A 115,025-nucleotide genomic window follows, 5' to 3' on the forward strand; every position below is an offset into this window, starting at 1 on the left:
TCGAGCGCAGGGACCTGCTGCGCGAGCAGGCCGATGGGCTGCGCAAGCAGCTGGAGGACATCGACGTCGAGCTCGACCAGCTCGCTGTGGCCGAGCAGGTGATCGCCAGACTGCTGGCCGACGACGAGCCCGGCAATGCAGAACCGGATGTGGATGCCGAGCCGGACCCGTTGAGCCTGCCGCCGGGGATGACGGTGCCGCACCGACGCCAGGCCCGGGGCGTGAGCGACCTGCCTGGGGAGTACCAGCGGTTCCTGGAGCTGATCGCCGCCTCACCGCGCCCGGCGGCCTTCCGGTACGTGCGCGAACAACTCGGGGTGCCGATCGCCGCGAAGAACATCGAGGGCATGCGCAGCAAACTCAAGCGGCTGGTGGAGCGGGGCTGGCTGATCGAGACGCAGCCGGGGAAGTTCACGGTCCGTCCCTGACCGGGGCCGGGGATGTGACACAGAAGGCTGACACGCCGTGTCGTGGCGGCCCCCGGTCGCGGTTGCTTCAGGTGTGAACAAGAACTCCCGCGCCGAGGGCGCCGGCTTCCCGGTGTACCAGTCCCGACTGCCCCTGAGCAACGCCACCGTCACGATGGTCGCCGACCTGCTCCGGGGCCGGATGAAAGCGATCGGCAGCCGCTGGCGCAAGCTCCCGGCGGGCCGGATCGCCGTGATCGTCCTGGCGGTGCTGCGTCATGACCAGCGTCTTTCCGACATGGCCGGCGGCTACGGAGTGTCGGCCTCGACCGTGCGCCGCTGGGTCCTGGAGGTGATCGGGCTGCTGGCGGCCCGTGCCCCGAGACTGGACCGTGCGCTTCACGCAATCACCCGATCCGGCGGCGAGGTGGTACTGATCGACGGCACCCTGGTGCGCACCAGACGCCGCACCGGTAGACAGAATCGGCGCAACTACTCCGGGAAGCACAAGGCCCACGGGCTGCTGTTCCTGGCCGTCACCGACGAGCGCGGGAACCTGCTGTGGATCTCGGCGGCCAAACCCGGCCGCGCCTTGGACCTGACCGCCGCGAGGCACAACAAGATCTGCGCGAAGCTGCGCGCCGCCGGCCTCGGCGCGATCGGGGACCTGGGCTTCACCGCGCTGGACGACGACCCCGACAACCCGGTGATCATCACCGGGAAGCGCGCCGCCCGCAGAAAGCCGCTCACCTCGGCCCAGAAGGAAGCCAACAAGCTCATCTCCCGCGAACGCGCCGCCAACGAGCACGGCTTCGCCGACCTCAAGAACTGGCGCATCCTCACCAAGGTCCGGATGAACGCCACCCACGCCACCACGCTGCTGCGCTCGCTCCTCGTGCTGACCCGCGCCGAGATCACCCGCTGACAGACGATCAAGCGCCGCGATCACGGCCCACGACCGGCGCGATCACACCCGACCGACCCCAGGCCACCCCATCCCACCTGCGAATTCAGGATGAAAAGTTCTCAATGGCCTGCGTATTGGTCTATCGATCGTCTGAGGACGGGGTGAAGGCGATCTCCAGGTTGGTCAGACCTCGGAAGTTGAGGCTGCGCTGCCAGCGCGGTGAGGTGCCGTCGAGCCTCCAGTCAGGCAGGCGTGTGAGCAGGGCCTCCAGAACGAGGGTGCCCTCCAGTCGAGCCAGCGCTGCGCCGAGGCAGAAGTGCGGCCCGTAGCCGAATGCGAGGTGGCGCCCACCAGGACGGTGGAAGTCCAGCCGGTCAGGGTCGGGGAAGGCCGCCGGATCCCGGTTGGCGGCACCGCACACCAGAAGCACCGGCTGTCCAGCGGTGATGGATCGACCTGCGAGGTCGAGGTCGTGCCGCGCGCGGCGGAGCATCAGCTGCACTGGGCTGTCGTACCGCAGGAGTTCCTCGACGGCGGCGGGGATCAGGTCCACCCGGCTGCGCAGTTGGTTGGCGGCCTGCGGGTGGCGCAGGAGGGCAAGGGCGGCGTTGCCGATGAAGTGGGTGGTGGTCTCATGACCGGCGATCAGGAGCAGGGCGCAGTTGGCGAGGAGTTCGTCGAAGTCCTGGTCGGCGTCATCGAGCCCGATGGCCAGCAGGGCGCGCAGGGTGTGGGGCGCGGGCGGAACGTCCTTCCGGGTGAGGAGTTCCCGGAGGTAGACAAGCATGTGTTGCATGCTCCGGGAGGCAGCCCGGCTGTCTTCGGCGTCCAGCCTGGAACTACCGATGGCTGCGGCTATCGGGTCGGACCAGGAGGACAGAGCGGGTCGGTCCTGCTCCGGCACCCCCAGGAGGTCGCAGATGACAGCCAGGGGCAGCGGGCGGGCCAGGTCAGCGACGATGTCCAACCGGCCGGTCATCGCTGCGGGAGTGATGATCTGGTCGACTGCGTCGGATATCCGGTCGCGTAGCATCGCTACGGCCCGGGGGGTGAAGGCTTTGCTGAGCAGGGAGCGCAGCCGGGCGTGGTCCGGGGCATCGTTGTAGAGCATCTGTCGACTCAGGACCTGGGCCAGTGGCCGTAGTTCCTCGGAGACCGCCTCGATGTCCGGATAGCGCACCGAGGAGAAGCGTGGATCACTTGCCGTGCTGCTGACCACTGCGTAACTGGTCGCGACCCAGGCGTCCAGGTGGCGATCCCAGTAGAGTTCGTCAGCCCTTCGAAGTTCCCGGTAGAAGTCGTACAGTCGGTCCTGGTTTTGAGGCCTCAGAGCGGAGAGTAACGACGCGGGTGTTGTGTGGTTTTGCACCGCCGCACGATAACAGCAAGGACCCAGCTTGTTCGACGCCATGACCACTGGGTGGAGACCATGGGACATCCGCGCAGTGTCAGGGCGGTTCATGGACGCAGGAGCAGGCGGATCGGGGCGCCCTGCTTCTTCTGCAGGCGCTCCACGGCTTCGGCCGCGCGTTCCAGCGGCAGCACGTCGCTGATCGAGCGGGAGAAGTCCAGGCGACCGCCACTTGCCAGGCCCAGCAGCTGCGGTACGGCAGTCTCGTCGGAGGCGTAGTGGCCCAGGATCTGTTGCTGGAGGAAGGTGAACCGGGTCCCGGCGATCACCGTGAGCGGCTGGTCGGTGAGGCCGACCAGGACCAGCCGTCCGCGCGGCGCAAGCACCTCCAGCGCCTGTTCCCGCACCGCTGGGACACCGGCGAAGTCGAAGGCCACCGCCAGGCCCGCCCGGCCGGTGAGGGCCGCGATCAGGGCCGGCAGCTCGGGGTCGGCCGGGTCCAGCGCCAGGTCCGCGCCGAATGCCAGGGCCCGCTCCCGGGCGGCCGGCACCGGGTCGACGGCCACGACGGGGTAGGCGCCGACGGCGCGCAGCAGTTGCACCGCGTGGGCACCCAGCCCGCCCACGCCCCAGACTCCGACCGCCTCGGCGGGCCGCACCCGGCCAGTGGTGGTTATCGCGCCCCACGGAGTGGAAACGGCGTCCGGGATGATCGCCGCCTGGTCGAGGGCGATCGACTCGGGCACCCGGCACAGCGCTTCAACCCGGGCCAGGGCGTACTCGGCCCAGCCGCCGTCGTAGTTGACGCCGCGGGTCCAGGTGGCGCCGTCGCGCTTCTCGACGGCCTGCAGCACCACCCGGTCCCCGGGCTGCCAGCCGCTGACCCCCGGGCCGAGCTCGGCGACGGTCCCGGAGACCTCGTGGCCCAGGATAACGGTGTCACTGGCCCGGTTCAGCGGGGTCAGCGTGCCATCGATCAGGTGCACGTCGGACAGGCAGACGCCAGCTGCGGCGACCCTGACCAGGACCTGGTCCCGGCCGGGCTCCGGCCGTGCCACCTCGTCGACGGTGAGTGTGTGGGTCGGGAAGTGCAGGCGCACCGCACGCATCACGGCCATGTCAAACTCCTACCGGCAGAGGTCAAGTTGCGTCGCGAGGTTACGGCACGTCAGGCAGCGCGCACAGGCCCAGGTGACCGTCGGGCCCTGGCCAGCCGCGTCGCCTTCACCCGAGGTCCCCAGGGATCAGGGCGCGGGCGGTGGTGCGGCCTGGCGTGCAGCCCTGGTATCGACGACGGTGACGGGTCGCCCCGACAAGGCGCGGCCGTCCGCAGCCGCGGAGCTGACCGCCCAGCGGGGACGTCAGAGCCCCGTGGTACCCGAGGCAACACCGGGTTCGTCCGGGGCCATGAGGGCTCCGCATAGACCGGAGCACGGTCCCGGCCCCCAGAGAGGTGGCGTGACCAGCAACGAAGCCTCTTGCTCAGCAGGCCGACGACAGTCGATCATTCGGTCATGAGACCTGAAGTGCGGGCGTTCGTCGCCGACGGCGCCCTTCCCCCCGACTCGGACGAGGACGAAGAGGAGCTCGACAGGCGAGTCCAGCAGCTCGAGGCGATCTCCAGGCCGGTCAACGCGGACGAGGCCCGGGCGTTGGCCGACTGCTTCGGCCCGGACGACTGCTACGGCGTCGCCTGGACGCTACTGCACCTCATCGAGACCGGTCCGAACCCGGTGCTGACCACCAAGCCCGATCCGGATTCCAACGAATGGCAACATCGACTCTGGCTGCGAGCCGTCAATGCGGGCCTCCTGCCCGCAGACTTGACCAGCTGACACCGTGAGGTATCTGACCCCGCTGTTCACCGACGAGCCGCCGCTGGCATCCCCGAGAGGATGCCGACAGCGGCCGCGTTGAGCCCGGCCGGACGCCCAGTGCCGACCGAACCAACGCCTACCCGGCCAGTCAACCGCGGCACTGCGCTACCGCGGCCTGAGACGAGTCGGATCGGCAGACACCATGTCCCTGTCGGGGATACGCAGCACCGGCCTGCGATGCCACCACGCTATCGCCGAGACCGCCCTGGCCCGGGCGATACGCGGACTCGCGGTGTGCGGGCTCGACGGCGGGGATTTCTTCACGTTCGACACCGTCGCCGACGGGCTGCACGCGGTGTATCTGGGGTACGACTGGGACGACGCACGGGGCGCCACCGTCTCCGCGGTCGCGCCGGTCGCGAGCGGCACCACCCCCGGAGGCGCGGGTGGGTGCGAGCTGGGAGGAGGCGTCGGACGACGTCAAACCGGACCGCCGGGTTCGCGCAGGCCGAGGGGCCCCGTGGGCCCATGCCGTGGCCGAGTTCGAAGGCACAGCAAGAGGCCAGCTCGCGGACCCCGGTGCTCGATGTTGACCGGCGAGCGGCGCGAACGCACCGGTGTTCCCCACCCGTGACTTCACGTCGAGCAGCATCCTGGTCAGCTGGGACGAGAGCGGTACTGGCGTCGGGGTCTTCTGGTCTCGAGGGTGATATTGCAGGCCACGTTCGGCCAGGTGCTCCAGCGTGGTCGCCACGACCGGCATCGCATCGTTGTACACCCGGCGGCAGTCCCGTTGTGTTCCTGTGCCCGATGGTCACCCAGGCCCTCGGGGCCTTCTCCCAGTTGAACTCGCGTCACACAAGGCGCCCTGCCGGATGAGGCTCGACGGCAAGGGCCACTTCTGCAGATTGCTCACAAACCGATGCGGACCCGGGCCGTTCAGTGCGAGGCCGGTGGTGTGCCCGCGATGCTTGCGTCGATGCCGGCGAGGGCAATGTCGAGGCCCTGGGAGAAGCGCCGGTCGCGCGTGGCGGCCGAGATGTTGCTCTCGGGGTCGAGGAGTTCGGCTTGCTCGACGAAGCGCGCGTCGGCCCGCTCCACGATGCCGTGGATGACGTCGTAGAACTCCTTCTCGCTGAGCCCTGAGGCGCGGACCCGGTTCAGCCACTGGACCTCGAGCACGGCGTAGCCGTAGGTGTACTCGAAGATGAGGCCGAGTGCGGCGCCGGCCTGCTCCGGGGGCAGAGCGCTGCGGGTGATCGCGCCGATCGCGCTGGTGGACAGGTGCAGCGCGTTGGGTCCGAGGGCGAGGAACTGACTGGCCAGCTGGGCGGCCCAGGGGTGCCGGTGAAAGCAGCGGCGGTACTCGTGGGCGAGGGCGTGCAGGTGGCCGCGCCAGTCGCCGTCGTCGAGGGGCGGGGTGCGGATCTCGCCGAGGACCTCGTCCAGGGCGAGTTCGAGGAGTTCGTCCTTGTTGTCGACGTACCAGTAGACGGACATCGGTGTGACGTCGAGTTCGGCGGCCAGTTTGCGCATGGAGAAGGCCTGGACGCCGTCGCGGTCGAGCAGTTCCGCGGTGGCGCGCACGATCCGGTCGCGGCTGAGCGGACTGGGGGCGGCGCTCCGCTTCCGGGCTTTGGTCGGCTTCACCCAGATGCTGGCGGCCGGATCGCGGAACTTCTCGGTCATGCGGTGGTCCTCGGTCGGTCGTGCCCGGGGTCCGGGCTGGTCGCAGCACGGTCTGCGGGAGGCGGGCCGTGCCGCGATCGTACGGGCCTCAGACTTCCGGTGCGGGCTGCGGCCGGGTGGCCGCCGGGCCGGGGTGGGGGGCGGTGGCCCGCTTCAGCAGCCAGGCTGCGAGCAGGCCGCCGAGCAGGACGGCAACGGCGCCGATGAGCTGGCTGCTGGTCAGGCTGTCGGCGAAGGCCGAGCGGACTTGCTGGGCGGCGGCCGGCCCCGCGGTGGCGAGCGCCTCGGGCAGTGAGCGGGCTGCCTCGTGCGGCACGGCGGCGGGCAGCGCGCCGGCGAAGCCGGCGGTGAGCACGGCGCCGAGGACGGCGACGCCGAGCGAGTTGCCGAGTTCGGCGAGCGTGCCCATGAGGCCGGAGCCGATGCCGGCCTTCTCGGGCGGGATGGAGCCCATCACCGAGGCGGCCATGGCGGGTTGGGCGAGTGCCACGCCGACGCCCATCAGGACCAGGCCGAGCAGCACGCCGGGGTACGAGCCGTGGTGCCCGAAGACGGCGATCGCGGCGAGGCCGGCGGCGAGCAGGGCCAGGCCTGCGGCGATGGCGGCGGGCGGCTTGAGGCCGAGCTTCGCGGTCAGCCTCACGCCCGTGCCGGTCAGGTTGAGCGCGACGATGGTCAGCGCCATCGGGGCGGTGCGCAGGCCGGCCGAGAGCGGCCCGTACCCGAGGACGAACTGCAGGTGCTGGGTGAGCAGGAACAGCGAGCCGCCCATGCCGAAGCTGACCAGCACGCCGCCGGCAACGGCGCCCCGGAACCGGGCGTCGTGGAAGAAGGCCAGGTCGAGCAGCGGGTGGGCGATCCGGCGCTCCCAGAGCGCGAAGAGCAGGAGGAAGAGGGCGCCGATGCCGATGGGCAGCAAGGTGCGCGAGGAGGTCCAGCCGTAGCCGGGCCCCTGGATCACGGCGTAGACCACGCCGACCATGCCGACCGTGGACAGCGCGGCGCCCAGCAGGTCGGGGCGGTCGCCCCGCGGGTCCTTGGACTCGGGGACAAGGCGGGCAACCGCGATCAGGCCGAGCGCGGCCACGGGGACGTTGACGAGGAAGCACGAGCCCCACCAGAAGGTGGTGAGCAGCAACCCTCCGATGACGGGGCCGAGTGCGACGCCGAGCGAGGCGACGGCGGTCCAGGCGGCGATGGCCTTGGGCTGCTCGTCGGCATCGAAGGTGCGCACGACGATGGCCAGGCTGGTGGCGAGCAGCAGGCTGCCGCCGACGCCCATGCCGGCCCGCGCGGCGATCAGTTCGCCCGGGTTGCCGGCCAGGGAGGCGCCCAGGGAGCCGATGCCGAAGAGGGCGAGGCCGATCAGTTGGACCTTCTTGCGGCCGTACCGGTCGGCCAGGCCGCCGGCGGCGATCAGCAGGCCGGCCTGGGCGAGGGAGTACGCGCCGATCACCCACTGGGTCTGGGCGGTGGTGGTGCCGAGCTCCTTGGTGAGAGAGGGGATGGCGACGTTGAGGATGGTGTTGTCGAGGATGACGACGAGCTGCGCGAGGCAGATCACCGCGAGGATCACCCACCGGTCGGGCCGGCGGCCGTTGTGGGGCATGGGCGAGGCACTCCAGGTTTCTTGTACGACGTATAGGTTCCTGTACACCGTAGAGTGGTTTCAGCGCCGACCGCCAATGGTTTCCGGAGGCTCAGGTGCTGCGCCGGGAGGCGCGACATCGACGGCCTTCCGGGGCACCCCCACAGCCTCGGCGGGGCCGCACCGGCCGCACGTCCCGGCCGCTGAACATGGGTTGACGTCCCTGGTGTCCTTGCCCTTGTACGCCGATGGCCGGGCCCCTCGCGATTCGAGCGTGAGGGGTCCGGCCATTTTCCGGGCGATGCCGTTACAGGTCAGGGGCCGGCGGTGATCCAGGTCACTGCGGCTGATCTGCCAGCCGGGGCCCGGGTGGGAGCCATACGATGTCTCCGCCTGGCTTGTGCCTCCAGTGCACGGAACGGCTGTCAGGAGTGAGGCGGGATCGGGGACTACGGGGGTGCTGGGTGGGGCGGGTTCTGGCGGGCCGCTACGAGTTGGACGCGCGGCTGGGTCGGGGTGGCATGGGTGAGGTGTGGTCCGCCCGTGACAAGGTGCTGCGCCGTGAGGTCGCGGTCAAGCTGCTGCACACCCACCTCGACAGCGACAGTGCCGCGCAGTTGTTCTTCCGCGAGGCCCGCACCGCGAGCGCGCTGAACCATCCCGGTGTCGTCACCGTGCACGACCTGGGGCATGACAGCGACGGGACGTTGTTCCTGGTCATGGAGCTGATCCGCGGCCGCAATCTGGGCCAGGTCCTGCGCGAGGACGGCGTCCCGCCCATCGGGCAAGCCGTGGAGTGGACCGCGCAGACCGCCGATGCCCTCGCGGCCGCGCACGGGGCCGGGATCGTGCACCGGGACTTGAAGCCGGCCAACATCATGCTCACTGATGCCGGGGCGGTGAAGGTGCTCGACTTCGGCATCGCCCGCCGCCTGGAGACCAGCGACCTGACCAGCACCCAGATCATGGGAACGCTCGCCTACATGCCGCCGGAGCGGTTCAACACCGGCCACCAGGACGCACGAGGCGACCTCTACTCTCTCGGTTGCGTCCTGCACGAACTCCTCACCGGCGAGACGCCCTTCGGTAACCTGCCCACCACCGCCCTGATGTTCGCCCACGTCCAGCGCATCCCCGATCCCCCCAGCGCCCACCGCCCCGACGTTCCCCAGCCCCTCGACGCGCTCGTCGCCGAACTCCTCGCCAAAGACCCTGACCAGCGTCCCACCGGTGCCAAGGAAGTTCACGACCGCCTCAAAGCCCTCGCCCCACCCGCAACAGCACCGACAACTCAGACGGCACCCACCGTCCCCACATGGCGGCAGCCGCAGCCCGCGTCACCCGCGTTGGCCCCAACACGGGCCGACCACGGCCCGGCGCAGGCAGCCGAGAGCCTACGGCCCCACCCGGCTCAGGCAACAGCCGCCGCTCCGGGACAAGCGGCAGCCCCGACCGGGCCGCGAACGCTGCCGCAGCACGCCCAGGAGCCCGTCGGCCCCGAGGGCGCCGGCCACTCCCCCGGCTCTCCGCACACAAGCGGCCACGGCAGCACCCAGCCTGGCGGCGACCGCGAAGACCCCCCAAGCACCACCCCGATCGGCGAACCCGTCGGGCCGGGCTCCGGCCAGCCAACCGAAGGGTCGATCGCGCCGCCCATCGCACCTGGCAGCACCACCGAGCTGCCGACTCCTGACATTCCCCCGACCGAAAACGCCGAAGCCGCAATGGCCCCCACCGCTCGCGCGCGCCCCGGAATCGGGCGACGCAGCGTCCTACTGAGTATTGCCACCCTCGCCGTCGGCGGCGCCGGCGCGACCGCGTGGATCCTGTCGTCGGGGAAGGCCACCAGCGGGCAGGTCATCGCGATGGCAGCCCGCGATGACGGATTGGTCTACGGCTATGACAGCGGTAGCGGACAGCGGCTCTGGACGACCCGCGTCACCAACGACTCCACCGTCACCGGCGACCCCTCGTCGACCTCGCCCCTGGTGCTGCTGCCCGCAGGAAATGAGCTGCTGTACGTCCTTGCACCTGACGGTGTAACCGGCCTCGGCCGGGACGGACGGATCGTGTGGCACGTGCCCGTCTCCTTTGGTTCCTACAACCCAGTGGTTGTCACCCCTTCAGGCGTCGTCCTGGGTTTCGGATCGGAACTGATGGCGGTCAGTTCGCAAGGCAAGCGACTCTGGACCGTCTCGACTTCAGATTTTGTGATGGACGCCAAGGCCTCGGCAACGGCAGGAGAGGACGCAGTCTTCGTCAACGTCCACCCATCAACCATCCAGCGGATCGACGCCGCCACCGGCAGCACTGCATGGACGCACACCCTGGACCCGGGGCACGGCGCGCTCGGGATGGACATTTCACCGGGCTACGTCGTGGTGACCGACTACGGCGCCAGCTCTGACTCGTCGTACAAGTGCCAAGCCATCAACACCAGCGACGGACAGACCCGATACAGCATTGCGCCGAATGCTGTTTCCGGCATGCCAATCTTCGCGGCGGACATCCCGGCGTTCATCATCCTTGAGCAGGCGCCCACGAGCTCCAGCACAGGCCCGGTCACCCTCCGCGCGCGCAGCGCGCAAGACGGCCGAATAATCTGGGCATCCCAGACTGCCTCGCAGTCCCAGTCCTCCTGGCAACCGTGCTACGCCAACGGCATCGTCTACGCCGTGCTGGACAACACCCTCCACGCCTTCAAGGGCACTGACGGCTCGCACGTGTGGTCCAGGCCCATCAAGGCGGGCGCGGGAGCGAAATTCACGATGAACCTGATCGGCGACGCGATCTATGTCACGACGTCGGTATCCAGCGGAGTCTCCCCGATCAGGATCCTCGGCTACCACGCCTCGGACGGCACCCCCGTCCTGGACTTCACCCCGGCTGACCGTGCCGCGTCATTCGTAGTCTCCGCGCTCTTTGCAGCCTGAGAGGTGAGACGTGACGGAAGATCGGGCCTGGCCAACGGCCACAGCCTTCCGCCCTGATTCCGTTGCTGCTTGGGAGGTACGGTCCGCCGTCCGCCGCCAGCTCCGGCGGAGGGTCCGCCCCAGCACCACCTTGGTCGTACGGCGAGATGTGGGCTGGCGGAGTTCGAAGTCGGCCACTCGGGTGGGTACCGGCTGCTTGACCTGACAGCCGTCACCGAGGCGATCGAGAACAACTACAGGGGCAGATCGTGGTGTCCCGCACGTGGGACACCACGATCTGCCCCTGTCGAGGTGTGCGGTGGTCGATCTCAAGGGTTACCCGTGAAGCCCAACGATCTGATCCCGGAGCGCCTCACCGATGCCCACCAGGAGTCAGGCGACGTTGCTCCGGTGACCGAGGCGGTCGGCGGGATCGTCGCCGCGGCGGTCGCCGAGGCCAGACCCGTCCCGACGGCCAGCCCGCCAGCGTCGCTGTCGCAGCTGCAGCCCGCAGGGAGGTCGCGGCATGCTTGGCATCCGTCGAAAAGTTCACACGACTCGAGTCGTCAGGAATCCCGGTGCGAAGGCGCAAGGGTCCAGTACGGTGGAGCGCCCGCATTACTTGCTGCTAGGGGATTCGGGCGTCCCCGTCAATGTGGTCCCAGCCGCCTGTCGGCGGCCGAGACCACATCCTGTTGGCCTGTCAGAGGGGGCAACCTCGATCAGGCCGGTGAACGGGATCACCTCGATCCGGGCCCGGCCGCTGGACTTCTAGCTGGCGGCCGGGCTCAGCGCATGAGCCAGTCCATCACCTGAGTGAGGGCCGCCGCCGCGCCGGCCGTGGCCGCCGCGGTCGGCGCCCACCGGCGTACGGCCTGGCCGATGCGGCGCATCCTTCGCCGCCACCTCTCATGACGCTCATTCGTACTGCGCTGCCGTTCCATGACGGCCCCTCCCGATGGGTTGGGACGGGGACGGCCTTGTGCCGTGCCCCCGGGGGGACGAGGCACGGAACCGCGACCCTCAGTCGCAGCAGCAGCACTCTAGGTCCTCTCCAGCCCCGGCCGCGCGCTCTCCGGGGCCTGTGGCCGCCTCAACGGACAGTTGAGGGAAAATATGGCCCGGCCGGTGAACCAAAACTGGTCCGCCACACTATTTCGCTATGGCCCGCGCCACCCCGATGATCGGCCTGGCTTTGACGAATGTGTACACATTCCAGGCGTTCCTTCGCCCCCGTTCGCGAGCATTCATAGACTCCGAGGAATGAGCGAGCATCACCTTTCCGTCCGGGAAGCACGCGCCCAGCTGGCGGACGCCATCAGCCGTGCCGGCGCCGGGCAGACGACCGTCATCACCCGCCACGCCCGACCGGCCGCCGCGCTGGTCCCCATCGCTCTGCTCGAGCACTACCAGCGCTTGCGCAGGGCAGAACTGGTGCGCCTGGTCGAGGCCCGGAATCTCGAGCCGGCCTGCACCCTCGCCGAGGTCCACGCCGCCCTCTGGCAGCGCCGCAACCGCGAGCTCGTCGCAGGCGTCGACCGCACCGTGCACTGGCGTCCCAGCATCGGTGGCGTCACGCGGACGCCGGGCCGTGAACGATCGGCGCTGTCGTGACCTACACGATCCGCGTGGCCGAATCGGCGTTCACGGAGTTCATGCGCCTGCCCGAGGACACCGTCCTGGCGATCCTGATGGACCTCGAGTCACTGCGGGACGCCCCGTACGACGAGAACTCCTTCGCCCTCCAGCCCGAGCCGACCTTCACCATCCTTCACCATCGACGATTGCCCACCAACGGCCACCAGGTTGTGTACACAGTCGACGATCACCATCGAACGGTCTTGGTCGCACACGTCACGGACCAATTCTAAAATCACCCGTGCCCATGTCATCGTCGACCACGGCACGCGGGCCAAGGACGGGGATCCGGCCCGAGCCGGAGGTGGGCGACGGCCCGGACGTGAGCGTCGACCGGGACCTGGCCGCCCACGGGCGCACAGCCCAGCACCGCATCGGTGTCCACGATGTCTCCGTGCGGTACCGGGGTCAGGGCGCCGGTGGTGGCGTGACCTGGCAGACGACGACGAGCTCCAGGCGCGGCACCACGTAGTAGGCGAGCAGGCCGCCGACCACGTCGAGGTAACGCATCGGCTCGCCACTGCCCTGGTACGAGGTGCCGTCCAGGAAGAGCACCTCCGCGGCGCGAACGAGTTCGGCGGCCCGCTGTTCGACGGCGGCAAGGAAGTCGGCCGGGGCGCCGGCGGTGACGTGCTGCTCGCTGGGGAGGTACTCCCAGCTCCAGGTCACGCGTTCACCGCCGCGTAGGCGGCACGGTAGAGCTCGGCGACAGTGGTGGCGTGCTCGCGGCACTCGGCAACGGTCGCAGCGTGGTTGGCGAGGTAGTTCGCCCGGTGGTAGGTCTGCGCAATGGCCGGGTGCCGCTCGATCTCCACGACGGCGGCCCAGTGCGCGACGAAGGCGCGGATCGGCTGGACGCTCCCGGCCTCGATGGCCTCGGCCATGGCCCTGGTCTGCCCGTCGATCATCTCCGGAAGGCGGTCCGCGGCGACCACGGCCAAGGCGGCCTTGAGCGCGGCCGGACTCTGGTCGGGCCGGGGGATCAGCTCGACTCCGTCGGGCACGGGCTGACTCATGGCGTCACTCCATCTCTCGTCTGCTGCGAGGCTACTCGCATCGGGAACGACGGGCTTCGAGCTCACGCGGCACTGCGGGCGGGTCCGGGCTCCGTCGTGCGGGCGGTGCGCAGGGGCACGGCACCGGCCCGTTCCGCTCGGGCGGCTGCGAGGGCGGCGTGGTGGCGTGCGAGCTGCTCACGGGCGTGGGCGCGGTCGGCGGCCTCCTGGCGCTGGTTGTCGTCGGCGGCGGTGGGCGGGGTCCGCCGTCATCGTCGGCCACCTCGACACCCGCCAAGGCACCGCCGTCTTCTACCGCCTCTCCACCCTCTCCCCCGGCCAGACCATCACCATCGAACGCACCGACGGCAGCACCGCGACCTTCCTCATCGACGACATCCAGAACTACCCCAAAACCGCGTTCCCCACCGACCACGTCTACCAGACCACCGGCCGCCCCGAGCTGCGCCTCATCACCTGCGCCTGGCCCTACGACCGCACACACGGCGGATACCAGGACAACACCGTCATCTACGCCCACCTCATCGAACAACGCCCCCAACCCGCAGGTCCAGCTGAACCCGAGGCCTCAACCGGCGGGCGCCGCAGATAGCCCAGGGCGAGGGCCGGTGGAAGCTGATCGTCACCTCCCCCGAGTTCGTGGCCGGCCTGGCGGCCGACGCCGAGGCCGCCGCCGTCATCAACCACGAGGGCCGTGTCCTGTTAACCCGGACGACTACATGGGCGGCCGCTGGGAGATCCCCTCCGGCATCGTCGAGGACGGCGAGAGCATCCTCGACGCCGTGTACCGCGAGACCGCCGAGGAGACCGGCCTCACCATCAACGAGACCACCGGCTACCTCGGGCACTTCGACTATCAGAACAGCCGCGGCACCACCACGCGCCAGTTCAACTTCTCCGCGACCGTGGAGAAGACCGAGCCCGTGATCCTCACCGAACACGACGCCTACCGGTGGGCGCCGGTCGACGCTATCCCCGAGGTAACCGAATCGGCAAGGGAATTGATCACGGCTTGATCGAATTCTCCAAGGATTTCCAATGGCGCGGTCTCCCTCTCGGCACACATGGAGGGAGGCCATGCCACAGAACCACCCCTAGGAACGTTCTCCGATCCTCGCCCAAATCAAACTAGACCCACTTTTGTCTCACCCGTCAGCCAAGCAGTGATCGAGGAAAATAGCGGATAACTCTTCAGCCCATCTCGATCAACAAGACCCATCAAGAGGATCTCCAGCACTGGCGCAGCCTGGAGCACTCGGCGGCCTTCCGCGTTGAAGACAGATCGACAGCGCAGCTTCACGTAATGAATAATTGCTACGCTAATATCATGGCCATTAATGAAGTGCCGAACATCTCCCTGCACCATTTCTTCGAGTCTGCAAAAATCGGCCAGGAGGGATTCCCTCGTGACTCCTTCGCGCCTTTGTCTCGGAACTCTGTCTAGCGCGAGTCGAAACACCTCCCCTGCGGCACCGTGAAGGTCGTTACACCCGTAGACTCCCTCTATCGCGTTGGGTGGCATTTTTGCCCCAATTCGAGACTCCCGCAAGCAGGCGCGGATAATAAATAGGGCGACAAGTGCAGGCTGGATCGACTCGATCAGGTCCTTGGCGGTCACATCGTCTGGTGCACCAAGCCCAACTCTCAGGAGCTTAAATATCGTCTTCTCATTGAAAGCGTAGAGTTCGACTGCAGAGAAGTCGGTATAGAGCAGGTATGGGTTTTCTGAGACTGGATCGAGGCCGATACTTCCGAGGTCCATGTCGATCACAAGCCTGACCGACGACGGGCTCACTTTCATGGTGGAGAGCAGGTTCGAGAGGCGCAGTACCCTATTCCTCTCTCCTGCGATCATGCCGTTTTCTATCAGTTCGGAATCGGGAAGATAAACTCGATCAGCAGCGGCATAAACTTTCACGAGGCCGTTCATCTGCCCCTCGGAGATGAACCACTCGTAGAAATTCTTGTCCCCCTTCCCCTCTACGATAATGTCTCGAACTTCCGGCTCCAACTCGTATAGCATCGCCAGCTCATCGGGCTTCCGAAGCTCTCCCAAATCCAGCTCCACTACTCCTCCCCGAGCGGAAGGGTGGCAGCTGAATTGCCAAGTGGAACCATCCTGGCGATTGACGATTTATGGCCAGTCAGAACTTCAATGGAGTGGGTGGCGACAATAAATTGAACCGCGCTCCCTTCCGTACACGCCAGGAGTGCGTCCATGAGCTGGCGCTGCCACTTCACGTTAAGGCTTAGCTCTGGCTCGTCGATCAAGAAGACGCGCGTGTTCTCACGCGCAAGGATTGTATTGAGGAGAAGGAGAAGAATCTGCCGCTCGCCGGACGACAGTTGCTCGGGGGCAAGAAGAGACCTGTCCAGATCGCCCCTGCGCCGCCCTAGAGGCTTCGGAGCAGATGGTACGGCGCCGGCCACCGTCGTGTGCACTTCGATTCCCTCTGCTCTTCCATAGGTGACCGCCTTGCCGCTGCTTTGGAAGAATCGATTCATTTCGCTTGTGAAGGTGCGAACCAGGTTCAGCGTATTGGCCAGAGCTTCCAATCGCGCCCGCTGAGCATCAATAAAAGGAGTGAGGACATCCTCGACGACTGTCACCTTTGTCGATGGGACGGCTTTGATCGCATCGACAAAGACATCTCGGTCAATTTCGGGGAGGAGTCCATACTTGCTGTACGCCAGGGTCTCATCGGCAAGATCCTCGATCCGGCGAATCAGCATATCCCGAGTTGTCTCGTCGGACTTTGAGAGGTCCGTCAGGGCGGCCCTTTTCAGGATTTCTACATATGCATTATTCGATCGGCTCGATCCTTGAAATCCGCCAGAAAGAGCCTGCTGTTGGATCATCTCATTGGCGCGCGAGATCGCCGTAGCAAGCTCCTCGGTAACTCCTCGGCTGGAGCCTGGGGCCTCATTCTCAATAACTCGGCCTGACTCAATCGCGATTCGGAAGTGCCGATCTTCGTCGCGCGATCGCGCAATCTTGTCGCCATAGATCTGCCGGTCATCAGCCAAAAGATAGGGAGCCGCATCGAGCGACTTAAGGTACGCCACAAAGGCGTCGTCTCCGGCGGAACGCCTGGCGTGCCGGCGAATCTCAAGATCGCGCATTGCTCGAATTTCCCACTCGGCCGCATCAGGACCAAGGTCGATCTTAAGCTGGTCCGCGCGGCGGGAAACTAGGCTGCGAGGAACGGCGATGACATTATCCCCGTCGGGATTCAAATAGTAGTATTGCTCGACCGTCTGCTTGCCGCCAGATCTGACCTTGGCTACAAAATTCCCATACAATCCATCAATCTTTGACAGTCGAATTTCGTCACCGGTTGTAAGGTGTACAGAGAATGACTTGAACGGCGTCTTTGCAATACTAGTCCGATGTCCGTTCGAATCCGATGGCGAGAGTGTGTGCCACAGGAGTCTGAGGACTGTCGTCTTCCCGCTTCCATTGCTTCCATAAATCAGAGTCAGCCTGCGTGCCCGAGACCCCGAAGATTCAGATGAGCCAAAGCTCATCTCATAGCTATATCGGCCGAACAGGTCTTCTACCTCGACCGCTGAAATCAAGGTGCTGAGGGGAGGCTTCATGTGTCTGTTCCGCAGCTTTCGTTGACGACTCTGGCCCGTCCGAAGCTACCCCAGTATCTGCCTTCAGGTAGGCAGATGCTCTGAATCGGTCGACAGAGCGGCAGGCTGGGGCCAAAGCCGCCACGGGATGTCCTTGGAGTCCTGGCGGGGTTGAGCAACCGGCTCAGCGGTTGAAGTCGACAGTGGCCTCTCCGGGCGGAGCCGTGAAGTACGGGACTGTCTCGATCTTCGAGCCGCACTCCTCGCAGACCCTGATCTCGATCGTCTCGTCTTCCTTCAACGTGCCAGGCGGAAGGTCGGTGTAGCCACAACGTGGACAGTCCGCGTACTCCCGGAACCTGATGTGTCTGCCGTATCGATCATCCGAGGCCGCTGCCATGGACATCAGCGTCTCGGTGTCTCGCACCGGCTACCGGCGCAGCGCCGCCGGGTCGAGGTTGAGGGGGAACGGGTCGGTGAGCTGGGTGGTCTCACCGGCCTGGACGAGGCGGTCGATGTAGGTGCCGCGTTCGAGGTGGCCGAGGTAGAGGCGAGGGGCGGGGTCGGGTTCGAGTCGCCAGTAGTGCTCGATGCCGGCTGCGGCGTACAGGAACGGCTTCATTTTCTTGTCGGTGACCCGGGTGGAGGGCGAGGCGATCTCGATGGCGACGACGATGGCGTCGGCGTTGAGGGTGGTGCCGGCCTCGGCGGTCGCGGCGGCGTCGGCGATCGCCAGGTCGGGGATCAGCAGGCCGTCGGGCACGATGACGTTGACGGCCTCCAGCACCTCCAGGGGCGCGCCAGCCGTGGCGACGGCGGCGTCCAGGAGCGCCCAGAGCCGGGAGCTGGCCCGCTGGAGCGGAACGCCGGGGTTCGGGCTCATCAGCAGGGCTCCCCCGACCAGCTCGATCCGGTTGCGGGGGTCTTCGGGCAGGGCCAGGACGTCAGCGATGGTCCAGGGCTCGCTGTGCTCGGTGACTGCAGTGCTCACGGTCTCCTTCACCTCCTCCAGTGCCTGTCCTCATTCTCCCCGGCGGGGACCTCGGCCGGTACCGGCTCAGGTATCCGTACGGCGGACCGGCCCGGCAGGCCGGTCACGGTCTACGGCGCCGGTACGAAGCGCCATGTCGTGGCGGGCGCCACTCCTGGTGATGGCCGCGGTGCGGGCGGCGGCCTCCTCCTGGTCGGCCTTCTCGGCGAGGCCTTGGCGAACTGGCCCGTGGATCAGCCGAGCGGCGCTGGCGAGGGTCGGCTGACCCCTGCTTGCGCGGGGAGGACGGATCGCAGCAGTCTGCCGTCCGGCCCCGCGACTCCCCATCGCGGCCGTGCGCAGCTGATCACGCTCTTCAGCAGTTGGCGGACCGTGTACAGGCTCACGGCGCGGTGACCAGGCGGAGCCGCATCTCGGTGTTGAGGCAGGTGAGCAGGGCGTCCCCGACCGGGAGCGGTGCCGTCCACTGGCCATCCCGCAGGAGGACCGCCTCGATCCCGGGCGCGGCCGCGTCCGACAGGGCCTCCTGCGTGGCCAGGTAGGCCGGCCCCCAGGCGCGGGGAATCGCCTTCCGCCGCAGCGCGGCCAGCGCGGTGGAAAAGTCGGATGGCGTGGTGACGGGCATGATGCCCTCGGTGATCTCAGCTGTCACCTGGGTCGTCATGACGGTCCTTTCCCCGGCGGCAGCCGGCGCAGATGCACGTCTCGCGCTCCACCCCGGGACCGTACGGCTCGGGCTTCCCGGGGGTGAGCGGGACGTCCTCGGCGCCGCATTCGCGGCATCGGTCGTCGGGCAGGTGGCAGTCGGTGAAGCGCTTCACCGACTGCACCGCATCTTTCATGGCGTCAGTATCCAGGCGAACGACCGATCTTCGTAGGGCCACCATGAGTACCCACCGTGGAAGCGCGTAGCTCGATACCCTCACGGGACCACCACCAGGGGGAGCGATGACGGAGCCACTTCCTGCTCGTGTACTCACCGACCCGCGGTTCACCGATGCATGCGCTCAGCGCCGGATCGGCCAGATTTTCAACCTGGCCCGGACGCTCGCTGGGGTGTACCCGGCCCGGATCGCCCAGTTGACCGGACTCAGCACCAGCCGGGTCACCGAGTACATGCAAGGGGGCCGCGAGGTCACCAGCATCACCGTTATCGAGCGCGTCGCCGACGGTCTGGGCATCCCGGGCCGGATGCTCGGCCTCGCCGACCGTGCGTGGGAGTCCAGTGCGCTGGCCGTGGCCCACCAGCCGCCGCAGGTCCCCGAGACATGGGAGATCCTCGACTTGCTCACCGGCTCGTCCGCCAGCGACGCCACGTTGACCCACCTTGAGGCCGCGGTCGCGGACACCGCCTACCGCTACCCGTCCGCGGGGCCGGCCGAGCTTCTTCCGACGATGCACCGGCAGCTCGCCGCCGTGCGCACCCTGATCGGCCGGCCGCAGCATCTCGACGCCCGCCGCCGATGCGTTCGGATACTGACCGTCCTGTCCGGCCTGCTCGGCCTCGCGGCCCACGACCTTGGGCACCGCACGCACTGCGAGGAGATGTTCCACCTGGGCAAGGTTGCCGCGCGCGAGGGCGAGGCCGACGAGCTGACGGCCTGGCTCCTCACCATGGAGTCGATCGTCGCCTATACCTCCGGCCGTTGGCAGGAGGCGGCGGCGCTTCTCGGCCGGGCCGACCGGCTCGCGCTCACCGCGTCGCCCCGCCGACAGGCGTGGATCCGGGCGAACTGCGGGCGCGCGCTCGCAGCCTGCGGCGACCAGCCCCGGGCCTTGGCCGCCCTGGACCAGGCGGCCGAGCTCCTCGAGCGGGCGGAGGAGCCAATCGGTGGCCTGGACTTCTTCACCACCCCCCGCCTGGACGGCCTCGGGGGCGAGTCGCAGGCCCTGCTCGGTCGGCACGATGCCGCCGCCGAACTCCTGGGTTCCGCACTGGCCCGACGTGACGCGGCGGACGTGAAGGGCCGGGCCGTCCTCACCTTCGACCTCGCCGAGTGCCGCCTCCAGCAGGGCGACATCGACGCCGCATGCGGCCTCGCCCAGACCGCGTTCGACATCGCGGAGGGCAGCGTGGTCCAGCCCCTGGTACTTCGCGCCCAGGCCTTCCAACGGTCCCTCGGCCCATGGCGAGAAGCGCGCTCCGTTCGGGCGCTCGCCGTGCGCGTGAGAGAGTCGGGGGCGCAGCTCGCCCGCATGTGAGGAGGTCCGGCCGATGGAGTGGCAGACGTACGGCCGACGCCAGGTCTACGGCAGCCCGTGGGTCGAGGTGTGGCTCGACGACGTCGACGTACCCGGGATCGGGCGCATCGACCACCACGTCATCCGGATGCCCCGCCCGTCGGTCACCTCAGTGGTCACCAACGACGTCGGCGAGTTCCTCCTCCTGTACCGGCACCGATTCATCACCAGCCGCTGGGGCTGGGAGGTGCCCGCGGGATGGGCCGACCCCGGCGAGGACCCGGCGGCCGCCATCGCCCGCGAGGTCGAGGAGGAGACCGGCTGGCGGCCGGGCCGGGTCGAGCCGCTCGTGGAGTACGACGCGCTCGCCGGCATCAGCACCATGCACTTCCAGTGCTTCCACGCCACCAGCTGCGAGCGGGTCGGCATGCCGACCGACCGCAGCGAGGCTGCCCGGGTCGAGTGGGTACCAGAGGCCGAGGTCGCCAAGCTCCTCGTCAGCGGGCAGGTCGCCGACGGCCCCTCGCTCGCCGCCCTGTCGTACTACCTCGGCCCGCACCGACTCGCCGGGGTCTAGGGTCCGTCTTCAAAGATGATCAAGCGATGAGAGATCATGTCGGGCGTGATACGTCGTCATGAGCTTTCTGATGCCGAGTGGGCCGTGCTCTCGCGGTTCCTGCCGAGTTCGGGGACCGCGGGCCGGCCGCGCAGTGACGATCGGGTGGTGCTGAACGGGATCGTGTGGAAGCTGCGGACCGGGTCGGCCTGGCGCGATGTGCCGGAGCGGTACGGGTCCTGGCAGACCCTGTACACGCGTTTCCGCAGGTGGGCGCTGGACGGCACGTTCTCGCGCATGCTGCGGCAGGTCCAGGCGGAGAAGGACGCGGCCGGGGACATCGACTGGCTGGTGTCGGTCGACTCCACGATCGTGCGGGCCCACCAGCACGCCGCGGGCGGCAAAAAGGGGCAGTCGACCGGGACGAAGCGGGTGATCACGCCCTCGGCCGATCCCGTGGCGGACTGAGCACCAAGGTCCACCTGGCCTGCGACGGACGCGGACGCCCGCTCGCTTTCGTCCTGACCGGCGGCAACCGCAACGACTGCACCCGCTTCGAGGCCGTGATGGCCGACATCCGCGTCCCCAGGGTTGGGCCGGGCCGGCCACGAACCCGACCCGACCACGTCATCGCCGACAAGGGCTACAGCTCCCGGAAGATCCGCGCCTACCTGCGCAGACGCGGCATCCGACACACCATCCCCGAACGCGCCGACCAGGTACTGAACCGTCTGAACCGGGGCTCTCGCGGCGGCCGGCCGACCGGCTTCGACCGGCAGGCCTACAAGCTCCGCAACGTCGTCGAGCGCTGCTTCAACCGGCTCAAGCAGTGGCGTGGCCTGGCCACCCGCTACGACAAGACCCGCGAGTCCTACCAGGCCACCGTCACCATCGCCTCGATCCTGCTCTGGATCTGATCTTTGAAGACGATCTCTAGCACGGTTTGCACACCTGAGCTCGTACGTTGCCCGCGTGGCGATCAAACTCCGCCGCGCCAGCATGGCCGGCCAGCAAGACGCTCTACTCCTTTATCGCCGAGGTGTCCGCCCGCCGCCGCCGAGCACCCGGACGACCTCGTCACCCGCCAGTCCTGGGCCGAGGAGGAGACCGCCGAGGCCCGCCCGCAGCCACCCCTACATCGCAGGCGCCCGCAGCCGCGGCGCACGGCGTGGCAGGCCCTGACAATCGGCGCCAGCGGCGCGGTGCCGGACTGCGCCGACCACACGGCCCACGTAGGTCGTCAGCGCCGAGCACCGGCTGACCCCCACTCGCGCGGGGAGCAGGTCGACCGGCTCGACGTCATTTTCACCCACGTGGGACCATCCCCGCGGGTCGGGGAGCAGCACGAGAGCGGCGGGCAGGCCCGCACGAAGTAGGGACCATCCCCGCGGGTGCGGGGAGCAGCTCTGGGCGATCGCAAGCACAGCCTTCAAGTCGGGACCATCCCCGCGGGTGCGGGGAGCAGGGCCAGGTCCTCTGCTACACCGACACCGGGGCGGGACCATCCCCGCGGGTGCGGGGAGCAGATCAGCTCGTGCATGCGGGCGACGCGGGCGTTGGGACCATCCCCGCGGGTGCGGGGAGCAGGCCGGTTCGTTCGACGCCATCATTCGTGTGTGGGGACCATCCCCGCGGGTGCGGGGAGCAGGAGCGGCTGGTCGAGGACCTGGCCCAGGAGACGGGACCATCCCCGCGGGTGCGGGGAGCAGCGCATCTGCCGGCGGAGCTGTTGGTAGACGGGGGGACCATCCCCGCGGGTGCGGGGAGCAGACTGCAAGGGGTGCCGGCGCCCGTTCGAGGACGGGACCATCCCCGCGGGTGCGGGGAGCAGGCTGCCGGCGAAGAACCAGAGGAAGGCCTGCTGGGACCATCCCCGCGGGTGCGGGGAGCAGGTCGTGCTGCTGTCCGCCCTGGCCCTCGCCGTGGGACCATCCCCGCGGGTGCGGGGAGCAGGAGGACCAGGACCCGCCGGCGGCGTTCCCGTGGGGACCATCCCCGCGGGTGCGGGGAGCAGTCGGGGGTGAGGCCGTCGGTCGGGTCGGGGGTGGGACCATCCCCGCGGGTGCGGGGAGCAGCCGGAGCCCGAGGTCGTCACCGAGACCGTGACGGGACCATCCCCGCGGGTGCGGGGAGCAGAACCGGCTGCGCGCCACCGGTCCGGGGACCTTGGGACCATCCCCGCGGGTGCGGGGAGCAGTCGACCGCGGCCCGGACGGTCGGCCGGTACTCGGGACCATCCCCGCGGGTGCGGGGAGCAGGAGCCGTCCGGGCGGGCCACCATGGTCAGGCGGGGACCATCCCCGCGGGTGCGGGGAGCAGGCCGATGCTGAGGGTGCCCCGCTCGGTGCCGAGGGACCATCCCCGCGGGTGCGGGGAGCAGGGAAATTCCGGGAAAATCGGACACCCTGTAGAGGGACCATCCCTGCGGGTGCGGAAAGCAGCCGAGGACGTCGGCGGACATGGTGCCGGGGCGGGGACCATCCCCGCGGGTGCGGGGAGCAGCACATCCCCTCGAGACAGACCAATTCGGCCTCGGGACCATCCCCGCGGGTGCGGGGAGCACAACGGCTCAGCGGCGAGCACCTTCACGGCGGCGGGACCATCCCCGCGCGTGCGGGGAGCAGATCGACACCAGCGCGTTGTAGAGCTGCTGCCCGGGACCATCCCCGCGGGTGCGGGGAGCAGCGCGGCACCGACGAGACCGCCGTCCGGGACGCGGGACCATCCCCGCGGGTGCGGGGAGCAGCGCGGCACCGACGAGACCGCCGTCCGGGACGCGGGACCATCCCCGCGGGTGCGGGGAGCAGAGAGCGTAGCGGGTCCGGGGGCTCGAGTACTAGGGACCATCCCCGCGGGTGCGGGGAGCAGGGCGAGAGCTGGGAGGCCGCGATGAGGCTCGCGGGACCATCCCCGCGGGTGCGGGGAGCAGGGCGAGAGCTGGGAGGCCGCGATGAGGCTCGCGGGACCATCCCCGCGGGTGCGGGGAGCAGAGCACCGCCCCAATGACCTTGCGCAGCATGGTGGGACCATCCCCGCGGGTGCGGGGAGCAGTCCAGCTCGAACCGGGCGGGGAGCAGCGTGATGGGACCATCCCCGCGGGTGCGGGGAGCAGCCAGGCCTCGCTGCCGTCCTCGGTGCCGTCCTGGGACCATCCCCGCGGGTGCGGGGAGCAGTCCATGCCCAACAGCACGCCGCCGGAGGTCACGGGACCATCCCCGCGGGTGCGGGGAGCAGGACCAGCTTCTCGAGGGTGCTGTTCATCGACGGGGACCATCCCCGCGGGTGCGGGGAGCAGGCAGACTCCCGCACCCTCGGGGGCCGGCTCCGGGGACCATCCCCGCGGGTGCGGGGAGCAGGACGTGAGCAACTGGGGCCCCGAGGGCGGCCAGGGACCATCCCCGCGGGTGCGGGGAGCAGGGTGATCTCCGCTGCCCGCTGTTCGGCCTGAAGGGACCATCCCCGCGGGTGCGGGGAGCAGCGAACGGCGCCCACATGACCGGCTATGTGTCGGGGACCATCCCCGCGGGTGCGGGGAGCAGCTGAGGTCGGGGGCGGCGGTGAGGCGAGCAACGGGACCATCCCCGCGGGTGCGGGGAGCAGCGGGCGACGTCGGACCAGGGGATGAACGTCTCGGGACCATCCCCGCGGGTGCGGGGAGCAGCGGGCGACGTCGGACCAGGGGATGAACGTCTCGGGACCATCCCCGCGGGTGCGGGGAGCAGTGCATGGCGGTGTCCTTGTCGCAGGACACGCCGGGACCATCCCCGCGGGTGCGGGGAGCAGCTCGCGCGCCTCGCGCAGCTGGGCGAGGACCTGGGACCATCCCCGCGGGTGCGGGGAGCAGGTCAGCCGAAGCAGTCGCCAGATCGCGGCCCTGGGACCATCCCCGCGGGTGCGGGGAGCAGCGCCGCGATCCTCCCCCTCCTCCTCGCCCGGAGGGACCATCCCCGCGGGTGCGGGGAGCAGTCCTGGTCCTGGAGGCCGGGGAGCGCGTGAACGGGACCATCCCCGCGGGTGCGGGGAGCAGTGAGCCGGTGCACCTTGCTCCATGAGAGTCCCGGGACCATCCCCGCGGGTGCGGGGAGCAGCGCATGACCCGCGCCGTCTATCTCGACACCGAGGGACCATCCCCGCGGGTGCGGGGAGCAGGCTCGTTGACCTGGGATGTTATCGGTGGGGGAGGCCGGTTCTCCTTACTTCTTCAGGTTCGGGCATTTCGGGCTCACCGCCTGGCAGCGCTCCTTCACCGGTTTCCCCAGCGGCGACGTTGGGCCGCCTTGCTCCAGCCCGATTTGACCTGTGGGGGCCGTGGCTCGCTGGGGCGTTGGATGAGGGTGAGGCCTTCGTGGTCGGTGGGGGCCCAAGAGTGGTCGTGGGTGTGGAAGGTGAAGCCCTGTTCGTTGTTAGAGGTGTGGATGAGAAGGGCGCGGCCTTGGCCCGAGTACTGCCGGACTTCGCTCCAGAGGAGGTCTCGGATGCGTGCCGACGGGTTGCCGATGAAGACGCCCGGCGAGATCTCGAGCAGCCATCGGGTGAGGAATCCTCGTAGGCCGATCGGGCAGTTCGTGAGGACGAGGACCGTCACCAGCTTGTCTCCTCACCGTAGTTGACGCCCGAGGCGACGTGCAGGCCGTGGTCGGACTGCAGTGTGACGGTGTCGGCGTCGCCAGGATCGCCGTGGTCCTCCCCGAGCAGCAGCCCGCGGATGTCGTCGACGATCCGCTCCTGGAGGCGCAGTCGGTGGATGCGGTCGCGGAGGGCGCGGCGGGTGCGCGCGCCGACGTCCTCGGTTCCGCCCTCGGCTGCCACCTCAAAGGCGACGGGGATGCCGACCTCGGTCTTGTAGAGGTCGGCAATGTCCAGGACGAACGAGAGTTCGTGGCCGGAGTGGACGAAGCCGAGTGCGGGTGAGCATCCGAGCGCGGAGACGACGGCGTGTGAGACGCCGTACATGGCCTGTGCGGCGGCAGTGATGCCCTGGTTGACGGCGTCCGCCGAGCCGAAGTCGCCCGGGGTGTACCTGCGGCCCCGCCAGGGGACGCCGGTTCGGGTGGCCTGGGTGCGGTAGCACTCCTTGAGTCTGCTGCCTTCGCGGCCGAGGAGTTCTTGGCGGGTGAGTCCGGACGGGTCCTCCTCGGGGAAGCGGAGCCGGTACATGGCTCTGGCGACTTCCAGGCGGGTGCGCCGGTTCGCCCAGCGGGTGGCCTGGGCCTCGGCGAGGACGGCCGAGCGGGACAGGGCACGTCCGGCGCGTAGTGACGTACGCCGTGCTCCCCGACCCAGACGACTGCGGCGCCGCTCTCGCCGAGGACGCTCATCGCCTGGTGGGTGATGCGGGTGCCGGGTCCGAGCAGGAGGGTGCCGATGGTGGCGGAGGGGATGTGGGTGGTGCCTTCGGCGTTCTCGATGGTGAGGGCGTTGGAGTCGCGGTGGATCGTACACCGTTCGAGGTAGAGGAAGGAGATCCGGTCGGCGACGCGGGTGAGTTCCCTGGGGCTTCCGGCAGGTCGGCGGCTGACGGTGCTCATCGGCTCATCCGAGCGGGGCGAGGGTCATCAACCCGCAGCCGTAGGCCTTGGCCTTGCCCAGCCCCGCGGTCAGTACTCCACGCAGGGCGTCCGGGTCGGTGACTTCCAGGCGGCCGTCGAAGGTGACCGTGGTGAGGGTGACGGTGCCGGGGGTGCCGCGCTTGGAGAAGGCAAGGCTGCGCTGGGCGTGGACGGCGAGGTGATGCTCGTCGCCGTGCTCGGTGTGTTGCCGCTCCCGGGGTTTCGCGGCGATGCGGAACCCACCAGTCTCCTGTCGTTGGAGCAGCCACTGCATCTGGTGCCGGGCGGTCAGGTGGGCGGTTCGTTTGGTGGGGGCGCCGTCCTTCACCCGCGCCTGGTGGACGGGATTGGCGGTCAGTCGGAAGTTCCAGACCGTTCCCTTGTCGAGGCGTTCCAGGAAGGGCGCGTAGCCGTAGGTCTGCCAGCCCGCCGTCCCGGCCGCGGCCGCGGCAGGCCAGCCGGCCTGTTCCACCAGGTGGGTGAGGTCGGGGCGGGAGGGGCTGACGACGTACAGCTGGACCTCCGCGGAGGCGTTGTGGTCGACCCGCCACAGGACACGGGGGCCGGGCGCCGTGGGGAGGAGATCGGGGAAGGAGGACATGACCGCTGCGTGCATGTTCTGGGGTGAGGACAACAGTCGTCGGGCGTCCGCCCGCCCGGTGTTGATACGGAAGCGGGTGAGGTACATCAGACGCCTTCCAGGTGTCCGGTCGGGTCGTGGGCGGGGACGGGCGCGGGCGACGGGGTGGTGTTGCGGCGTGCCTGCGGATTGGTCACGGTGACGGTGCCGCTGTGGACGGTGCGCAGGCCGTGGCGGCGGCGGCGCGGGTCGAAGCTCAGCGGCTGGTCCCGGAGGGTGTCGCCCCGCACCGGGGGTTCGTCAGGGTGGCCGGCTGCGGCTTCGATGAGGACGGTCAGGTCGACGGTGGGGTGGTGGCGGCGCCGCTGCTGGTGCCAGGTCGCGGCCTGCCACGGCAGTCGGCCCAGCACGGCGGCGAGGTCGCCGTCGTGGTCGACGTGGAATTCGACGGGGCGGGACGGCGGGCAGGAGCGTCGGCCCAGGTACGGCAGGTAGGCAGGGGTGCGGAGCGCGGCGTGCATCCGTTCGGCGAGCTGCGCCGGGCCTTCCACGGCGGCGACGAACACGGCGTCGGCGAGGTAGAAGCGCTCGGAGAGCGGCATCGACTCGCCGGTGTCGAAGTGCTGGGCGGTCTGGTAGTCGCGCAGGCGGGTGCCGGGCTGGTCGATGCGCACGCCGAAGCGCAGCATGGCGAGTTCGGCGAGGGCGTGGTCGTCGGTGCGGTCGATGCCGAGGGCGGCGGCAAGCAGTCCGATGACGCCGCTCTTGGTGGGGGCGTTCTCGGTGGTGCGTCTGGCGAAGCGCGAGGTGGCCCCCCATGACTGCAGGGGGCCGGCCAGCCGCAGTGCCAGCACGCTCATCCGCGGTGCTCCAGGCGTTGGGCAACGGCGGCGCCGACGGTGGTGACGAGTCGGGTGAGGCTGGGGATCTCGTCGCCGAGGGTGGAGAGTTTGGCGGTGGCGGGCCCGACGCGCAGGAGCCAGGTCTGGCTGGTGTCGCCTCCGTAGGCCCGTTCGATCTCGGGGGCGTAGTCGGCGAGGCGTTCGCAGGCGGGTTCGAGGTATCCGCCGTTGCAGTCCGGGGTGACGGGCTTCTCGAAGGCGGAGACGAAGCTGACCGGCCGGGTGGTGCGCAGGGTGATGATGACCGCGTCGGGCAGGGTGTGGTTGCCGAAGGTGTTGATCTTCCCTGTGGGCAGGGAGGAGACGAAGGCCTCCAGGAACGCCTCGACCGCCCGGCGTACCGGTGTGGCGGGTGCCTCGCCCTCGTCCAGACCCGCGCCGAGGTTGCGCTGCAGCAGGTCGACATCGACGGCGGCGTACCGGTACAGGGTGGCCGAGTTGAAGTCGACGGTGCCGATCATTCCGGCGCCCGGTTCGGCGTCGCCGCGGTCGTCGACGGCGGTGAAGTAGTCGGACTCGGTCTCGGCGCGGTGCACGCTGAGGGCGTGGGCGACCTGGGTGGCGGCGTCGACGTTGATGTCGATGGAGTCGGCGACCATACGGCCGAAGAGGGCGATGTCGACAGAGTGCCGGCTGTCGGCGATCTTCTTGGCGCGGGCCTTGGCGTCCTTGTCCTTCAGGAAGGCCTTGATGTCGTCGGCGCCTTCCAACGCGAGGGCCGCCAGGTTGTCGAGCTGGCGGGAGCTGAGGAACAGCAGGTACGACGACTCCGGCGCGGGATCGTCGGTGCCGTTCTTCTTCGCCGCGTCGACCTTGCGCTTGGGCGGCTCGATCTTGGATCCGGTCGCGGTCTGCAGCACCTCGGAGGCCAGCGCGAGCGCTGCGGCCCCGTTGATGGCCGGCGCCAGCGCGGTGATGCGTTCGGCGAGCAGCTCCGCGACGCGCTTGGTGCGCACCCCGAGCTCGCCCGGGTCGAGGATCGTCTCGAAGTACCGTCGGGTGGCCCGCTTCCAGGACTGGCTGGAGACCCGGGCGCGGGTGACGCCGCCGTACTGGGCGGTCTTGGGTGCGCCGGTGTCGTCGCGGTTCAGGTTGCTCGGCGGGACGTTCTGCAGGGCGTGCACGTCGAGGATGGTGCGGCTCGTCACTGGCGGCTGTCCTTCTGGTTCGTGGCGGGGTTCTCGTCGCCCGCCTGGTCCGGCGGGGTGGTGCGGTGTGCGTGGAAGGAGCGGCCCCAGGAGCTGCGGACGCCGTCCGGACCGCCGGGCCGCTGCCAGTCGTGGAGCTGGTCGGCGAGCAGCGCGTAGTCCAGGGCGTGGCCGCCGCGGCGCAGCAGCAGGGCGATCTCGCGCAGCCGGGTGGCGAGGACGGGGAGGGATCCCGCCGTTCCCGCGCGTACGAAGCGCTTGCGGATGGGCTCGTCGATGGCGGAGCCGGGCATCAGTTTGCGCACGGCGGCGCCGAGCTCGTCGCCTCCGGCCTGGTGCATCCGCGCGCCCAGGGACTGCTGGTGGAGGGACCACAGCGTCGCCGCGGTATACAGGGCGGTGTGTGCCTCGTCGGGGCGCAGTGCCGGGTCGGCGAAGAGGTCTTCGGTGTCCAGCAGTCCCCACAGGTCGGGGATGGCGGCCGGGTCCCTGCCCGCGCCGCGGCGCAGCCGGGCCAGCGCGGCGACGGCGTCCGACCGGTCGGCGAGGTAGCCGGTCTGCAGCCTGCTGATCTCGCGCCCGGCCAGGACGCCGACCGGGCCAAGGGCGGCGCGTCGTCGCGGGGCAGTGGGTGGTGCCGTGGTCATGCGGTGGCCCTCCGGGGGTCGGGGGTGGTCGGGTTGCCTGTTTCGACGGGGTCGGGCCCGGTCGGCTGGAGTGGGATCGCGGCTGGGGCGGTGTCCGTGCCGGCGGGTTCCGGCGTGCCGGCAGGCTTCTCGGGGGTGACAGGTCGCTCCGGGGTGGCGGGTTCCGCGGGCGTGGCGAGGGGCAGCGCGCGGCGCAGCCGGCCGCGGCACCACAGGTCGGCAGCGGAGGCGTTCAGCCAGGTCTCGCCCTTGCCGTTCGGCACGACCCGGCCCTGCCAGGCGGCTTCGCCCGCCTGTGCGATCAGGTCGTCGGCCAGGCGGCCGATCTCGGCTCGCACCCGACGCTGCCAGGCGGCGCGCAGGGCAGCCGGGTCATCGCCGTCGCGGATGGCGGCCAGCCAGAGCCGGTACGGGCCGTCGAGGGCACCGAAGCCTGCGTCCCGGGCGGTGAGCCGGGGGGTCTCCGACTCGCCGCCCGCAGCCCGTGTGAGGTCGGTGGCAAGGTCGCCCAGGGCCCGTACGGCGAGGTCCGCATCGCCGACCGCGTCCACCGCCGTCCGCCCCAGGCGCTGGTCCGTCTCGCCGAGCAGGACGACCGCGACGTCCACCGCGTCGGCGGTGATCTCGTCCACCACGGACTGCTGGGTGCCGTAGACCACGCCGAACGTCCGCAGCCGCAGCCTCCGGCCCGGCGGGAGGATCTGCTCCGCCTCCAGCCGCGCCAGCCAGTGCACCAGCCCGGGGCGCAGCTCCGGGGCCGGTTCCCCCGCCGGGGCGGAGGCCGGTGCAGCGGAGGCCGTCAGCGAGCCCAGGCCGCGCCATGCCGCCCGGGCCGGGTCGTGTTCCCTCGGCATGTACACCAGGGGCAGGCCCTGCTTCTTCTCCTGCGCTTGGCTGCGCCGCCAGCCGGTCATGGGCTCGATGGTGTGCATGTTCTGCGGTGCGAGCGGGTCGCCGTAGGTGAGGACGACACCGTGCACGCCCGCGGCGTCGGCGTGCAGCCGGATGCGGCGGGACTGCCAGGTGTAGAGGTCGCGCGGGCCCGCCGGACGCGATGCCAGGTTGCCCGCCGCCCCGGGGCCGTCGGGGTCGCGGCGCCATGCGGGGACGTCCCCGCGCGTGGAGCTCCAGTGGTCGCAGGCGAGGAGGTTCAGCAGGAGCGTCTCGCGCAGGTTCTCGCCCTCGGCGAGGACGCCGCCGAGGCAGCCGGCCCAAGCGGTGCCCTGGGGGTAGGCCTTGCCGGCCTTGGCCCGTGGGTCGCCGATCACGCCGGTCTTGATGCCCGAGGTGTCGTACGCCTGGGCGTGGACCACCCAGCGGGCCGCCTCCGCGAACGTGATCCGCCCGACGCCCGGGAAGCGGGCGGTGAAGAACGGGTTCCCGTTAGGCACGTCCGCGACGATCCGGTTCAGCGCGAAGACCTCGTCCTTGGCCGTCCGCAGGCCGGCGGTCTGGAAGAACGGTGCGACGGGGTGCAGCAGGTCGAACCGCGCGCGGTGCCGCTCCAGGTAGGGCAGGACCGGTGCGAACGGCGCCGGGTCCTCCCACAGTTCGGCCCAGTCGTCGTGGTCGCCCGGGCCGTCGAGCGCGTCGTGGACGACCGCCAGGAGCAGACGTGTCAGGGCGAACTCCTGGGTGGGGACGTCACCGGCCAGCCGCCTGATCCGGTCCGCCCGGGTGAACAGCTCGCGCAGTGACAGTTCACGCTCGGAGCCGTCGGCCAGCAGGACGGGGATCCACGGCTGCGCCGTCAGGTCGAACGTCGATTCCCCGGCCGGGTTCTGCGCCTGGTCATTCGGCACGTGATACCTCGAGTCCGTTCTCGCGGGTGTACGTGAGCTCGAACCCTGCCAGAGGGGTCGGACACCCGGGCCGGATCGGAAGGATCAACTGCCCTGCCAGCCAAGGATTTTCCTTGACCTGCCAATTTTCGAAACAGAACTGCTCAAGTTCGGCGATGACCCGATCGATGACGTACGGGCGGGCGAACCGCGCCGGCAGCCGCAGCCCGCAGGCCGCCGCGGCCTTCGACGCCCTCGGATCCGGCACCGAACCGGTCGGCAGCGGGAGGCCGCCCCGGCCCTCCCCCGCCCAGCCCACCGTCGCCAGCGAGCCGTCCGCCAGAACCTCCACCACGATCACCTCCACGCTCTCCGGACTGTCCCGCACCTGCGCCCGCCCCGCCCGGGTGTCGTCCGCGTCCCCCGCACCGCCCGCCACCCAGCCCATCAGGGACCGTCCGGCCCTACCCGCCTCCCGCAGCCGGAACACGTCCGCCGCCCGCGCCTTCTGCGCCTGGAGCCGGTCGTGCAGCAGCCGCGCCTCCGCCAGGTCCTGCGCCCAGGCGGGCGGCCCGACCGGCTCGTCCCCGTACGCGCGCTGCACCAGCGCACTGATATCCCCGGGCAGTTCCAGCAGCCGTTCCCCGTCCAGACAGGGCAGCAGGACCGCCAGCGACCTCAGCAGCGTGTGCCTCCCGTACACCGCCTCCGACCCCCGCGCCACCACCGGCACCGGGCCCGACCAGTCCACACCCGTCACCAGGCAGGTGGCCGCCCGCAACGACTCGGGTCGCCACGACCTCTCGTGGCGGTGCAGCCGGCCCACCCGCTGCAACAGCAGGTCAACCGGCGCGGCATCGGTCACCAGCAGGTCGAAGTCCACGTCCAGGGACTGCTCGGCCACCTGGCTGGCCACCACGATGTGCCGTCCGGGCCGCCGCGCCCCGTCCCGGCCGAACAGCTCCAGCAGCCGGCGGTCGTTCTCGGCCCTGTCCACGTCGATGAACCGCGCGTGCGCGACCGTCACCGCGTCGGACCCGAACCGCTCACGCAGCGCGGCGGCCGCCTCCAGGACCCGGTCCACCGTGTTCCGCACCACCAACGCGCAACCACCGCCGCCGAGGTCGGATTCCAGCCGCTTTCCCAGGGCGTCCAGGTCGTCGTCCAGCCGCTCCAGGCGGACCCACCCGCCGCGCCCGGACGCGCCAGGACGTCCCACCTGCGGCTCCTGCCCCCGGCCGACCGCCGTCACCAGCGGGTACGCGTCCGCGCCCGCCACCTCGGCGAACCTCCCGTCGCCGGGCTCCGCACCCGCGTACGCCTCCGCGAGCGCCCGGCGCCGAGCGGCCGGCAGCGTCGCGGACAGCACCACCACCGGCACCCCGTACGCCCCGAGCCACCCCAGCACCCGGTCCAGATAGGAGTTCATGTACGTGTCGAACGCGTGCGCCTCGTCAATCACGACGACCTTGCCCGCCATCGCCAGATGTCGCAGGACCAGATGCCGGCCCTTCAGGCCCGCGAACAGCAGCTGGTCGATCGTCCCCACCACGAACGACGACAGCATCCCCTTCTTCCGGCCCGCGAGCCACTGGTGCGCAACCAGCTCGGCGGGCAACGGGCTCTCCGCACCGGCCGCCGGCACGCGGTCGCTGACGTCCACATCCGGGTCCACCGCCGAGATCCGCTGCCACGACGCTGCCCGCAGAGCGGCGGCATCCCTGTTCAGCGCGGCCTTCGAGTGCGCCAGCAGCACCGAGAGCCGTTCCCCGTCACGGGCCGGAAGCCGCTCCAGCCAGTCCAGCACCCGCGCGAACATCGCATTGCTCGTCGCCATCGTCGGCAGCGCGAAGAACACCCCGCCCGCACCGACCCGCGCGGCCAGCACCTCGACAGCCGCGAGCGCCGCCTCGGTCTTGCCCTCCCCCATCGGCGCCTCGACGACCAGCAGCCCCGGCTCCGGCATCGCCCGGGCCGCCTCGAAGGCCTGCATCTGCACCGGCCGGACCACCGCCCCCGGCGGAAGCTCGAACCTCGCGGCGAACACGTCCGCGATCCCGCTCCCCGGCAACTCAGGCCTCCACGGCCCCGGCAAGCCGAGCCCCTTCCACGCCGCGGCCACCCGCCGGGCACCGCCCTGCCCGAGCTCCTGCGGGAAGTAGGGGAACAGATCCGGATTGCTGGCAATCCAGTCCGCCATGATCACCAACCCGGACAGGACCACCTGAACCGTCTGCGGCAACTTCACCGCCCCCCAGCCACCGAGCCGCCCCTCCACACCGAACTCGGCAGCACACGCGTCGAGGAACTCCTCCTGCACCCGCAGCCACAGCCCCTCGCTCCGGCCCGGCGTCCGCAGCAACTCCGGCCGCTCGACCAGATCGGCCACCGCCGGATGATCCGGCGGCACCCCGTGATGCCCACCAACCACCACCGCGAACTGCGCCGTCACCCGGCCCGGCCACCCACACCGCCGCTCCAGCCACTCCTGCAGCAGCAGCTGCCCCGCCAACCCGTGCGGCGCCATCCGGCGATCCGGCCCCAACTCCCGCCGGTACGGCATCTCCAGACCCACCGCACGCATCCCGTCCGCCAGCCCGTCGACCTGACACGCGAACGCAGGAGTCACCTTTCCCACGTCATGGACCGCCGCCAGCCACACCGCCAACCGCCGCCCGTCCGCCTGCCCACCCGGCAGGACCCCGCCCACCAGCCCCCGCACCCGAGCCGGCAGCCACTCGTCCCACAGCAGCCCCGCCACCGCCGCGCTGTCCGCCATGTGACACCACAACGGCAACCAGCCCTCGCCCACCACATCGTGCTTCGCCCACGCACTCCGCGCCTCCGCGGACAACCTCAACCGCAACCCGCCGCCATCGAAAGCCACCGCACCCACATCCCCCACCGCCCGCCCGTTAAACGATCCAACGGCCGAGCATACGAGCGGGCGACGGCCGGACCGGGCCCTTTCGGGAAGATCCGAAAGACTGGCCCGGGGCGGCACAAATGTCGCTATCCTGCTCGAATGTCTCATTCTCAGGAAGTGAGGGAAACCCACACCCGAGCCTCCTGAAAGCGCAGGTCAGCGAGCCTGCTCCCCGCACCCGCGGGGATGGTCCCGCCGCGCACTGGCTCCACGCGAACTCCCACATCTGCTCCCCGCACCCGCGGGGATGGTCCCCATCCGTCACTGCCGCGGCGAAGGGGCAGAGGCTGCTCCCCGCACCCGCGGGGATGGTCCCCCGAACTCCACGTTGGTCGTCATGCCGGGCAGCTGCTCCCCGCACCCGCGGGGATGGTCCCGAGGGCGCGGTCAGCGGTCATGCCGGCGACGCCTGCTCCCCGCACCCGCGGGGATGGTCCCGAACCCGAACGTGAACCCGTCGCGCCGGGGAACTGCTCCCCGCACCCGCGGGGATGGTCCCGATGCTCAAGTCCCTTGGCCTGCCGCCGAACTCTGCTCCCCGCACTCGCGGGGATGGTCCCCGCACCGGGCCGCGTAACGCAGCGAACGGACTCTGCTCCCCGCACCCGCGGGGATGGTCCCGACCAGCACCTCGTCCGTCACCAGCCGGACCGCTGCTCCCCGCACCCGCGGGGATGGTCCCGAGCCGCAGGCCGCCCGCGCGGCCTTCGAACACTGCTCCCCGCACCCGCGGGGATGGTCCCTTGCCGGTGCTGTCGTACGCGCTGAAGCCCAGCTGCTCCCCGCACCCGCGGGGATGGTCCCTTCGGCGCGGGGATGCGCCCGCCCCCGGCGGCCTGCTCCCCGCACCCGCGGGGATGGTCCCCAGGTGCTGTGGTCGTACAACGGGAGCGTCTACTGCTCCCCGCACCCGCGGGGATGGTCCCTTCGGCTGGACCGACCCCCAGGAGAAGCAGTGCTGCTCCCCGCACCCGCGGGGATGGTCCCGTCCACACCTTCCCCTCGCCGCGTGAGGCAGCCTGCTCCCCGCACCCGCGGGGATGGTCCCCAGAGGGTCGAGGACCGCCGCGAGGCCGAGAAGCTGCTCCCCGCACCCGCGGGGATGGTCCCCTGTCGGTCTAGACCCTAACTCTGATCAGGGGCTGCTCCCCGCACCCGCGGGGATGGTCCCGACGGATGGCTCGCCCACCGCCTGGTCCCGAACTGCTCCCCGCACCCGCGGGGATGGTCCCCCTCCTCGGGGAGGTCAGGACGATGGGCGGCGCTGCTCCCCGCACCCGCGGGGATGGTCCCTCGGTCAGCGCCTTGTCGAGCAACAGGCGCCCCTGCTCCCCGCACCCGCGGGGATGGTCCCGACGACGATGAGTGACGTGCTGCTGATGGACACTGCTCCCCGCACCCGCGGGGATGGTCCCCCATGGGTATACCCTCCCCCTAAGAGACAGCGACTGCTCCCCGCACCCGCGGGGATGGTCCCTGAAATACGTTGCTGCCCTGAAATGCCGATCCCTGCTCCCCGCACCCGCGGGGATGGTCCCAGTGCAGGCACCAGCGCCGAGGTTGGGCGCGTCTGCTCCCCGCACCCGCGGGGATGGTCCCTACGGCTTCGCGCAGTGGGTTTCGGAGAACAGCTGCTCCCCGCACCCGCGGGGATGGTCCCCCGGCCGCCTGGCAGCAGATCCCGATCGCCGACTGCTCCCCGCACCCGCGGGGATGGTCCCCCGTCCGCGCGCATGCTGATCTGCACCGTTCCCTGCTCCCCGCACCCGCGGGGATGGTCCCTTCACGCCGGGCGCGGCGCCGCCGGGGGCGGTCTGCTCCCCGCACCCGCGGGGATGGTCCCGTAAGGGTGGCGCGGGGAAGAGCACCTTGACGCTGCTCCCCGCACCCGCGGGGATGGTCCCGAACAGCCGGCGTTCGCGAACGCCTTGGAGAGCTGCTCCCCGCACCCGCGGGGATGGTCCCGATTTCCAGAGGCAACTTCAGGATGAACGTGACTGCTCCCCGCACCCGCGGGGATGGTCCCTGGCAGACGGCCCCGTCCGCCCCCGTGCTCATCTGCTCCCCGCACCCGCGGGGATGGTCCCGAGGCCGCCTGGGACGTCACCCGCAACGAGTGCTGCTCCCCGCACCCGCGGGGATGGTCCCTACGCACCGGGAGAAAGCTCGACCGGGCACGTCTGCTCCCCGCACCCGCGGGGATGGTCCCCAGGGCAGACGTGCATTTCGCGTCATTCCGGTCTGCTCCCCGCACCCGCGGGGATGGTCCCACCTCGGCCGGGTTCACCAGCGTCCAGTTCGCCTGCTCCCCGCACCCGCGGGGATGGTCCCGACGTGCCGGCTCGCTGGAGGGACCGGCCGATCTGCTCCCCGCACCCGCGGGGATGGTCCCTCGGGGGCGGCGCCGTCGGCGTGGACCGGGCTCTGCTCCCCGCACCCGCGGGGATGGTCCCATCGCCGCCGCACTGCGCATCATGGTCCGGTACTGCTCCCCGCACCCGCGGGGATGGTCCCTCAGGGACAACCTGGAATATCACTGGATCCCAACTGCTCCCCGCACCCGCGGGGATGGTCCCAGGTGGTCCTGGGCGTCGAGGGGCGGCCACTCCTGCTCCCCGCACCCGCGGGGATGGTCCCGGGCCGCGGTAGCCCCGGGGAACGGAAATCGCCTGCTCCCCGCACCCGCGGGGATGGTCCCTGGGCGTTGGTCTGCAAGCTGGCCCAGAAGATCTGCTCCCCGCACCCGCGGGGATGGTCCCCTCCGTGATATCGCGCTGGTCGTAGTCGGGCGCTGCTCCCCGCACCGCGGGGATGGTCCCCGTGTGCGAGTTCTTCAGGCGGCGTGACGCGCTGCTCCCCGCACCCGCGGGGATGGTCCCTGACCGCACTTCAGGCGAAGAACGCAACCACGCTGCTCCCCGCACCCGCGGGGATGGTCCCCAGACGGTGGAGCGCCTGAACGCCGAGGACCCGCTGCTCCCCGCACCCGCGGGGATGGTCCCGGCACCATCGATGCCGGCCCCGAGACCAACCTCTGCTCCCCGCACCCGCGGGGATGGTCCCGCACCGGCATGGACTTCAAGCTCGGGTTCATCCTGCTCCCCGCACCCGCGGGGATGGTCCCTACAAGCCGGCCATCCTGTCGCAGGACTACGGCTGCTCCCCGCACCCGCGGGGATGGTCCCTCTCGCTGCAACCCCAGCTCCGCCACCAGGCCCTGCTCCCCGCACCCGCGGGGATGGTCCCGTCCTAAACGTCCGTCAAACGCGGTAGGACGTCTGCTCCCCGCACCCGCGGGGATGGTCCCTTAGGCGCCTACACCATCACCAACGCCAAGTCCTGCTCCCCGCACCCGCGGGGATGGTCCCGACTCCCGGGGTCGGCTGCGCAGCCCGGACCGCTGCTCCCCGCACCCGCGGGGATGGTCCCGGGAGGAGGCCCGCCGCGACGCGGAGGCCGCCCTGCTCCCCGCACCCGCGGGGATGGTCCCCACGACCTGATCAAGTCCGAGGGAGACGACCCCTGCTCCCCGCACCCGCGGGGGTGGTCCCGCCTGGGTCGACAGCGTGGTCTCCGCCCGGCACTGCTCCCCGCACCCGCGGGGATGGTCCCAGCACATCGACGCGGTTGCCGGGGACCAGGCGCTGCTCCCCGCACCCGCGGGGATGGTCCCGGGTCCGTCGTGGCCGGTGCTGCGGTGGCGCTCTGCTCCCCGCACCCGCGGGGATGGTCCCGTGGGCCGGGCGCTGAGTTCCGCCCACGAGGGCTGCTCCCCGCACCCGCGGGGATGGTCCCAGATGGGTGTCGTTGCCAAGCGTCGCCGTGGTCTGCTCCCCGCACCCGCGGGGATGGTCCCACGACCGTGTCGCCGATGGTCACCCGGGTGGGCTGCTCCCCGCACCCGCGGGGATGGTCCTTGTTGGCGTTGTTGTTGTTGCTCTGACCTGCACTGCTCCCCGCACCCGCGGGGATGGTCCTCACGCTCCTGGTCCTCGGCGGCGGGGTGGCGACTGCTCCCCGCACCCGCGGGGATGGTCCCTCCATCGGCTGCGTCGGCCTCTGGCAGATCAACTGCTCCCCGCACCCGCGGGGATGGTCCCCAGACAAGCCTCGCCTCCGGTCCGTGCTCCGGCTGCTCCCCGCACCCGCGGGGATGGTCCCACGATCCGACTGCCGCGCATGGGTTCCCTGATCTGCTCCCCGCACCCGCGGGGATGGTCCCGATGGCCGGCAGTGCCGCCGAGTCGGCCGCGGCTGCTCCCCGCACCCGCGGGGATGGTCCCTACACCACCGGCGGGTTCTCGAACTGGAACATCTGCTCCCCGCACCCGCGGGGATGGTCCCGCCCCCACCACCACCGAACTCGGTGCCGTCGGCTGCTCCCCGCACCCGCGGGTACGGGGAGCAGGTCTCGGCGGAGGACCTGGCGATCGACCGGCTGGGACCATCCCCGTGGGTGCGGGGAGCAGATGCCGGTGGTGACGATCTTCGCTCGGAGCTTGGGACCATCCCTGACGAACCCCCGGTGCGGGGCGACACCCTCCGGGACCAGCCGCTGAGCTTCGACCCGCGCCGCCGCCACGGCCTGCACACCGTCCCCAGCGGCACCGTCACCGTGACCAATCCGCAGGCACGCCGCAACACCACCCCGCCGCCCGCGCCGATCTCCTCCCCACGGCACCCGGTCCCGTGTCCTGTGGCTCACGGATTCGTACGGCGGACCGGCCCGCCGGGCGGGCCACGATCAAGGTGTTACGCGGCACCGCTGAGGGTCATCGGCGGCCGGGTCGGGCGCAGCGGGACGGCGCCGGCACGGAGTGCCTTGTCGTGGCGGGCGCGGCGTTCGGCGAGGACCTGGCTGCTGCTGGCGGCCGCGGTACGGGCGGCGACCTCCTCCTGGTCGGCCTTCTCGGCGAGGCCTCGGGCGAACTGGTCCTCGGGTTCGCGTCGGCTGAGGATGGCCTGCTCCTGGCGAGCGATGGCAGCGACGATCGTCGGGTCGATGACGGGGGCGGTGCGGCGGATCTCGGCGAGCGCGCGGTGGTAGCCAGCGCTCGCGTCGTCGCGGGTGCGGACCGGGGCCTCGGGCTGCTCGACGGCCTTGTGGTGCTCGGTCCGCTGGTCGGGGCCGGTGGCGATGGCGCGGGGCGCCAGGACCCGCAAGTCCCGCACGACGGTCCGGCCCATCTTGCCGTTGATTCGGACGACGAGCTGGCGGCCGAGCAGGCGCAGTTGGGTGGCGTAGGCCGGGGAGGTGGGCTGGAGGTCGAGGCGTCCGGTGCGGGCATCGAAATGCACGGGCTGGACCTTGCCGACGAGCTCGGGGGCGATGGTGGCCCACTGGTCGAGGATGCCGCCGCCGGCGGTCGGGGTGTCCCAGGCCCGTTCGGCGACCAGGCTGGCCAGGGCGTCGCCGAGCCCGATCGGGTCGCGGCCGCCAGCGCGTGCCGTGGTCCGGGGCCGGGTGGGTCGGGTGGTGGAGTTGCGGCCGCCAGGGGCGTCGGCGTTGCGGGTGCGGGCTGCTTCGCGGGCGGCCTTGAGGGCGACGCGGGCTAGGTCGACGCCGGTGGACATCTCGGTCACGCGGACCTCCAGGTCTGGTGGATGACCATGCGGCCGGTGTGCCGTAGGCGCAGGACCTGGTCGACCTGGCCGTGTGTGTAGAGCTGGCGGGCGTAGGCCTCACCGCAGTCTCGGATCGCCATCAGGACCATCTCGGGGTCGCGCTGGCCGAGGGTGCGGAGCTCGATGACGTCCTCGCGGGTGAGCTGGTGCAGGTCGGTGAGGCCTTCCTGGTCCTGGGCGAAGAGCGCCAGCGCCTGGGCGCCTTGGCCGCCGGCTTGCCGCACCTGGGCGAAGACGTCGTCGACCATGCGGCCCACGGCGCGGGTGGCCGGGGCCTGCCAGTCGGTGAGGCGCCACTCGTCCGAGTGCCGGTTGTGGCGGGTCTGCTCGGCGGATCGGGACTCGCGCCAGTGCTCGACCTGGGCGGCGCGCTCCTTCGGGGTGCGCCAGCCGGGCATCTGGGTCATGCCGCGCAACCGGTGGGCGAGCAGGCCGGAGGGCCGGTAGCTGCCGCACTGCGGCTCCTCCAGGGTGGAGATCCATGCGATGACCTCCTCCGCCGTCCAGCCCGCGTCCGCGACCTCCTGCACGACCCAGGCGATCCGGGACACCAGGGCACGGCGCAGCCACGGCACCTGGCGGACCAGTTCGGCGGCCAGCTGGAACCGGCGTCCAACGGCGTTCAGCTTCTGGGTGCGCCGGCCCTTCGTGGACTTTTTCGCGGCAGTGGACTTCGGCTTCCCGCTTGCGACGTCTGTCTCAGAGGGATGGGGAGTAGAACCGTCAGCAGGAACAGTTGAGCAACCACCCCCCATTGGGGTGCAACGGTCGACTGCTGTTGAGGTGCCGTCAGCGGCCTGTGACACCTGGGGCTGGGTGGTGGTCGACGTGGCCTGAGCGGCCGTCACCGAGGCCTTCGCGGAAGCCTTCGACTTCGACCGGGCGGTCCGGACCTTGCGCGAGGCCCGCTTGCCCAGCAGCGCCATCACCGCCCGGCCAGCCTCCGCGATCCCGATCACCCGGCGGCCGGTGCCCTCGCCCGCAACGCGCACGCCCAGCGCGACATCGAACTCGGCCGGGATCACCCGGACGAACTCCGACGCCTTCGCCTTCTCGCCGCGGACCCGGGTGCCCTTCGCCACGTACGCGAGCAGGCCAGCCTCGCGCAGCATGTCCAGCTGGTACTGCGCGGTCCGCTCGGTCACGCCCAAGCGCCGGGCGAGGTAGTCCACGCCCGGACGGCACGGCGACAGCTCCATCAGCAGCTGCGCGGTGAGGATCGCGGTACGGCCCATCTCCCGCGGTCCGTGCGAGCGCGACGGCCGGTAGCAGCCCGACGCGACCACCCAGTGCACCGCCTGTATCCAGCTGTACGGATCCAGCGCGACCCGGCCGCGGGTCGTCGACACCCACTGCTCCGCAGCCGGCACGAGCAGCGCGGGCAGCACCGACACACACGGCACGAACCGCCGAGCCGCCTTCGACACCACCACGGCGGTCGCTAACGCGACGTCGACCGACTCCTGGCGCTGGCCGGGAACGCCCGGCCAGGCGGGAACTACACCCGACGGGCCGTTTGCGAGGCCCCCGACACGGTCATCCGGAAGAGTGATCTGCATCACATTGTCGACAGCGCTCGAGGCAAGCTCGACAACCGGTCCGTCAACCCGCCCCTGGGCGAATCCCATGGCAGGGCCGGGGATGAGCCCAAGATCCCGCCCTGCGGGAACTCGCGACATGTCCAGGACAGCAGCACCATGATCGACAACCACGGGGCCGTGAGACTGGAAAGGCCTTGTGACCTGCTGCAAAATGACAGTGCCTTTCTAGGAAGGTGGGCCGGCCCGCATCAGCGGGTCGGGCGGCGCGGCCCCCTTGGGGACCGCGAACACCGGCCCCTCACGGGACCGGCGGAATGCCCCCGCGAGGGGGCGAAAGCCGATCGGCGACCTCCAGGTCTGTTCTCTCTGGGTGTTGGCGGTGGGTGCAGCCGAGGCCCCGGCAAGGGCCCCGACTGCGGGTACTGCGACCGGCCTTGGATGGCCGGTGGTGGTTCAGGCAGAACCAGGTAGTGCGGCTGGTGGTCGGTTGGTAGCCGATCTCCAGCAACCCCGCTCAGGGTTGGTAGCCCGCGAGCGAGGTGGGAGCAGGAAGGCCGCTGGTCCGGGTGGTAAGTCCGGGTAACGGCCGGCGGAGCTAGACCCCTGTCAGGGTCGGGCTCCGCGGACGATGGCTAGGTCACGGAACACCCCCATTTCGGGGGCCGCCGTGGCCAGCCACATATGCAGAGACGGCACCCCGCCGGAGTGAGACCCGGGTCATCCCGGTCGACTCCACGGCGGGGTGCCGTGCGTTCAGGAGGGCCCGGTTACGGGTACCCTGCATCACGTCACCACCCCTCGCGTGGTTGACCGGGACGGGCCCCTGGCAGGGGGCGCCGATCCACCTCATCGCCGTCCGGACCTGAAGGTCCGGGCGGCGAAATCCATTCTGGATCACTGACGACGCCAGACTACCCCTGTGGATAACGCTGGGAGTAGCCGCGAGATCACCGTGTCGATCTGACGCGTCGATCGGCTGATAGGCAAACAATCCTGCTTCTCCAAGGACTCTTCGAGCGCAAATGGCTGGCTCTCGCGTCACATCGGAAGTGTGGCAATCGCAGAGGAACCGCCGCCTTCTTCTGCCCCGCGAAGAGCAGTCAGGACAGCTGATGCGGTCCAACGGCTCGTGGCGCCGGGGCGAGAGGATAGGTATTCGGCGGATTGTTCCAGGGACCAGCCATGAGCCTCGGCGAGGCCGCTAGCGAAGTTCCGCAGGTAGGCGGCCGACGGCGGATTCAGCTCCGCGTCGTCCAGGGCCCAGGGTGCCGTGAACGTGTACACGGGGATGCCGTCGATCGCGCCAGGACAGATCAGCGTCTCGTAGCGCCCAGGGCCGAGCTGGTCGCGACCAGACGTGAGGGCCCGGGTGAGGTCCAGGTTGGTGCCCGGGACTTGATGCATCTCTTGAGCAGCGATGTCGGAGAACTGCCCAGCGGTGATGAGGTAGGCACGGGCGGGCATCTCACCGGCATGAGACGGGTCATAGAATCCCATTCCGCCCGTCCAGACGAGCGACTCCAAGGCGAAGTACAGCTGCCCAGGCAGAAGCACCGGAATGGTCTTCTCGGGCAAGCGGCGGTCGCGACAGCCTGGGTAGGTTCGGGCCCCGCCCGGAGGCCTTCCACCTGCGATGTAGTGCGCCAGTCGGTCGGCGTGCATGTTCGACCCATATGCCGCATACCAGACGAGCCCTCCTGGGCCCAAGTTCCCGCTCAGGGCTTCCGCTCTACGGGCACGGGGAAACGGGTTCGCGGCGACCTGGGCGGCATCACCGCCGAGATCCTGTTGAGAGGTGTCGTTCATGGGAGACGACGGTAGCCGCCGGCAGAACTCTCCGTGACCGGCCATCACACCTCCTGCTCATACACGAGTAGGTTGCGGTCGCCCGGCGCAATGGTAATCATCACCCGCACGGGAAAGTCGGTTCCATGACCGACGCGGACATGCTGGATCACCGGGGTTCCCAAGGGAAGCTGGAGGAGCTCAGTCTCTTCAGGAGTGGGCATCCGGGTGCTGATCTCGTCCCGGATTCGGGTCTGCGGGTAGCCGATGTAGCGCAGCACGCCACCGGGGAACGACAGTTCGCGGCTCTCCTCGAGCACGGTCCCCTTTGCGATGGTGCCGGGAAAGCAGCTGGTGGAGAGCTGAAAGGGCTCGTCATCGACCCAGCGGACGCGGGCGCGCTTGACGACCTCGTCGCCTTCTGCGAGTCGCAGACATGCCGCTACCTGCGCGTCTGCCGATTCAAGCGTCGCAACGATCGACTCACCTGGCTCGCGGCCGGCTTCCTTGATCGCAGTGGCCCAGTCATCGAGAGCATGTGAATCCCGGCGGCTGCCGCGCTCGAACTCTGACAGGTTCCAGGTGATGCGGCGGACAGCCCGAACTCTCCGACGGCCACCCTGTTCGCCGATTACCAGGCCCTCTGCCTTGAGGATGTCCACTCCAGCCGCCGCGGTCTTGGCGGTGACCTGAAACCTCTCGGCAAGCTCGCGGCCAGTAGGTAGCGCTGCGCCGGGGCCCAGTTCGCCGGACCTGATCTGCTCGCGGAGAGCATCGGCGACGGACCGTGCGCTGCCCCGTCTCACCTGATCTGTCGGAGTCATAGGCGACAAGGTACCCGATGCTACGCAGCTTTAGTACCTAACTTGCCGAACTGTCGTACCGGCAGTGCCGGTCGGGCGGCCAGGGGGAGCCTCGACCGGCCCCTCCTTCACGCCCTCTCGGCTCGCCTTTGGTACGCAGTCAGAGAAGTTATGTACCGAAGTGCTTGACGGTCCGTCACTTGATGCGTACGGTCATGGATGTCGCCACAGACTTAGGTACCTAACTCTGGGTCTTTGGTGGTGTGCACGTGCCCGGGGTGGTAGCTCCACCAAACCGCCCCGGAGTGCCTGCCCATGCGCAGCGCTGATGCGTTGTCCGATCGCCAGGGCGCCGGGTCTCCCGGTTGGCCTGGAGGGCGGAGAGAGCACCGCGAAGCGACCCTCACCCCTCCGCCTCCCCGAGGAGCCCTTGATGACCACCTCGCCCGCGATCCCCACAGCCCAGCCCCGCAAGCCCCGGACCCGTACGAAGAATGTCTCCTGCTGGCCGGCCATCATCGCCTCGGCCCTGCCGTCCAACCTGATCGAGCTCACCCCCGGCCTGGAGCACCTGGCCTGCCCGGACTGCAACACGTGGTGCCCCATCACCACCGACAAGGGCAGCAAGCAGAGGAAGTTGGTCCCGCACCACACCCGCCCTGCTGGCACCCCCGGCGCTCACCGCTGCCGCAGCTCAAACCGCCTGGTCAACATCGACCTGTCGGTCGACGCATGGCAGCAGAAGCGGGCCGACGCCAACAAGGAAGCCGCCTCCCGTAGGCCGACCACCGTGCTGAAGAAGGTGAAGGCACCGGCCGCCCCGGCGATCACCCAGCTCGACCCGGCCCCGGCCACCGCCGACTCCGCCCGCAAGACCTACGAGACGCACCGCGCCCGCTGCGCGGCCTGCACCGGCAGGAAGCACTGCCAGGACGGCGAGCATCTGGCCGCCGACTACCTGCGTCTGCTGCGCCGCGAGCCCGAGCGCCGCCGCATCCGCGCACTGTACGAGGAGGTCCAGGCCGCTGGCGAGCGCGCCCGGGCTCGCCAGCTCCCGACCCGCCGGGCCAAGGAGTGGGCGAACGTTGAGAAGGCCGTCGCCAACGCCGACGCCGCCCGCAAGAAGGAGCTGATCGGCGCGCGGTCCCCGATCCTCGGTGCCGACGTCCCGACCGACCACGAGGACACCAAGGAGCAGGCCCGTGCGCTCGCCCAGGCCCGCACCGAGAAGGCGATCCGCGAGGCGAGCCCGATCAAGCGCAACGCGGCCTGACCAGCACCACCCCGGGCCCGGCCCGGCCCCAGAACTGAATCACCACCAGCCGCGGCGGCCCGGAATCTCCGGGTCGCCGCTTCGCATCCCAGGAGGCCATCGTGCGCTACGCCATCGTCCCCCGCGTGCTGCTCCACCTGCTCACCCAGCCCACCGCTCCGGCCGACCCCGTCCCGGCCAGCAATACCGACCTGCGGCAGACGCCGACGGAGAAACGGCTGATCGCCGCGGCCAGCCCGCTGCGGGGCGGCCCGCGCCACCGGTTCCGCCGGCCGATGCGCTACGCCACCGGCCTCCCGGCCCCCGTGCTCGCCGCCGCCTGACCCGCGTGTCTCTCCTGCGACGCTGCCCGTCGCCTCCGCCCCGGACCGGTGCGGAGACGGAGGGGGGACGGCAGGAGCCGCCCTGAAATGCCGAAGGCCCCGGGAGTGCGATCCCGGGGCCTTCGAGTCCGTCGCCTAATAGGAGGCAACGACCTTGCTGAACACCATGATGGCACGCCAGACGCTCACCGCCGTCGCGGGGGACAGCGACCCGGACATGGACGAGGCGCTGCGCCGGGTCCGCCAGGGCGGAGGCCGGTGATGACCACCACCGTCTTCGGCACCGGCACCGCGCCCGACCTCACCATCAGCGGCCCGGTGCTGCCCGCACCCCGCCCCGGTCTTTACCTCGTGCCCCGCCTGGGTGGGATCACTGCCCACCTGACGGCCGACCAGGGCACCGTGCAGACCGTGCGGGCCCTGGCCCTGACCGTCCTGGTCGCCCACGGCGTTGACCTGGAGACCGCCGAGTCCGCGCAGTTGGTCCTGTCCGAGCTGATCGGCAACGCCGTGCGGGCCTGCGGGGAGCACGGCCCGCTGGTCGTGGAGGTCTTCCGCGCCGAGCACGACGCGGTCGTCACCGTCCACGACCCGCTCGCCAGCGCCGGCCCGCGCCGCGCCGACACCGCCCCGGACAACGACGACGCGGAGTCCGGCCGCGGCCTGCTCATCGTCGACGTCCTCGCCCCCGGCTGGACCGTCCAGCCGTCCCCGATCGGCAAGCGCATCCGCTGCCGCATTCCTGCGGCCAGCTGACCGACCGCCCCTCCCCCTGCGCCCGCTGCGCCCCGGACCTCGGCCCGGGGCGCAGCGAGGCTCGCGAACTTCCCCGGCCCGGAGGCCAACCATGAAGCACCGCGCCCGCACTTCCTCCCCCGCCCGCCGCGCGTACTACGACGCCGCCAGCTACCGGCGGTGGGTCGCCCGCCAGATCGGCCCGCGCTGCGTCGGCGGCATCTACCGCAGCGGCTACTCCGACTCGGTCTACGAGGTCTTGGCGATCGACCCGGGCCCGCGTGAGGGCTGGCCGACCTGGCGGATCACCGTCCGCACGCTCGGCGAGGACATGACGCGCTGGCACTGCACCGCCTGGGACGCCGACCACGACCACGACCAGGTTGTCGCCGAGCCCGGCGTGCAGGCCCTGCGGGTCTGGGTCGAGCACACGCTCACCCGGCCGGCCAGCAGCGGCGCGCTCCTGGAGCAGCGCCACGTCCTGGACGAGGCCGCTCACCCCGGCACCGTCGGTGCGCTCTACGAACTCGCGCGCGCCGCCCGGATCCCCTCGAAGGCCTGAGCGCACCACCACCCAAGAAGACGAGGAGAGGCCGTCATGGACTGGCGCCACCGCGCGGTGTGCCGCGACGAGGACCCCGAGCTGTTCTTCCCGATCGGCAACACCGGCCCGGCCCTGCTGCAGATCGAGGAGGCCAAGGCCGTGTGCCGCCGCTGCCCGGTCATGGAGCAGTGCCTGACCTGGGCCCTGGAAACCGGCGAGAACGCCGGCGTGTGGGGCGGTTTGAGCGAGGAGGAGCGGCGGGCGATGAAGCGCCGTGCCGCCCGCAACCGAGCCCGCACCGCCTGACCGCCTCGGTTGCTGTCGTTCGCCGCCGCCCCTCCCTCGGTCAGCACCGGGCGCGGGGCGGCGGTGTTCGACGGTGCCCGACGCGCCGTCCATTCCGTCCAGCTCAGCAAGGAGCCCCCGGTGTCCCAGACCAACACCGCCGCCACTCAGTCCAGCCGCCGCGCCGCCGAGCAGGGCACGCACTTCTACGTCCTGACCCTGCAGAAGCCCACGCAGAACGGCATGGCCACCGGCACCACCTCCGGCACCCACACCCCGCCCGCCCACTGGACCGTCCAGGACTTCCTCGCCGCTGCCCGCGCCGACCTGGAGCACAGCCAGCCCGAGCTGCGCGGCGGCGTCGTCGTCCACTTCGACGTGCGCCCCAACCAGCTGTGACCTGCGATCAGCAGGGATCGAACAGCACCAGTCACGACCAGACAGAAGGAGCACGCACGTGATGACGCGCGAGGAGTACGACGCCTGGCAGGCCGAGCTGGCGGAGATGAACGCCGCGTACGAGGAGGCCGACCAGGCCGAGTACGAGGCCTTCATGGACGAGCTCGACGCCCGCGACCTGCGCGCCTGGGCGGACACCGTCCTGGGCCGCACGGCGGTCGGCGGTGCGGAGCTGGAGCAGCGGCACGTCCTGGACGAGGCCGCCCGCCCGGACCTGGTCGAGGCGTTCCGGCGCTTCGTTGCCGCAGTCTGACCGCGTCGGTTGGTTGTCGTTCGCCGCCGCTCCGCCCCGGACCACCGGGCGCGGGGCGGCGGTGTTCGACGGTGCCCGACGCACCCGCCCCCTCTCCCCTACATAGGAGGACCCCGTGAGCAAGCCGAACTGGATGGCCGCGCGCCTCGGCGTGAAGCGCACCCCCGAGCCGCTGGCGCAGCTGCTGGAGCTGGGCCGCTGGCTGGACGACCCGTCCCGCCGCTATGCCTGGCGCGCCGCCCGCAAGGAGCGGTCGGCGGCCGTCACCGACGCCGACCGCGCCTACCACGATGGCCGGCGCCCCAGCCTGCGGACCAAGGCCGCCCGGATCGCCGACCTGCACGAGCAGCTGGAGCTGGCCCAGGGCCGCGCCTGCCTGCTCCTCCTGGTCGAGGAGTTCGCCGAGCAGATGCGGCTGCGGATCACGGCAACCGTGCACCGCCCCGACCCGGTCCAGAACGACCCTCAGCACCTGGAATTGCTGGCCGCGCGCATCGACGCCAGCACCCGCGAGCTGCTTGCCGCCCTCGCGGCCGACTTCATCTACCCCGACGAGGCGCACCGCAGCGCCGAGGCCGCCCTCGGCGAACTGCTTAGCCCCCAGCAGGCCGTGGAGACCACCGGCGCCCCCGCCAGCCTGAGCCGCTGGGCCGACCAGATCGAGTTCGCACTGACCGTCGTCCAGACGGCCTCCACCCGCGCCTGACCCGATCAAAGGAGCCCCGCCGTGCTGACCATCACCACCACCGCCCGCCTCGACGCGCTGCGCCAGCGCGCGGACCAGGCCGAGACCGCTCGCGCCGACACCAACCGCCGACTGGAGGAACTCCTGGAGCAGCGGCACGTGACCGGCCAGGAACGGCTGGACACGCGCAACGAAGCGGCCGCCGTGCGGGACGAGCTGGAGGCCGCGAAGCAGCTCGCCCGCGAGGTGATGGCCAGCGAGACCCGGACCCGGAGCGTGTGCGACTTCATGATGAGGGACGCGAGCGCGGGGCTCGCCGCCCGCGACCGCACCATCGCCGAGCTGCGCGCCGAGCTGGATCGGGCCCTCGGCCAGCCGGCCGAGCCGGAACTGCCGGAGCACACGGTGCTGCAGTTCCGCACCATCGGCGGCGGCCTGGTCGCGCTGATCGCCGCGCCGGACGAGGACCGCTACGACCGCGATCCCGTCTACGGGTACCAGTGCCTGACGTGCGGCGGCGAAGTCAGTGGCGCCTTCCGGGTGGAAGACGGCCGCCGGTGGGCCAACGAGCATGCCGCCGTCTGCCGGGCGATCCCGCCCGCCGTCGCCGCCGAGAAGGTCGGCGTTCGCACCTGACCGAGCCCGGTTTCGGGACCGGTCGCCCTCACTTCGCCGACAACGGCGGCCGTTTCGGAAGCACCCGATCTCGTTTCGGGAGCAGCGGCCGCCGTTTCGGTATCACCGATTCGAGCCCTTTCGGAGGCCCCTGTGACGATCACCGACATGCCGCCGAGGGCGGCCCTGCCCGGCCCGCAGCGCCCCGCGCCAGGCCCCGTTTCGGCGCCGACCGCGCCCGTTTCGGAAGCAACCGAGAGCGTTTCGCCCGCGCCGTGGTCCGTTTCGCAGGCGCCCGCCGAGGAGGCGGCCAGCCGCAATCCGCTCATGATCCTCCTGTCCCTGGCGGCGGCCGTCGGCGGCATCCTCGTCGGCGTCATCGGCTTCGCCATGTCCTACGACACGCTCTCCCACGTCGCCCTCAATTCCTGGGGGTTCGGCGAGCGCCTCGCTCCGTGGTTCCCCGTCGGCGTGGACGCGAGCATCGTGGCGTTCCTGGCCCTGGACCTGTACCTGGTCCGCAAGGGCACCCCGTGGCCGGTGCTGCGCATGGCCGCGCACGCCATGACCGGCGCGACGATCTGGTTCAACGCCAGCTCACAGGGCTCTATCCGAGCCGATCCGGTGCGGGCGGGGGCGCACGGCGCGATGCCGTTCCTGTTCGTCATCGGGGTCGAGGCCGCCCGCCGCCTGATCATCCACAAGGCCAGGTTGGAGGCTGGCACCACCAGCGACAGGGTGCCGCTGCACCGCTGGCTGCTGGCCCCGGTGAAGACCCCGCGGTTCTACCGGACGATGCGGCTGACCGGCGTCACCTCCTACATGGAGATGATCCGCCGGGAGCAGGAGCTCATCGCCTACGAGCTGTGGCTCAAGCGCAAGTACGGCGGCGACCTGTCCCTGGCCAGCGAGGACGAGCTGCTGCCGATGACGATGGCCCGCTACGGCTACACCGTCGCCCAGGCCCTGGCCATGCCGGACGAGCAGGACCAGGCCGCCGAGGCCCGCGCCGAGGTGGCCGAGCGCCGGCGCCTGGCTGCCGAGACCCGCGCCCGGATCGCGCAGTCCGACGCCGTGGCCGAGCAGCTACGGGCCGACGGCCGGGTCGAGGCGGTCCGCGCGCAGGTGGAAGGCGAGACCGGCCAGGCCCGTGCCCACGCCAAGGCCCAGGTCACCGCCGCCGAGCGGGTCGCCCAGGCTGAGGAGGAGGCGCTGGAGACGGCGGTGATGGCCGAGGCCAAGGCCCGCACTGTCGCCGCCCAGCGCCAGGAGGCCGAGGAGCGCAAGGCGAAGGCCGAGATCGACCTCGAGGCGGCCGAGCTGGAGTGTCTCGCCGCCGAGGAGCGCCGGCAGGCGGCGGAGGCCGACCGGATCGCCGCCGCCGAGGCGGCGGCGGTCGAGACGCAGGCCATCGCCGAAGCGCGCCGCGCCACCCTCGAAGCGGAAGAGGCCACTGCCGAAACGAAGAAGGCCGTCGCCGAAGCGCGCCGCGTCACTGCCGAGGAGAACCGGATCGCGGACGAGGAGCGGGCCCGTCAGGAGGCAGCGATCGCGGCTGCCGAGCAGTCCAAGAAGGACGCTGCCGAAGCGCTCCGGGTCGCTGCCGAAACGCGGCGGGCCGCTGCCGAAATCGAGCTGGCCGCGGTCGAAGCGGAGGACACCGCCAAGCTCCGGCCGCGCGAGCGGGCGGTGCGCCGGGTCGCCCGGATGATCCTCACCGCCCATGCCACCAACCCCGACTCGGCCTCGGCCGAGCAGCTGGTGTCCCTCGCCGAGATCCAGGCCGCGCTGGACGTCTCCTCCTCCGCCACCGCCTCCGAGTACCGCCAGGAGGCCATCGAGCTGCTCGCCTCCGGCTACCGGCCCTGACCGGTGCCGGGGCGGCAGCGCGAGATTGCCGGCCTCTCCGGTGGCCACCAGGACGCTCACAACGTCCTGGTGACCGCCGAAGGTGCCGACGGCACCGAGCACCACCGTATCGAGCACAGCCCCAGCGAAGGAGCCCCTGATGAACACCCCGGAGTACGTGGTCGGTCTCGTGCTGATCGTCCTGGTCGTCATCTTGGCCGTGATCACCCCGCTGTTCCTGGTCCACGCCCGCGGGCGTGACCACGGCCCCGACTGCTGGTGGTGCCACCCGCGGCTGCGCCGCCGCTGAACGACCCTCCCACCCACCGAGATCCGGGCATCTCGGCTGGTCGCCGGGGCCCTCGACCAGGGCTTCCGGAGGCCGGCGAAGGCGCCCGGCCCGGCGCCGAGCACTACCGCAGCGACCCGGCCGACCGGCCGGAGCCCGGGTCGACGAAGAAACAACCAGGTCACGGCCGTGCCGAGACCGATCCGCGGAATCCCTTGGAGGAACCCATGACCACACCCGAGAGCCGCGAGTCCATGCGGGCCGTGGCAGCCAACCCGGAGGCCTTCGCCGGCTACCTCGCCGACATGCAGAGCCACCTGCTGGGGCTCCAGACCACCCTCGCGATACTGGCCCAGGAGACCCAGGTCAAGCTGCGCTCGACCTACGTCGAGGGCGACCGGAAGTACCACGCCCAAATGCGGTCCTGGCCGGTGGAACGTCAGCTGAATGCGCTCATCAGGGCGCTGGGGAACGCTGCCGCAGCCACCGAAAAGGCTGGATTCCAGCGCCGGAACCACGACAAGAAGGTGGCCGAGCTTCCGGCACTGCGGTCCGCAAAGGCGCTGGAAAAGGCGAACAAGCGGGCCCCGAAGACATTGCCGGTCAACAATTCCACGGCGGAGGTTCCGCCGCCCACGAAAACCCGCTACGCTGAGCCCGGGACGCTTTACGATCTGGGCGACAGGCGGTCGGCATGACGCGGCCGCAGACCAGTATCGAACGGCGCGAGGCGAACCGGCGGAATTTCTACGTCGATGGTGAAGCCCAGGCGATTGCGAAGCGCGGCGACGACAAAGGCGCCGCAGAGAACTGGCTCCGCATCACCCGCAAATGGCTGGTCCAGGAATCCAGGGCCGGGCGTGCGGACGTCTGGAGCGGCTGGGCGATGGTCTGCCGGCTGTTCCTGACCGCGATGCAGCGGCGGGCGGCCGGCGATCCCCGCGTCTGGGACGACCTGCAGACCTACGCGCACTCCGTCACCGCCCAGTTCCCCCCGAAGTGACCATGCGTCACCGCGAGAGCCCCGCCGACAGTCGGCGGGGCTCTCGCGCGCGTAATCGCGTGCACCCGTGCCCGCGTGCACGCGTGCACGAAGACCCCACTCTCTGTCAACCCCTCGAAGGGAGCGACCTGTGTCCGACGACCCCAACGGGCGGGTGATCACCTTCCCGGGCGGCGACCAGCCGTACGTCGCACCGCCGATTCCGCGCTACGCGGAAACCGCCCGCCAGTCCGAAGCCTCCGAGACCGAATCGGAAATCCCGGCAGTTCCCCGGCCCCCGCAGGCAAATTCATTCCTGCGGTCCGAGGGAATTCACGCCCAGGCGCCCGCAGCCGAATCCGAGCACGCCGAATCCGAAGAGGAAGGCGAATACGAGGGTTTCGGCGGATATTACGAGCGCCGTTCCATTGCGGAAGTCCTCGCGGACTGGCTGCAATTCCGGGTCGACCAGGCGCGTGCCGAAAGCGATGCGAACGCGCCTCTCCGGCAGGCCCAGGTCGCCGACGAGGTCGCGCGCCTCAGCGCGAAGACCGAACGCGACACGGCGTTGATGGCGCAGCAGAACGAATTGCAGAAGGCGCACGTCGATGCCCGCACCGCCAAGGTGGCGGCGCAGGGAAAGGGCGCGGCGATCGGCGGTGGCCCGGACGGGGGCAAGGGGCTCAACAAGGGCGCCCAGCGCGGTCCGGGAGGCGCGCCGATCAACCGCAGCCCCGACGGTCCCGGTGGCGGGGCGACCAACCGCGGTCCCGGTGGCCGTGACCCCGGCCGGCAGCCCGGCGGGCAACAGCGCACCGGGGACCGCGACCGGAACTCCGACGGCACCAGGAAGGGTCCTGGAGGCCCCTCTGGCGGGCCCAACAGCCCCGGCAGGTCTCCCAGTTCCTCCGGCGGCGCGAACGGCCGCCAGAGCGGGGCAGGCGGGGGTCGGGGCGGAAGTGGCGGAGCGTCAGGGGACCGGGGCTCCGGCTCGCCGTCCACCAGCGCCGCCGAGCGCTCCCGCGCCCGCGAGCAGCGGCGCTCCACACGCCAGGACGCCGACCTGGCCGACCGGACCGCCGACCGGGCACAAGCCCGCCAGAACCGGCAGACGGTCTGGGACGACAAGAACGAGCAGCGCAGGGCCCGGCGGGAGGAGAAGGCGGCCGAGCGCAGGGCCCGGCGGGAGCAGCGGCAGAACCGCGGACAGCCCGAAGGCGCCGACGGCGACGACAAGCCGACGGCGAAGCCGGACGACCCGGCGTCGAAGCCGGACGACCCGGCGGCGAAGGTCGATGACGCGGCGTCGAAGCCGGACGACCCGGCGGCGAAGGTCGACGGCTCGGCCCCGAAACAGGACGGCTCGGCCCCGAAACCGGACGACCCGGCCCCGAAACCGGACGACCCGGAGTCGAAGGTCGACCTGACCAAGGCGCCGAAGGACGAGGACGCTCCTGAAGGCGCCACGGCCACCGGCCCCGAGCCCGAGCCCCAGGACGAACCCGACCCGAAAGCGGAGGGTGCGGCCGGAACCGACGATGACACCGCACCCGGGAACGCCACGGGCAACGACTGGATCAGCTACCTCAAGGACGTGTTCGACAAGGCCAACCAGGCCCAGGCCGGCGGGGGAGACCCGGGCCCGGACCCCGAGCCCGAGACGGTCTTCGCCGGAGACCCGAACCAGGCTCCCGGTGGCACGGCCGCGGACGAGGACAACGACATCCCGGACGCGGAGATCGTCGAGGACGACGAACCGGCCGTGACACCGACAGTCGTCGGCCCCACGCCCGCGCCGGCCCCCGAGCCGTCCGGATCGGACGGTCCCGAGGCCCACACCCGGGACGCGGAGATCGTCGAGGACGAGGAGCCGGCCGTGTCCTCGGCAGCAGTCGGGTCCGTGGCCGAGCCGTCCGTCCCGGACGGTCCCGAGGCCGACATCCGGGACGCGGAGATCGTCGAGGACGACGAACCGGCCGTGTCCTCGGCAGCAGTCGGATCCGTGCCCGCGCCGGCCCCCGGGCCGTCCGTCCCGGACGGTCCCGAGGCGCACATCCCGGAGGCGCAGATCGTCGAAGGTGGGGAGCCGGCCATGTCGTCAGCTGTTGCCATGGCGGTCTCCGAGCCGGACCCCGAGCCGTCGGACCTGGGCCGTCCTGCGGCCCGCGCGAGGGCCCGGACGGTGGGACGCCAGCGGATGGCGCGTCAGCACCGCACCGACATCACCTTCGACCAGTACCTGGTCGCGATCGCCAACATCGCAACCAACTCCCAGGCCGACTACCAGATGGTCAAGGAGGCCGTGGAGAACCTGAGCGTCCTGGCCGTGGCCCTGCGGGAAATGAGCGCCGACCTCGGCGGCAACCACAACATCGACCGGCGGGTGACCCACCTGCTGGCGGACCTGGCCGACCTCTCCGCCACCACGGCGCGCGAGGCGGACCGCCTGGCGCAGTACTCCGAGAAGGCCGCGACGGTGGCCGCGGTCGCCGCCCAGTCGGTCGCGCAGGTCTACGGCGAGGACCTGGCCGCCATGGACGAGGGAGGCCTCGACCAGGCGTCCGCGGCCATCCACCACGACTAGGACACAGAAAGGAGGCACCCCGATGAGCGAACAGGCAAGCAGTCAGCCCACCGCCCCCGAACCCGGCAGCGCAACCAGCCCCGCCGGCAGCGGCGGGACGGCTGTGGCGGCACCGGTGGCGGGACCCGCGACGGCGGTCGTGCCCCGGCAGAGCTCCGGGCTCCGCCGCCGCGTCCGGCGCCGGGTCCCGGTCCTCGGCGACAGCGACCACAGGTTCGAGGCCGTCCAGGCGAAGCTGAAGGCGGTCACCGAGGCGATGGCCGCCGCCAACAAGCACCTGGAGGGCCTCGACCGGCGAGCACGCGCCACCGCCACCGAGGCATCCAACCTGGCGTCGGGCATCGCGGACGCCGAGCTCGACGCCGTGTTCGTGGCGATGACCGAGGACGTCGCCACGGCCCAGACCGAGGCCGCCCGGGCCGTCCGCAAGATGCTGCGCGCCGCCCAGCAGGCCGAGAAGGCCGCCATCGCGGTCCAACGGGCTCACGCCAGGCACTACAGCGCGCTCCAGCGCGTCCGCAAGGGCCGCAGATTCCGCACCCCCAAGCCGGGCTTTTTCCAGCGGTAGCAGCCCGAACACGTCACCCCGAGGGTGGGCACGCCGAACGCGGCGTGCCCACCCTCCGTCGCGCCGAAAGGAACCCCCGGTGGCTCTCGCCGTCAAACTGGAACGAATCCTCTACGTGGCCGCCGCCCCCTTCCTCGGCGCCGCCGCGAACCTCCCCGCCCACCACCCCGTCACCGACACCGTCAACCTCGCCGGCGGCATCGGCGTCGTCGCCACCGTCGCCGTCGTGTGCAAGGAAAAGGACAACGCGGGCCGCCGACTGGTCCAGTGGTCGCCCCTGACCCTGGCCGCCGCCGTCGAGTACGCCGCCCGCCACACCGCCGGCGCGCAGTGGGACTGGGTGATGGCCGGCGGGTGGGCGATGCTGTGCTGCGCCGTGGTGCCGATCTCGCGGAGCACCGGCCGCTACCGGCGCCGCCGCCGGGCCCTGGCCGCCGCACCGGCGGCGAAGGCGCTCGCTGCCGCTCCCGAGCCGGCCCCGCAGCCCGTCACCGACGACGGCGCGGACGCCTACACCCGCGGTGTGCGTCAGCTCTGGGAGCGGGCGGGCTCTCCGGCCCGCACCCACGTCGTGGTCGCCAAGCCGCACCCTCACCAGCCCCACGACCTCACCCTGCTGCTGCGGGCCAACGACCCCGGCCGCCCGATCAACGGCCTGCGCGAGGCCGACGTCGCCGCCGCGCTCGGTGTCCACAAGGACGACATCGTGTTCATCGAGACCACCCAGATGGCCGGCCGCCAGGCCGGGCCCGGCTGGCAGGAGGTCCAGGTGATCCCCGACGAGCGGCGCCGGCGCCGCACCAGCCCCACCGTCGCCGAGTGGTGGGCGGACGGGATCGGCGAGACCGCCATCCCCGGCTCCCGGTTCGTCGGCAAGAGCCGCACCGACGAGCGGGGCGTCACCTACTGGACGGCGCAGCTGGCGGACTCCATCGGTGAGCCCCGCATCGACCGCGCGGCGCTGGCCCGGGCGATGGGCACCACCTTCGACGAGGGCCGTGTCTTCGTCGACATCGACGGCCGCCAGGTGTTGGTGTCGGTGTGGGACGTCTCCCCGCTCGCCAAGGTGTACCCGGCCACCCGCGAGCTGCTGACCCCGGACAAGGACGGCTGGTACACGACTGCGTTCCTGGCGAACGGTCAGCCGGCCCGCGGCCGGGTGTACACCGACCGCGGCGCCGCGCACGGGCTGTTCGCTGCCCCGTCGGGTGGCGGCAAGACCCAGCTGATGGCGCTGGCTGTGGCGGCGAACGCCAACTGGGGTGCGGTCGTCTGGCTGGTCACCGAGGCGCCGGACGAGAAGACCGCCAAGCTCGGCGTTCACTGCAACCGGTACGGCGTCGGCGCCCTCTACATGGTCCGCGCGATGCGGGCCCTCGTGGCGCTGATGGAGATCCGCGGCGAGATGCTGTGGGCCGACGGCAAGCTCCACGACTGGGACGCGAAGACCCCCGGCTGCCCGTACAGGCCGATCGCCGCGTTCTGGGACGAATACCTCTCCGCGGCCGCCAACGGAGACTACGGCACGGAGATCGTGGACCTCGCCCAGTTCCTGTCGGTGAAGGGCCGCAAGTACGCAGTCGGCGAGCACGTGGCCAGCCAGAGCATCTACGTCCAGGACGGCTTCACCACGCTGCTGCTGGAGAACATCCGCGACAACGGGACCCCGATCGTGCTGAAGGTCGCCCCGAAGAAGATCTTGGACATGTTCAAGACCCTCGGGGTCGCGGCCGACGACATCCCCGAACCGCTTCCGCGGTCGTTCTCGAAGGAGAACGAGGGCCGCATCGAGCGCATCATGCAGGGCCAGGCGGAGCCTCCCGTCGAGTCCAACACCGGCGGCGTCGGCTGGATCGTCCCCGGCCGCAAGCCCGAGGTCATGCGCACCCTCTTCGTCGACTTCAAGAAGCCCATCGCGCCGCTGTTCCCGGCGGAGGTCCACGGCCTCACCGCGTACGAGATCGCCGCACTCGAAGAGCGCGGCCTGTGGTTCGACTGGAACGAACCGCCCAGGCCCGGCGAGTTCGGCGACGACCCCGACGAGGACGACTGGGACGACGAGCCGAAGCCCTCCCGCACGAGCAAAGGCAAGGGCCGCGGGCCGGCCGGTCGCAGCAGCATCGCCTCCCCCGAAGACGCCCTGGCCGCCATCAAGAGGCTCCGGGGCTGACCTGCGGCCCCAGACGGCGCCCGGCGCCAACATCGCGCGACCGCCCAGATCACCCGGGCCCGGAGCACCTGCTCCGGGCCCTCCCCATGCCGCCCTGGAGGCACCCAGTGACCGACCACACCCCACGCCGCACGCTCACCGAATCCGAGGCCGCCGTCGAGGCGGCGCGGATCATCGCCGCGGCCTACCGCCAGGAGCCTGCGGCCCTCCCGGCCGTCACCTCCTACCGTGATCACTCCCCGGTCCCGGCCGTCGGCGATGCCGCGCCCGCCGTCCTGCCCGACACCCGGGCCGTCCCGCAGTGGGCGACCGGCATCGCCGTCGCCGCCCTCGGCGTCGGCCTCGGCTCGACCGGCCTCGGAGCCGCCGCCTGGCTCGTCCTCGACGGCCTGTCCTCGGTGACCCTCCTCGGCGTCCTGGCCATCGCCGCCCCGTTCGCCGGCCTGGCCGTCGTCGTCCTCGCCGCCGGTGCCGCCTGGGCCAAGGCCCGTTCCGCCGGCGGCACGCCGACCACGCACATCTACGAGGGCACCGTGAACCGGCACACCGAGATCACCGCGCCCACCACCGTGCGCGGCATGTTCTCCCGCAACCGCACCGAGATCACTGACTGACCGGCCGACCGGCCGCCACCGCGAACCGCCCGGAGGACACCGTGACCATCTCCACGAACACCGTCGAGCACCGCCCGGTCGACCGCCACAGGCCCTGGCAGATCACCGGCACCGCCTACAGCGCCGCCCGCATCACCGTCGCCGACCTCGCCGACAAGCTCACCGACACCCCCGACCACCTCCCGGTCAGCCTCGGCGTCCCGGACTGGGACTGCCGCGACTTCGCCCCGCTGCGCTCCACCGTCTGGGACGGCGCGCTCGTCCTGAAAACCAGCCCGGCCGAGACCGATCCGAACACCCTCGATCTCGATCTGCCCGCCCCCGTCCCCACCGACGGCGGAAAGGCGCCGGCCGACGGGAGCGAGGAGCGCGGCGCACTGACCGTCGGCGACCTCGCCGCGATCCTGGCCGCCCTGCCCGACCACGCCCCCGTGATGGTCCTCGTGCCCGGCTGGAACGGGGACACCGAGCTGGTCCTGGACTACGTCGCGGAGCACAGCACCTGCCTGGTCCTGGACACCGACTACCCCGCCTGCGACCCCTACGCCGACCACGACTGACCCCGTCCGGTCCGCCGCCGTTCCAACCGATCCGACCATCCGGCCGGTCCGCCCGCTGCCCGGGCGGACCGGCCGCACCCCTTCCGCCGCCGTACCGACCGCAGAGGAGCACCGCACTATGAACGAGTCCCCCGACCAGCCCGCCCCCCTGTTCGCCCTGCCGGGCGGCAACCCCCGGTCCGGCGAGGACCCGAGGGAGTGGCCGGACCTGATCGAGCACGCCCGCGAGCGGCCCGGCCGGCTGCGCCGGGCACTGCCCGAGTGGGCCAGTCGGCTCAGCAACCTCGCGCTCACACTCGTCGGTATCGCTGCGCTCGTCACCGCAACGGCCCTGGCCACGGCCGTTGGCTCCGCCGTCGCCGCCGCGCTGCACTGGGCCACCGACCCCGCCCACCTCGCCGACCCGGCCGCCCAGCTCTGGCACACCGTCAACGACCCGCTCCGGCACAGCCTGGACAACCGCGCCCGGGACCTGCCCGCCCGGCCCGCCACCCTCCACCGCCTCTGGGCCGCCACCGGGCTGCTGATCCTTTGGCGGTCCCTGCGCACCGCCGGGTCCGTTGGAGCCCAGCTCGGCGCGATCGTGTTCGGCGCGCTGACCGCGGCCGCAGTCTGGGACGGCACCCCGACCCCCGGGAAGCCGGTCGCCGCGGGTGCCGCCCTCCTGCTCTGGGGGGCACTGGTGGCTCTCGCCCTGACCGGCTCCTGGATCACCACCCACACCACCGTCATCAACGAGATCACCGCCACCCCGGCCGCACCGGTGGCGCCGCCGGTGACGGTGCCGGTCACCGTCGATGTACCCGAGCCCCGGATCGAGGCCGTCATCGTCGACGTCCAGCAGCTCCGGGTCGACATCAACGGCCGCCGCCTCACCGGCAACGGCAACAACCCGCTCTGACCCACCACAGGGCCGCCCGCACACGGCAGGCGGCCTCACCCCGGCCCCGTACCCGTCCCGCTCGCCGTAGCGCACCGACCCCTCCGGGCGCTGACGCTGCGCACCGGCCGCCCCGCCGTCCCCCGCCGCCAGGCCGGGCTGCGGGGCGCTCCGGTGCGCAGCGCGGCCACCCGGCCGGACACCCCGACAGGAGGACTCCGTGACCACCGACACCACCCCGACCACCCCGGCCGCCCCCGTCCACGAGCCGTTCGCCCGACCCGGGCGCACCTTCCTCCAGGACAGCGTCCTGGAGGACGTCCTGGACAGCGCTGCCGACTGGGACCTGGCCTGCGTCGCGCTCGACCGGCGCAGCTTCGCCGTCTACCACGACGACCCGCACGCCGAGGAGGCCCGGCGGATCGGCGCTGAGTTCACCGCCGAGGAGGCCCGGCGGGTCGACGCCTTCCTTGCGGCGGGCGTGCAGGACGTCCACCGCCTGGACGCCATCGCGGCCGCCACGGACCTCACCGGCGACGACCGTACCTGGCTGCTCGACCAGCTGCGGCTCGCCTGGCAGCGCCTGGACCGCCTCCGGGACGTCATCGACAGCTCCGGCGCCGTCATGAACGCCAGGCACCCCGCGCGCGCCGTCGACTACGTCCGCTGGTCCCGGAAGCCGCAGGCGCTCTCGCCCCTGAACGGCGCGCGGCTCGGCCGCCCGACCACCGGCGGCTGACCGGACCACGACCCTTCGGCGTCCCGGGTCTGGCAGCGCGGGCAGGTGATCGTGTACTGCCGGGCGCGGGGGGCGTGGGCGCGGCATCCCCAACGCCGGCCCCGCTCGCCAGCGCACCCCCGACGGTTGGCACTCCACCCCGAAGTGCGGATGCCACGAGTCCGGGCACTGACCCTGCCCACCACCACGCCCCGTCCCCGGTGCCGTCCAGGCCAGGCGGGCGGGGCGCTGCCCTGGCCGTCGCTGCTCTGGTGCTCGGCACCACCACAGACAAATGCATACTCTGGAAATGCATAGTCTGAGTCTGCATAATTGGTTGGGCGGGAACCCATCCCGCCCAACCGGGAAGGACGACCATGGGCATCTACTGGGGCGAGAACACCGGACACCGCAGCTGCGTCATCACCCAGCGCCTCGCCCGTAGGCTGCGGTGGGCCCGCATCGGCGACAGCGCCACCATCCGTACGTTCCTCACCGCCCTGGACGGCGACCACCGCGGTGAACTCGTCTTCACCGCGGACCAGGCCCAGCAGATCACGTTCGCGCTGCGCTGGGCCGCGGCCCGGATGCGCTGGTTCGCCCTCCCCGGCTGGACCCGCCTGGCCCGGATCCTGGCCAACGACGCCGAGCGCGCCTGGCACAGCGGCGGCTGGACCATCGAGTGACCTCCGCGAGGCCCGCTCCGGCCGCACACAGGGCAGACTGCGAGTCTGCATTCTTCGTGCAGACCAGCAGCCGCCCGCACGCCAGGAGCCCGCCATGCCCCGCCCCGACCAGACCACCCGTACCGAAGGCCGCGCCCGCATCGCCGCGCTCAAGAAGACGCGCGACAAGATCCACTCCGATGCCGAGAAAGCCAAGACCGACGCGGACGCCGAGATGTGGTCCGCCATCGCGGAGCTGATCCGCACGGGCCAGGTCCTCCAGGCCGACGCCGCAGTCGAGACCGGCTTCACCCGCGACCACGTCCTCAAGCAGACCAAGCGCTACAGCTCCGGCGGCTGACCAGCCGCCAGCGCGTCCCGGCACCGGCCGGCGAGGGCTCACGACCCAGACGCGCACCACCCCCTTCACCACCGGCCGCACACCCGACGGCCGGTCACCCCGCCGCGCCCGAGCGCGGACCACCCCCGCAGCCCGTCCGTGGCACCCGCACGCCTGCCCAGACCGCAGGCGCCCAGCCCACACCACAACCACCCGGAGGAATCCGTGACCGCCACCGACCGCGCCGCCCGCTTCGCCACCTCCTACGCCCTCCTGCGGGCCGCCGCCGCGATCGGCGACATGTGGGTCCAGACGGACACCTGTGCCCGGATCAAGGGCGCCACCGACACCAACCCCGTCGTCGACCGCAACGAGGAGACCGGCGCCGAGACCGTGCACGGAACCCGCGAGGGCCAGCTCGCCTGCGCCCAGCACTGCGCGACCTACACCGCCACCCAGGCCGGTGCCCTCCTGATCGGCTCGCGCCTGATGGGCCTGCGCCTGAGGCCCGGCCGCGTCGCCGCCGCGCTGGCCCTGTCCTTCGCGACCCACTACATCGCGGACAGGCGCCAGCCCTTGGCCCGCCTGGCCAACGCCACCGGCAAGGGCGCCTTCTACGAGCGCCTGGCCCCGGTGTGCGGATCCTTCGAGCTCGACCAGGCCTGGCACCACGGCTGGGAAACCGCAGCCGCCCTGCTCCTGGCCCGCTGACCGCGCCGGGCGTTCACGCTGCCCACCACGACGCCCCGCCCCCGGCCACCCAGGCCGGGCGGTCGCAGCGCCGTGGTGCGCGGCGCGGCCGTCCGGCCGGACCCAACACCGAGAAGGGAACCGATCACCGTGTCGGTCTCGAACTGCGCCTTCTGCGCCATCGTCGGGGGAGAGGCGCCCGCCGACGTCGTCCGCGAGTGGAGCGACGCCATCGCGATCCGCCCGCGCAGCGGCGGTGTCGCCGACGGGCACCTGCTGGTGATCCCCCGCCGGCACGTGGCGGACGTCGGCACCGACCCGCTCGTCTCCGCGGCCACCATGGCGCGCGCCGCCGAGCTCGCCGCCGACCTGCCCGCCGCCAACGTCCTCACGAGCCGGGGCGCGGCGGCCACCCAGACGGTCTTCCACCTGCACCTGCACGTCGTCCCCCGCACCGACGGGGACGGCCTGCCACTGCCCTGGACCCCGCAGCACGCCGCCCGGAACGGAGCCACCGCGTGAACCTCCGCCTTGTTATGGCCCGTGAGCCCCTGCCCACCCACGGCCCGTCCGTGTTCCTCGCCGGCCCCACCCCCAGGCTCGGCGGCCCCGTCGACTCCTGGAGGCCGGCCGCCTACACGGAGCTGGGCGCCCAATGGACCGGCCCCGGCCCGCTGACCGTGCTCTCCCCCGAGTCCCGGGGCGGGCGCCGCGCCGCGCACTACGACGACCAGGTCGACTGGGAGACCGCCGCCCGGGCCACCGCCGACGCGATCCTCTTCTGGATCCCCCGCGACCTCGAGCACATGCCCGGCTTCACCACCAACGTCGAGTTCGGCCTCGACATCGGCACACGCCGCGTGGTCCTCGGCTGCCCGCCCGACTGCGCCGCCCCCGAGCGCAACCGCTACCTGATCTGGGTCGCACACCGCCACGGCGCCCCCGTGCGCGACACCCTCAGCGACACCGTCACCGCCGCACTCACCCTCGCCACCAGCCGCACCTCCGGCCAGGCCACCACCGGCCAGCCCGACCCCGCCGACACCCCGGTGCCCGACGACCCCACCGGCGCCTGGCTCTGACCACCCACCACACCACCCCGGAGGCCCCGCGATGACAACCACCACCCACTCCCGCGCCCTCGCCCCGATCCAGCCCGGCGACCTCGTCGTCATGATCGGCCCGGCGGGCAGCGGCAAGTCGACCCTGCTCTCCGCCGTCCCCGCGCACCGGATCGTCAGCCTCGACCACCTGCGCGCCGTTGTCTCCGAACCCGGCGACCAGAACGCCACCTCGGATGCCGTCAGGCTCCAGCACCAGATCGTCCTCGCCAGGCTGCTCCGCGGGGCAACCACCTACGTCGACAACACCTCCGTCGAGGCACCGCACCGGACGGAGCTGGTGGGGATGGCGGACCTGTACGGCCGTCGGGCCGTTGCCGTCCTTGTGGACGCCCCGCTGCAGACCTGCCTCGACCGGAACGCGCGGCGGCCCGCCGAACGGCGCGTACCGGAGGACGTCCTGCGCTGGCAGCACGACCTCGCCCGGGCCGCCCGCGAGCTCCTGCCCCACGAGGGGTTCGCCGAGATCCGCCACCTGCGCACCGCCTGACCGGACCCCCACGCTGCCCACCACCGCGCCCCGCCCCGAGCCTGCCAGGCCCCGGCGGCGGGGCGCCGTGGTGAGCGGCGCGGCCGCCCGGCCGGACACCACCCCAGGAGGCACCCCGTGAACGACACCCTGCGCACCCGACTGGCCCGCACCGCCCTCGACACCGCCGACGGCGTCGCCACCGTCACCGCCGCGGCCGCCGTCGGCCTCACCACCTACCGCACCCTCACCCAGCGCCCGACCGAAACCCGCATCACCCTCGCCCTTGCCACCGCCGCCCTCGCCGCCCTCATCACCGATCAGACCGCCTACCACGCCCTCGCCCCGCTGCGCCGGCGCCGCGGCACCGAGGGCGTCGCCGGCAAGACCATGGCCGCCGCGACGCCCGAGCAGCTGGCCGCCGACCTGATCGCCGACGCCGCTCTGCGCGCCGCCTCCGGAGCAGCCCGCCTCGACTACGGCCAGGGCTCGCTCACCCGGCCCGAGAACTGGACCGGCGCGCCGGATGGCACCGCGACCTGCACGATCACCCCCGCCGCCCACCTGCAGGCCGTGCCCCACCCGGCCGGCCGCGGCGGCTTCAGCAGCCGGACCTACCTGCTCGCCCAGCAGGGCCAGAAGCCGGTGGAGATCGACAGCCTCGGCGACCTGGTCGCCCTCCTGGACACCCCCACCGCCACAACGGCGCAGCCCACTGACAGTGCCGGCGTGGACGGCGACCCGTGGACCGCCCTCGGCCGGGACCTCGCCATCGCGGAACTCCACCCCACCCCGGCCGACTACAGCGAGGACCGCGACGACCAGGACGACAACCCCCGTCTCGAGACGCAGACCGGTCCGACCGCCGACCACGCCTGACCACCCGCCAGCCCACGGGCCCGTCCCGCACTCCCGGGCGGGCCGGGCCGAACCTCGAAGGAGCCGCCATGACGACCACCCCCGCCCTCGCCCCGGCCGGCCGCCGCGGCCTCTACACCGCCGACCCCGCCGAACGGCTGCGCCCCGGCACTCCGGACCGGCCCTGGGAGCTGTGGCTCACCGGCCCCGACACCTTGCTGGAGATGCCCGACCTCGCCACCGCGCTGATGTCCGCCGCCGAGCACAACGCCGCGGCCGCCGACCTCGACGACGGGTCCCCGCTCCAGCCCGTCAGCCACGCTCTGGTCCTTCACCACGGCTACGCCTGGCGCCGTACGGGCGCGGCCCGCGCGGGCGCCGGTATCGCCGTCCCGTCGCTGTGCTGGACTGCGACGTGCTCGGTGTGCGGCGACCTGGTCGAGGACGAGTTCATCCCCCACCACGACACCCCCGAGGCCGCCGCCGACGACGCCGTCGGCAGCCGCGAATGGGACGAGCTCCCCGGCGGCCGACTGGTCTGCGACCGCACCGACGACGCCCACCACGACGCCCGCACCCAGGCCCGTACCGAGGACACCCCCGAGCAGCCGGACGAGACCCAGCTCCCGCTCCTGTAGCCCAACCCGACATCCAGCCCGGTCGGGTCGCCCGGCGCCCTGATCGCGATGGCCGTCGAAGCCATCGATCCCACCCCGGACGTCCCCGCCGCCTGACCAAGCCCCGGCCGGGCCAACACGCGGCCCGGCCGGGCCCGAAGCCCCACCCCCCGCCACTACCTCCAGGGAGTCAGCATGACCACCGCCATCCTTCCCACCGACGCCAGCGAACTGGCCGCCCTGCTGCGCCGGATCCCGGCCGGTGAATGGCCCGACGTCGATGACCTGGCCGCACGGTTGGGCGACAGCGACCGCGCGTTCAAGATCTTCAGCGAGGCCGAGAGCGAGGTCCAGCGCGGCAACGAGATCGACGCCCTGCGTGCCACCCTCAACACCGCCCTCACCGATGCCCAGGCCAACCTCCGTGCGGCCGAGCACACGATCGGACGGCTGGCGAGCAACGGCGTCTACGACATCGAGTACGCCGAGAGCACCACCAACGCAGACCTGCAGCACCTGCTGTCCGACGCGTCCCGGGCCGTCCGGATCGCCCTGGTGTTGAAGCAGCGAATCGACAACTGACCCGGCCGGTCCGGCGCCGTCGATCCGTCCGGCGCCGGACCGGCCCCGGTCCCACCCCACCGCCCGCACCCGTCACAGGCCCCAGCAGGGCCGAGAAGAGGCCACCATGACCCAGCCCGGCATCGACCAGACACCGCGCGCCGAGCTGTACCGCGCACTCGTCACCGGCGAGACCCTCGTCCGCCAGCCCAGCCAGGACCACCGTGAAGTCGCGAGCGTCCTGCTCGACGCCTACCGCGACCAGGTCCGCGCCGAGGCCGCTGACGTCACCGAGGCCCTGCGCATCCGCCTCTGGCTGATCGAGCAGGCCCTCCAGCCGATCGACGTTCAGAACGACCCGGCCGGGATCGTCGGCATCGTCGGCCCGTACCTCAACGGCCCCATCCACCCGACCTTCATCGCCGCGTACCGCGCCGCCCGCGGCGCGCACGAGCAGGAGAGCAGCCAGTGAGCGAGCCCACCGAGCAGCCCAGCCTCCACGACCGGATTGCCGACGCCCTGCGCGCTGCCGCCCGCGATTGCACCAACGGTGGAAACTGCAGCCTCTCCGACCGTGAGCGCCTCGCCCACCACCCCGTCCAGATCGACGCCTGGTACGACGCCGGCACGCCGATCGATGCCGTCTCCGGCAACGTGGGGTGCCGGTAAGAACTCTGTCACCAGCCGCAAACGGCCTGGTGGTCACTCAAGGAGGGCGCTGACGCGGTTCTCGTACTCTCGGCGGGCCTTGCGCTGTGAAGGGACTACCGAGGTGCCCGGAGTACCGTCGAGCGGCTGGCAGCGGGCAAGAAGTTGGCGGTGGACCGCTGGCACGACCGTGACCCGAAGGGTGTAGCCCTGGCCGCGTCGTACGGTCACGCCCTGGTCGAGCGCGTCCTGCTCGGCGGGCTCTAGTTCGGCCGCGCGCAGGAAGTCGGCGACCTTGCCCGGCATGTCCAGGGTGACCGCGGTCTTCTTTGCCGGGGTGTCCTGGTGGTCGTCGGTGTGTTCGGGCATGAGGTCGGCGACGGCGGTGCCGATGGCGCCGCGGCTGACGTGGTGGCCGCGGGCCAGGCCGGGGATGGACCGGCCGCCCAGGTACCCGGCACGCACGGCGGCGGCCGTCGCGGCCGTGACGGCCGGGCGGCGCCCGCCCTTGTTGCCCTTGGCCTCGGCGGCCCGCAGCCCGTCGTACGTCAGTTCCCGTTGGAGGTCGCGCTGGAGTTCGCCGGCGGCTGCAAGGGTCTGCACCATGAACTTCACGGTAGACAGCAGTTCCCCGGTGCGCGGGTGCGGGCGGTGAGGTCCATCGCGGAGAACGCGCCGTCGTGGATACACAGGGCGAGGCGGTCGGCGTGCAGGACGTCGAGCACGTCGAGGACGTGCTGGGTGCCGCGCACGAGGCGGAACATCTCGGAGATGTGCACGGTGTCGCCCGGCCGCGCGTACGTGAGCAGTTCGCTGAACTTCGGGCGCTGGAGCGGATGGAGGCGGCTGGATGTGCCCGGGTCCTCCTCGAAGACGACCGGGTCCTCGATCCCGGCCTCGGCGAGGACGAGGTTCTGGCGGTCGGTCGACTGCTGGTCGGTCGACACCCGCTTGTAGACGAGATTGGCCACGCTGTTCTTCGCTCCTGTCGGCGCATCGGACCTCGGGTGTCATCTAACCCTGCCGCCAACCGTCATCGGATCTCATTGGATCGGAGCCCTCGTCAGACCCCGGAACTACTGGGCTCATTGGACGCGCGCCGCGCCTGTCGTCATTCGTTCCTTTGCAGACACCGTTGGCGAACGGCGGAGGCCCGTTCGAGCCGAACCGCAGTGAGATCGGTTGCCGGGCTCCGCGGGCGGGATCACTCGGCGGTGGGCATCGCGCGACCGGAGCGCTCGGCCTTCGCGTACTGCTCCAGCAGCTTGTTGTACGTGGTGGACGGGAGTGCCGAGCCACTTTGGCGCAGGGCATCCCGGAAGGCCCGGGTGGCCTCGGTGACGTGGTGGGCGGAGCCCAGGACGCGCAGGCAGTCGTCGAAGAGCGTAGTGAAGGCGACGAGGCCATCGGCCGGGGCGTGGTCGCGCCGGACCCGCACCTCGGCCAGGCAGCCGCGGATCATCAGGGATAGGAGGTGGTCGGGGCCTCCGATCCGCAGGGCCGCCAACAGCAGGTCCTCGTACGCGCTGGCCGACCCGGCGAAGTCTTCGCTGTCCGCGAGCAGCTTGGCGTAGGTGCGGACGGGAAGGGCCAGGACATGGTCGGGCGGCATGAGCCGCTGGTAGTCGCGGAGCAGCTCGCGGCACTCCTCGGCCGCCCCTGCCGGGTCGCCTGCCTCCGCCCGGCAGTCGAGCAGGCTACGGCGCATGTCGAGCGTATTCGGATGATCAGGGCCCAGGGCGCGCGTATAGTCCGCGATCAGCTCCTGGTAGACCGGGATCATCGTGTCCGCCTCCGCGTCGTAGGAGCGGCAGTCGGCGAGGGCGCTGCGCAGCCGGAGGGTGTCCGGGTGGTCCGGGCCCAGCACCCGGCGGTGTACGGCGATCAGGTCCTCATACGCCTCAAGGGCCGCCGCCGTGTCGCCCGCCGCGTGCAGCTTCTCGGCAAGCAGCTTGCGGGCGCGCAGAGTCTCCGGATGGCTCGGGCCCAGCACCCGGGCCATGTCCCCCAGCAGGTCGCGAAGGTCAGCGACCGCGCTGGAGTAGTCGCCCGCCTCGCCGCGCCAGTCGGCCAGCGCCGCGCGGGTCTCCAATGTGAGGGGGTGCTCGGGGCCCAGGACCCGTCGGCAGTCGGCGAGCAGCGCGGCGAACTCCTCGGCTGTCTGGCCCGGGCCGCCGCTCACGCCCTCGATACCGAGGAGAACGCTGCGGTGGAATAGCACCTGGGGGTGGTCGGAACCCCAGACTGCGCGCAGGGCCGCGATCATCTCCTTCAGGGCCTCGGCGGCGGCGACCGGATCGCTCTCCGCCATGGCGTGCTGCCACATCCGGAGGAGGCCACGGTGGCCGATGACAAGATCGTGGTCAGGTCCGAATGTCTGCTCCAGTAAGCGGGCCGACTCGTCTATGCCGGACGGTGCCGCAGTGGTGTCTCCCGCCTTGTCGCGCAGCAGTCCCAGGGTGTAGCGCGCATGGGAGACGTCGATGTGGTGGGCGCCCAGGACGCGCACGGCGTCGTCGATCATGTCCGCCAGCTCGGCGGCGGCTCCGGCTGGGTCTCCGGCGCGGGCCCGCCAGTCGGCAAGCTTGTGCCGTACTACCAGGGTGCGGTGGTCTTCGCGGCCGAACGCTGCCAGGTGCTCGTCCAGAAGCTCCCCGAGCCGATCGCGGGCCCCGGCCGGATCACCCGCCTCACCATGCAGGTGCGCGAGCTGTATGCGTACGTCCAGGGTCATGTCATCGAGGGGCCCAAGGTACGTCCGACAGGCGCCGAGCAGCGCCTCGTACAGGGCGGCGGCGCGCGGCGCGTCTCCCCTTTCGTCGTGTAGGGAGGCAATCTTGGAGCGGACCGAGAGAGTGCTGGGGTGGTGCGGGCCCAGGGCGCGCCGGTGGTCGAGGAGCAGTTCCTCGTAGTCGGCCAGCGCACCGGCCAGGTCGCCCCCGGTGGCCCGGGCGCCGGCAAGATCGCCGCGGGCGCGGAAGGTTAAGAAGTCGTCCGGCCCGACCAGGCGGGCGAAGTCCGCGGCCAGCTCCGTGTACGCCGCCACGGCCTCTGCGGGGTGCGCGGTGACCTTCAGGAAACTGAGGGAGTTGGTGCGACAGGCGAGGGTACGGCGGTAGCCGGCGCCGTACTTTTGCGCGGAGGTGGCCGCGAGCTGCCGGTAGTGGTCCATCGACGCCTGGTAGAACCCCGCACGGCCGAGGCTCTGGCCGAGCCGGAGCAGGACCTCGTGCACATCGTGGTCCGACCACAGCAGGTGCTCGTCATGGGACCGCAGCGTCTCGGTGTTGGCGCGGAACCGCTGGCCGGTGGCGAAGTCACGTTCCGTCTGTGGCCACGCCTGGAGCAGGGCGTCGGCCGCCGCCCGGACGGTCCGGGCCAGCAGCTCCGGCGGCATCTGCTCGCGCACACTACGCTGCACCAGCCCGTGGACCTGAACAGGCTGGCCTGGCGCGTAGGTGACCAGGCTGAGCCGGTGCAGGGCGTGAAGCGCGCTTGCAGCGTCCTCGGTTGTCGCGGGGATTGGTTGCTGGGTGTCGGGGGTGCGGTGGCGGGTGAGGTGGGTGAGGGCGGGCCGGCTGGTCAGGACATCGGTGGGGATGCCGTTGGGGTCAAGCATCGCGGCGAGTTGGAGCATGGGGCGGGCCAGGCCGGCGGGGCGGAGCCGGTCGGCGTGTTCGACGGAGAGGGACCAGGTGGCCGCCACCGTGACGGCTTGGTCGTCGGGCAGGGCGCTGGGTTCGGGGAGCAGGTCGGCCAGTTTCCTGAGCCGGTCGGCCAGCAGACGGCGGTAGCGGGCGCAGGTGACGTTGGTGTCGATGATGTAGGCGGCGGCCTGGGCCAAGGCGAGGGGCAGGTGTCCCAGGTCGGCAGCGAGGCTGTTGATCTGGTCGGTGGGCTCGTGGCGGTTCAGCTTGGGCAGTTGGTCGTTCAGCAGCGTCAGTTCGGTGGTCATCTGCTTGCGTAACTCGTCGACAAAAAACGGCAGCATCCAGCGGTTTGCGCAGCTCGCGGTAGTTCTCCTCGCGCCGCTCGGCGAAGTCCTGGGGCAGGTCCTCGTCCGGGTCGCGCCACTTGTCGGCTCCGACGACCCAGATCTCCTTGCACTTGAGCTGGTCGCGCAGGGCCTGGAAGGCTACGACCTCGTAGACCATGCGCACCACCCGGCGCCGGCCCCGCTTGTCGGTGCGGTGGACGACCTCTGCCCAGTCCCCGCCCATCGCTTTATGCACCGGCACGGTCTCACCCAGCGGGTAGTACGTGGTGTTGCCCGCTGCCGCGTACCGAGCCACCAACGCCAGAGCCTCGATCACCGGCCGGTGCGTGTGGTTGCTGGAGCGGAACTCCAACACGTCCAGCAGCTTGATCAGCCCGCGCCGGTAGTGGTTGGTATACGACGCCTTCAGCGTCGTCTGCACCGTGCGCCGGTAGACCGGACCGCGGGTCTTGAACTCGTGCACCAGCTCCCGCAGCGTCTGCTCACCGCCGGACACCGCCGGGTAGACGACCTCACGGACCGTGCCCTCCGGCTCGCCGATCGACGCCTCGGCGAGCTTGAAGAGGATTTTCTCCTTGCCCGACACCTTCTTGAACGCGTTGACCAGCTGCTCGGTGACCTTCTTCTCAGCCCGCGCCCCGATCCGGTGAACCGTGGAGATCAGCAGCTCCACCAGCGTGTCCGTGATCTCCCGCTCACGCTCGTGCAGCAGCGCGGCCAGCAGCGTCACCCGCAACGGCAGCGGGTGCGTGCGCAGATGGGAAGGGGACTCCACTGCGGCTCGTGCCCGCCATCCGGCCACCACCTTCGGCGCGACGTCCGCGAACAGGTCCGAAGGCAGCCCGATCGCGCGAACCGCAAGCAGCTTGTCGATCTCCGTGAGCATCGTCTCCAGGCTCAAATTGCCCGGAGCCTCCTTGATCTTCCCCAGGACCGGCGGCCCGTCCTCGCCCTCACCAGCACCGGCATCACCGGGCACCGTGTCGTCCTCCCGATCAGCGCCGACGACCAGGGCCACGATCCGCTCGATGCTCTCCACCGTGATCCGTGCCGAGATCCGCGCCGTCAGCGTCTCCTCGGCAGCCCGCAGCGCTGCGGCCACGATCCGGTCGCACCGCCCAGGGGTGGGCGGCTCGATGCACTCCGTTCGGCAGCGGGCCAGCAGTTCCACCCGCACCTGCTCCGGCCGCCGCTCCTTGCACGCGACGTGGTCGACGAGCCAGGCCGTCAGCTTGTCCGCATCCGCGACACTGCACTCACGAAAGCCCAGGTGCCTGCGGATCTGCGCACGGTGGTACTCAACCGTCCGACCGCTCCACTCATACGCGTCCAGCTCGGACGCAGGTACCTGTACCTGCCGAGCGACGAACTCCACCGCCTCGCCCGGCAGCTCGACCGGCCCCGGGGAAACCGGCCGTACTGCGTGTAGAACTTCAGCAACACGGCGAAGCCCAGTCGCGTCGCACCGCGCTTGCCTGACACGAGCCCCTGCTCGTCCCTCAACAGCGTCCAGTGCTCGACCAGGTCGTCCAGGTCCAAAGGGGTACGTGCCACAGCCATCGATCGTCCTCTCGGGGCTGCACCCCGCGTACCTGTACGACCCTGGACTCACCCACACGGGTGACACCCGCGCAAGATCACCGCCATTTGCGGCTGGTGACAGAGTTCTTACCGGCGCCCCCAATACCACGAGCGCAGACAGATGACCGGGGCCGCTACGCGGTGCGAAGAACAGGGTCGATCTCGGCCAGGATCTCTTGGAGCTGACGGGCCCCCAGGACAACGCGGTCATCAGAGTCCTGCAGCATCTCCTCGCACAACTGCAACGCGCTGTCCCGGTCTTCGGAGAAGACGCCGAACACATCGAGGACCGCGGTGTGGATCCAGTCGCTGTGATTCGAATCGGTGACTGCCAGCGCGATTGCGACGATCGTCAGCCCGAACCTATCCCTACGCCGAAGCACGGCTTCTGCGGTCACCCGGGTCACAAAAGTGTCGTCCGGATCGAGCACGAGCTCCAACAGCAGCCCGCAGGCCTCCTGCATCTCCGCGAAGCCCGCCAGGCCGTGACCGGCATCCGCCCGGTCACGGTAGTCGTGGCTTCGCCCGAGCTCGCCGAGCGCAAAGACCACTGCGTGCCGTCGGTCACTGTCCACTCGCCTACCACTACCTCCCACGATTGCCGGTCAACGTACCACCCGGGCATCTCCAGATGATCACCGTGAACCGTGAGACGGGCGGCTGATCGACAGGAATACCGCAGCTCAGAAACAAGTGCTCTGCGCCAGTACCGCTGAAGTTGATCGGTTCTTGCCTGCCGTGCAGCGAACTGTCCGACGACGAGCGCGAGCAGCTCGCCGCACTCACCAGCGCCTGACCGCCCGGGCCGTGACGCTGCCCACCACCGCGCCCCGCCCGGTGGCCCACCAGGCCGGAGCGGCGGGTCGCCGGGCATCGCCGAACCCGATCCCCATGGCCGTGACCCGTACCATCACCGCTGCCGCCACCGGCGCGATCACCGCCGGCCTGACCCTGCTGGGCTTCCACGGCCAGGTCGGCCGCTACCCCCGCCGCCCCTGGCCGGAGGACCCGACCACGGCCGAGCCCACCCGGCGCACCAACGCCTGCAGGTAGGGCCCGTCCTCGACGAACCGCGGCACCGCCGCCGGGGGGGTCAGCCCCCGCCCGAGAAGCCGCCGGAGTTGGCGGAGGCCGAGCCGCCGCCGGTCCAGCCGGGCCCGCGCCGCGGGCGGGCCCGGACGGTGCGTTCGGTGACCAGCTCGACCCGCACCCCGGCGGGGCCGAGCAGCGCGGTGAGGGCCTCGTACAGCCGCTGCGGCGAGGTGAGGGCTGGCGGGGTCCACTTCAGTTCGTCGCCGGCGAGGTCGAACCGGACGGTGAGCTGTTCGGTCGCCGGCTGCTGGTCCCCCGGGTAGGGCTCGGTGACTCGGTGCTCCAGCCGGATTCCGCACAGCTGGGTGATCGGCTGCCAGCGGCCGGGGCGGGCGGCGCGGACCGTCCGGAATCGGGTGGGGGCCTGGGCCGGGGCGAATCGCAGCCGGCGGACCGTGGCGAGTTCCATCCAAACGATCAGCGGTGCTGCCAGCGCGGCCTCGACGGCGGCGATCCCGAGGACGACCTGTCCGACGGTCGCGGCGTCGGTGCCAGTCACCAGCGCGACGACGGCGACTGCCCCGGTGATGGCGCCGAGCGCCACTGGCACCAGCAGCGACTTCGCGGCCCCGGTCAGGACGATCGGCACCACCCGCGCGCGGGAGCCGCCGCCCTCGTGGAGGACGAGGTCGGTGGTGGAGTCTGGTCCGGGGCGAAGCGGCGCACGATCAGCCATACCGCCACGGTAGAGCCGGACGCGACAGGCCGGAAGGTGGCGGGCGGGCGGTAATTCCGGCTGCCCGCCACCTACGTGACGACAAGTCAGTGCCCGGCGGCCTCCCAGTTGGCGCCGATGCCGACGGAGACGTCCAGCGGAGCGCGCAGCGGGTAGGCGCCGACCCGACCCTGCCGGTCGAGGAGTACCCGCAGCTGCCCGGCGTGCCGGACACCGTGCTCACCGTTTAGGCCGCCGCGCTCGCCGACGCCGTCGCCCAGGTCGCCGTCGCCGCGAGCACCGAGGAGAGCCTGCCGGTGCTGACCGCCGTGCAACTGCTCCTCGAGGACGATCGGATCACCCTGGCTGCGACCGACCGCTACCGCTTCGCCGTACGCGAGCTGACTGTCCAGCCCACCGGCACCCTCCCGGCGATGACGCCCAAGACCGGCAAAAAGAAGGACAAGCCGGCCGACGGCGCCGTCCTGATCCCGGCGAAGTTCCTCGCCGAGGCCACCCGTGCGATGACCGGCGAGCACCCGGTTGCGATCGGCTGGTCGGACGGCCAGCTCACCCTCACCACCGCTGGCTCCTCCATCGGCACCCGGCTCCTCGACGGCAACTTCCCGCGCCACCGCGGCGTGTTCCCCACCCCGGCCGACGCCGAGCTGACCGTCACCGTCCCCACCAACGAGGCCCTGGCAGCACTCACGCGCGTCGCCCTGGTCGCCTCCGACAAGACCCCGGTCCGTCTGACCGTCACCGACGACGGCGGGCAGCTGCTCCTGGAGGCCGGGCACGGCGACGACGCCCACGCCGTCGACCGCATCCCCTGCAACACCATCGGCCACCTCGACGGCGGAACCATCGCGTTCAACCCCGGCTACCTCGCCGACGCCCTCAAAGCGGTCGCCGCCCCCGAGGCCCGCTTGCACGCCACCTCGGCCACCAAGCCCGCCCTGCTCACCGGGCACTCCGGCGACCTCGCCGACACCGACTACCAGCACCTGCTGATGCCGATCCGCCTCAACGGCTGACACCGTAACACCCCCGCCCACAGCACACCGACCCGAACAGGAGCAGCACCCCGTGAACCAACACACCGAGCCCACCGCCCCGCAGGAGCAGCCGAGCGTCAGCGTCCGCGAGTCGGCCCGGCGCCGGGCCCGCGCTGTGACCGCCCCCGACGGCTTGCTCGACCGGCGCCGCCGCGAGCTGGCGGTTGGCCTGGACGACTTCGCCGGGGCCGAGCCGTGGGTGCGCGGCCTGGCCTACCTGACCGCGATCGCCTTCGCCGTCCTGGTGCTCGGCACCGTCGGCGGCATCCTGCTCGACGCGGCCGGCGCGGTGATCGGCGCCGTGCACCTGCCGCAGGACCTGCCCGCCGGAAGTGACGGCCTGCGCGCCGCGATCACCGGCCCCATCCACGCCTACCTCATCGCCCACCAGGCCTACCCGCTCACCGCGGCCACCGCGTACGGCGCGTGGAAGACGGTCGGCCTGCTGGCCGCGCTGCTCGCCTTCCTCACCCAGGGCGCCGTCGCCCGTGCAGGCTGGACGGCCTGGTCGTGCGCCACGCTCGCCATGGTCTGGCAGGCAGCCCCGGGGGCCGGGCGCCCGGTCGCCGTCGGCTTGACCGCCACGGCCATCGCTCTGGTGTCGCTGTTCGCGCTGCGCGGCCTGTCCTTCAGCCTGCGCTCGATGGTGATCAACCGCACCGAGGTCCAGCCGCAGATCACCATCCAGACCCCCGAGCCCAAGACGGCCCGGCCCCGCCCGGCCGTCCCGGCTCCGGGCTCGCGCTTCGACCAGCGCTGACCAACCCGGGCGGGCCGGTGCACCGAGCACCGGTCCGCCCTCCTCTGCCCGCCCCGTTCCGCACCTCATCGGGCTGACCGTGATCCTGCTGCTCATGGAGCGCCTTGCACTGACGCCCGGGCGCTGACGCTGCACACCGGCCCCACGCCCCGCCCCTGGCACCCAGCCGGGAGGCGGGGCACTCCGGTGCGCGGCGCGGCCACCCGGCCGGACACCCCACCGACCGTCACGAGGACCCAATGACCACCGACACCACCCCGCACGCCCAGGCCGCCCCCGTCCACGCGCCGTTCGCCCGACCCGGGCGCGCCTTCCTCCAGGACAGCGCTTGGGACACCAACATCACCGACTGGGAGCTGGCCCGCATCGCGCTCGACCGGCGCGCCTCCGCCGTCTACCACGACGACCCGCACGCCGAGGAGGCCCGGCGGATCGGCGCAGAGTTCACCGCAGAGGAGGCCCGGCGGGTCGACCGCTTCCTCGCGGCGGGCGTGCAGGACGTCCACCGCCTGGACGCCATCGCCGCCGCCCCGGACCTCACCGGCGACGACCGCACCTGGCTGCTCGACCAGCTGCGGCTCGCCTGGCAGCGCCTGGACCGGTCAGGTCCAGGACGGCGTCGCCGGTCAGGACGGCGGGGACGGGCTCGGGCGGCGCGGGGCGGGCACCGGTGTGGTGGCGGATCGCGAGTTCCGTTTCCAGGCCGTGCTCCCACCACCCGCACCAGGTGGCGAGGCTCTGCCACGCACTGGCCTCCTGCTCCAAGCGGTGCAGACGGTCGGGGACGGCCAGCAGGTCGTCGGCGACCGCGTTCTCGAGCAGGCGCGGCAGTTCCTCGGCAAGGAGTCCCAGGTCGCCTTCCGGGTCCGGCGACCACGGGGCTCGGGCGCGGGCCCTCGCCCGATGGCCGGCCGCCCGCTGCCAGCCCTGTTCCATCCGCGCCGCCGCGGCGTCGGCCTCGCGCTCGGCCAGGGCGTGCTGCCGGGCCTCCTGCACGTCCGCGGCCGCGCAGGCCATCAACACCGCGGCCTCGGCGAGCAGCCGGGTCCGCCGCCGCAGGCCGGTCGCGGCCGGGCCCCGGGCACAGGCCGCTTCCCGCACCAGCGCGTCCCCGTCCAGGTGGTCCACGCTCACCTGCAGCGCGGTCGCGCGGGTGACGGCCCGTCTGGCGGCGCGCAGCTGCTCGTGCAGTTCGGCGTCGCTCCGGTTGGCGTGCGGCCTGTAGCCGCGCCAGTCGAGGGCGGCGCACCGGGGCGTGCAGGTGTGCTCCACCGTGTCCTGTCCGGCGGGCTCCTTTCGCGGTGGCGGGTCCCACCACTGTTCGAGGAGGTCCCGCTCGCGGTCGTGGCTGGCAGCCGGGCGGCCCGCTGCGGGTCGCAGTCGGGCAGCGAGGCCGCCGAAATCCACCTCGGCGGCCCACCGGCACAGCAGGTCGAGCCGCTCGGCGGCCGACTCCCGCTCGTAGGGGGCCAGGCGCACCGCGTCGGGCGCGTGGCCGTCCACCAGGCGCTCGGCCTCGGTGGGGGTGAGGATGCCGCCGGCCCGGGCGAAGTCCACGAAGGCAAGACCGTCCTCGTAGCGGACGCGTTCGATTGCGTCGAGTTCCCGCAGCGCCGGGCGCAGGGCGAGGTCGAAGGCCGCCAGGTTCTCCCAGGCGAGCTGGGCCAGCGGCTCGCGCGGGGCCTCGTCGCAGGTGAGCATCCGCCAGACGGCGTGGACCTGGTCGGTGGGCAGGAACGCGGCGAGGACGTCGACGTGCCCGGAGGAGCGGATGGCGAGGAGGTGGGAGAACTCGCCGCAGTGGACGTGGGTGTAGAGGGTGTCGGCGCACTGCCACGACGTCTCGACGCTGCTCCACTCGCGCTCGGCGTCCTGCAGGTGCCCGTCGAGGAGGTCGCAGCCGAGCTGCCGCTCCACCTCGGGCAGGTCCAGCCACGACGGCCTGAGGGGCGGCGCGGTGGGAAGCGGGTGGCTCCCCCCGTCGCCGTCCGCCGCCGCCTGGTCCCCGTGCTCGGCCATCAGCTCCCGTCCCCTGCGGGGCGGACGGCCGCGCGCACGGCGTCGTCGTCGGTGGCGTCAGCCTGCGGCGGGCAGGTCCAGGCGCAGTCCACCCAGGCTGGCACGGCTGTGCGGGTCAACGCCGGTCCTCGAGGTGGCCGCGGCCCCTGTCGTCGAGGCCGAAGATGTCCGCCAGGGTGCGGTCGAGTGCCTCGTGCCACTCCTCGTCGCTGACGTCGTCCAAGTCCACCGCCGCTGCCCTTCCATCGGATCGTGTTGGGGCCGGGACGGCGAGCATGGGGGAAGCTCGCCGCCCCGGCGGGGCCGGTCCGGGTGGGCCGGGTCGCCGCCCACGATGCATCGCCGCCGACCGCGCGCGGCAGCGGCGAGCGGCCCGCGTCCCGTCCGGCGGGATACGGGCCCCGCAGCTTTCCGGCCCACGGGATCACGGCACCCGCGCCCGCCCCGACCGGCCCGCGGCGCGCCTTTGATGGGAGCAGCGGGCGCTGTCCTCGTGCGCGCGTCCGTGGCACCGCCGCCGCACCGCCCCGACCGCGGGGACCGGGCGGTGCGGCGGCCGAATTCGGGGAGGGGAATGAGCATGGCGTTGACGGAAGGTCAGCTGACGTCGCTGGCGGGCTTCGCCGAGGCCCGCGCCGACCGGCTTCGGTCCCAGCCGGTGGGCCTGGGGGACATGCGCCGGCACCTCGGCAGTGGCGAGGCGGTCCTGCTGGGTGACTTCCCTGGCGCCCCGGTCCGCTTCCTCGACAGGTGGTGGCGGGCCGCCGACGGCTGCTGGGAGCCGCTGTCCGAGGAGACGAGGGCGGTCCTGAACGACGACGCCACGCGGTGGGCCCTGTCCGTGCAGGCCGTGCAGGCCGTGGAGAGCGCGGTGCGCCCGTGAGCACGCCGGCCGCCGCCTACGCGGAGTCGGCGCTGCTCGGGGCCCTCCTGCAGGACCCGCGCCGCGCCGTCGAGGTACGCGACTGGGTACGGGCCGAGGACTTCGCCGACCCGTGGAACCGGGAGATCTACCGGGCGCTGATCGACCACGGCCTCTACAGCCACCCGGAAGTCCTCGCCCAACCGGCCCAGCTGCGGCCCTGGCAGCTGGGCTGGCTGGTGATCCAGCAGCTGCACCACGCGGCCCTGGCACAGGGGTGGCAGGTGCGGCCCGAGGACTGGATGCAGGTCGCCGGCCACCTCACGAACCTGCCCCAGCAGGTGCCGAACGCCGCGCATGCCGCCGACTACGGCCGGGCCGTCGCCCAGGCCAGCATGGAGCGCACCGTCGGGGCGTTCGGCGAGTTCGCCGAACAGGCGGTCCTCGCCGCGGTCCTCGCCCGCCCCGAGGAGGCCGAGCGGCTGCGGGGCTGGCTGCACGCGGAGGACTTCACCGACCCGTGGATGGGCCAGATGTACCGGATCCTGGTGGAGGACGGCCTCGCCACGCACCCGGCGGTGACGGTCCACCACTCCTCCCCCGACCAGCAGCGGGTCCTGGCCGAGATGCTCTACCAGGAGCTCCAACGCAAGGCCGTATGGCAGGGCTGGGGGATCTCCCAGGCCGCGTGGCCGCAGGTCGCCGCCCAGGTCCGCGACCTCATCGGCGTCCACCGGCCCGCCCACCCCGAACTCGCAGCCCAGATCGGGCAGCGAGTGCTGCGCTCCAGCATCCAGCGGCAGGTCGCCGAGGCCGGGGCCAGGATCGAACGCACCCTCGCCTGGCCCGGCGCGCCGTCCGCGGCCATGGAGATCGGCGAGACGCTCACCCTGCTGCGCGAACTTGAGGACCACTGGGAGCGGGCGGTCGGCCGCTTCGAGGGCGTCGGCGGCAGCATCGCACCCGACCGCGCCGCGCAGCGCCCGGAGATGGCCTTCACCGAGGACGCCGTCCTCGGATCGCTCATGCGCGACCCGGGCCAGCTCGCGCACGTACGCCACTGGCTGCGGCCCGAGGACTTCACCCACCCCGGCCGGGCCGAGGTGTACACGGCGATGGTCGAGGCCGTCGACGCCGGCGGCACGATCGACCCGGTGCTGCTCGTCTGGGACGCCCACCGGCGCGGGCCCCACACGGCGCAGAAGCTCAGCTCCGACGCCGTGTGGGCCATCTACCAGGCCGGCCGCCCGGGGGTGGTCCAGGGCGGTGCCAGGGCGCTGGTGGAGGCCAGCATCGTCCACCACGTGCGCTCGGCCACGTCCGCGATCGCCCGGGCCGCCGGTGATCCCACCGCCGCCCCGGGGCACGTCATCGCCACCGCCCGCGGCCACCTGCAGCAGGCCTCCGCCCAGGCCACCCGGCTCTCCCAGGCCCGCAGGCCCGCACCCGCCCCGTCATGGGCAGGATGAGCACAAGGGCCGTGACCGGGCGGCCCACCGGCCCCGAGCGGGGCGGTGGGCCGCCCGCCTGTGCGGTGCCCGCCCACCTGCAGCCACGCTGGCGCCACCTGCCGCTCCTGGCCGCCGTCCTGGCCCAGGCCTTCGGCCCGCCCGGCGCGCGAGGACGCCGGCTGGGTTACGCGTTCGTGCCGTTCTGGCTGGCACAGGTCGCACTCAGCCACGGCCGCGGCCAGGTCCTCGCCATCGGACCGGCGACCGTGACCGTCATCCAGCCCGCCCCGCCCGGCCGCCGCCTGGCCGGGTCCTGCGCCGCACTCCCCGCCGCCGTGCTCGCGCTGTGCGCGGCGATGCTGCCCGTCGCGGCGGCCGGGGCCCTGGTGGCCGACCTTGCGGCCGGGCCGAAGTGGTGCGCGGCGGGCGCCGACGCGGGCCTTGCGGTGTGCGCCGGCCTTCTCGTGTGGCAGCTGGCCGCACTGGCGCGCGCGGCCCGCAGGGCCACGCAGCTGCACCGCGTCCTTCGTCCGCTGCAACACCGGGGCGGCCGGTGGGCGGAAGTGGGATCCCTCGCGGGCGGCCGCGACGCACACACCACCCGCACCCTGGCACGCGAACTGCTGGCCTGGGCCGACGAACACCGCATCGGACTGGCTGCGGTCGCCGCCACCGACCGGCTCGCCCGCCTCTACGCCCGCGCCGGCTTCCGGCCCGCCCACCTGGGCTCGGCCGTGCTCCTGCGCGAGCCCCACACGCTCCCGCTGGTCGACTCGGCGCAGCGTCCGGGCCCGCAGAAGTAGCGAAGGTCCGGGACGCGCACATCCCCGCACGCCGGCGATCTCGACGGAGTCCTCCGGGATCGTCACCGACCAGGACGAAGCCGGCTCCCTGATCCGATGCCCTTCGTCCCACCGAACCGGCGGGCCGAGCAGCGGGACGAGGTCACCGATGCGCTTCACCTGACGGCGGGAAGCCCCGCAACATGTGGCGCCCGCTGGGGCTGACGCCGACCGACGAGAGACTCGCCCGGGGCGCAGACAACGGGTCCGGGCGCAACGGCGGGCGGCCGGGGGCGGATGGGGGTTCGCGCGGCGGGTGGCCAGGTAGCCGGTGGGAGGGCTCCGGGCGCATCGGGGGTGTCGGACGGCGTGGCTACGATCCCGGTCCATGGGCTACACCACGACATTCACTGGCCGGATCGCCGTCGAGCCGCCGCTGGGCGCGCAGGAGATCGCCTACCTGCGGAAGTTCGCGGGCACCCGGCGCATGGACCGCGACAACGGCCCGTACTACGTCGACGGCACCGGCTACGCCGGGCAGGGCCGCGATGCGGACATCCGCGAGTACAGCAAGCCCCCGGCGGGCCAACCCGGTCTGTCGTGCCGGTGGGAGCCCACGGACGACGGCACCGCCATCGAATGGAACGGGTGGGAGAAGTTCTACAACGCCACCGAGTGGATGGCCTACCTGGTCGACCACTTCCTGAAGCCTGGCGCCCATGCCCAGGGCATGCCCGGGTTCGAGGACTTCACCTTCGACCACGTACTGAACGGCGTGATCGACGCTCAGGGCGAGGAGGACTGGGACACCTGGCAGCTGACGGTGTCCGACAACACGGTGTCCGCCACCGGGCCCGTCGAGCCCGAGACCGTGTGGCTGTGCGGGGCCTGCCTGACGCAGGTCGCCGACGAAGACACCCCCTGCTGCCCAGGTGCGGAGCCGACGTCGGCAATCGTCGTACCCGAGTAGGCCACTTTGCGCCCACTGCAACGTACATGGCTAGGCTCCTCGGGCGATCCGCCTGACGGCCGGGTCACCGCAGTGCCGAGCACGAGTTACCCGGGTTGAGGATCAGACGGTGAACGAGGACTTGATCGAGTCGCATCTTGTGTCCCTGTGGGGCGTCCCGGCACGAAGTGCACACTTCTCGGGTCCCGGCCACGACGTCGCCCTGGCCAAGTGGGAGGCCGGCCAGACCGACGAGGGCGTCACTCTGTACGTGACGAACGGCGCCAGCATGCGCGTCTGCGACGCCGCCACGGGCCGGAGGGTCGAGTTCGTGCTGGGTCTCCTGCCGGAACACGACGCCGTCGCCAAGTCCCTCGCGATGCTGGCGGGAGCGGTGTGCTCCGGCATCGACGTCGGCCGAGGCGACACCGTGACGCTCACCACCCCTCTGTGGCCGGGCGCGCCCTTCCGGACATACCTGGCGCTCCCCCCAATGGAAGAGATCGTCCCGCCGCTCCCGCTCGCCGACGGAACCCATGTCGACTTCCTCCCGGTCATGCCGCTCTACGACACGGAGCTGCGCCTGAAGAAGGAGCGGTCCGCAGAATGGATCACCGGAGAGATCATCGACCAGGGCATACCCTGGACGAGCCCTACCCGCCCGAGCCTGCACGGGTAGGGACCGACCGGCCCGCCGATCCAGGCCCGCTGCTGCCGGCCGCCGGGACCGCTCGGCGCTCACCAGGCCGCAACCTCCGACCCGACCGTGGGCAGCGCCCACGGCTCCACAGCGCCGGCGACCAGGTCGGCCAGGAACTGGACCGCCCCGCCGGTGTAGTGCCACCACGCGGAGCTCCGCGACGCCACGGTGACCGTCCACTCCCCTGGCCCGCCCGGGCCGGTGGACCACAGGAAGAAGTCCCCACAGTTCGAACCGGCCCAGGGAAGCAGACCGCCCGGAGCGGGATAGGCGTGGAGCGGGACTTCCAGGTCGGCTTCCCCGCACCACTCCGCGATGGTCTCCAACGTTCCGCGTATCCCCCGCACCCACGCGCACTCGGCGCCGGGATCCGGCCCGCCCACCCCGAGGAAGTCACCGAGTTCGAAGGGCGGGTAGAGCTCGCACAGGAGCTTGAAGTCGCCCGGCAGGCTCACGCCCAACTCGGCCTCCACCACGTCCCATCCGATGTCGGCAGGCTCCGGCAGGCGCACCGCGGCCAGGGCCGGCACCACCCGTTCCAACTCCCGGATCGCCTCGGCAGGGTCGGTGATACGCCGATGCGGCGCCTGGGTACCAGCGAAGTCGTCCATCCGGCCAGCCTGCCAGAAGCGCCACCCGCCCCATCCCGGGGATCCGCTGCCGGGAGCGGCCACTGATGGGCCATGAAGCAGCCCGCCGGCGACGTTCACTGAGCAGATCCGCTGGATGCCACCTATCTTGAGGACGAAATAGGACAAATCACCCTCAATGTCGTGGAGTCGTCGTGAACAAGGGACAGCTCGTCGAGCAGGTCGCCGGGCAGCTCGGCAGCCGCACTGCGGCCGAGGACGCCGTCGACGCGGTCCTCGATGCCATGGTCCGCGCCGTGGTGGCCGGGGAACGGGTTCAGGTCACGGGCTTCGGCACGCTGGAGAAGGTCGAGCGCGCCGGCCGCTACGCCCGCAACCCGCAGACCGGCGAGCGCGTGCGGGTCAAGAAGACCAGCCTGCCGCGCTTCCGCCCTGGCCAGGGCTTCAAGGACCTGGTCTCCGGCGCGAAGAAGCTGCCCAAGACCGGACCCGCCACCGCGAAGGCCCCCAAGGGCTCACTCACCGCCGGGAAAACCGCCGCCTCCGCGCCCGCCCGCAAGCGGGCCGCCACCAAGCGCACCACCGCGGCCGCCACTGCTCCGACCGCCACGAAGAAGACAACCACGGCCAATAAGACCGCACCCGGCGCCGCGGCCAAGAAGACCACCACGGCGGCGAAGAAGAGCACGGCGCCCGCGAAGAAGGCCACCACCGCGGTCAAGAAGACCCCGCCCGGTGCCGCCAAGAAGACCGCGCCCGGTGCCGCCAAGAAGACCACGCCCGCCAAGCGGGCCACCCGCCGCACCACCGCCTGAGTCGAACCGCGATGCGCCGGACGCCCCACACTCCCGACGCATCGGCTTTTGTTCACGTTGGACAGCAGATTCCGACCATGTTGGAAGGCACCAGCGTTCGGCGCCGTTCGACTGCCAGACGGCTAGAAAAGGCCGGCCGAGGTGCCCTGCGCGAGGCTCCCGTGGATCGTGCGCAGCCACGGGCTGCGCACGGCCGGTAGCCGGGCCAAGGTGTGCTGGAGCGTTTCCCGGTCGACCCGGAACAGGTAGTTGGGGAGCAGTGGGAGTGGGTCGTCGCGGAGTACGTCTCGGGGTATGCGGCCTGACGCGGGAACCGGCAGGTACGGCTGGGGCGAGACGAGCCACAGCCACACCCCTAGTGGAAGGGGCACCGGGTATGCCGACGTGGTCGGGCCGGCGGGGGTCCAGGTCCGGCCTGTCTGGGGATGGATCGGTACGAGGAGGATGCCGGCGTCCCCGTCCGGGGAGGGCTGTCCCGGTCCGGCCAGGACGGCGCGCCGCTTCTCAGGGCCTGCCGGGAGAAGGGCGTCGAGCGTGCGTTGGAACACGTCCGTGGTCAGACCGCCCGGGACCTTCACCGGCTGCCCCTGGGAGGCCACCAGCAGGTGGGCGAGCGCGTGGCCGGCTGCCGCCTCCCACTGCGGGCTCCACGACCAGTAGTGGTTCGATCCCAGCCGCCCTCCCCATGTGGCGATCGGCTCGAACGGGGGCGTTTTCTCCGCCTTCTGTGCCAGCTCCGCCCAGGAGAGGGGCGCAGCGTGGATACCCTCGACGGGGATGCGGTGCGCGGTGTCCGAGCCGAGCCGCACTGCCTGCCAGAGCGAGCAGTCGTCGACCCGGGTCGCCACGGGGAGGTCGCATGCCTGGCAGGCCATGTTGGGCCCGTCGGCTCCGTCGAGGCCGCAGCAGGCACCGCCGCGCTTCTCGGGAATCAGCCGGGTTCCACGGATATCGCCGGGCGCGATGACACTCGCCCCGGGCGTGCTGTCGGACAGAGCGTAAACCGGTGCGTAGATGCCGCGCGCCTCCGCCTCGCCCGGATCAATCTCGTCCCACCTTCGCCACGGCCCTCCCCAGGGGTCCGGGTCCACGGCAAACGTCCCGGACTCCATGAGCACCGGAAGCTGGGCCCCGTTCCCGTACGTCTGACGGGCGTGGACCGGCAGTGCGACCTGGGACAGCGGGGTGGTCAACTCGGCGCCGCATCCCGCACACACGAATACGAACACATGCCCTCCACCTGGGAAACAGACGCATCGTCGCAGCCCGCCGACAGCCGGCCAACACGATTTCCCATCCATCGCGGAAACGGCCCCTGCCATCGCCTCCGCGGGTGCACAGGACTGCCCCGGTGAGGACGGGCACCCCGCGACTGACCCCACCCCCGGAACGGGAACCGGGAAGGCCGCCCGACAACGGCCCCCGATCCGGCACCCGCCCCGGCACGGCCCCGACCACGGTGCGGGTGCCGCAGGTACTCGACCGGCGCCTGGGCTCAGGGCCTGTCCGGGAGCCCTCCGCATCCTGGCACCCGTCAGCACACCCCGGCGCGGGATACCTCAGGGCACCGCCCGCGACGCCCAGCCGCGCGCAACGCCCAGGCACGGGTGCGGGCCGCATCACCAGGGCGTACCCCCTCGGCGACGGGGGTCGTGCCCACCAGGCGCAGCCGTAGGCGGTGGATGCGCACGTCGAGGGCGACCGTGATCCGGCGGCGGGATCTGTCGCGGACGGCGGCGACGGTGGCGGCGCTCGTGTCCAGGCGCGCGGCGAGGTACGTCGCGGGCCAGCCCTGCAGCGCCAGCTCCGTCAGGGCCACGGCCGCAGGTTCGGCACTGGTCAGGCCCCGTCCGCGGGCCGGGGTCCGGCCGGGGCCGGGCAGCGGGACGCCGAGGACGGCCTCGGCCGTGCTGCGGGCGATCCGGGCCGGACGAGCCTCGGGCGTGCGCAGCAGGCGGCGGACAAGGGTGACGGAGATGCCCGTGGTGTCGGCGATGTCCTGAGCTGACATGCCGCGCCGGACCAGGACCGCGGCCAGCAGGGCGGCGGGGCCTGCATCGACGCGCGCGGCCAGGCCCTGGGCCCGGTCGCTGTCACGGCGCCGCCGGGCTCGCAGCGCCGCCTCCCGGCAGCCGGCACGGGCGCAGCCGTAGTCCGCGCAGGAGGCCTGCCCGTGGCGGACCCGGCTGCGGACCGGCCGGCGGGGCGGCTGCCCGCCCGCGGCATGGTCCTGACCGGCCGTCACCAGCACATCTCCTCCCCGGGTGGTCACACGGGCAGTATGCCGGGCACCGGAAACGGCAGGAGAGGCCGCCCGGCACCAGCCGTCAACTGCACAACTGCCCCGAGGCCCGGACACCCGACCGGTAGCCCGACAGACAGGCGCAGGTGCGCCACCGGGCGCACGGACGGATCGGCAGGTACGCGCCGTGGTTCGGCCCAGCAGCGTCGCCTCCACCCCGAAGGGCGCCCACGCCGACCGGTCCGCGGTCCGGGGCGGGCGCGCAAGGGCGGTCCGGCTCTGGGAACACCACGCTGCGCGGCTGGACATGACCTGCTGAATTCAGTAGGTGAGAGGTGGCTAAGGGGCGACTAACTGAATTCAGTTGGTCGAGTTGTCCGGTGGCCGGGAGATCCCGGCGCCAGCCACTGACCACGGCGAGGCCCCGGGGCGCGGCGGCGGCCGGCCTCCGAGGCCTCCACTGGCAGCGGGCGCCGGCCTGGGAGCGCGGTCCCCGTGGGGGTCGGCGCTGCCGAGGGGCGGCAGAACATCACTGCCGATCAATTCAAGTTCGGGGTGGTCACACCGAGGTATATCGGCGCGCCACACCGAGTGCGACCTGCGCCAACAGGCCTCACCCATCTCCAGGAGACGCCCCATCCGAGCAAGAACGAAGTCGCATCCACGGAGCGCCCTCGCATGAGGGCACACAGGCCTCTAAACCACGGAAGGCAGAAGGGGCCTGGATGGACAGTCTGCGGATGCGGTTTCGATATGGCAAGTCAAACCTTGCGACGACTATCCGTCAGACGGAGCCGCCACCCTCCTGACCTGGCACTTTCCCGCCTTGCCAGGGCAAGGATTTATGAGCCATTGGCGCCTGTGCGCTGGACATCCCAGGCCCACGCGACTTAAATGCCGACTACGTGGGGAGCCATCCGGTCAACGAAGCCGCGTTACATACCTGAATAAACGCCTCCGGAGCACTCCCCCGCCACTCGAGCCGATCGCCCGGAACAGATCTGAAAAACATCTGACGGTTTTTCAAAAGTGTTTCGCTAAAAGGTCCACGGGCTTGACTCCTCTCCTTTTCGCCGACGAAGATTCCGGGAGCGTGCATCCTCGTTCTCCCCGCCGCGCCAACGGCAGGGAGCGCGCGCACGCGACAGCACCACTTCCCAGCCCCATCCGAGCACTGAACGAACGGAGCTCCACCCACCCGTGAACAACGACTTCACCAACCCCTTCACCGACCCCGCCGCCGTGCCGGTCTCCGGCGTGCCCGCGGGCAGCACGTTCTCGGCTGCGGAGGCCGAGGTCGCCTCCGGCCCCCGGTTCAGCGGTCTCGTGGTGCCCGTGGAGACCCTGCTGGCCTCCCCGATGGCGACTCAGCTGCCCGGCGGTCCGGTCCTGGGCGGGAGGCGCACGTCGCTCTCGCCCGCCCTGGTGATCGTGCTCTTCGGCATCGTCACCACCACCGTGGTCGCGCTGATCCTGCTGGGCTGGCAGGTCGCGACCGCGTTCGCGGTCGTCGCCGGCTGCGGCCTGGTCACCGCCGAGCTGAAGAAGCGCCTCTTCTCCTGACCCGCCCGGAAGGGAGGGGGTGCCCGCCGGGTCGGCGGGCACCCCCTTCCTTCCCCGGGCCTGGAAAGGGGAGCGATCATGGCCCGCACCACACACACGCTGCCCAGGCGCAGCAAGGACCCGTACGTCGTCATCGCCCGGAAGATGCGCGCCGCCCGGCGCCGGGCCGGCGACCCGTCGCTGGCCGTCATGGCCCAGAAGGCCGGTGTCTCGATCGGTCTGCTCTCGCAGGCGCAGAACGGCGACCCACGCATGACCTGGCGCACCGTCCGGGCGTGGGCCGCAGCCCTGGACGAGCCGATCGCCCTGTGGGAGCAGATCTGGCACGAGCTGGAGTGCGCGCGCCGCTCGGCGGGCGACGGGCCGTCTTCCTCCGGCACAAGCCCGGCCGTGAAGCGCGCCCGCGAGCTGTGGATCAGGGAGCAGCACCTGCGGGTGGTTCCCGGCATCCGCAGCGTTCGCGAGCTGGTCGACGTCCTGAACGAGCTGCGCCGCCACCGGGGCCTGAGCCTGCGGCAGGTGGCGGATGCCGCGGGCGGCTGCTCGCACACCACCGTCCGCGAGGTGCTCCGGGGCGGCCGCCGGTGCACCCCCCGGCACCTGGCCCAGGTGCTGACCGGCTGTGGGGTCTCGGACGGCGACCGGGTCGGGTGGATGGAGTTGCTGGTCCGGCTCACCGAGTCCGACGCCAGTGTCCTGGCCCGGGCCGCCGCGAAGCGGGTCCTGCCCGTCCAGCGGTTCACGCGGCGGCGCGGTCGGCCGGAGGCCCGGCTGCACGACGCCCTCTGGCTCAGCGAGCAGCCCGACAGCGGCAGCTGGACCCTGTACACATCGCTGCTGCAGGAGGCCGTCGACTCCGCGACCGGCGGCGACATGAAGGAACTCGCCGGGATCTGGAGGATGCACATCGAGGACGCCCGGGCGGTCTACGCCGGGATGGCCATCCCCCAGAGCAGCGTGTTCGTCCGGCTCGTCGAAGCCCTCTGCCTCAGGGCTGTCCCGTTTAAGCAGGTGAGGCGGCGCTGGCGGTCGCGGTACGGTCCCTTGGTGGAGATCTTGGCCCCAGCCTGCCCGCTGGACGGACCCGGCATCGACCCCTTGTCCTTGGTCGGCGGTCGGCTCGTCGAGGTGCTGGCATCGTGGCACGTATACGGGGGACACCCCGGCGACGGCCCGGCCGAGGTGTGGCTGATCGACGATCAAGGCAGGTCCACCAACATCGCCAGCGGCACCGACTGGTGTCTCATGGTCGAGTCCTCCCGGCCCGATGACGGCGTCGACATGGGCGACTGGGGTCGGATCGATGTTCTGCCCGTACGTGACGAGACACCCCTCGCGGCCCACCTCGGGGAGCTCATGATCGGAGTCCGGCAGGAGTGGGAGCCGAGAACCGGGCGCATGGCACTTGAGCTGGACTTCCCATCGGGCAGTGTCCGCTTCGAGAGCTGGAGCGGTGACCTCCGTGTCCTGGCCATGGACAGAACCGAGGGTCCGACCACGCCAATGCCATGATCTTGGAGTGGCTGGTGTGATCACGGCGTCGGAGCCGTCCTGGATAGGCCCGTTCGCCGGGCTCGGCCCGCGCGACTTTCAGAAGCTGGTCACGATGCTCCGCCGCGAGGGGGCCGACGTGGTGCGCTGGGGCCGCCCGTGGGGCCTGCCGTTGGAGGACCGGGTTCTGCTGGTCGCTGCCTACTGGCGAACGAACCTGACGCTGCGGCAGCTCGCGCCGCTGTTCGGGGTGTCCAAGTCTGCGGCCAGCCGGATCATCGGCCACGTCGGGCCCCTGCTCGCGCTCAAGCCCCGGCGCCGGTTTCGCAGGGACACCGTGCTGATCGTGGACGGCACCCTGGTTCCCACCCGCGACCACACGATCGCCGAGCAGTCGAAGAACTACCGATACTCCACCAACCACCAGGTCGTCATCGATGCCCATACTCGGCTGGTCGTCGCTGTCGGCAAGCCCCTGCCGGGCAACCGGAACGACTGCAAGGCCTGGGAGGAGTCCGGCGCCAAGGCCGCCGTCGGCCGGACGACGACCATCGCCGACGGAGGCTATCCGGGTACCGGCCTGGTCATCCCGCACCGCCGGCCGCGCGGCGGCGAGCTCACCGAGTGGCAAGCCGAGCACAACCGCGAACACAAGCAGGTCCGTGCCCGCGTCGAGCACGTCTTCGCCCGGATGAAGACCTGGAAGATCCTCCGCGACTGCCGCCTCAAGGGCGACGGCGTCCACCACGCCATGCTCGGCATCGCCCGCCTGCACAACCTCCTCCAGGCCGCGTAGGCGAAGCCCAGCCAGCGGCGGATCACCCCGCCCCGAGCCGCCGGAGATCAATTACGGGACGGCCCTTCGGCAAGGGCGACACCGCCGTTCTGGTCAAGCGCCGCGACTTCGCCGCCTACTACCTCCACCACCCTGGAGCATGGACGGGCTGAGCACACACCCGGCCCGGCCGTTGGCCCGGGGTGCGGCGGCCGGAGCGGCCGCCGCACCCGGTCGGTCATGCGCAGGTGGGCTTGTGGGCGGGGTCGGTCCAGGTCGCCAGCAGGGCGCCGAAGGTGACGCCGGGTCCGAGGCCGAAGATCAGGCCTTGGTCCCCGTGGGCGGGCGGGGCGCCGTGGGTGCGGTCGAGCACGGAAAAGATCGTCGGGCCGCCGAGGTTGCCTTCCTCGGCCAGGACGTCGCGTGAGTGCGCCAGGAACGTCTCGTCGACGCCGAGGGCCTGGCCGAGCCGGGTGAGGATCGCCGGTCCCCCGGGGTGGAGGATGCCGAAGTCGAGGGGGCGGTTGGTGTTCCTGTCCAGCCAGTCCAGCAGGACGGGGGCGAGGTCGGACACTGACTTCAGCGAGTCGCGGGTGGAGGCGAAGTGGTCGCCGCGCTCGTCCGTCTCCTTGCGGTAGCGGTGGAGGGTGCCGGGGATCGTGTACTCGAGCGTGTGGTCGATGCGCAGCGCCGGTGCGGTGCCGAGCGGCCGGGCGGAGACGATTGCGGCGGCGGTCAGGTCGCCCCACAGGGCCTTGTAGATCTGGTCCTCCAGTGAGGTCCGGGTGTCCTGGTAGAGGGAGGAGAGGAACTCCCCCGCCACAACCAGGACGGTGTCCTGGGGGTATCGGGCCAGGTGCCCCTCGGCCATGATCAGGACGTGGGCGCCGCCGGCGCAGGCGAGCTGGGTCATCGGGCGGCGCCGGACGTCGGGGCGCAGCGGGAGTTGCTGCTGCAGGTGGACGTCGAGGCCGGGCATCATGTCGCCGGTCGCGCTGGCGACGATGACGCAGTCGATGTCCGCCGGGGTCAGGCCGGCCTCCGCGATGGCTTGGCGGGCGGCTTTCTCGGCGGCGGGCAGGAGGGTGGCGAGGACGTCGGTCTTGCGTTGGGCGGCGGGCCGGTCCGGGGCGGTGACCATCTCGTACGGGGCGGCGTAGCGGCGTGTTCCGGGTAGGTTCGCCAGGGCCTTGCCGATGGCGGCGCGCCGGGGGTGGTCGGCGTTGCGGTCGAGGATGTCCTCGCGGATCCGGGCGGTGTCGATGACGTGCTCGCCGCGGGCGAGGGCGGGGCGGCCGAGGTAGGCGGTGGTGGCGTTCATGTGGTGGCGTCCTTCGGTGCGGGCCGGCGGTGACGGCGTCGTCGGTGCTCCGGGCGAGCGGGAGTGGGCGGCCGGGGCGCGGTTGAGCCAGGCTGCCGCCGTCGTCGCTTCCTGGGGCGGGGCGGCGGCCGTGTCGTCCGGCTCGGTCGTCCGGCCGTGGACGGCCGGGTAGTGGCGGGCCAGGTAGGCGCGGAGCAGGTCGAGCCAGGGCAGGCCCAGGAGGGTGCCCCGCACCGCGGCGGAGACCAGCGGGGAGAAGATGTCGGCGAGCTGCTGGCACTGGCTGGTCCTGGAGCCGGTCACGGGGTGATCGGCGGGCAGGCCGACCAGGGCGCACACCTCGGGGATGGTGAAGCGGCGGCCGGTGGCCTGGTCGTACCAGCCTCTGATCCTGGAGGTGGGGCAGGGGATGGTGCGGTTCATGGAGAAGGCGTTGCCGCCGGGGGTGGTGCGGTTGCCGCGGGTGTTGATCCGGGCGTCCAGCGGCCACAGGAGCACCTCGGCGGCGTTGGTGTGGATGTGCGGGACGTCGATGCCGCCCGGGTGCCGGTACCAGCTTCCCCGCAGCACCGCGCGACGGCGGTGGCTGGGTGAGCCGAAGTCGGCGGCGTCGAGTTCCTCCCATGCGGCGAACTCGCATCCGGCCGTCCACAGTTCGGTCTGGATGTAGTCCTTCACGTCGTCCGGCAGGGCGGAGGACTGCTCGATGACGATGGAGTCGATGGGCGCGCCGATCGAGCGCAGGCCGAGCACCCACAGGACGGGTGCGAGCATGAGTCCGGCCGTCGGTGCGGTCATGTCGTCGACGAGGGACCACAGGTACTCCAGCGGTTCACCGGACGGTTCGATCATGTGGTCGTAGCAGTTGTCGTCGCAGTCGTCCGGGTCGTCGTGGGTGCAGACCTCGGAGCCCTCGACCCACACGTTGCCCATGTGGGCGGCGACCTGGTCGATCGCGTCGAGGAGGATTTCCAGGTTCTTCGGGTCGTGGCCGGCCCGCTTTCCGACCGGGGTCCAGTCGCGGCACGGCATGGTGAAGCTGGTCCGGCGGGTCCAGCGCAGGACCGGGTGGCGGGGGTCGAGCTTCTTGACGTCTTCCTGGATCACGGTGCAGCCGGCCGCGGTCGAGGTGGCGGCGGCGTCCTTGTTCCACTCGATGCACACCATGTCGACCTCGACGCCGAGGACCAGGCGCAGCCCGGCGCAGCCGCCGCCACAGCCCGCGCACAGATTGATCCCGCGGGGGGCGTCGCCGCCGCGGGGCGGGTAGAGCCAGCGGATGGGCCACGGCCCGGCGAGTTGTGCGCGCTGTGCCTGGGTGAGGGAGTCGAGCAGGGTGGTCAGGTCATCGCCGTCCAGGGCGAACAGGTCGTCAAAGGTCGGCAACGGCACAGCGGCGACAGGGGCGGCGTCGCGCGGCGGGGTCGTGGCGGTAGAGGTGTCGGCGGAGGCGAACAGGGGCTGCTGGAGTGCGGGCATGACGGGGCTCCCGAGGGCTCGGTGACGGGCAGGGAGACCAGGACCGGCGAGGCCCGGCGTGCGGCCACACGGACGGCGAGGCACGGCGTGCGGCCAGACGGACGGCGAGGCACGGCGGGGCCCGGGCGTGCGGCACGGGCACGGGCCCCAGGTGGTCGGCGCGGGACGCCCGACGCGGGGCCGGGACGCTCAATCCGGGCCGGGACACTCGGCGTGGGACGCCCGATGCGGGGCCGGTGCGGTCTCTGTGAGAGGGAAAGTAACCACCCGACCGGGCAGGTCAACGACCTGAACAGGGCCTTCGGCTGGGCGGTCGGCCGGGGACGGGCAGGACGCGGCTCGCAGCCGTGTCCCGTCCCAGTCGCCGGAGCAGGAACGGCAGGACACGGTCGCAGGCGTCCGGTCACGCCGGAGGCGGCACGGCTGGGTGCTGTGTGCACGCCGGGCACGGCACGGGGCCCGGCGGACGGGGCGGGCCGGCCAACGCTGCGGTGCACGGGGAGTGATGGCGGCGGGCAGGGTATGCCGGGCCGACCGACGCGGCACGGCAGGCGGTCGGGCACGGCCCCGCCGCCACCTGGCCGGTTGTCCACCGCGCTGCCGCTGCGCCCCGCCGCATCCCGGCGGGGCGCAGCGGCGGCCCCTGCATGGCGGCGTCGCGGGGGGTCCTATCCGGCGGGCCGGGCGGCGGCGCTCAGCCGAGGTGGATGTCCCGCCGCGTGCGGATGATCTTGTCGATCAGGCGGCGGGCTTCGTCGCCGGGTCGGTCGATGTCAGCGTGGCCGTGGTCGGCGGCCTCGGCGCCTGAGGAGAACAGCGGGACCGGGGACACGTAGGTCGTCACCGCTTCGAGGGTCGGGCCGTCCATGTCACCGGTCAGCAGGGCGATCCGCGGCGCCAGGAGGGCATCGCCGTGGCATCCCGCCCAGCCCGCGCACACGCGGCTTGCCTGGCTGTCGGCGTCGTTCTGGTGGCAGCGGAAGACACCGGTTGGCTGCTCTCCCGTGGGGGCGTCGTACGCGCGGAGCTTCTCGTACTCTTCCGCGGCCCAGATCCCTGAGGGGACGTCACGCCGGTAGGGGCAGCTGTCGCAGGGACGTGGCGCCGGAGGGCGGATGGCGGAAGTCACGCGTCGAGTATCCGGGGTGTGGGGCATAGCGGTCCTTTCAGGGTGGGCGGGTGACGGCGGGCGGGAACGTGGCTGCGCCCGGTCACCGGCGGAGACCGTGGCCGGGCGCAGCGGCGGGTGCCGTGGGGCGCAGGCACGGCAGCGGGGCCGGCCGGGGGTGGCGCAACAGTGCGCACCGTGGCCGCCCGACGTGGCACCGCAAAGGGGGCTGGGCGGCCGCACAGCGGGTGACGGGGCGTGATCGGCCGCGGGCGCGCGGGACCGGGTCGACCGCACGGGTCCGCGAGCGCGGGCTGGTGACCTGGCGACCCCAGGCCGGGGCCGCCAGGGCCGACCGAGCCCAGGGGCGGACCCCGAGGGCGGGGCTCCGGCCAGGAGATGCCACACCCCGCACACGCCCGGCAGCGGCGGGACCGGGGCCGGGGGCGGGCGGGGCGGTGAATCGCTAGTTGGTGGCGGGCACAAGGACACGCTTGCGGCGGCGGGGCCGCGTGGCGAGGTAGTGCGCGGCCAGGCAGAGAGCGCCGGGTGCGCAGCAGACAACAGTGCCGACGACGGTGGCGGTCGGGCCGTGCCCGACCGCGTCCGTGAGCATCGTGTTGTGCCCCGCCTGCAGGACCGCGGCGATCACGAACGGGCTGATCACCGCGAATGCCAGGTCGAGACTGACGGCGAGGTTCGCCCAGCGGGAACGAACGTCACCCGGCTCGACCGTCCTGTCGTCGTCCGCAGCGCTGTCGGCGAGGGTACGGCGGGTGACGAGGGCAACGATGGAGCGCACGAGGACGGAGAGCGCCAGCAGATAGGCCAGGTAGCCCAGTTGGTGGAGGGAGAGCGCCACGACGAGGACGGCGCCTTCTGCGGTGAGGACACGGTGGAGGGGACGGCACCAGCGGTGCGGGCAGCCCTTGGTCAGGACGGGAGGCTTACGCATCAGACTCCTTCGGGAGGCACGGGGCCGGATGGCCCGCGGGACCGCCCTACACAGCCGGTGAGTGGTCACGGCTGCTCTCGGGCGGGACGAGACGGAACCTACGGGCGGCCGCTGGCCAATCAACCCCTGGCTGCCGACAGATAGAAGGAGCAACACCGGCGCCCGGGTGCGGGAGCGGCCCCGGGCGTCTCCGGCTGCCACCCGGGGGTGCGGGGGCGGGGTGTGCAGGCGCCGCTGGGTGCCCCGCCCGCAGGCGGCGGCCCGGGGGTGGGGCGTAGTACGGCGGGTGCAGGGCCCTTGTGGTGCGGGGCTGTGGCGGGCTACGAGGCGTGGCGGTCCGGCGTGCCCGCTCCGGTGACGCACAGCGGTGCGGGGCTCCGCGGGCACCCGTGTGGGGTGCCCGCGGGCCCGGATGCGCGACCGCCGGACACGGCCGTGGTGTGGCCGCGGGCCGTGTCCAGGCGGTGTCGCCGGTCAGGGGGTCAGATTGGCAAGGAGGACGGTGGCGTTGTCCGCGTGGGGGCGGGACGGGTCGAAGCTGGTCGAGGCCTTGACGGACGTCTCGACGGCAAGGTCGACGAACGCGCGGGCGGTGGCGGTCAGCGGCTCGTCGTCGAGTTCGGTGAAGAGGTCGTGCCCGGCGTCCAGGTGCGGCTCGTAGGCACCGTCGGAGGCGAGGAGGAGGCGGGCCGGGCCGGTGAGGGGGACGGTCGTCGTCTCGATCGCGGGGTGCCCGTAGTGACTGCGGGTCTCCTCGTCGGTGTAGGTGCTGCCGAGGCAGGAGGTGATGATGTTGCGGTTCCCGCCGTAGGGGTTGGTGGCGGTCGGGGGGAAGACGTTCTCGGGCCAGACGCTCACCAGGCAGGCGCAGCCGGGCACCGTGTGCTCCCAGCCGGCCAGGTATCCGCCGTCCTCCCAGAGGACGGGCATGAACTCCCCGAACGCGTGTGGGGCGAGGCCGGCTGCCCCATTCGCGAGCCATCGGCGTTGTGGCGTGGCGGCCCGCCACAGCCGCTCCGGGATGGGCACTGGGCGCCCGGGGTGGCGGAAGCGGCGACCACGCGGGACAGACGCGCCCAGCAAGCCCAGCGGCGCGCCACGGACGGCCCTTGGAGGCCGTGACGGCGCGCCACGGCGGCCGGCCGGCCCCTGGCCGGGCGCAGCGCACTGGTGGGGGTGTGATGTCAGAGGTGGCGGTGCCCGCTGGTGGTTCCAGGGCCCCGTTGGCGCCCGTCTGCAGGAGGCCGGTCCGCGCTGGTGGCGGTGGCAGAGGCGCCAGTCGATGGTGATCTGTCGCGTCTCCCAGGCGGCGTGGAGGTCGGCGGTGGGGAACTCGCAGCCCTCGCACCAGGTGACGGTGCAGCGCTCGGGATCGGCAGTGCCTGCGTGAGCGGCGTAGTGGGGTGGGCCTCCAGCGAGTTGTACGGGAAGCCGATGTCGACCGCGCGGCCTTCCCGGATCTTCTCGTACGCCTCGCGGTGGCGTGCCGTCGATCGTCTCGTACATCCTGTCGCGGTCCGCATTGGGGACCTTGACCTCGCGCACCACGCCCTTGGTCACGGGCTGGACGACGACGCCCTTGCGCTCGCGGGGGCGAGCGAGGTCGGCCTCACGGTTGGGCCGGGGCCAGGCACAGTGCTCATCTCCGCGATGGTTACAGGCTGCTGATGTGATGTAACCTCGGGTCAGCTAGGGGCCCGCGGCGATCTGTAGTGCGACCGCCCCCGGGTCCTAGATGGAATGTCTGTAACAAGCGATGCCGCTGGAGACGCAGGCGGCTAGCGTTTCCTGTCATTGTTCTGGTTCACGGAGGATGCTGAAAACCGCTATGCGCCCTTGGCGTTCGAGTACCTGCTCGCGTCGGCAGTCACTCAGTCATGACCACGATTCGATGGTCGAACTGAGACTGCCACCCGCCGCCTATCCGGGCGGCCCTGTACCAGTTCGACTGTCAAGCGCCCGAAAGGCACCTGTCGGTGGACTGGAACTACCTCACTCTGGCTCTGCTTGCGTTCTTCGGCCTGCTCGGCCTGGCCGTCACACTGGTCATCACGTTCCTTAAGCAGCTTCCCGAGCTTGCGGACGCCCTGCGCAAGGCGATCGACGCCTTCAGGGGATCGGGCGGGCCGACTGCCTAGTGAAGCCATGGCCGAGACCTGAGCGCGCGGCTCGGGTCTCGGTCAGAACATGCCGCCGGTCAGGAAGTGCACCGACAGCCAGGCCAGGAACGCAAGCAGCGTGAAGCGCGCCGGCGGAGCCAGCCGTTGGGCAGGCGGCCCTGGGGCCGGCCCGCGCGGGCGGCGCCGTGGGGCGCGCTGCTCCGCCCATCTCGCCGGAAGGGGAGTTGCGGGACGGGAACGCGCCTGGGGAAGCCCGCACAGCCGGTCTAGGTCACGGCGATACGGGCGGGACGAGACGGAATGTACGGGCCCGACACAGCCGATCAACCTCCGTGTAGGCCGGCGACCGGCGGGCCGGCGCCCGGCCGCTGGCCCGCCGAACGGGGACGCAGCAAGTCAGGTAGGCCGGCCACCGCCCGGGGCTTCGTCCGGGCCGCTCCACTCCCCCGGTCGTCAGTCTCGGCCCGTGACATGGTGCGCGTGGACGAAAACACTGCTCCCGCCCGGAGTGCGGCGCAGCACCGCGTTGACGCCGCCGTAGCGCGACCACTCGTCCAAGAACCGCTGGCGGGTGCGCCGATCGAGGTCAAGCCCCGCGCCCGCGAGAGCCATAGCGAACTCGGGGTCGGTCAGGCCGGTGGGGCCGGCCGCGAACAGCACCGCAAGGGCCTGGTCCTCGATCTCCTCCTCGGCCTTCCGCACGGTCTCGCGTTCCATCTTCTCGGCGTCGAGACGTTCCTGGTGGGCAGTGGAAGCCTTGGTGCCCTCGACCGCTTCGGCCTCCAGGAGGTCGGCGAGGCGGGTCACCCCTGCGGCAATCTGGTCCGCTCCGGCGAGTCCGGACTCCGCGCGGGCGGCGGCGGCCAGAGCCTCGGCGGCGGCGGAGAACGCCTGAGCGTCGGCGTGCAATTCGGCCTTCGCCGCCGGGTGGGCGTTGCGGGCAGCGAGAAGGGCTGCGGTGTACGCCTGCCGGGCGGCCATCCCGGCGAGGGTGGCGGTGCCGTATTGCTGGAGCTCGGCGAGAGTTGCCGGGCCGGCGTGGACGTGGGTGAAGGCATCGGTCAGCGAGGGGTCGGTCATGGTTCGGTTGTCCTTATCGGAATGAAGCGGGCGGTTGTGACGCGAGGACAGGCGCCCCGGGACGGCACAGGGCGCCCCAACGGTGGAGGGGGAAGCGCCCGGAGCGCCCCGCACAGCCGGTACGTGCCTAGCCACATGGGCGGGACAGGACGGAAACGTACGGGCCTGATGCGGCCGATCAACCCCGGAGGGACAACCCCGGACGGAGCTCGACACCTCGCGGCGCTGGCACAACCGTTCACGACCCTGCTGCGGCCTGGCGGCGCGAGGCGGTGGGCCATGAACGGGTTCCCGGCCACCGGGCCCGGCCGCCACGCGACGGCCCAGGAAGAAGGCGGGGTGCTGTGTGGCGGCCACACGCCGGCGCGGGCGGTTCCACGTGCGGCGGGCGGCCGCAGGCAGTGCCGGGCGGCGGGAGGTGCCGGGTGGCAGCACACCCCGAGGCAAGGCCGCGGCCCAACGGTCACAACAGCGGCAGGCGTATGGGCAGCGGGCAGCGGGAGGTACACCCCACCCGAGCCGGGAAGGGAGGCACGGGGGAACTGCTCCGCGCATGGCAGCCTGCGGTCCTGACGGAGATCTTCCGCGAAGCCCGTACCCGGGTGGGTGCGCTCCTCTATCGTCGGACGGCATGGGGACGGTGGGGGCTGACGGGTGGGCGCACAGGGCGGCATTCGCGGGGATGCCGCCGGTGTTCGACGATCGGACCCGGGACGCGTGTGTGGTGGTGCCGGGCATCATGGGCAGTGTCCTTGAGGACACCGCGACGGGCCGCCCGCTGTGGGGCGTCGATCTCGCGACGCTCACCGGCGCGCTGAGCGGCGATGCCCTGTTCACGGCCCTGCGGGCGGATGCCCAGGAGCAGGCAGCCGATGCCAACGCTGCCCGGCAGGCTCCGCTGACTCGCATCCGCGCCACCGGACTGCTAGCGAAGCCGTGGTGGCTGCCCGTCTTCCAGGGCCTCGACCCCTACAGCGAGGCGATCAGGTCTCTCCAAGGGGTTGTGCTGGCACAGGAGGCGGTGGAGCCATTCCCCTACGACTGGCGTCTGGCGGTCTCCTACAACGGCGCACTGCTGGCCCGTAGGGCCCGCGCGCACCTCGAGTTGTGGCGGGAGCGGGTGGCGGCGGTGCCCGGGTGGCGGGTGGGAGGCGAGGCGCGGCCGAGGCTGGTGTTCGTGGCGCACTCGATGGGCGGGCTCGTGGTGCGAGCCGCATTGGAGCAGGACCCGGAGCTCGCCGCCGACACCCGGGCAGTGGTCACCGTCGGCACGCCGTTCCTGGGCTCAGTGAAGTCCGTCCTGGCGCTGAATCTCCTGCACGCCCAGGCGAAGCCGGTGCGGCTGGTGCGGAGGGTGCAGGCGATGGCGGCGACTCTGCCCGGTGTCCACGACCTGCTGCCCGGCTACCGCTGCCTGGACCGCGGCCTCGACGTGGAGCGGCTCACCGCCGGTGATGTCGCCCGGTTCGGCGGCGACCGGGACCTGGCCGCCCGCTCCCTGACTGAGCACGCACGCCACCGCACGAACGGGTACCTGCTGCCGGGGCACCGGGCGGTTGTTGGCGAGGCCCAGCCGACCGTGCAGACTCTGGAAGAACAGCGAGCCGACCTCTCGGTGGTCGCGGGTCGCAGACACGCCTTCGACGTCGGCGCCGACGGTGAACTCGTATGCAACCCGGCCACCGGCATCCCGGCGCGCCGCGACGCCTCCGGCGACGGCACCGTCCACATGCCCTCCGCCCGCTCCGGCACCGAAGCTGTGCACTACGTCTTCGGCCAGCATGGCACGCTGATGTGCCACGACGAGGTCCTGCGGCAGATCCGCCGCATCGCACTGGAACGCCCGCAGCGGCCCGACCTCGGCGAGGGCACCGGCAACGGGCCCGGTCTAGAGACCCCCCAACTCGGCGGGACGCTCGGACAGCCGCTCACTCTCACCGTCACCGGCCTGGAGTCTCCGGCCGGGTTGAGCCTGAGCGTGCGCTCGGCGACCACCGGCCGCCCCGGCCACCCCCTGTCCCTGCGCCGCGACCCGGACCGCACGGATGGGGCCGTGTCGGCCCGGTTCACCGCGGACGCGCCTGACCTCTACCGCGTCACCTTGAACACCGGCCGGCACCAGCCCATCACCCAATTCGTCCTCGTCACGCAACCCGACGCCTGAACTTGGTAGGCCACCATGACCAGACTTACCGAACCAGGTCACACGCCGCCCGCGGGCCCAGGCAGCGACTTGGTTGTCACGTCCTCCAGAGGTAGTGGCATCGAGCTGTTCCCGATCAACTTCACTGCGTACCGGCACCACGACGACTTGGACACCGAGCAGCACGTGCGGGCGATCGCCGACCTGCTCGCTCCCTACGGTGTGCGCACCACCGAGTGGCTCGTGTCGGCCGAGGAGCGGAACCGGCAGCGGGTCGAGGAGCGGTTGGCCAGTTGGGCGGGAGGGTCGGTCTCACCAGCTGACGGTACCGTTCTTTACTGGGTCGGCCATGGCACCGCTCGCCACCTCGCCCACCATCAGACCCCGGCACCGATCACCCACGGCGTCACGCCGTACGACATCGCTCAGGCCGTCGGCGACCGCCAGGGGCACCCCGGCAACGAGGACAGCTGGGCGATCGTCATCCTCGATGCCTGCTTCTCCAAGAGCTTCGCCCGAGAGGTCCACAAGGAGCTCTTCACCCATTACGGCGCCGCCGCCCGGTACCTGCTGCTGTCCACCGCAGCGGAGGGGTTCACCGAACTCGGTGCCTTCACCGAGGCTCTACACCGGGCCCTGCACGCCACGTTTCCCACCCAGCGGTTCATCGGCCTGTCCACCCTCGGACGCGCACTCGCCAGCCGCCTCCGCGGATTCGTCGACGACCTCACCATCGACGACGACCGCGACCAGTTAGTCCGTCTCACCCCCGCCGCGGCGACAGCCGTCTCCGCCCCGCTGGACCAGATCGCCGAGATTCAGGCCGTCATCGACCAGTTGCCCGCCGACGAGATCCAGGCCGTCATCGACCAGTTGCCCGCCGACGAGCAGCGGCACTTCGTCCCGAAGGCATCCGGTGCCGAACTCGGCGAACTCGCCTGGTACTTCCACGGCCGCACCATCCAACGTGACGAGATCCTCCACTGGCTCAACACCGCCACCAGCGGCGTCCTGGTGGTTACCGGCCCCGCTGGCGCCGGCAAGTCGGCCCTCCTCGGCCACGTCCTCCTGCACACCAACACCCGCCTGCGCGACGTCCTGATCCGGCACGGGCACTTCACCGCGCTTCCTCCCGGCATCCCCTGCCCCGAGGACCCGTTCGACCTCACTGTCCACCTCGCCGGCCTCAGCCTCGCTCGCGTCCTGTACCTCGTCGCCGATGCCGCCGGTCTCACCGGCCTCGCCCAGGCGGCCACTCGCGGACAGCACTTCGCCGACGTCATCGCCCAGCTTCTCGCCGCGTTGCGCGACCGGCAGGAGCCGCTGACTCTGCTCTTCGACGCCCTCGATGAAGCCGAACAACCCCTGCTCGTCGCCGACCAGCTCTTGCGCCCCCTCGCTGCGCTGTCGGGCGTCCGCCTGATCGTCGGCACCCGCCGCTCCACCCGCGAAGGCCCCGACCAGCCGACTTCCGCTGACAGCGACCTTCTCGACGCCCTGCGCCCTAGCCTCAGCACCTTGCACGGGCCGGCCACCGGCCGACTGCCGGACGTCGAGGTGACCCGGGATCCGGAAGCCATCGCCTCATACCTGCGTGCCAAGCTCGACGCCGCCAAGGAGCGAGGCGCCCTCGTCGCCGACGACACCCTGATCGCTGAGGCAGTCCGCCGTCTCGTCACCGACCAACGGCAGAACGGCGCCGAACCGCAGCAGTTCCTCTACGCCCGCCTCGCCGCCCACGAGCTCCTCAACGACCCTGCGCTCCTGGCGGACCCCACCCTGTTGGTCGGCCGCACCCACCGCGAACTCTTCACCCGTGCCCTCGAACGCCTACACCGCACCAACCCCCACTACACTCCGCTGCTCCGGGCCCTCGGCCTTGCCCAGGGCCGTGGTCTGCCCGACCAGGACGACATCTGGGCCACTGCCGCCGACGCCCTCGCACCCGACTCCGCCCCGACTAGGGACAGCATCCCCGGCCTACTCCGTGACGCCGCCCCCTACCTCGCCCTCGATCACGAGTCCGGCCAGAGTGTCTACCGCCTCGCCCACCGGACCTTCACCGAACACTTCACCACCGCCCCCGACACGGACCAGGCCCACGCGGCCATCACCACCGCCTTGGCCCGCCACACTCGCCACACCCTCCGGCGCCAGAGCGAACGCGATGCCGCGTCGGAGCCACCGGACGTCAGCCCTTACACCTGCCATCACCTCGCTGCCCACGCCCGTCTCGGACACACCGCCGGAGGCATGACAGCCCTCGCTAACCACCTGGACGTCCTCGACACCCTCGACCTCACCAGCATCACCACCAACGTCCTGCACCACGGCCTCAACCCCAACGTGCTGCCACCGGCCATCGCCGGCACCGTCCTCTTCCAGCACCACGCCCGCGAAACCGCCCCCGGCCAGGAGCGCTACGCCGCCACCACATGGCGCCGCTGGTGGAGACGCCTGGGCACCACCTACATCCAGAGCACCCCGCCCCCTACCGAACCTCACGCCCACTACAGCGGACAGTGGATTCCCACCCTCGTCTCCGGTGCCCTCGGACGCCGCCAGCTCCACCTCCAACTCACCGGCCACAGCGGCTCGGTGAACGCGGTGGCGGTGTTCACCGCACCCGACGGCACCCCCCGCCTCGCTTCGGCCGGCAATGACGGGACGGTACGGATCTGGGATCCGGCCACCGGCGCCCAAGTCGGCGAGCCCCTCACCGGCCACGACGACTGGGTGAACGCGGTGGCGGTGTTCACCGCACCCGACGGCACCCCCCACCTGGCCACCGGCGGCGACGACGGGACGGTACGGATCTGGGATCCGGCCACCGGCGCCCAAGTCGGCGAGCCCCTCACCGGCCACGACGGCCGGGTGAACGCGGTGGCGGTGTTCACCGCACCCGACGGCACCCCCCACCTGGCCACCGGCGGCGACGACGGGACGGTACGGATCTGGAACCCGGCCACCGGCGCCCAAGTCGGCGAGCCCCTCACCAGCCTCAACGTCCAGGTGGAGGTGGTGGCCGTGTTCACCGCACCCGACGGCACCCCCCACCTGGCCACCGGCGGCGACGACGGGACGGTACGGATCTGGAACCCGGCCACCGGCGCCCAAGTCGGCGAGCCCCTCACCAGCCTCAACGTCCAGGTGGAGGTGGTGGCCGTGTTCACCGCACCCGACGGCACCCCCCGCCTCGCCACCGCCAGCCTTGACAAGACGGTACGGATCTGGAACCCGACCACCGGCAACCAAGTCGGCGAGCCCCTCACCGTCCGCCGCGGCTGGGTGCAGGCAGTGGTGGTGTTCACCGCACCCGACGGCACCCCCCGCCTCGCTTCAGCCGGCAATGACGACACAGTGCGGATCTGGGACCCGGCCACCGGCACCCAAGTCGGCGAGCCCCTCACCGACCCCACTGGCGCGGCGGGGGCGGCAGCGGTGTTCACCGCACTCGACGGCACCCCCCGCCTCGCCACCGGCAGCCACGACGGGACGGTACGGATCTGGAACCCGGCCACCGGCAACCAAGTCGGCGAGCTCACCGGCCACGACGGCCCGACGGGGGCGGTGACGGCGTTCACCGCACTCGACGGCACCCCTCGGCTCGCCACCGGCGGCGACGACGGGACGGTGCGGATCTGGAACCCGGCCACCGGCGCTCAGAGAGGCGGATCCCTCGCCAGCTACGACAGATGGGTGAACGCGGTGGCGGTGTTCTCCGCATCTGACGGCACGCCCCGCATTGCTTCGGCCAGAAATGACGGGACGGTGCGGATCTGGAACCCCGCCACCGGCGCCCAAGTGGGCGCGCCCCTCACCGGCCACAGCGGCCCGCTGCGGGCGATGGCGGTGTTCACCGCACCCGACGGCACCCCCCGGCTGGCCACCGGCGGCGACGACGGGACGGTGCGGATCTGGGATCCGGCCACCGGCGCTCAGAGAAGCAGGCCCCTCGCCCGCCACGGCTTCCCGCTACGGGCGATGGCGGTGTTCACCGCACCCGACGGCACCCCCCGCCTCGCCATCGCCGGCAGCGATGCGGCGGTGCGGATATGGAACCCCGCCACCGGCACTCAGGACCGCGAGCCCCTCGCTGGCAACGCCGGTGCGATGGTCGTGTTGACCACGCCCGAAGGCATCCCCCGACTGGCCACCGGCAGTGACGATGGGACGGTGCGGATCTGGGATCCAGCCACTGGCACGCAAGTAGGCAAGCCCCTCGCCGGCCACCGCACCTGGGTGGAAGCGGTGACGGCGTTCTCCGCATCTGACGGCACGCCCCGCATTGCTTCGGCAAGCAACGACGGGACGGTGCGAATCTGGAACCCCGCCACCGGCACCCAAGTGGGCGAGCCCCTCACCGGCCACCGTCGCTGGGTTCGGGCAGTAGCCGCGTTCGCAGCGCCCGACGGGACCCCCCGTCTCGCCACCGGCGGCGACGACGGGACGGTGCGGATCTGGAACCCGCGCACCCGAACTGAACACGTACTTCCTTTGGAGGACGTAGTCCTGACACTGACAGCGGGCCGCGGCCTGCTCATAGCAGGCACCGCATCCGGCCATCTCGTAATCGATGTGTCATCCGTACCCACCAACATCACATGATCGCCATGGGGCTCCGTCAGGCACGGTGCTCCGCGGTGGCACGCAGCTCTCGTGTGCGCTCCGCAAGTTGGTCAAGGGTCAGCTTGGCGGTGACATCGGTGAGGGCGCCGGAGGTGCTACCGTCCGCCCAGGCGCAGGCCGCCAGGGGGCGATCGCCGTCGTGCAGGAGCGCACAGGCGATGGCTCCGCCGAGGGGGCCCGGGTCGAAGGTCTGCAGGTCGGTGACGGGGGTGCCGTCGCTGAGCGCGCCCGGGCCGCTGGGAGAGTAGCCGCCGAGCATCAGGGTGGTGGCCCGGGCGGCGTCGCCGATCGAGGCGTTCACCGCGGTCACCAGCAGCTCGGCCTGACCCAGTCCGGTCGCTCCGGGCTGCCCGTACGCCGTCATCTCCGCGCTCCGGACGGCAAGCAGTCGGGCGGTGTCCCGGAGGAAATCGGCCCGCATCGCTGCCAGGTTCCCGTCGTCCGCCACCCGGGGGAGCCCGCCGAACTCCGCGGGCAGCGCCACGGTCCGCTGCTCCTCCTGTCCGTCGGCGGCGTCGATAGCGAGGACCGCGGCGCCCAGCACCGCAGCGCACGCGACGGCGAAGGCCAACGGCTTCGGAGAGACCTTCCGGTACCAGGGCAGTGGCGGCTGGGGCTGCTCAGCTGCGGCCCAGACCGCCCGCAGTCCCTCCAGAGCGCCATCCGTCCGCTCCACGCCATCGTGGATAGCGCTTCCAGTCTCTGGCACTACATCTCCCCGGTGGATGAACGCCGGCCATCGAACTCGGCGGCCCGCGCACTCTACAGCCCATCTGACCTCGGCGAACACGAAGTCCTCGATCGGGGGAACCAGGCGGCCGTCCTGCACCTTGAGCAGACTGGACGGGGCAGGACCGACCTTGCAACCGGTCGACGGACGCCGCAGTGCGGGGGCGGCCGTCGAGTTCGCGGTCGACGTCCGGCGTGGCCGCCAGCCGGTCGCACGCGGAGGTGACGGCGCTTGCGAACTGTGCAGTCCGCGCATCCAGATGCGGCGCGATGAAGCTACCGGAGTCCTTGGACGGATGACCGGTAGCTCATCGCGGTACCTAACGTCCTGAGGGCTGCGTCAGCGCGACGTCGCCCAGTGGATGGCGAGGGTCACGGGCAGGCCACCAGCGGCGTACGCCATACCGAGCGCTGCGCGCCTGGCCAGCACTCCGGCCCTGGGCCACCGCCGCTTCGGCTTCTTGGACTTGCACTTGTCGGCGTCGCCCCACTCTTCTCGATCACTCGGCCACTCTCCGATTCAAGCAGCGATGTTGACGTTGTGTCGGGCCGGCCGTCCCACTTGGGAGGGTAGGCCGACGACGGATTTTTGGCCCGAGTATGGGTCGGCCGTGATCCTCCAGACCGACATGACCAGCCGTTTCATGCCGCCTGGGGGACGCGGAGCGGAGGAGGTCGAAGCCGGGCGGGGACGCGGCCGGCCTTGACCCCGGTGCGCTCCGAGTCGGTGACGCACGAGGCAGGCCGGGGGCCCGGGGACGGCACAGGCGCACCGCCCCGGCCCGAAGGGGGCGGGGGTCGGGGAAGCACCCGGGGAAACCCGCACAGCCGGTACGTGCACAGCCATGCGGGCGGGACATGACGCAACGTACGGGCCCGACACGGCCTATGACCTGAGCGGTTGGTCCCTTCGGTCGGTCGGCACCGCGGTCCGAAGGGACGCCCAGGTACAGTAGCGCGGCCACGTCCGAGCACAAGGCGAGCAGGAACCAGACCGCGGCACAGCCAGAGCGGCCCCCGGCCGGAACGGGCCACACTTGGCACCCGGGCGCTGGAAGCCAGCGGCGGCCCTCAGGCGCGGCTGTCCCCGCCCATGGCCCTCCCCATACGCGGGTCTGTACGGTGACCGGTGTATCTCCCGATCAAGGAAGAGCACCTGATGAGCGACGTGATCGCCTCGGTTGAGGCGATTGAAGAGGTCCGGCCGGTCGAGCTGGCGGCGGACCTGTTGGACGACCAGTTGATCGGGCAGCTGGTCGACCGGGCCCGCGCGAGCGGGCTCCAATTGACCGGCGAGGGCGGGCTGCTGCAGCAGCTGACCACGCGGGTGCTGGAGTCCGCCCTCGAGGGCGAGATCACCGACCACCTCGGCTACGAGAAGCACGACAAGGCCGGCGCCGGCAGCGGCAACAGCCGCAACGGCGTCCGGTCCAAGACCGTGCTGACCGAGGTCGGCCCGGTCGAGATCGACGTTCCACGTGACCGCGAGGGGAGCTTCGAGCCGCAGATCGTCAAGAAGCGTCAGCGGCGGCTGACCGGCGTGGACGAGATGGTCCTGTCTCTGTCCGCGTGGGGTCTGACACACGGTGACATCTCCGCGCACCTGGCCGAGGTCTACGGGGCGAGCGTGTCCAAGTCGACCATCTCCACCATCACCGACAAGGTCATGGACGGGATGGCCGAATGGCAGAACCGCCCGCTCGATGCGATCTACCCGGTGATCTTCATCGACTGTATCCACGTGAAGGTCCGCGACGGGCAGGTCGCCAACCGGCCGATCTACGTTGCCCTCGCGGTGACCGTGGACGGCACCCGCGACATCCTCGGACTGTGGGCCGGCGACGGCGGCGAGGGCGCCAAGTACTGGCTCCAGGTCCTGACCGAGATCAAGAACCGCGGCGTCGAAGACGTGTGCATGGTCGTCTGCGACGGCCTCAAGGGCCTTCCGGACGCCATCGGCACGGTCTGGCCGCAGGCCATCACCCAGACCTGCGTGGTCCACCGAAGCCGTCAAAGAACAACATGGTGGTCTTCGGGGTCGTGGGCATGTGTCGAGGCCAAGAGATCGGCTGCGGTGGCGTACCGGCGTTCGGCGGGAGTGATGGCCGGGCCGTGGGCGTCGAGAACGGGTAGCACGTCGTTGATCGCGTTCCACAGGGTGCTGCGGCATACGCCGAACAGTTCAGCGAGGGTGTCGAGGCCGCAGACGCGGCGCCGGTGGAGGATCGTGGCGAGGATGCGGTCGCCGTCGGTGATCTTCTGCCGGAACACGCCGCCGCGAGTACCAGGACGGCGGTCGCCGCCGCGGTGGCGATGCCGGCGCTTCTCGATCGCGGCCGCGTAGGGGACGACCAGTTCTTCGAGCAGGCCGTGCAGGGCTTCGCGAGTCATGCCGGTCAGCGCCGGGGTGGTGAGCGCATGGCGACTCGGCTCCATCCGGTGCTGGTCCGGGGCGGCCTGGGTGATGAAGGCATGCAGGTCCTGGGCGCGGGTGAAGTAGCGGACGACGGTCGGCGTGATGGTGATCTTGTGCTCGTCCAGGAGTTGTCGGGTGGCCTTGATGGCCTGGCCGATGGTGACCGGGTTGATGCCGAGCAGGTCGCACAGCACCTTCTGCGGGCAGACCTGTCGCAGGTAGACCACGGTGACCAGGACCTCGTCCGCGTTCGAGAGCAGGGATCGGTTACGGCCGGTGGTGGCGACGCGCCGACCGCCGCGCAGGACGTAGCGGCGTTGCTCACGCCGGGCTTCCTGGTCGGGGGCGAGCCGGGCCCGCAGCGCGTCCAGTTCCGACCCGGCCATGCCGGTCAGGCGGGGATCGGCCAGCAGCTGCAGTGCCCGGGTGCGGGCGGCGGCACGCTCGTCGGCGCTCTGGGGAGGCTGGGCGGCGTCGTCGCTGACGGCCGGTGCGATGCTGTAGTTCCATCTCCCGTGCCGGTCGTGGGCGGTGATCGGCAGGGCCTGCAGTTGTTCACGGCTGACCTGGATGCCGGTCGGGTAGGAGCCGGTGTCGAGCTCGGCGGCGACACGCAGCCCGGCCCGGGTCCGTGTCGCGGCGATGGTGTTGACGACGACCTCGTGGCTGGTCAGCGGCCTGCCGCGCCAGTTCATGGTGATGTGCGAGAACAGCCGGTGCTCGATTTTGTTCCACTTGCTTGTCCCTGCAGGAAAGTGGCAGACCGTGATCGTCAGGCCGGATTCGGCGGCGAACGCTGCCAGTTCGGCCTTCCACAGCCGGTAGCGGTAGCTGTTCGAGCCGCCCGCGTCCGCAGTGATCAGCAGCCGCGTCGCGCGCGGGTAGTCGAGAGAGCCCCGTGCCTGCCACCAGCGGCGGATCGAGGCGACCGCGAACGCGGAGGTGTCGTGGTCGACACCGACATTCACCCAGCCGGTGTTCGCGGTCATGTCGTAGATCCCGTAGGGGACAGCGGTCTCCACCTGCGGGCCGGCGAAGAAGCTGTGGTCCTCGACCCGGATTGGATCCCCCTTGGGCCGCCATTCCTGCCCGGCCATCGGCAGCAGGCCCACCTGCTCCTTCTTCTTCGAATCGACGCTGATCACCGGCTCGCCCGCGGCCTGGTGCTCTTTGACCTGCTCGTTAATGTAGTGGAACTGCACGTCGCGGTCGGGATGTTGATCGCCTTCCAGGGTCTTGGCGTTGCCCTGCAGGCTGAACCCGTTCTCCTTCAGCAGCCGGCCCACCGTGGGCGCGGTCACCCGGTGTCCTTGCCGGGACAGCTCGGCTGCCAGGTGCCGTAACGACTTCGTCGTCCAGCGCAACGGCGACATCGGATCGCCGCGCTCATCCGGCTCGACCAGACCCAGCAGTGCGGGCACCAGGGACGGGTCGACAGCTTCGGCCCGCATCCGCCCACCCCCGGGATGCCGAACTCGCCCCTCGGAGAGCGGCTCAGCACCGTCTTCGAGTTCGAATACGCCCCTGCGAACGGTGGTCTCGCTGACCCTGGCAGTCCGCGCGACCAGGCGCACTCCACCATGACCGAGCAGCCGTGCCTCGGTCGCCATCGCCAGGCGTCGCTGACGCTCGTTCAAGTGCGGCAACAGGACCTCGAAGCGCTGAGCGAGTTGCAGGCGAGCATCGTCCGGTATGCGCATACCACATCAACGACGCAGTTCCGGGGAAGCAACGTGTTGTTTCCTTACGGCTTCACCTCATGCGGGCATCGTTTCGCTACGCTGCCCGCCAGGACTGGGACAAGATCTCCCGCGCACTCAAGCCGATCTACACCGCGCCGACCGCCGACGCCGCCGAGGAACGCTTCCTGGAATTCCAGGAGGAATGGGGCGCCAAGTATCCGGCGATCGTCCGGCTCTGGTCGAACGCCTGGGCCGAGTTCGTGCCGTTCCTGCAGTTCGACGCAGAGATCCGCCGGGTGGTCTGCACGACCAACGCGATCGAGAGCGTGAACGCCCGCATACGCAAGGCCGTCCGCGCCCGGGGGCACTTCCCGAACGAGGCCGCCGCGCTCAAATGCGTCTACATGGCCGTCATGAGCCTGGACCCCACCGGCCAGGGACGCAAACGCTGGACCATGCGCTGGAAGCCCGCGCTCCAGGCCTTCGACATCGCGTTCGACGGCCGACTCTCCGTCGGCCGCCGGTAACTCACACAACACGAGATACACCAGTCGCTGGACAGGCCCCGTGTCAAGCGGTAGTCAGACCCCCTGCGCGCTAGCGACATGGGTGGGGAGATCGCCCGAGCAAGTCTGGCCCACCCGAGCAGAGCAATGCTCAGGACTTGTGGATCGGTTCCGGGAGGGCACGCGGAAGGCGAGCGGACCCGCGCACCGATTCGATCGGGAGGGGCGAAGCGGGCAGGTCGGCATAAGGCTCACCCTTGCCCCGGGTGTAGGGGTAGCCCTACATTGCAGGGGTGTAGGGGAAACCCTACAGAGGCCGGGGCGGCCCGCAATCCTGGCCGGGTCCGCCGACCGCCCCGGGAGTACCTCACCCGCCCGCTCGGACAGGAAGGCACCCCCTCATCATGACCCCGACCACTGGCGGGCCCACTGCCGCCGCCCGCTTCGCCGCCACATACGCCCTGCTGCGCGCCGCGGCCGACGTGGGCGACCACTGGATCCAGACCCACACCCAGGCCCTGACGAAGGGCCAGCACGACCACACCGAGGGGCAGTCCAGCGCCGCAGGCCGCCGCGCCTGCGCCGCCCACGTCGCCACCTACACCGCGACCCAGGCCGTCGCCCTCATCGGCGGCTCCGCCCTGCTCGGCATGCGCCTGCGCCCCGGCCGCGTGGCCGCCGCCCTGGCCCTGTCGGCGGCCACCCACTACGTCGCCGACCGCCGCCGGCCCGTCCAGCGCCTGGCCGAGGCCGTCGGCAAGGGCGACTTCTACCGGCTCGCCGACCACGGCATGAACGGCGCCTACCAGCTCGACCAGGCCCTGCACCACGGCGTCGAGGCCGTCGCCGCCCTCATCGCCGCCACCGGCACCACCCGCTGACCACCTCTCACCCCGGGGCCACCGGCCCCGGGCCCAGTAGGAAGGCACCGCCATGGGGACCAACCACTCGGGCCAGTTCACCGTCGAGCGCGCCGGGATGCTGCACCACTCGATCGACGGCCCCACCAGCTGGTGGCCGGACGGCACCACCAGCTACCTGCTGCACTTCGCGGGCCCGCGCAGCTCGTGGCAGGTCGCCGACGAGACCGACACCGTGCTCACCGCCGTGGACACCCTCAACAGCGGCGAGGAGATGAGCAAGCAGGCTCTCCAGAACGCCCTGCGTGACACCCGCCGCCTGCTGAGCCACATCAATGCGATCGAGGAGGAGCTCCTCCTCTACTCCCGCGAGGCCGGCCCCAACGGCAAGGTGCGCCTGTCCTGGCGTGAGATCGGCGACGAGATGGGCCTCCATTTCACGAGCGCCCGCGATCGCCACACGCGCGTCGCCTCGGGCAAGGGCTCCAGCCAGCGCAACTGGTTGGTCCAGCGCACCCGGCGCGAGCACATGTACCCGACCACGGACGGTCGGCCCGCCGTCCCGCCGCAGTCCGACGCCGAGCGCGCGCACAGCACCGAGGTCTGCGACGTACCCGCCGCCGCCCGCGAGGGCCTGGTGGTCGCCCTGTGCAGCTGCGGCTGGCGCGGTACCCCCAGCACCAACGCCGACCGCGCCAGGCGGGACGGCAAGGAGCACGAGGACGGCGCCGACTCCTGATGTCCGTCTGCCCCTGGTCTCCCGAGAAGGGGTGAGCAGGGGCAGACGGACGCCGTCCGCTGGGCCCCAGTCCTCCTCGGCTGAGCGTCCGGGGGTCATCCTGTGACGGCCTGCCGCAGGTTCCGGGCGCCGCCGCCCTGGCTGAAGCGGGCAACCCGGGCCAACGCCACGACGATAGGGTGAACAGCTGAACCCACCGAACCGACCGAAGGGGGCTCCAATGCGCAGGCCGCCGATGGACGATGGGCGCCACGGACCGGTGCGGGAGCTGGACCCCATCGCATCTGCACTCGCTGGCGAGAACGTCACGCACCTGGTCTGCCAGTGCGGCGTCGTGACCAACGACCTTGCCGGGCACGCGGTCCACGCCCGAGCCGTCCTCCAGGTTCCCGGCCCGACCTGGTTGCCGGTCGGCGCCCGGCTCGCGCTGCTTCTCGCCAGCGGGGTGGCCCTGGCCATCGGCCTCATGCTGGTCGACGAGAAACTACTCACCGGGACTGCCCGCCTGGTGGTTCTGGGCCTTGCCGGTCCGGCCGCCTTCGGCGTCACCATGGGCCTGGCCGTGCTGCTGCGCCCCTACATCGTCCCGAACGGGCGCCACCCGATCGGGTGACGGCACAGACAGGCGGTGCCCATGGCTGCGGGATGATCGCATTGGGTACGAGAACCTGAGCCCGGCTGAGAGCCAACTGCACGGTCAAGTGCCCCGTGCCAAGTGACCTTGACCGGCGGTCAAACGAGCTTGACTGGGGCTTCCGCGTTACCGGCCAGGTGAAACTCGGCCGTCAGGACAGCGGACCGGCAAGCAACCGGAGAGCCAGGTCGTGCAGTTCGGCCACCAGCTCCTTCGTCAGGCCGCCGCAGTGTTCCTGTTGGTCCTCCGCGAGATGCAGCCATCCGCGAACCGGCCACAGCGGCGAGCCGGGGTCGTCGGCGGGGCACAGCGCGAAGCCGACCCGCTCGGCCGCCACCAGCGGATCGAGGCCGCCGTCCAGTAGGTCCTGCAGGCAGTACCGGGCCAGCGCCCAGTTGCAGGCCTCGGAAGTGGCAGGCAGCCGTAGCACCGGCCGGAGTTCCTGCTCCAGCTCGGCCAGCAGTCGGCGCGCCTCCAGAGCGTCCCACACGGGCAGCACGCCGAGCTCCCACAGGCTCGGGGTGTCCGCCCCGCCGGCGAGTGCCGTCCGGGCAGCCTCAACCGCCGTGGCGACCGTCTCCGGATAGCCGGCGGTCCCGCGCTCCAGCAGCACCCGGCGCAGCGGTTCCAGTGCCTGGTCCAGCTCCATAGCGCGAGCGTAGCCGCCCGCTCCGGTGTGGAGCGGCGCATTTTGATCCGGCGGCAGCCGGTTTGCTCCGCCGGCCCGGCATTGGCGGCGCCCGTGCAGCAGCCTCCGCCGCACCCTCCGCCGTCGGTCAAGATCATTTGTCGCAGGACATCGAGTGACCTGTGACAGCGAAGGCGGACCGCGTGCCACCGAAGTGTGGACTGATCGCTGTTCGTGACAACGAAGATGGACGGCCAGTCAGCCGATCGCGCCCGGATCGTCCGGCACTGCGGCGGCGCCCACGACCACGTCGATCAACCGCTCCCGCGACTGCCGGACGGCTCGGGCAGCATCCCGCACTACGGCGGCCAGGTCGGCCGGGTTGCTGTCGGGATCGTTCAGCGTGAGCTCCGCGGCGTCCACCAGGACCAGGGCCGCGCGCACGCTGTCCGAGACCTCGCGGGCCCGGAGCGCCTCCGGACCGCAGGCCTCAGCGAGGCACTCGAAGCTGCGGACCGCCTCGGCGAGCCGGTCCGCAGCGCCCCGAGCGCTTTCAGGCTGTTCCACACCGGCACAACGGCCGCCGGGCGCCCGGGGTCACGGCGGCGGGCCGCCGCCGTTGGTGCCGAACTGCGCCCGCCAGACGACCGCGGACATCGCCTTCCATCGCGCGCCGAGCTCGATCTCGACCGGCGTCAGGCCGGTCGCCTCCGCCAGCTCCGCCTTGCGCAGCCCTTCCGGGCGCCTGTCGAGCGCCCGCCCGATCTTGCCCGCCCACAGCTCCAGCTCCACGAACGGCCGGGCCCGGCACTGCTCCACCAGCTGCCGACCGTGCTCGCGGCCGCGCGCCACCACCATCCGCTTGCCGTCGAGCTTCCGGTCGGTGCGGTGCACCACCGAGGAGTCCGACACGAGGAAGTACACCTCGCCGCCGTCCTCGATCACCGCACCGCACAGGTCGCACAGCTCCGCCGCCCACCCGGCCTGCCCCTCGAATCCGGTGTCGTCCACACCCAGTACCTACCCCCCCAGCGGAGCTCTCCCCAGCTCAAGCCACCTGCTCTGGTCCATCTTCGTTTGTCCCGTGTCAGACGATCTTGACCGATTATCAAATGATCTTGACTGAATGCGGGGCCGGGCATTGCGTGTGGATGCGGGACCGAGCCTCTTCGAGGCATCCCGGCCGACTGGATGTAAGTTGAACATGTTCAATAATCATGCCATGGTGTGTGCGCCCAAGGCTCGCCTGCACCGGTAGCCAGGCGCGTGGCGATCGGGAGGGCTTTGCAGTGGGGCGGACGAGGTCCCGAAGGTGGGCCGTAGGAGGCGCGGCGGTCATGCTGTCTGTGCTGTGTGCCTGCGCCGGCCCCTACCAGTACTACGAAGGCACTGGACTTCATGATGCAGCCGCGGCCGAGGCGGCCGGGGTCTGGGAGGGAGCGGAGCAGACGCGGTTGACGCTCAACCAGGACGGGACGGCTGTCGTTGAGCGACTTGACGGCGTCGACTTCGACTTCGACGACGGCTGGCGAATCTCCGGCGCGGGGACCTGGGAGCTGACAGACCGTGCCGGCGGACAGAACGTCGTCGTCACCGTGACCACTCGGACTGGGGTAGATGCGCGTGAAGCCTCACCGCCGACAGAGAAAATGGTCGCCGCGCCCCTGACGTACACATGGCGCTTCCATATACGCCGCGATGCGCACAGGAGCCTGGAACTGTTCTTCTTCTTCTTCGGTGATCCCGACATCGGGAACCTGTACCTACTGCGACACGCCAGCGCTTCGAGCCCCGCCGCCGCCACGAGTTGATCGCCTGTATGTCACCGCCATCGGTGGCCCAGCGCGATCGGATCCGGCAAATCGCCGTCAGCGGTGCGTGGCGGATCGCCCCGCCCGTAGGAAGGCGTTGATGGCGCTGTAGGTCAGCGGTATGTCGTGGTCGTCCATCATCCGCGCCCAGATCTGCGCGGTCGACCGGCCGGCCCCGGCCAGGGCGCGGATGCGGCGGCGCTGGGTGTCGTCGGATGGCGTCCCGCCGAGTGGTGTAGCAGGGATCTTGGTGTAACCCCTGGTCATGAAGGAGCCATCGCGCAACTCTCCGAGTAGGAAGGCTCGTTGAGTGAGAGGTGCGCGATGGCCTTGTCCCAGTCTGACCTACTCCGCCTCATGGAGTCACTGCGTACGGCGGATGGAATCGAGTTGATCAGGGCTGTCGCCCAGCGGATGCTTCAGGAACTGATCGAGGCCGAGGCGACCGCCCGGATCGGCGCTGAACCCGGCGAGCACACCGAGGCCCGCACCACGTGGCGCAACGGCCACCGCGACAAGACCCTGACCAC

The 115,025-nt window shown here is 71.4% G+C and carries 106 protein-coding genes, 4 pseudogenes and 3 CRISPR repeat arrays (2 of these 113 cut by a window edge); of the genes and pseudogenes, 64 read left to right on the forward strand and 46 right to left on the reverse strand.

The features are described 5' to 3' along the window. On the forward strand, positions 1-428 hold the 3' portion of the coding sequence (locus FHR36_RS35805) for a hypothetical protein (protein ID WP_253804327.1). The gene continues 13 nt to the left of window position 1, outside the view; the window shows 428 of its 441 coding nt (coding positions 14-441); its start codon lies off the left edge, out of view; it ends in the stop codon at positions 426-428. Positions 429-501: 73 nt separating this feature from the next. Continuing rightward, positions 502-1,332, forward strand: a complete 831-nt coding sequence (locus FHR36_RS35810) for a transposase family protein (RefSeq protein ID WP_253804329.1) — start codon at positions 502-504, stop codon at positions 1,330-1,332. Between the two features lie 121 nt (positions 1,333-1,453). Here FHR36_RS35810 and FHR36_RS35815 read toward each other — a convergent pair whose 3' ends face one another. Next, positions 1,454-2,725, reverse strand: a complete 1,272-nt coding sequence (locus FHR36_RS35815; RefSeq protein ID WP_253804330.1) for a cytochrome P450 — start codon at positions 2,723-2,725, stop codon at positions 1,454-1,456. A 47-nt stretch (positions 2,726-2,772) separates the two neighbouring features. Next, positions 2,773-3,783 (reverse strand): zinc-binding dehydrogenase, encoded by a 1,011-nt coding sequence (locus tag FHR36_RS35820; protein WP_253804332.1) that lies wholly within the window; start codon positions 3,781-3,783, stop codon positions 2,773-2,775. A gap of 396 nt (positions 3,784-4,179) precedes the next feature. Here FHR36_RS35820 and FHR36_RS35825 point away from each other — a divergent pair, with 396 nt between their 5' ends. Next, positions 4,180-4,500 (forward strand): hypothetical protein, encoded by a 321-nt coding sequence (locus tag FHR36_RS35825; RefSeq protein ID WP_253804334.1) that lies wholly within the window; start codon positions 4,180-4,182, stop codon positions 4,498-4,500. A gap of 921 nt (positions 4,501-5,421) precedes the next feature. Here the strand turns inward: FHR36_RS35825 and FHR36_RS35830 are convergent. After that, positions 5,422-6,171: a TetR/AcrR family transcriptional regulator gene (locus FHR36_RS35830; protein ID WP_253804336.1), complete on the reverse strand. Its 750-nt coding sequence runs from the start codon at positions 6,169-6,171 to the stop codon at positions 5,422-5,424. A gap of 88 nt (positions 6,172-6,259) precedes the next feature. After that, positions 6,260-7,780, reverse strand: coding sequence for an MFS transporter (locus FHR36_RS35835; RefSeq protein WP_253804338.1), 1,521 nt, complete (start codon positions 7,778-7,780; stop codon positions 6,260-6,262). A gap of 362 nt (positions 7,781-8,142) precedes the next feature. Between FHR36_RS35835 and FHR36_RS35840 the strand changes: the two genes are divergently transcribed. From FHR36_RS35840 to FHR36_RS35850, 3 genes are all read left to right on the forward strand, one after another. Then, a complete protein-coding gene (locus FHR36_RS35840) occupies positions 8,143-10,692 on the forward strand; it encodes a protein kinase domain-containing protein (RefSeq protein ID WP_407660887.1) in 2,550 nt (849 codons plus the stop codon). A 1,242-nt stretch (positions 10,693-11,934) separates the two neighbouring features. Then, entirely contained in the window at positions 11,935-12,285 is a 351-nt protein-coding gene (locus FHR36_RS35845; RefSeq protein ID WP_253804342.1) for a type II toxin-antitoxin system Phd/YefM family antitoxin, read from the forward strand. Continuing rightward, positions 12,282-12,542 carry a type II toxin-antitoxin system RelE family toxin gene (locus tag FHR36_RS35850; RefSeq protein WP_253804344.1) on the forward strand — a complete coding sequence of 87 codons (261 nt, stop codon included), beginning with the start codon at positions 12,282-12,284 and terminating at the stop codon, positions 12,540-12,542. The genes FHR36_RS35845 and FHR36_RS35850 overlap by 4 nt, the downstream gene beginning before the upstream one ends. A 175-nt stretch (positions 12,543-12,717) precedes the next feature. Here the strand turns inward: FHR36_RS35850 and FHR36_RS35855 are convergent, their stop codons facing one another. Beyond that, positions 12,718-12,978, reverse strand: a complete 261-nt coding sequence (locus tag FHR36_RS35855; RefSeq protein ID WP_253804346.1) for a hypothetical protein — start codon at positions 12,976-12,978, stop codon at positions 12,718-12,720. Next, positions 12,975-13,325, reverse strand: a complete 351-nt coding sequence (locus tag FHR36_RS35860; protein WP_253804347.1) for a hypothetical protein — start codon at positions 13,323-13,325, stop codon at positions 12,975-12,977. The genes FHR36_RS35855 and FHR36_RS35860 overlap by 4 nt, the downstream gene beginning before the upstream one ends. A 166-nt stretch (positions 13,326-13,491) precedes the next feature. Between FHR36_RS35860 and FHR36_RS35865 the strand changes: the two genes are divergently transcribed. Both FHR36_RS35865 and FHR36_RS35870 read left to right on the forward strand, forming a co-directional pair. Beyond that, positions 13,492-13,917, forward strand: coding sequence for a sortase domain-containing protein (locus tag FHR36_RS35865; RefSeq protein ID WP_253804348.1), 426 nt, complete (start codon positions 13,492-13,494; stop codon positions 13,915-13,917). A gap of 127 nt (positions 13,918-14,044) precedes the next feature. Continuing rightward, positions 14,045-14,341, forward strand: a complete 297-nt coding sequence (locus FHR36_RS35870; RefSeq protein ID WP_253804349.1) for an NUDIX hydrolase — start codon at positions 14,045-14,047, stop codon at positions 14,339-14,341. Positions 14,342-14,448: 107 nt separating this feature from the next. On the opposite strand, the gene FHR36_RS35875 is transcribed toward FHR36_RS35870, so the two are convergent. The 6 genes from FHR36_RS35875 to FHR36_RS35900 form a co-directional block, all read right to left on the reverse strand. Continuing rightward, positions 14,449-15,393, reverse strand: a complete 945-nt coding sequence (locus FHR36_RS35875) for a DUF4435 domain-containing protein (RefSeq protein WP_253804350.1) — start codon at positions 15,391-15,393, stop codon at positions 14,449-14,451. Beyond that, positions 15,393-16,925, reverse strand: coding sequence for an AAA family ATPase (locus FHR36_RS35880; RefSeq protein WP_253804351.1), 1,533 nt, complete (start codon positions 16,923-16,925; stop codon positions 15,393-15,395). Before FHR36_RS35880 ends, FHR36_RS35875 begins: the two co-directional genes overlap by 1 nt. Positions 16,926-17,088: 163 nt before the next feature. After that, positions 17,089-17,304, reverse strand: a complete 216-nt coding sequence (locus FHR36_RS35885) for a hypothetical protein (RefSeq protein WP_253804352.1) — start codon at positions 17,302-17,304, stop codon at positions 17,089-17,091. A 30-nt stretch (positions 17,305-17,334) separates the two neighbouring features. Further along, positions 17,335-17,895: a Uma2 family endonuclease gene (locus FHR36_RS35890; RefSeq protein ID WP_253804353.1), complete on the reverse strand. Its 561-nt coding sequence runs from the start codon at positions 17,893-17,895 to the stop codon at positions 17,335-17,337. 382 nt (positions 17,896-18,277) lie between these two features. Then, positions 18,278-18,559, reverse strand: coding sequence for a hypothetical protein (locus FHR36_RS35895; protein ID WP_253804354.1), 282 nt, complete (start codon positions 18,557-18,559; stop codon positions 18,278-18,280). Further along, positions 18,537-18,737: a hypothetical protein gene (locus FHR36_RS35900; protein ID WP_253804356.1), complete on the reverse strand. Its 201-nt coding sequence runs from the start codon at positions 18,735-18,737 to the stop codon at positions 18,537-18,539. Before FHR36_RS35900 ends, FHR36_RS35895 begins: the two co-directional genes overlap by 23 nt. A gap of 106 nt (positions 18,738-18,843) precedes the next feature. Between FHR36_RS35900 and FHR36_RS35905 the strand changes: the two genes are divergently transcribed. The 3 genes from FHR36_RS35905 (at position 18,844) to FHR36_RS35915 (ending at position 21,549) form a co-directional block, all read left to right on the forward strand. Next, entirely contained in the window at positions 18,844-20,097 is a 1,254-nt protein-coding gene (locus FHR36_RS35905; protein ID WP_253804358.1) for an NsdA family TPR-like regulatory protein, read from the forward strand. A 13-nt stretch (positions 20,098-20,110) separates the two neighbouring features. Then, the gene (locus tag FHR36_RS35910; RefSeq protein WP_253804360.1) at positions 20,111-20,653 is read left to right on the forward strand and encodes an NUDIX hydrolase; all 543 of its coding nucleotides are present in this window, start codon (positions 20,111-20,113) and stop codon (positions 20,651-20,653) included. 48 nt (positions 20,654-20,701) lie between these two features. Beyond that, positions 20,702-21,549 (forward strand): IS5 family transposase gene (locus FHR36_RS35915; protein ID WP_407660891.1). Its coding sequence is split into 2 segments (ribosomal slippage): positions 20,702-21,065 and positions 21,065-21,549, totalling 849 coding nucleotides; the frame shifts between segments, so codons are not numbered across the junction. A 458-nt stretch (positions 21,550-22,007) separates the two neighbouring features. Further along, positions 22,008-24,781: a CRISPR direct-repeat array (repeat unit 29 nt; unit sequence GGGACCATCCCCGCGGGTGCGGGGAGCAG). A gap of 94 nt (positions 24,782-24,875) precedes the next feature. On the opposite strand, the gene cas2e is transcribed toward FHR36_RS35915, so the two are convergent. From cas2e to FHR36_RS35975, 12 genes and pseudogenes are all read right to left on the reverse strand, one after another. Continuing rightward, the gene (gene cas2e, locus FHR36_RS35920; RefSeq protein ID WP_253804362.1) at positions 24,876-25,217 is read right to left on the reverse strand and encodes a type I-E CRISPR-associated endoribonuclease Cas2e; all 342 of its coding nucleotides are present in this window, start codon (positions 25,215-25,217) and stop codon (positions 24,876-24,878) included. Then, positions 25,214-26,160: pseudogene (cas1e, locus tag FHR36_RS35925) on the reverse strand (type I-E CRISPR-associated endonuclease Cas1e). The gene cas2e and the pseudogene cas1e overlap by 4 nt, the downstream one beginning before the upstream one ends. A 4-nt stretch (positions 26,161-26,164) precedes the next feature. Next, the gene (gene cas6e, locus FHR36_RS35930) at positions 26,165-26,869 is read right to left on the reverse strand and encodes a type I-E CRISPR-associated protein Cas6/Cse3/CasE (RefSeq protein ID WP_253804364.1); all 705 of its coding nucleotides are present in this window, start codon (positions 26,867-26,869) and stop codon (positions 26,165-26,167) included. Beyond that, positions 26,869-27,621, reverse strand: a complete 753-nt coding sequence (gene cas5e / locus FHR36_RS35935) for a type I-E CRISPR-associated protein Cas5/CasD (RefSeq protein ID WP_253804366.1) — start codon at positions 27,619-27,621, stop codon at positions 26,869-26,871. The genes cas6e and cas5e overlap by 1 nt, the downstream gene beginning before the upstream one ends. After that, on the reverse strand, positions 27,618-28,811 hold the full coding sequence (cas7e, locus tag FHR36_RS35940) for a type I-E CRISPR-associated protein Cas7/Cse4/CasC (protein WP_253804368.1): 1,194 nt from the start codon (positions 28,809-28,811) through the stop codon (positions 27,618-27,620). Before cas7e ends, cas5e begins: the two co-directional genes overlap by 4 nt. Continuing rightward, the gene (gene casB / locus FHR36_RS35945) at positions 28,808-29,458 is read right to left on the reverse strand and encodes a type I-E CRISPR-associated protein Cse2/CasB (RefSeq protein WP_253804370.1); all 651 of its coding nucleotides are present in this window, start codon (positions 29,456-29,458) and stop codon (positions 28,808-28,810) included. Before casB ends, cas7e begins: the two co-directional genes overlap by 4 nt. After that, a complete protein-coding gene (gene casA / locus FHR36_RS35950) occupies positions 29,455-31,260 on the reverse strand; it encodes a type I-E CRISPR-associated protein Cse1/CasA (RefSeq protein ID WP_253804372.1) in 1,806 nt (601 codons plus the stop codon). The genes casB and casA overlap by 4 nt, the downstream gene beginning before the upstream one ends. After that, positions 31,250-34,018: a CRISPR-associated helicase Cas3' gene (gene cas3, locus FHR36_RS35955; RefSeq protein ID WP_253804374.1), complete on the reverse strand. Its 2,769-nt coding sequence runs from the start codon at positions 34,016-34,018 to the stop codon at positions 31,250-31,252. The genes casA and cas3 overlap by 11 nt, the downstream gene beginning before the upstream one ends. A gap of 312 nt (positions 34,019-34,330) precedes the next feature. Beyond that, a CRISPR array of direct repeats spans positions 34,331-36,925; the repeat unit is 29 nt; unit sequence CTGCTCCCCGCACCCGCGGGGATGGTCCC. 90 nt (positions 36,926-37,015) lie between these two features. Then, a CRISPR array of direct repeats spans positions 37,016-38,509; the repeat unit is 29 nt; unit sequence CTGCTCCCCGCACCCGCGGGGATGGTCCC. A gap of 408 nt (positions 38,510-38,917) precedes the next feature. Further along, positions 38,918-39,739, reverse strand: coding sequence for a DciA family protein (locus FHR36_RS35960; protein WP_253804607.1), 822 nt, complete (start codon positions 39,737-39,739; stop codon positions 38,918-38,920). A 5-nt stretch (positions 39,740-39,744) separates the two neighbouring features. Beyond that, a complete protein-coding gene (locus FHR36_RS35965) occupies positions 39,745-41,139 on the reverse strand; it encodes a helix-turn-helix domain-containing protein (RefSeq protein WP_253804376.1) in 1,395 nt (464 codons plus the stop codon). 1,230 nt (positions 41,140-42,369) lie between these two features. After that, positions 42,370-42,906, reverse strand: coding sequence for a histone deacetylase (locus FHR36_RS35970; protein ID WP_308199727.1), 537 nt, complete (start codon positions 42,904-42,906; stop codon positions 42,370-42,372). A gap of 275 nt (positions 42,907-43,181) precedes the next feature. Beyond that, positions 43,182-43,940 (reverse strand): GntR family transcriptional regulator, encoded by a 759-nt coding sequence (locus FHR36_RS35975; protein WP_253804378.1) that lies wholly within the window; start codon positions 43,938-43,940, stop codon positions 43,182-43,184. A 412-nt stretch (positions 43,941-44,352) separates the two neighbouring features. Here FHR36_RS35975 and FHR36_RS35980 point away from each other — a divergent pair, with 412 nt between their 5' ends. From FHR36_RS35980 to FHR36_RS36130, 31 genes are all read left to right on the forward strand, one after another. Next, positions 44,353-45,192, forward strand: a complete 840-nt coding sequence (locus FHR36_RS35980) for a hypothetical protein (RefSeq protein WP_253804381.1) — start codon at positions 44,353-44,355, stop codon at positions 45,190-45,192. Positions 45,193-45,293: 101 nt separating this feature from the next. After that, positions 45,294-45,515, forward strand: a complete 222-nt coding sequence (locus FHR36_RS35985) for a hypothetical protein (RefSeq protein ID WP_253804383.1) — start codon at positions 45,294-45,296, stop codon at positions 45,513-45,515. 261 nt (positions 45,516-45,776) lie between these two features. Next, positions 45,777-46,271: an ATP-binding protein gene (locus FHR36_RS35990; protein ID WP_253804386.1), complete on the forward strand. Its 495-nt coding sequence runs from the start codon at positions 45,777-45,779 to the stop codon at positions 46,269-46,271. Between the two features lie 91 nt (positions 46,272-46,362). Further along, positions 46,363-46,812 (forward strand): hypothetical protein, encoded by a 450-nt coding sequence (locus FHR36_RS35995; RefSeq protein WP_253804388.1) that lies wholly within the window; start codon positions 46,363-46,365, stop codon positions 46,810-46,812. Positions 46,813-46,848: 36 nt separating this feature from the next. Continuing rightward, positions 46,849-47,100, forward strand: a complete 252-nt coding sequence (locus FHR36_RS36000) for a WhiB family transcriptional regulator (protein WP_253804390.1) — start codon at positions 46,849-46,851, stop codon at positions 47,098-47,100. 120 nt (positions 47,101-47,220) lie between these two features. Beyond that, a complete protein-coding gene (locus FHR36_RS36005) occupies positions 47,221-47,478 on the forward strand; it encodes a hypothetical protein (RefSeq protein WP_253804392.1) in 258 nt (85 codons plus the stop codon). A 61-nt stretch (positions 47,479-47,539) separates the two neighbouring features. Further along, positions 47,540-47,791: a hypothetical protein gene (locus FHR36_RS36010; RefSeq protein ID WP_253804393.1), complete on the forward strand. Its 252-nt coding sequence runs from the start codon at positions 47,540-47,542 to the stop codon at positions 47,789-47,791. Between the two features lie 115 nt (positions 47,792-47,906). Beyond that, on the forward strand, positions 47,907-48,497 hold the full coding sequence (locus tag FHR36_RS36015; RefSeq protein WP_253804394.1) for a hypothetical protein: 591 nt from the start codon (positions 47,907-47,909) through the stop codon (positions 48,495-48,497). Positions 48,498-48,518: 21 nt separating this feature from the next. Further along, positions 48,519-49,112 carry a hypothetical protein gene (locus tag FHR36_RS36020; protein ID WP_253804395.1) on the forward strand — a complete coding sequence of 198 codons (594 nt, stop codon included), beginning with the start codon at positions 48,519-48,521 and terminating at the stop codon, positions 49,110-49,112. A gap of 306 nt (positions 49,113-49,418) precedes the next feature. Next, positions 49,419-50,960 (forward strand): DUF2637 domain-containing protein, encoded by a 1,542-nt coding sequence (locus FHR36_RS36025; RefSeq protein ID WP_253804396.1) that lies wholly within the window; start codon positions 49,419-49,421, stop codon positions 50,958-50,960. 139 nt (positions 50,961-51,099) lie between these two features. Next, entirely contained in the window at positions 51,100-51,249 is a 150-nt protein-coding gene (locus tag FHR36_RS36030) for a hypothetical protein (RefSeq protein ID WP_253804397.1), read from the forward strand. 206 nt (positions 51,250-51,455) lie between these two features. Then, the gene (locus FHR36_RS36035) at positions 51,456-51,926 is read left to right on the forward strand and encodes a hypothetical protein (protein ID WP_253804398.1); all 471 of its coding nucleotides are present in this window, start codon (positions 51,456-51,458) and stop codon (positions 51,924-51,926) included. Next, positions 51,923-52,231, forward strand: a complete 309-nt coding sequence (locus FHR36_RS36040; RefSeq protein WP_253804399.1) for a hypothetical protein — start codon at positions 51,923-51,925, stop codon at positions 52,229-52,231. The genes FHR36_RS36035 and FHR36_RS36040 overlap by 4 nt, the downstream gene beginning before the upstream one ends. 130 nt (positions 52,232-52,361) lie before the next feature. Further along, positions 52,362-54,794, forward strand: coding sequence for a prolipoprotein diacylglyceryl transferase (locus FHR36_RS36045; RefSeq protein WP_253804400.1), 2,433 nt, complete (start codon positions 52,362-52,364; stop codon positions 54,792-54,794). A gap of 22 nt (positions 54,795-54,816) precedes the next feature. Continuing rightward, on the forward strand, positions 54,817-55,362 hold the full coding sequence (locus FHR36_RS36050) for a conjugal transfer protein TraB (protein ID WP_253804401.1): 546 nt from the start codon (positions 54,817-54,819) through the stop codon (positions 55,360-55,362). Between the two features lie 79 nt (positions 55,363-55,441). Then, positions 55,442-57,532, forward strand: a complete 2,091-nt coding sequence (locus FHR36_RS36055; RefSeq protein WP_253804402.1) for a chromosome segregation protein ParM — start codon at positions 55,442-55,444, stop codon at positions 57,530-57,532. 107 nt (positions 57,533-57,639) lie between these two features. After that, positions 57,640-58,146, forward strand: a complete 507-nt coding sequence (locus FHR36_RS36060) for a hypothetical protein (protein WP_253804403.1) — start codon at positions 57,640-57,642, stop codon at positions 58,144-58,146. 41 nt (positions 58,147-58,187) lie between these two features. Next, positions 58,188-58,706: a hypothetical protein gene (locus FHR36_RS36065; protein WP_253804404.1), complete on the forward strand. Its 519-nt coding sequence runs from the start codon at positions 58,188-58,190 to the stop codon at positions 58,704-58,706. Between the two features lie 118 nt (positions 58,707-58,824). Then, positions 58,825-59,607: a hypothetical protein gene (locus FHR36_RS36070; RefSeq protein ID WP_253804405.1), complete on the forward strand. Its 783-nt coding sequence runs from the start codon at positions 58,825-58,827 to the stop codon at positions 59,605-59,607. Positions 59,608-59,806: 199 nt separating this feature from the next. Then, positions 59,807-60,325: a hypothetical protein gene (locus tag FHR36_RS36075; RefSeq protein WP_253804406.1), complete on the forward strand. Its 519-nt coding sequence runs from the start codon at positions 59,807-59,809 to the stop codon at positions 60,323-60,325. A gap of 356 nt (positions 60,326-60,681) precedes the next feature. After that, complete coding sequence (locus FHR36_RS36080) at positions 60,682-60,990, forward strand: DUF7739 domain-containing protein (protein ID WP_253804407.1); 309 nt, start codon at positions 60,682-60,684, stop codon at positions 60,988-60,990. Between the two features lie 94 nt (positions 60,991-61,084). Then, positions 61,085-61,330: a hypothetical protein gene (locus FHR36_RS36085; protein WP_253804408.1), complete on the forward strand. Its 246-nt coding sequence runs from the start codon at positions 61,085-61,087 to the stop codon at positions 61,328-61,330. 204 nt (positions 61,331-61,534) lie between these two features. Beyond that, entirely contained in the window at positions 61,535-62,020 is a 486-nt protein-coding gene (locus FHR36_RS36090; protein WP_253804409.1) for a hypothetical protein, read from the forward strand. A 129-nt stretch (positions 62,021-62,149) separates the two neighbouring features. Further along, complete coding sequence (locus FHR36_RS36095) at positions 62,150-62,521, forward strand: HIT family protein (RefSeq protein WP_253804410.1); 372 nt, start codon at positions 62,150-62,152, stop codon at positions 62,519-62,521. Next, positions 62,518-63,081: a nucleoside 2-deoxyribosyltransferase domain-containing protein gene (locus FHR36_RS36100; RefSeq protein WP_253804411.1), complete on the forward strand. Its 564-nt coding sequence runs from the start codon at positions 62,518-62,520 to the stop codon at positions 63,079-63,081. The genes FHR36_RS36095 and FHR36_RS36100 overlap by 4 nt, the downstream gene beginning before the upstream one ends. A 31-nt stretch (positions 63,082-63,112) precedes the next feature. Next, entirely contained in the window at positions 63,113-63,610 is a 498-nt protein-coding gene (locus tag FHR36_RS36105; protein WP_253804412.1) for an ATP-binding protein, read from the forward strand. 117 nt (positions 63,611-63,727) lie between these two features. Next, positions 63,728-64,468, forward strand: coding sequence for a hypothetical protein (locus FHR36_RS36110; protein WP_253804413.1), 741 nt, complete (start codon positions 63,728-63,730; stop codon positions 64,466-64,468). Positions 64,469-64,536: 68 nt separating this feature from the next. Beyond that, on the forward strand, positions 64,537-65,085 hold the full coding sequence (locus tag FHR36_RS36115) for a hypothetical protein (protein WP_253804414.1): 549 nt from the start codon (positions 64,537-64,539) through the stop codon (positions 65,083-65,085). Positions 65,086-65,259: 174 nt separating this feature from the next. After that, positions 65,260-65,646: a hypothetical protein gene (locus FHR36_RS36120; RefSeq protein ID WP_253804415.1), complete on the forward strand. Its 387-nt coding sequence runs from the start codon at positions 65,260-65,262 to the stop codon at positions 65,644-65,646. A gap of 106 nt (positions 65,647-65,752) precedes the next feature. Then, positions 65,753-66,097, forward strand: coding sequence for a hypothetical protein (locus FHR36_RS36125; protein ID WP_253804416.1), 345 nt, complete (start codon positions 65,753-65,755; stop codon positions 66,095-66,097). Further along, on the forward strand, positions 66,094-66,294 hold the full coding sequence (locus tag FHR36_RS36130) for a hypothetical protein (RefSeq protein WP_253804417.1): 201 nt from the start codon (positions 66,094-66,096) through the stop codon (positions 66,292-66,294). Before FHR36_RS36125 ends, FHR36_RS36130 begins: the two co-directional genes overlap by 4 nt. Before the next feature lie 33 nt (positions 66,295-66,327). On the opposite strand, the gene FHR36_RS36135 is transcribed toward FHR36_RS36130, so the two are convergent. From FHR36_RS36135 to FHR36_RS36155, 5 genes and pseudogenes are all read right to left on the reverse strand, one after another. Further along, positions 66,328-66,879, reverse strand: coding sequence for a hypothetical protein (locus FHR36_RS36135; RefSeq protein WP_253804418.1), 552 nt, complete (start codon positions 66,877-66,879; stop codon positions 66,328-66,330). Positions 66,880-66,884: 5 nt separating this feature from the next. Then, positions 66,885-67,244, reverse strand: coding sequence for a recombinase family protein (locus tag FHR36_RS36140; protein ID WP_253804419.1), 360 nt, complete (start codon positions 67,242-67,244; stop codon positions 66,885-66,887). A 233-nt stretch (positions 67,245-67,477) separates the two neighbouring features. Beyond that, on the reverse strand, positions 67,478-70,228 hold the full coding sequence (locus tag FHR36_RS36145) for a tetratricopeptide repeat protein (protein ID WP_301331151.1): 2,751 nt from the start codon (positions 70,226-70,228) through the stop codon (positions 67,478-67,480). A 1,144-nt stretch (positions 70,229-71,372) separates the two neighbouring features. After that, positions 71,373-72,062 (reverse strand): annotated as a pseudogene (locus FHR36_RS39705) (DUF4158 domain-containing protein); the annotation flags it as partial. Further along, positions 71,986-72,426 carry a hypothetical protein gene (locus tag FHR36_RS36155; RefSeq protein ID WP_253804421.1) on the reverse strand — a complete coding sequence of 147 codons (441 nt, stop codon included), beginning with the start codon at positions 72,424-72,426 and terminating at the stop codon, positions 71,986-71,988. The gene FHR36_RS36155 and the pseudogene FHR36_RS39705, both read right to left, overlap by 77 nt. Before the next feature lie 316 nt (positions 72,427-72,742). On the opposite strand from FHR36_RS36155, the gene FHR36_RS36160 reads away from it, so the two are divergent. After that, positions 72,743-72,904 (forward strand): hypothetical protein, encoded by a 162-nt coding sequence (locus tag FHR36_RS36160; protein ID WP_253804422.1) that lies wholly within the window; start codon positions 72,743-72,745, stop codon positions 72,902-72,904. 40 nt (positions 72,905-72,944) lie between these two features. Here FHR36_RS36160 and FHR36_RS36165 read toward each other — a convergent pair whose 3' ends face one another. Together FHR36_RS36165 and FHR36_RS36170 are read right to left on the reverse strand one after the other, a co-directional pair. Continuing rightward, positions 72,945-73,619, reverse strand: a complete 675-nt coding sequence (locus FHR36_RS36165) for a hypothetical protein (protein WP_253804423.1) — start codon at positions 73,617-73,619, stop codon at positions 72,945-72,947. Positions 73,620-73,705: 86 nt separating this feature from the next. Then, positions 73,706-73,933, reverse strand: coding sequence for a hypothetical protein (locus tag FHR36_RS36170; RefSeq protein WP_253804424.1), 228 nt, complete (start codon positions 73,931-73,933; stop codon positions 73,706-73,708). Here FHR36_RS36170 and FHR36_RS36175 point away from each other — a divergent pair. Together FHR36_RS36175 and FHR36_RS36180 are read left to right on the forward strand one after the other, a co-directional pair. Further along, positions 73,916-74,635, forward strand: coding sequence for a DNA polymerase III subunit beta (locus FHR36_RS36175; RefSeq protein ID WP_253804425.1), 720 nt, complete (start codon positions 73,916-73,918; stop codon positions 74,633-74,635). The two genes, FHR36_RS36170 and FHR36_RS36175, sit on opposite strands and share 18 nt — an antisense overlap. A gap of 52 nt (positions 74,636-74,687) precedes the next feature. Further along, positions 74,688-75,416: a hypothetical protein gene (locus FHR36_RS36180; RefSeq protein ID WP_253804426.1), complete on the forward strand. Its 729-nt coding sequence runs from the start codon at positions 74,688-74,690 to the stop codon at positions 75,414-75,416. Between the two features lie 537 nt (positions 75,417-75,953). On the opposite strand, the gene FHR36_RS36185 is transcribed toward FHR36_RS36180, so the two are convergent. Further along, entirely contained in the window at positions 75,954-77,435 is a 1,482-nt protein-coding gene (locus FHR36_RS36185; RefSeq protein ID WP_253804427.1) for a hypothetical protein, read from the reverse strand. Positions 77,436-78,015: 580 nt separating this feature from the next. Between FHR36_RS36185 and FHR36_RS36190 the strand changes: the two genes are divergently transcribed. The 5 genes from FHR36_RS36190 to FHR36_RS36215 all read left to right on the forward strand — a co-directional run bounded on the left by FHR36_RS36190 (position 78,016) and on the right by FHR36_RS36215 (position 82,158). Next, positions 78,016-78,318: a hypothetical protein gene (locus FHR36_RS36190; RefSeq protein WP_253804428.1), complete on the forward strand. Its 303-nt coding sequence runs from the start codon at positions 78,016-78,018 to the stop codon at positions 78,316-78,318. Beyond that, positions 78,315-79,766, forward strand: coding sequence for a DnaB-like helicase N-terminal domain-containing protein (locus FHR36_RS36195; protein WP_308199728.1), 1,452 nt, complete (start codon positions 78,315-78,317; stop codon positions 79,764-79,766). The genes FHR36_RS36190 and FHR36_RS36195 overlap by 4 nt, the downstream gene beginning before the upstream one ends. Beyond that, entirely contained in the window at positions 79,763-80,551 is a 789-nt protein-coding gene (locus FHR36_RS36205; RefSeq protein ID WP_253804429.1) for a DUF2156 domain-containing protein, read from the forward strand. The genes FHR36_RS36195 and FHR36_RS36205 overlap by 4 nt, the downstream gene beginning before the upstream one ends. A gap of 367 nt (positions 80,552-80,918) precedes the next feature. Then, positions 80,919-81,500: a hypothetical protein gene (locus tag FHR36_RS36210; RefSeq protein ID WP_253804430.1), complete on the forward strand. Its 582-nt coding sequence runs from the start codon at positions 80,919-80,921 to the stop codon at positions 81,498-81,500. Positions 81,501-81,609: 109 nt separating this feature from the next. Further along, positions 81,610-82,158, forward strand: a complete 549-nt coding sequence (locus tag FHR36_RS36215) for a suppressor of fused domain protein (protein WP_253804431.1) — start codon at positions 81,610-81,612, stop codon at positions 82,156-82,158. 59 nt (positions 82,159-82,217) lie between these two features. Here the strand turns inward: FHR36_RS36215 and FHR36_RS36220 are convergent, their stop codons facing one another. Beyond that, the gene (locus FHR36_RS36220; protein WP_253804432.1) at positions 82,218-82,790 is read right to left on the reverse strand and encodes an SMI1/KNR4 family protein; all 573 of its coding nucleotides are present in this window, start codon (positions 82,788-82,790) and stop codon (positions 82,218-82,220) included. A 173-nt stretch (positions 82,791-82,963) separates the two neighbouring features. Here FHR36_RS36220 and FHR36_RS36225 point away from each other — a divergent pair, with 173 nt between their 5' ends. Then, entirely contained in the window at positions 82,964-83,584 is a 621-nt protein-coding gene (locus FHR36_RS36225) for an HU family DNA-binding protein (protein WP_253804433.1), read from the forward strand. 122 nt (positions 83,585-83,706) lie between these two features. On the opposite strand, the gene FHR36_RS36230 is transcribed toward FHR36_RS36225, so the two are convergent. Then, complete coding sequence (locus tag FHR36_RS36230; protein ID WP_253804434.1) at positions 83,707-84,813, reverse strand: hypothetical protein; 1,107 nt, start codon at positions 84,811-84,813, stop codon at positions 83,707-83,709. A gap of 305 nt (positions 84,814-85,118) precedes the next feature. After that, positions 85,119-85,829: a hypothetical protein gene (locus FHR36_RS36235; RefSeq protein ID WP_253804435.1), complete on the reverse strand. Its 711-nt coding sequence runs from the start codon at positions 85,827-85,829 to the stop codon at positions 85,119-85,121. A 1,197-nt stretch (positions 85,830-87,026) separates the two neighbouring features. Between FHR36_RS36235 and FHR36_RS36240 the strand changes: the two genes are divergently transcribed. From FHR36_RS36240 to FHR36_RS36250, 3 genes are all read left to right on the forward strand, one after another. Next, positions 87,027-87,389 carry a hypothetical protein gene (locus FHR36_RS36240; RefSeq protein ID WP_253804436.1) on the forward strand — a complete coding sequence of 121 codons (363 nt, stop codon included), beginning with the start codon at positions 87,027-87,029 and terminating at the stop codon, positions 87,387-87,389. A 78-nt stretch (positions 87,390-87,467) separates the two neighbouring features. Continuing rightward, entirely contained in the window at positions 87,468-88,901 is a 1,434-nt protein-coding gene (locus tag FHR36_RS36245) for a helix-turn-helix domain-containing protein (RefSeq protein WP_253804437.1), read from the forward strand. Between the two features lie 7 nt (positions 88,902-88,908). Continuing rightward, complete coding sequence (locus FHR36_RS36250; protein ID WP_253804438.1) at positions 88,909-89,676, forward strand: transposase; 768 nt, start codon at positions 88,909-88,911, stop codon at positions 89,674-89,676. A 217-nt stretch (positions 89,677-89,893) separates the two neighbouring features. Here FHR36_RS36250 and FHR36_RS36255 read toward each other — a convergent pair whose 3' ends face one another. The 4 genes from FHR36_RS36255 to FHR36_RS36270 all read right to left on the reverse strand — a co-directional run bounded on the left by FHR36_RS36255 (position 89,894) and on the right by FHR36_RS36270 (position 95,448). Next, on the reverse strand, positions 89,894-92,455 hold the full coding sequence (locus tag FHR36_RS36255; protein ID WP_253804439.1) for a hypothetical protein: 2,562 nt from the start codon (positions 92,453-92,455) through the stop codon (positions 89,894-89,896). Positions 92,456-93,149: 694 nt separating this feature from the next. Beyond that, the gene (locus FHR36_RS36260; RefSeq protein WP_253804440.1) at positions 93,150-93,584 is read right to left on the reverse strand and encodes a DUF6283 family protein; all 435 of its coding nucleotides are present in this window, start codon (positions 93,582-93,584) and stop codon (positions 93,150-93,152) included. Positions 93,585-94,029: 445 nt separating this feature from the next. After that, complete coding sequence (locus tag FHR36_RS36265; protein ID WP_253804441.1) at positions 94,030-94,518, reverse strand: hypothetical protein; 489 nt, start codon at positions 94,516-94,518, stop codon at positions 94,030-94,032. Between the two features lie 474 nt (positions 94,519-94,992). Beyond that, complete coding sequence (locus FHR36_RS36270; RefSeq protein ID WP_253804442.1) at positions 94,993-95,448, reverse strand: hypothetical protein; 456 nt, start codon at positions 95,446-95,448, stop codon at positions 94,993-94,995. Between the two features lie 1,046 nt (positions 95,449-96,494). On the opposite strand from FHR36_RS36270, the gene FHR36_RS36275 reads away from it, so the two are divergent. Then, the gene (locus tag FHR36_RS36275) at positions 96,495-96,656 is read left to right on the forward strand and encodes a hypothetical protein (protein ID WP_253804443.1); all 162 of its coding nucleotides are present in this window, start codon (positions 96,495-96,497) and stop codon (positions 96,654-96,656) included. A gap of 435 nt (positions 96,657-97,091) precedes the next feature. On the opposite strand, the gene FHR36_RS36280 is transcribed toward FHR36_RS36275, so the two are convergent. Beyond that, positions 97,092-97,718 (reverse strand): hypothetical protein, encoded by a 627-nt coding sequence (locus FHR36_RS36280; RefSeq protein WP_253804444.1) that lies wholly within the window; start codon positions 97,716-97,718, stop codon positions 97,092-97,094. Between the two features lie 739 nt (positions 97,719-98,457). Between FHR36_RS36280 and FHR36_RS36285 the strand changes: the two genes are divergently transcribed. Next, positions 98,458-99,882: an esterase/lipase family protein gene (locus tag FHR36_RS36285; protein WP_253804445.1), complete on the forward strand. Its 1,425-nt coding sequence runs from the start codon at positions 98,458-98,460 to the stop codon at positions 99,880-99,882. 147 nt (positions 99,883-100,029) lie between these two features. Continuing rightward, positions 100,030-104,469 carry an AAA family ATPase gene (locus FHR36_RS36290; protein WP_253804446.1) on the forward strand — a complete coding sequence of 1,480 codons (4,440 nt, stop codon included), beginning with the start codon at positions 100,030-100,032 and terminating at the stop codon, positions 104,467-104,469. 16 nt (positions 104,470-104,485) lie between these two features. Here FHR36_RS36290 and FHR36_RS36295 read toward each other — a convergent pair whose 3' ends face one another. Continuing rightward, the gene (locus FHR36_RS36295; RefSeq protein ID WP_253804447.1) at positions 104,486-105,166 is read right to left on the reverse strand and encodes a hypothetical protein; all 681 of its coding nucleotides are present in this window, start codon (positions 105,164-105,166) and stop codon (positions 104,486-104,488) included. A 1,221-nt stretch (positions 105,167-106,387) separates the two neighbouring features. Between FHR36_RS36295 and FHR36_RS36300 the strand changes: the two are divergent. Next, positions 106,388-107,263: pseudogene (locus FHR36_RS36300) on the forward strand (IS256 family transposase); the annotation flags it as partial. On the opposite strand, the gene FHR36_RS36305 reads toward FHR36_RS36300, so the two are convergent. Then, positions 107,230-109,335: an ISAzo13 family transposase gene (locus tag FHR36_RS36305; RefSeq protein ID WP_253804448.1), complete on the reverse strand. Its 2,106-nt coding sequence runs from the start codon at positions 109,333-109,335 to the stop codon at positions 107,230-107,232. The pseudogene FHR36_RS36300 and the gene FHR36_RS36305 overlap by 34 nt on opposite strands. Before the next feature lie 50 nt (positions 109,336-109,385). On the opposite strand from FHR36_RS36305, the pseudogene FHR36_RS36310 reads away from it, so the two are divergent. The 4 genes and pseudogenes from FHR36_RS36310 to FHR36_RS36325 all read left to right on the forward strand — a co-directional run. Further along, positions 109,386-109,844 (forward strand): annotated as a pseudogene (locus FHR36_RS36310) (transposase); the annotation flags it as partial. 383 nt (positions 109,845-110,227) lie between these two features. Further along, positions 110,228-110,704, forward strand: a complete 477-nt coding sequence (locus tag FHR36_RS36315) for a hypothetical protein (protein ID WP_253804449.1) — start codon at positions 110,228-110,230, stop codon at positions 110,702-110,704. A gap of 52 nt (positions 110,705-110,756) precedes the next feature. Then, positions 110,757-111,422: a hypothetical protein gene (locus FHR36_RS36320; RefSeq protein WP_253804450.1), complete on the forward strand. Its 666-nt coding sequence runs from the start codon at positions 110,757-110,759 to the stop codon at positions 111,420-111,422. Positions 111,423-111,756: 334 nt separating this feature from the next. Further along, complete coding sequence (locus FHR36_RS36325; protein WP_253804451.1) at positions 111,757-112,035, forward strand: hypothetical protein; 279 nt, start codon at positions 111,757-111,759, stop codon at positions 112,033-112,035. Positions 112,036-112,207: 172 nt separating this feature from the next. Here the strand turns inward: FHR36_RS36325 and FHR36_RS36330 are convergent, their stop codons facing one another. The 3 genes from FHR36_RS36330 to FHR36_RS36340 form a co-directional block, all read right to left on the reverse strand. Continuing rightward, positions 112,208-112,705 (reverse strand): hypothetical protein, encoded by a 498-nt coding sequence (locus tag FHR36_RS36330; protein WP_253804452.1) that lies wholly within the window; start codon positions 112,703-112,705, stop codon positions 112,208-112,210. 237 nt (positions 112,706-112,942) lie between these two features. After that, entirely contained in the window at positions 112,943-113,251 is a 309-nt protein-coding gene (locus FHR36_RS36335; RefSeq protein WP_253804453.1) for a hypothetical protein, read from the reverse strand. A 30-nt stretch (positions 113,252-113,281) separates the two neighbouring features. After that, a complete protein-coding gene (locus tag FHR36_RS36340; protein ID WP_253804454.1) occupies positions 113,282-113,695 on the reverse strand; it encodes a hypothetical protein in 414 nt (137 codons plus the stop codon). Between the two features lie 326 nt (positions 113,696-114,021). Between FHR36_RS36340 and FHR36_RS36345 the strand changes: the two genes are divergently transcribed. Next, a complete protein-coding gene (locus tag FHR36_RS36345) occupies positions 114,022-114,495 on the forward strand; it encodes a hypothetical protein (protein WP_253804455.1) in 474 nt (157 codons plus the stop codon). A 57-nt stretch (positions 114,496-114,552) separates the two neighbouring features. Here the strand turns inward: FHR36_RS36345 and FHR36_RS36350 are convergent, their stop codons facing one another. Then, a complete protein-coding gene (locus FHR36_RS36350) occupies positions 114,553-114,762 on the reverse strand; it encodes a hypothetical protein (protein WP_253804456.1) in 210 nt (69 codons plus the stop codon). Between the two features lie 57 nt (positions 114,763-114,819). Here FHR36_RS36350 and FHR36_RS36355 point away from each other — a divergent pair, with 57 nt between their 5' ends. Beyond that, positions 114,820-115,025: the start of an IS256 family transposase gene (locus tag FHR36_RS36355; RefSeq protein ID WP_253804288.1), read on the forward strand. It continues 1,015 nt past the right edge of the window; the window shows 206 of its 1,221 coding nt (coding positions 1-206); it begins with the start codon at positions 114,820-114,822; its stop codon lies off the right edge, out of view.

It is taken from the genome of Kitasatospora cinereorecta (assembly GCF_024172095.1).
In the GTDB taxonomy this organism is placed as follows: Bacteria; Actinomycetota; Actinomycetes; order Streptomycetales; family Streptomycetaceae; genus Kitasatospora; species Kitasatospora cinereorecta.

Excerpts from the sequence above, each read along its gene's own strand:
- FHR36_RS35815 (WP_253804330.1), bottom strand. The coding sequence starts at position 2,725 with ATGGCGTCGAACAAGCTGGGTCCTTGCTGTTATCGTGCGGCGGTGCAA.
- FHR36_RS35820 (WP_253804332.1), bottom strand. The coding sequence starts at position 3,783 with ATGGCCGTGATGCGTGCGGTGCGCCTGCACTTCCCGACCCACACACTC.
- FHR36_RS35825 (WP_253804334.1), top strand. The coding sequence starts at position 4,180 with ATGAGACCTGAAGTGCGGGCGTTCGTCGCCGACGGCGCCCTTCCCCCC.
- FHR36_RS35830 (WP_253804336.1), bottom strand. The coding sequence starts at position 6,171 with ATGACCGAGAAGTTCCGCGATCCGGCCGCCAGCATCTGGGTGAAGCCG.
- FHR36_RS35835 (WP_253804338.1), bottom strand. The coding sequence starts at position 7,780 with ATGCCCCACAACGGCCGCCGGCCCGACCGGTGGGTGATCCTCGCGGTG.
- FHR36_RS35840 (WP_407660887.1), top strand. The coding sequence starts at position 8,143 with ATGTCTCCGCCTGGCTTGTGCCTCCAGTGCACGGAACGGCTGTCAGGA.
- FHR36_RS35845 (WP_253804342.1), top strand. The coding sequence starts at position 11,935 with ATGAGCGAGCATCACCTTTCCGTCCGGGAAGCACGCGCCCAGCTGGCG.
- FHR36_RS35860 (WP_253804347.1), bottom strand. The coding sequence starts at position 13,325 with ATGAGTCAGCCCGTGCCCGACGGAGTCGAGCTGATCCCCCGGCCCGAC.
- FHR36_RS35870 (WP_253804349.1), top strand. The coding sequence starts at position 14,045 with ATGGGCGGCCGCTGGGAGATCCCCTCCGGCATCGTCGAGGACGGCGAG.
- FHR36_RS35880 (WP_253804351.1), bottom strand. The coding sequence starts at position 16,925 with ATGAAGCCTCCCCTCAGCACCTTGATTTCAGCGGTCGAGGTAGAAGAC.
- FHR36_RS35885 (WP_253804352.1), bottom strand. The coding sequence starts at position 17,304 with ATGGCAGCGGCCTCGGATGATCGATACGGCAGACACATCAGGTTCCGG.
- FHR36_RS35895 (WP_253804354.1), bottom strand. The coding sequence starts at position 18,559 with ATGACGACCCAGGTGACAGCTGAGATCACCGAGGGCATCATGCCCGTC.
- FHR36_RS35900 (WP_253804356.1), bottom strand. The coding sequence starts at position 18,737 with ATGAAAGATGCGGTGCAGTCGGTGAAGCGCTTCACCGACTGCCACCTG.
- FHR36_RS35905 (WP_253804358.1), top strand. The coding sequence starts at position 18,844 with ATGACGGAGCCACTTCCTGCTCGTGTACTCACCGACCCGCGGTTCACC.
- FHR36_RS35910 (WP_253804360.1), top strand. The coding sequence starts at position 20,111 with ATGGAGTGGCAGACGTACGGCCGACGCCAGGTCTACGGCAGCCCGTGG.
- cas6e (WP_253804364.1), bottom strand. The coding sequence starts at position 26,869 with ATGTACCTCACCCGCTTCCGTATCAACACCGGGCGGGCGGACGCCCGA.
- cas5e (WP_253804366.1), bottom strand. The coding sequence starts at position 27,621 with ATGAGCGTGCTGGCACTGCGGCTGGCCGGCCCCCTGCAGTCATGGGGG.
- casB (WP_253804370.1), bottom strand. The coding sequence starts at position 29,458 with ATGACCACGGCACCACCCACTGCCCCGCGACGACGCGCCGCCCTTGGC.
- cas3 (WP_253804374.1), bottom strand. The coding sequence starts at position 34,018 with ATGGCGGACAGCGCGGCGGTGGCGGGGCTGCTGTGGGACGAGTGGCTG.
- FHR36_RS35960 (WP_253804607.1), bottom strand. The coding sequence starts at position 39,739 with ATGTCCACCGGCGTCGACCTAGCCCGCGTCGCCCTCAAGGCCGCCCGC.
- FHR36_RS35975 (WP_253804378.1), bottom strand. The coding sequence starts at position 43,940 with ATGACTCCGACAGATCAGGTGAGACGGGGCAGCGCACGGTCCGTCGCC.
- FHR36_RS35980 (WP_253804381.1), top strand. The coding sequence starts at position 44,353 with ATGACCACCTCGCCCGCGATCCCCACAGCCCAGCCCCGCAAGCCCCGG.
- FHR36_RS35990 (WP_253804386.1), top strand. The coding sequence starts at position 45,777 with ATGACCACCACCGTCTTCGGCACCGGCACCGCGCCCGACCTCACCATC.
- FHR36_RS35995 (WP_253804388.1), top strand. The coding sequence starts at position 46,363 with ATGAAGCACCGCGCCCGCACTTCCTCCCCCGCCCGCCGCGCGTACTAC.
- FHR36_RS36000 (WP_253804390.1), top strand. The coding sequence starts at position 46,849 with ATGGACTGGCGCCACCGCGCGGTGTGCCGCGACGAGGACCCCGAGCTG.
- FHR36_RS36010 (WP_253804393.1), top strand. The coding sequence starts at position 47,540 with ATGACGCGCGAGGAGTACGACGCCTGGCAGGCCGAGCTGGCGGAGATG.
- FHR36_RS36025 (WP_253804396.1), top strand. The coding sequence starts at position 49,419 with ATGATCCTCCTGTCCCTGGCGGCGGCCGTCGGCGGCATCCTCGTCGGC.
- FHR36_RS36030 (WP_253804397.1), top strand. The coding sequence starts at position 51,100 with ATGAACACCCCGGAGTACGTGGTCGGTCTCGTGCTGATCGTCCTGGTC.
- FHR36_RS36035 (WP_253804398.1), top strand. The coding sequence starts at position 51,456 with ATGACCACACCCGAGAGCCGCGAGTCCATGCGGGCCGTGGCAGCCAAC.
- FHR36_RS36040 (WP_253804399.1), top strand. The coding sequence starts at position 51,923 with ATGACGCGGCCGCAGACCAGTATCGAACGGCGCGAGGCGAACCGGCGG.
- FHR36_RS36050 (WP_253804401.1), top strand. The coding sequence starts at position 54,817 with ATGAGCGAACAGGCAAGCAGTCAGCCCACCGCCCCCGAACCCGGCAGC.
- FHR36_RS36070 (WP_253804405.1), top strand. The coding sequence starts at position 58,825 with ATGAACGAGTCCCCCGACCAGCCCGCCCCCCTGTTCGCCCTGCCGGGC.
- FHR36_RS36080 (WP_253804407.1), top strand. The coding sequence starts at position 60,682 with ATGGGCATCTACTGGGGCGAGAACACCGGACACCGCAGCTGCGTCATC.
- FHR36_RS36085 (WP_253804408.1), top strand. The coding sequence starts at position 61,085 with ATGCCCCGCCCCGACCAGACCACCCGTACCGAAGGCCGCGCCCGCATC.
- FHR36_RS36105 (WP_253804412.1), top strand. The coding sequence starts at position 63,113 with ATGACAACCACCACCCACTCCCGCGCCCTCGCCCCGATCCAGCCCGGC.
- FHR36_RS36115 (WP_253804414.1), top strand. The coding sequence starts at position 64,537 with ATGACGACCACCCCCGCCCTCGCCCCGGCCGGCCGCCGCGGCCTCTAC.
- FHR36_RS36120 (WP_253804415.1), top strand. The coding sequence starts at position 65,260 with ATGACCACCGCCATCCTTCCCACCGACGCCAGCGAACTGGCCGCCCTG.
- FHR36_RS36125 (WP_253804416.1), top strand. The coding sequence starts at position 65,753 with ATGACCCAGCCCGGCATCGACCAGACACCGCGCGCCGAGCTGTACCGC.
- FHR36_RS36135 (WP_253804418.1), bottom strand. The coding sequence starts at position 66,879 with ATGGTGCAGACCCTTGCAGCCGCCGGCGAACTCCAGCGCGACCTCCAA.
- FHR36_RS36145 (WP_301331151.1), bottom strand. The coding sequence starts at position 70,228 with ATGACCACCGAACTGACGCTGCTGAACGACCAACTGCCCAAGCTGAAC.
- FHR36_RS36160 (WP_253804422.1), top strand. The coding sequence starts at position 72,743 with ATGGCCGTGACCCGTACCATCACCGCTGCCGCCACCGGCGCGATCACC.
- FHR36_RS36165 (WP_253804423.1), bottom strand. The coding sequence starts at position 73,619 with ATGGCTGATCGTGCGCCGCTTCGCCCCGGACCAGACTCCACCACCGAC.
- FHR36_RS36185 (WP_253804427.1), bottom strand. The coding sequence starts at position 77,435 with ATGGCCGAGCACGGGGACCAGGCGGCGGCGGACGGCGACGGGGGGAGC.
- FHR36_RS36190 (WP_253804428.1), top strand. The coding sequence starts at position 78,016 with ATGGCGTTGACGGAAGGTCAGCTGACGTCGCTGGCGGGCTTCGCCGAG.
- FHR36_RS36205 (WP_253804429.1), top strand. The coding sequence starts at position 79,763 with ATGAGCACAAGGGCCGTGACCGGGCGGCCCACCGGCCCCGAGCGGGGC.
- FHR36_RS36210 (WP_253804430.1), top strand. The coding sequence starts at position 80,919 with ATGGGCTACACCACGACATTCACTGGCCGGATCGCCGTCGAGCCGCCG.
- FHR36_RS36220 (WP_253804432.1), bottom strand. The coding sequence starts at position 82,790 with ATGGACGACTTCGCTGGTACCCAGGCGCCGCATCGGCGTATCACCGAC.
- FHR36_RS36245 (WP_253804437.1), top strand. The coding sequence starts at position 87,468 with ATGGCCCGCACCACACACACGCTGCCCAGGCGCAGCAAGGACCCGTAC.
- FHR36_RS36255 (WP_253804439.1), bottom strand. The coding sequence starts at position 92,455 with ATGCCCGCACTCCAGCAGCCCCTGTTCGCCTCCGCCGACACCTCTACC.
- FHR36_RS36265 (WP_253804441.1), bottom strand. The coding sequence starts at position 94,518 with ATGCGTAAGCCTCCCGTCCTGACCAAGGGCTGCCCGCACCGCTGGTGC.
- FHR36_RS36270 (WP_253804442.1), bottom strand. The coding sequence starts at position 95,448 with ATGCCCGTCCTCTGGGAGGACGGCGGATACCTGGCCGGCTGGGAGCAC.
- FHR36_RS36280 (WP_253804444.1), bottom strand. The coding sequence starts at position 97,718 with ATGACCGACCCCTCGCTGACCGATGCCTTCACCCACGTCCACGCCGGC.
- FHR36_RS36285 (WP_253804445.1), top strand. The coding sequence starts at position 98,458 with ATGGGCAGTGTCCTTGAGGACACCGCGACGGGCCGCCCGCTGTGGGGC.
- FHR36_RS36305 (WP_253804448.1), bottom strand. The coding sequence starts at position 109,335 with ATGCGCATACCGGACGATGCTCGCCTGCAACTCGCTCAGCGCTTCGAG.
- FHR36_RS36315 (WP_253804449.1), top strand. The coding sequence starts at position 110,228 with ATGACCCCGACCACTGGCGGGCCCACTGCCGCCGCCCGCTTCGCCGCC.
- FHR36_RS36320 (WP_253804450.1), top strand. The coding sequence starts at position 110,757 with ATGGGGACCAACCACTCGGGCCAGTTCACCGTCGAGCGCGCCGGGATG.
- FHR36_RS36330 (WP_253804452.1), bottom strand. The coding sequence starts at position 112,705 with ATGGAGCTGGACCAGGCACTGGAACCGCTGCGCCGGGTGCTGCTGGAG.
- FHR36_RS36345 (WP_253804455.1), top strand. The coding sequence starts at position 114,022 with ATGCTGTCTGTGCTGTGTGCCTGCGCCGGCCCCTACCAGTACTACGAA.
- FHR36_RS36350 (WP_253804456.1), bottom strand. The coding sequence starts at position 114,762 with ATGACCAGGGGTTACACCAAGATCCCTGCTACACCACTCGGCGGGACG.